This window comes from Glutamicibacter sp. JC586 (assembly GCF_009805585.1).
Classification (GTDB): Bacteria; Actinomycetota; Actinomycetes; order Actinomycetales; family Micrococcaceae; genus Glutamicibacter.
In genome coordinates, this window is sequence record NZ_VHIN01000002.1 from 575385 (window position 1) to 690727 (window position 115343).

Consider the following 115343-nt stretch of genomic DNA (forward strand, 5'->3'; position numbering starts at 1 on the left):
ACACGATGAACACGCGCGCCACATGTGTCTACGCCCATGGCGGCGCATTCGTGTTCGGGGATCTCGACTCGCATGACCGCGCGTGCCGACGCCTCGCAGCTCTCGGCGGCGTAGACGTCGTCGCGGTGGACTATCGACTCGCACCCGAGCACCCGGCCCCCGCAGGCATCGACGACGTCCGCGCCGTGCTCGGGTGGCTCGAGGAGCGTGTTGCGGGCGAAGTCCCCATAGGGCTTGCGGGCGATTCCGCAGGAGCCCTCATTGCCTTCCTCGCCGCGTGCGCATCCGACGTCGCGATCGACCAGCTTCTCCTGATCAATCCCAATGTGGATCTCGCTCTCTCGAAGCCCAGCGTGCTGACCAAAGGCGAGGGCTGGGGTCTGGACGCACGGGATCTGGAGTGGTTCGTGTCGCAGTGGGCACCCACGGCCGCATTGCGCGAGAGCCACGCGCTCAGTCCGTTACAGCAGCCGCCTTCGACCGCTCCGATGACGACGATCATCACGAGCGAGCATGACCCGCTCCGCGACGAAGGGCTGGATCTGGTCGAACACCTGCGAAATGCAGGACGCCTGACGGCGCACCATCACCTCGAGGGCATGGTCCACGGTGTGATCAACCTGGACACCATCTCCCCCACAGCTCGGCGAATGGGCGATGAATTCTTGACCGACTTCGCAGAGGATCTCAATCAGTCCAGAGACTGAACCGGAACGCCATCAGACGTTGAACCGGAACTCGACGGAGTTCCGGTACGTAGCAACCTCACGCGCCATGCCGTTTTTTGCTTTTCCGGTCAGCTCTTGGCCGCGGACACCCGACGGATCAATCGTGCAGCCCCCTGGCATACCAGTGCGGCGGGCAGGAGCAATGCGACGCCGTTGACCGTATCCCGGAACCGCAGCTCGCAGCCGTCCCTCTGGAGTTCTCGACGGGCCATGAGTGCCCCGGGAAGCATGATAGGCAAAGCCGTCGCAACACCGGCCGTGTAACCACGCTGCGCAACTGAAGCGACGAGGTGAGTCACGACGTGGGCTTCCAGCCCGGTAACGACTGCCCGATACATCGCAGACTTACCGGCGGAGTGCACGCCGCGGCCACAAGCCACCGCCACCAGAATTCCTATCAGCCCCACGGCGATCCACGATTGCTGCGGCGTGATCCTGAGTTGTTCTACACCAGTGCGGTCCACGAGACGATCACAGGATGCAGGAAACGCGAATGCCTCCTCGATGTCGTGGATTATCCATGCCGCAAAAAGTGCAGTCGGCCCCTTCCAACTCATAACTCGCCCTTCGCTTCGCGCATCCAAACCGGTTGAATCTGCTGGCCCACGTCCACCCGCATCAATTCACAGCCTACGGAGTGTTTAAAGCCATGCGATCGAGAGGTTGAACCGGAACTCCACTAAACGTTGAATCTAAATTCCACGACGTCGCCGTCCTTCATGATGTAGTCCTTGCCTTCAATGCGTGCCTTGCCCGCAGACTTGGCATTAGCCACCGAACCGGCGGCGACCAGGTCCTCAAAGCCAATGACCTCGGCCTTGATGAAGCCACGCTGGAAGTCGGTGTGGATTACGCCGGCAGCCTCAGGTGCGGTGGCACCCTTGCGAACGGTCCAAGCACGCGATTCCTTCGGGCCAGCGGTCAGGTAGGTCTGCAGGCCCAGGGTGTCGAAGCCGACGCGAGCAAGCTTGTCCAGACCGGACTCTTCGATGCCGGCGTCTTCCATCATTTCCTCGGCTTCGTCCTCTTCCAGCTCGGCGAGCTCGGATTCGAACTGGGCGTCAAGGAAGATCGCCTCGGCTGGAGCAACCAGTGCGGAGAGCTTGGCCTGCATCTCGGCATCGGCCAGACCAGCCTCATCGGTGTTGAACACGTAGATGAATGGCTTGGTGGTCATCAGCTGCATTGGTGCCAGCTCTTCAAGGTCAACGCCCTTGGTCTTTGCCGCGGCGAACAGGGTGATGCCTTCTTCGAGGATCTTCTGCGCTGCCAGCACTGCATCCAGGAAGGACTTCTCGATCTTCTTGGTGCGCAGTTCCTTTTCCAGGCGAGGCAGCTGGTTCTCGATGGTCTGCAGGTCCGCGAGGATCAGCTCGGTAGCGATGGTCTCGATATCCGAGGCCGGGTCCACCTTGCCGTTCACGTGGATCACGTCGTCATTCACGAATGCGCGGGTGACCTGGCAGATCGCATCGGCTTCGCGGATGGTCGCCAGGAACTTATTGCCCAGGCCTTCGCCTTCCGAAGCGCCCTTGACGATGCCGGCGATATCCACGAAGGAGACGGTCGCAGGCAGGATGCGCTCGGAATTGAAGATTCCGGCGAGCACCTTCAGCCGCGAGTCAGGCAACGGCACGACACCCACATTGGGTTCGATGGTTGCGAACGGGTAGTTGGCTGCCAGCACCTGGGCACGGGTCAGCGCGTTGAACATGGTGGACTTGCCGACGTTTGGCAGTCCGACGATTCCGATAGTAAGAGCCACGGGAGGAAATTCTACCTTTTACTAGTGATGAGCGCGCAATGGTGTACTGGCGCTTGAATTCTTATTGACAGATCAGGGCTATGGGCGGGCGTGCCCACCCAGGGCACGTTCCTCGTCGCCAGCTTCCTTGAGCTTGCCGCGGATTTCCTTGGGCAACGAGAAGATGATGTCCTCTTCCGCGGTGGTCACTTCGGCCACATCGGTGAAGCCGTAGTCGGCCAGCAAGGAAACGACTTCGCGCACCAATACCTCGGGCACCGAGGCACCGGAGGTCACGCCCACGGTGGAGACTCCTTCAAACCAAGACTCGTCCACTTCGTTGGCGAAGTCCACGCGGTAGGACGCCTTTGCCCCGTGGTCCAAGGCGACCTCAACAAGCCGCACCGAATTTGAGGAGTTGGCCGAGCCCACCACGATCACCAGATCGGCCTGTGGTGCGATGTTCTTGATCGCGGCCTGACGGTTGGTGGTGGCGTAGCAAATATCATCGCTGGGTGGATCCTGCAGATTAGGGAAACGCTTGCGCAGTCGGCGCACGATCTCCATGGTCTCATCCACGCTCAGGGTGGTCTGTGAGAGCCAGATCAGCTTGTCCGGATCCTTAACCTGAACGGTGTCGGCTTCTTCCGGGTTGTTCACGATGGTGGTCACTTCCGGAGCTTCCCCGTAGGTGCCTTCCACTTCTTCGTGGCCTTCGTGGCCGATCAATAGGATCTCATAGTCGTTCTTGGCGAAGCGCACGGCTTCGCGGTGCACCTTGGTCACCAGCGGGCAGGTTGCATCAATGGTCTGCAGGTTGCGATCGGCGGCGGACTGAACCACCGCTGGAGAGACACCGTGGGCGGAGAAGACCACCAGGGCACCTTCTGGGACCTCTTCGTTTTCTTCGACGAAGATCGCACCGCGGGACTCCAGTTCGGAGACCACGTGCAGGTTGTGCACGATCTGCTTACGCACATAGACCGGTGGGCCGTAGTGCTCCAGCGCCTTTTCAACTGCTACAACCGCACGGTCCACACCGGCGCAATAACCACGAGGAGCCGCGAGCAGTACCTTACGTTCGGTCACCTGCGGAGAGGCAGCGGCAATCTCGGCCGGGGTGCGACGAATACGCGGAACCCGAGGCATTGACAGCGATACCGGAATGGAAGTGGAAGTAGCCATACCTCTAGTCTACGAACTGGATGCAAGTTAGCCCATGCTCATATGATGCGCGCCACCTCATAGCCGCTGTGAGTTCCACCTCCACATTTGCTCGGTACCCCTAGCACGGCAGTGAACTGGGCAGTTTCACACTGGTACGCAGGATCGATCCGGCGTGATCACCACCTCGGTAGGCACGGCAGACTCCTAGTCCCCGCGCCCCCAAATTGGCTTTAATCTGCCGTAGTGCATCGGGCGAGAAACCGTACCATTGCATGTGCATCAAGACGGTGTCACCACCAACCGCGCCCGAGGCACGAGCGACGGTGATCGACTTAGATTTCACTTTCCAATCTTCGGTATCCCGAGTCCAGGTCCACGGTGCCATGCCCCTAGAGTCGTACCCGCACCGCACTGAGCCGTCGATCGCCCCGTAGGGTGGGCGCCCGAAGTTGGTGTGCACCCCGGTACCGCCTAATTGTGACCCAACCTGCTGACAGCTCAGTGGCCGCAAATCCGGGTGGCTGACCGAATGATTGATCACCCATTGGCCTTTAGCCCGGGCCAAGCTGGCAAGATCCACGCCGTAGCGAGATTTATATGAGGCGAAGCAGTCTCCGGTGGGGGCGAGCACCATCCCAATATTGGCGCTGGCGGCATAGTCAATGGCTGCCTTGTAAGAGCTCAAGCTGCTCGGGCAATCATCAAAAGTCAGCACCACGCGGGAGGTACGGTTCGGCCCCTTACCAAGTGGTGTTGCCGGCGGCTTGGGATAGGTGGTGACATAACTTCCACTGACCCAGCCGGTGTATCCGCCGTAACTCACCCGATACCAACCGTTGGAAGCTCGGGAATAGGCAGAGACCGTGGCCCCCTTGGGAATGGTGATCAGGATCCGATAATTGGTCGAGGTCCCGGTACGCAGGTTCAGGCTATCCAAGGTACGTACGGAGGCAGCTACCACGTAGGAGTTACTGACATACCCGGTTCGCCCGTCGTAGCTGACCTTGTACCAACCATTAGAGGCTCGCCCGAGCACTGGAACCGACGTGCCTTTGGGAATACTGACCAGGACCGAATACGCCGTGGAGGCTCCGGCGCGCAGGTTCAGGTTGTCAGTGGTGCGCACCCGCGCTGGCAAGTCGATGGATAGTTCCGTGCTGATGCTGAGCGTGGCCGCTCGCGCTATGGGTGCCACGGATCGAGCATCCGGTTGCGCCATTGCGGCCACGGGTACAGATCCGGCAGCCAGACCCAGGACCAGCGCAATCGCAGAGAGCGAATGAGTGGTGTCAAGATGGAATTTTTGCCCAAACATGATCTTGCGTCTTTCTCTAAAGCTTCCCCATGCTCAACAGTTTCCGCGCGCGAGACCTTAGGAACAATAGCTTTCAACAGGCTTAATCAAACCGTTGGAAAAGTTCTGAGAAGTACATTTCGAAGACTCAAACTACGACAAACTTCACCCGATCCGAGACCATTGCTCCATCTTGACCCGAGGCTCAGGGCAACCGGGAATTCGTTGATCTGTCGGTGCCATGCGGTAGTCTCACTTGTGCAGCGGCGATCATCAACGTCGGTGCCAATCATCGACTTTTCAAGGAGCGGCCAGGATGGAGCCCCAAACACCAGCAAGCCTGCCGGCCACCGCTTCTCAGACCACCGCGGACAACCCGTGGCCGCTGCGCCTGCTCTCGGAGAAGCTGAAAATCCACATCGAGAACTCCCCCGTTGTGTGGGTTGAAGGTCAGTTGTTGGAAGCGAATCTGCGTAACGGACATGCTTACCTCACCCTGCGCGATGTGGACGCTGATTTCTCGTTCTCGGTAACGATTTGGTCTTCTACCATGCGCAAACTTGATGCCACTCCACAGGTAGGTTCGCGGGTGGTGGCGCAGGTGAAACCAAGCTTCTACGCAAAAACTGGACGTTTATCTTTGAACGCCACGGACCTTCGCCCGGTGGGTTTGGGTGAACTTCTGGTGAGGCTAGAACGCTTGCGCCAGGCTTTGGGCGCCGAAGGATTATTTGATCCTGGACATAAGCGAGCTCTCCCGGTGCTTCCCGGGCGTATCGGCTTGATTACCGGTCGTGACTCGGATGCAGAAAAGGATGTTCTGCGTAATGCCACCCTGCGTTGGCCCTCGGCACAGTTCCGCGTCATCAATACCGCCGTTCAGGGCGTGGACGCAGCCAACCAGGTGATTGCAGCACTCCAAGAACTCGATTCCGATCCAAACATTGATGTCATCGTTATTGCCCGTGGTGGCGGCGCCTTAGAGGACTTGCTCCCCTTCTCCAACGAAGATTTAGTCCGCGCAGTTTTTGCCGCCCAAACCCCGGTGGTTTCTGCCATCGGGCATGAGGCAGACCGTCCAATCCTCGACGATGTGGCGGACCTTCGGGCCTCAACGCCCACCGATGCTGCCAAGCGCATTGTCCCTGATTTGAACGAAGAATTTGCCGGTTTGCACCAAGCACGCAATCGCTTGGAACGGTCAATCAACAATCTCATCGAGCGCGAAGCACAGCTATTAGCATCGGTGCGAGAACGCCCGGTTCTGGCCAACCCACAGGTGATGGTCAGCGTACGGGCTGAAGATCTGGAACGATGGAAACAGCGTTCCAGCGATCTTTTGCACTACAAGGTGCAACGAGCTCGTGATGAAATCACCCACCTGAAATCGCAGGTACGTGCGCTGTCCCCACAACAAACCTTGGACCGTGGTTACTCGGTCACTCAACTCGCTGACGGAAGCATCGTGCGAGAAGCCGCCCATGCACCGGTGGAATCGCAACTATTTATCCGCCTAGCCTCTGGCCAGTTGACCGCGCAGACCACCGCATCCATTCCCGCTAAAGACACCGCGAACTAAGACAAGAATTCTGGAGCCATCATGAACACGCAAATCCCTGAAGACATTGCCCAGCTCTCCTATGAGCAAGCCCGCGAAGAACTGCTCACCGTGGTCAGCCAGCTAGAGACCGGCGGCGTTGCGTTGGAAGCTTCGCTCGCACTCTGGGAACGCGGCGAAGCCTTAGCCACTCACTGCGAGAACTGGCTCAACGGTGTTTCGCAGCGCCTCGAACAGGCTCGCGCCCGCCACGAAGAGGCCAACGAACAATAGGATTTGGAATCGGGAACTATCTAGTCGCTTCTAGTCGTCCCTTTTCCTTCTCAACGTCGAAAGTTGCTTCGGGCCAATCGGGTGTAACTTTCTGCAAGGTATCCAGCAGCAATTCAGCCACGCATAACCGAGCACGCCACTTTTGATCTGCCGGCACGACGTTCCACGGTGCGCTCTGGGTGTTGGTCCGGTTGATGGCGATCTCGTAAGCCTGCTGGTAGTCCTCCCACAGCAGACGATCATCGATATCACCCGGAGAGTACTTCCAATGCTTATCAGGGCGTTCAAGTCGCTCAGAGAGGCGTTCGTACTGTTCATCACGACCGATATGTAGCATTACCTTAATGGGGTGGATGTTCTTCGCGTTCAGTTGCTCTTCTAAGTCAACAATCTTCGAGTACCGTGAGTCCAGCTCCTCCGGCTCGGCCAGTTCCTTCACCCGGGCAATGAGTACGTCTTCGTACTGTGACCGGTCAAAAACGCCGACTATTCCTTTTTTGGGAAGCTGTTTGTTGATGCGCCATAAGAAGTCTCGCGCGGCTTCGGCTTTGGTTGGGGCTTTAAACGCATGATGTTGAACGCCTTGAGGGTCCAGCATTCCTAGGACATGGCGAACAATGCCTCCCTTTCCGGAAGTGTCCATCCCCTGCAAGATCAGCAGGACCGATGGTGCCGGCTGTCCCTGAACCGATGCAGCGAAGAGTCGCTCCTGCAGTTCTGAGAGCTGCACAGCCAGCTCTTCCATGCGCACCTGTGCAGCCTTCTTGTTTTTCGGTGCGCCCTTAGGCCACCACTCTGGGTTCTTGGTGGCGCGGTCCGCGATCTTCAAATTTGGCTCAGCGCGCAGGGCTTTGATGAGGTTCTTCGGGTATGAGCTCAATGCAGACTCCTTCAATGGAACGTGTAGCTCTAAATCTAGTGATCAGATCGCGTTGTGGCTAGAAGATTTCGGAGTCTCGATGACTAATGATTGCTACAAACACTTTGTGAACTTCTTTAGGATCAGTTTCCCTCGCCCCACAATCCAGGCATGAAAAGGCCGATGCCTGTTTTCATGCAGCGGGTGAGCCCGATTGAGTTCCGCAAAAACAGCGGCGGCAAAGCGCATCAGATATTCGATGTCTCGTCGGTTGGGATCCCATCATTCATGGCCTGAAGAGACCAACGCACGGAGAAGTGCCTTGCGCTAATGGGAGATAATTTTTCGAATATTTCGGGCCAGCGTTCTTCGATCTCAAACTTCGATGACATAGAGAAAGTCTCACTTGAGAGATTCCGAAGTTTATCGTTTCCTAGCCCAAGCAAATGAGTTTCTGCCTTCAGGCACTTAGTTTGCCTCCATGCTCTTGAGGGCAAAAAGAAAAGCACCACCGAAAAACCAAAACGGTCATTCGGCGGTGCTATCCCTAAAGCTCTAGGCCCGTGCGCGCCAGTCCTCCAGGAACTGTCCGATGCGGCCTACCGCGTCGGTCAGGTCCCGCACATTAGGCAGCGTCACCAGACGGAAGTGATCCGGGCGAACCCAGTTGAACGCCGTGCCCTGAGTGACCAGGATTTTCTGCGCCTTGAGTAGCTCAAGAGCAAAGACCTCATCATCATGCATTGGGTAAACTTCGGGATCCAACTTCGGGAACATGTACAGCGAGCCCTTGGCCTTCTGCACCGAGACACCCGGGATAGCGGTGAGCAAGTTGTAGGCTGCGTCGCGCTGTTCCAACAGGCGTCCACCAGGCAGAATCAAATCATTGATCGACTGGTATCCACCCAGAGCGGTCTGGATGGCGTGTTGTGCTGGAACGTTAGCGCACAGGCGCATATTGGTCAGCAGGTTGATGCCTTCAATGTAGTCGGCCGCCTGATGCTTAGGACCGGAAATCGCCATCCAACCAGCACGAAAACCGCACACACGGTACGCCTTGGACAGACCCGAGAAAGTCAGGATCAAAACGTCATCGGCAAGGGAAGCAGTATTGATGTGCTCGGCATCATCGTAAAGGATCTTTTCGTAGATCTCGTCCGAGTAAACAATCAGTGAGTGCTTCCGGGCAAGCTCCAGGATCCCTTCAAGGGTTTCCTTTGGATAAACCGCACCGGTCGGGTTATTCGGGTTGATGATCACAATGCCCTTGGTGCGATCGGTGATCTTGGATTCCATGTCTTCTAGATCTGGAAGCCAGCCCTCTTCTTCGGTGTTCAGGTAGTGCACCGGGGTGCCACCAGCCAGTGATACCGAGGCGGTCCACAATGGGTAATCCGGAGCTGGGATCAGGATCTCGTCGCCATTGTTCAACAGCGCGTTCAACGAGAGAGTGATCAGCTCGGAGACGCCGTTACCTAGGTACACGTCATCCACGCCAATGGTTTGAATGCCACGGGTTTGGTAGTACTGAGACACTGCGGTGCGTGCGGAGAGAATGCCACGGGAGTCCGAGTAGCCCTGGGCATTTGGCAGGTTGCGAATCATGTCGACAAGCACCGCGTCAGGCGCTTCGAAGCCGAACGGCGCGGGATTGCCGATGTTCAGCTTGAGGATACGGTGTCCTTCGGCCTCCATACGCTGGGCGTGCTCCAATAGCGGCCCGCGGATGTCGTAGAGGACATTGTGCAGTTTCGTCGATTGCTTGAATTCTGCCATGATTACACTTTCTCATGTCAGGTGTGCAAAACACACCTTGTTACTCGACCGCCGTCGGCAGCGGCCGAAATCCTAGTGGGTCGAATTACAAGAGCAGTGCGTTCCTGCTACTCGATAATCCATGCCCAGCGGGTCGCTGCCTGTGCCGGGGTCATGGCGCCAGGCTTGTTGACCATGCGGTTCAGATCCACCAGAGTCTGTTGCGAGAGTTCGCCGGTGATCTTGTTGAGTTCGCTTTGGGCTTTGTCGTCGACGTTCTCGCCGGCGAGCAGCATGTAAGGCTCGGCGTTGAACAGTTTGGCGCTATCGGAAATGGCTTTGAAGCCTTCGTCGGAGATGATCGAACTACCAGCGCTGATCGCTACGGCTCGGTCCACCGAGGCACGAAGTTGGGTGGCAAGCTCCGAAGTTTCAACGACAGAAATTTTCGGTGACGCGCACCCCTCGCCTTCCAGGGCTGACTGAAGGTTGCTCGTCTCGGTCTCATCTGTGATGACGGTAAGTTTGGCGCAGGCTTTGGCCAAGGAAGACAGTGAATCAACCTCGTGGGTGTAGGCCTCGGCATTGCTCATGACTAATTCCTTGCCGGCGTCTGCCGGGCTCAGGTCAAGTGCTTTGATCTGATCACCGGAGTCGTTGATTTCTGTGCGCAGATTTTTCAGATCATCGGTAGATAGAACACCGTCTTCACCGGTAATGCTCGCAGAGTCTTTGGATAAGAACAGGGCGGTACCGGCTTGGTCTACGGCAACATCAGCCTGGCCATCCTTCACCTGCTTGAACGGATCGTCGCTGGACTTGTTGATCTGGGCTGTATACCCCTTGGATTCCAGAGCCTTCTTATAGACCTCGGCCAGAGTCTGTTCCACTGGACGCTCGCCTCGGGCAATCTTCAGAGTCACGTTCTTGCCGGACTCGTTGGTTGAGCTCTGCTCGTTGGAAGTGCATGCGGCAAGAGGCAGCAGCAGGGCGAGGCAGAGGACACTGAGTCGAGAAGATTTGCGCAAGTTCATATCCCTATTGATTCTATGGCAGAGACTTGAGTTTCAGCGGTTACTTACCGGGCGCGGTCAGTCGCAAGATGCTATCCACACGCTCAATGCAGTTCAACTTCTGAATCTCTTCGCGAGTAAACCAAGCAGCCTGAGAAGTGGATCCGTTGACTTCGTGGCGAAGTTCTCCTCCGGTGAGCTTGGCCCGATAGGTTACGGCGACCGTTTGCATGGGATAGCCTTCACCGGAATATCGTTTGGCTCCAGGAATGACTCCGGTAGTGACATCCAGCAATTCTAATTCGCCGACCGCGTATCCGGTCTCTTCATAGACTTCGCGCTTGGCACCTTCGATAATTGGCTCGCCTAGGTCAATGCCGCCTCCTGGCAGTGACCAGCGAGGCGTGAACTTTGGATCACGATGGCGCATATCCCAGAGCGTCAACAGAATTTTTCCTTCATGCTCTACCAAGCAGTACGCTGCCAGCCTGGTATCGAAGAATTCACCTGTGTGCTCAGAACGACGTGTCATATCCCCAATATATCGGTTTGTTCACCGTTTATTTGCCCTACCGCTCAGGGCATAACGCACATTATTCGCTAAATATCCCACTGAGTCCTTTGGATGTGATGAAATATTCTTATGGTCCCGCACTCAGAGCATTCTCCAAACGTCGATCTAGATGAAATTGATCGAATCATCATCGACGAACTGGTAGCTAACGCACGTATCTCGAACGCCACTTTGGCGCAGCGCGCGGGCATCGCCCCGTCCACTGCCTTGCTGCGCACTCGTTCACTAGTAGAACGTGGCATCCTCACCGGCTATCACGCCGAGGTTGCCCTTAGTTCTGTTGGTCGCACCGTGCAGGCATTAATTTCCGTGAAGTTGCGTGCACACGACCGCGAAAAGATTGATACTTTCGTGGCGCGGATTCCTCGCCTGCCAGAAGTTCTATCCATGTTCCATGTTTCTGGCGGTACGGACTACCTGCTACACATCGCTGTGGGTTCCACTGACGCGCTACGTGACTGGGTCTTGGATAACTTGGCCACGGACGAATCTGTGGGCCACACCGAGACGACCCTGGTCTTTGCTCATCACCGAGGCAACCAAGGTCCCCTGCCATCAGAAGACATGATGAGCTAGTCAGGCTAAGCTCAAAAGTTTTTAACGAACTGAGGTCCCCACCAATTTTCTTGGTGGGGACCTCAATTCATTATGTTCTAAAAGTCTTAGGCGCGACGGCGCTGCATCACTGCATCTAAGTTCAGGCGAGGCTTGGTGGACGATACGGACAGATCCGCAGCTGGCAAGGTGCCTGTAACCGGAGCGACAGTTTCTGCAACTGGTGCGGTCGATTCCTTGGAAGCCGTTTCCTGGGCTGGAGCTTCTGGGATGGACTCAGCACGCTTAGCAGCAACCGAAGTAACCGCTGCGCGCTCTTCCGCCGAAACTTCGGTAGCCAAACGCTTTGCATCTTCCGAAGCCTTCAAGCTGATCTGCTTGCTTGGGCGCAGTGGCTGTTGGGCAGGAAGTGGAGCCTTCTGGGTGCGAGCTGCTGGAGCTTCATTTACGGTCTTCGCAGCCTGAGCAATACGCTCACTTGCCTCGACGTAGGTTGGCTTAGGCACTCGCGTAGGCATCCAAGTATCTGGCTGCTTTACGCCTCCGCGACCGTGAGCCACACGCAAAGCTTCGGCGCGAAGCTCTTCAGCGGTGATGGCAGGAGCCCGGCGAGAGGAACCTGGACGAGCGTCAAATACTTCTTCACCCTCGTGCTTGCGGGCAACAACCTTGTTGGCAGCATCTTCAAATGCAGGAGTCTGGAGGGCTTTCTGACGAGTTGCTTCGAGGTGTTCAAGCAGCTTGCGGTTCCGGTCGCGTACAGCGAGCATCCGCAAGGTGGCGAACGAAGCCACCGCGAGCAACGCGAACAAACCGACCGTGCCAAAGGACAGCGCCGTAAAGGGAGCCAGAACAACTCCAACGACAGTGGCCAAAATTGCTAAGACACCGATCAGTGCAACGGACAAACGACCATAGCGCACACGAATCTTGAGTTGGGACGCAGCATCTTTCTGCGATTCGCTCTGGGACGTGCCAGCCATGTGGGTCCTCCATCACCGATTGGGTCGGTCAAATCTCGTAGAGTCGAATATGACTCTTTCGTCTCAACCCTATTCAACCTTTTGCACGGTGACACGCACATATGTCGGTGTGTCTATAAGTTTTCACCACGAGTCGGTGCATCAAAGAGCGGCGCAGCATCTAATACAGAGAATAAGAGCTCATCGTTCGTAGATGCGTTCGAGCATCGTGGTGGATAGCTCCTCACGATTCAATGCGAAGGTGCGATGATCAGCCCACGCACCGTTGATGTGCAGGAAGCCTCGACGTAAACCTTCGTCCCTGAACCCCAGTTTTTCCACTACCCGAAGGCTGGCCTCGTTCTCTGGACGAATGTTGATTTCCAACCGATGCAACTCTAATGATTCGAAGCAATGATCAATCACCAGGGCACAGGCTTCAGGCATTAATCCGAATCCTGCGTGGCTGCGATCAATCCAATATCCGATCGAACCACTACGTGCGGCACCATACTGAATTCCCGAAAGGGACACCTGCCCAATCAGTGGTGGCCTCGATTGATGTAACTGCGGAAGCGCAATCGCCCATGAGAAACCACTGCCATCACGCGCCGCCTCGTTTTTGGCCCGGATCATTTGGGCAAAGGTCATGGGCTCGGGTACCCCCAGCGGGCTGGTGGGATCCCAAGGCTCCAACCACTGAGTGTTCGCGTAACGCAAGTTAATCCATTCAGTCTCATCTCGCAGGGTCAACTGGCGCATTAGCAGTCTGTCCGAGCTAAGTTCAGGGACCAGACGTGAGGCACGACTAGAGAAGAGCATGAGCACATCGTAGTACCGTTTTCGGAGCAGACCGTGTACCCAAGAAGTACGTTCCAATTCGTTGCGTTGTGCGTAAGCTGTAGTCATGACTGCAAATGCTGCCACCGGCCCTGAAGTGGAAAAGAAAGCCGTCCGCACCAAGATCCGGGCGGCCCGCCAACAGATGGCGGAGGAACAACGAGAGGACCATGGCAAACAGTTGGCCGCTACGGTGCTTGGCTACCTGACATCGAGCACCGGCATCGTGAGGAAAGTGGCAGCTTATTGCTCCTCCCCAGGAGAACCGGATACCTCAATCTTGTTGGATGCGTTGGTCAATGAAGGCATTGAAGTTTACTTGCCTATCTGTGAGCCAGACTTTGCATTGTCTTGGGCGGCTTACACTCCGGGTATTGAATTCTTACCAAGTAAATTGGCGCCGGTTCTTGAGCCAGTGGGACCGCGGTTTGGTAATGAGATCTTTGATGACATAAACACCGTAATCATTCCTGCCCTGGCCATTGACGCGCAGGGACTTCGCCTTGGCCAAGGCGGTGGCTACTATGACCGGTTCCTGCCGCTCATTGATGACTCACCGGTGCGCGTGGCGGCGGTAGTTTATGATGAAGAATTTGTCTCTGAAGGTAGCTTCCCGGTGGCAGAACATGATCAGCCTGTCGACTTAGTTTTCACCCCGACGCAGGTTCATCAAATCCCCTAGCGTTTCTGCTTTGCTGAAGCCATAGTTGCTCTTTGCTCTTACACACAGTTCGTTTACGATTGCCCATGCATGCAAGTACCGCGCAGTTGCATAGGGGAATGAGTTACTTCTTCAAAACCGATACGGCACCTCGCCCACCGGTGATACCAAAACCCAAAGTTCGCGCGGTTCGAACCCGCAGCGAACTGATGCGCCGTTACAGAAAACCCTTAGCTATCGGTTTTGCGCTGTTGGCACTGGCGGGTACGCTGAACGTCTTTTCCTCAGGGCAGCTAAGCCAACGTGAAGTGGTCGTTGTGTCCACGGACATCGCTGCCGGCAGCGAGATATCAGCCAGCCACCTGTCGGTGCAGACAGCTCGACTAGACCCAGAGGATAACGAAGTCTATGAATCCGCAGACCAGCTCGTTGGCCAACGGGTAGCGGTGGGATTAGATGCTGGAACGGTAGTACGCAAATACGCGTTGGTAGGTCCTCAACTATTGGCTGGTGCGCAGTCGGGAACCGTGGCTGTTCCCTTGCGACTCAGTGACCCCGCAACGGTGACACTGCTTCATCCTGGGCAACTTGTGGATATTGTTTTGACCACCGGCGACGGATTTGATCAAGAAATTTCCTCACGCACGATCGCCAAAGCCGTGCCCGTGTTGTGGGTTCCGCAAAGTGCGTCTAGTTCAGAATTCGGCATGCTCAACAGTGCGGCTCCCTCCGGGGAAGGAATCATTGTGGTTGCCGCAGCCAGCAGCTTATCCGATGATCTGTCCGGCGCAGTTTCACGCGGAAAAGTTTCAGCGGTGCTGGTGAATTAGGTGCTTTAGCCCCAGTGCGGTGGCTTTTCACGCTTCATGTGTTCTGCCAAATCTTCTTTGGCGTCGCCCCAGCTCCGAGGATCTTGATCTTTCGCCAGTAGATCAGCCAAGGGGTCGCCCGACCGCTGCGAATTCTTAGCAGACGCTGACGGAAAATTTCCGTCAGCGGACTGTGATCCTGCAACTGCGCGGTCAACGGATTCAGAGTGTGGCACCGGGGTATAGCTGCCGGTGAGTTGAACTCGTTGTTCAAGGTGCTGTGGAGGTGCGACAACGCGCGGTCGCTTTCGGCGACCGCGCGTTGGTTCTTGCTCAGAAGTCATTACTTCTTAGAGCCTGCCTGTTCGGTAGTTTCCTTGGCAGGAACCGGTGCCGGAGTGCTTGGTTCTGCCACTTGCTCATTCGGCGTTTGCTCAGGCTTAGCTTCCGTTTCAGGGGCTTGGTCTTCGTTCTTGTCTTCGGCCTTAGAATCCGGCTTCGGCTCCAATTTAGTCTTGGCCGACTTGAGCAAGCCGGTCTTTTCCTTTGGAGCTTCTTCAGTGGTCACTTCACGAGCCGAAACGGGACGAGCAGCCGCCACTGAGCTACGCGAAGTGGTCTCGGCAGCAACTGCAGTTGCGACCGGAGCCTTGAGTTGCAGGTACGTAGCGAGACGTTCCGTGACCGATCCGGGGTCAGTAAATACGTCGATGGTCCACAGCGGAACATAACGCCATCCGTGCTTCTCGAAGAATTCCGGACGCAGGCGGCTACGCTCACGAACCGTCAACTCTGCATAGTGCTCGGTGCCGTCGTAAACCACTGCCAGCGGACGGATACCGCTTTGCGCAGCGTCAAAGACGTGCGCCGAAAGATCAAGAACATCGCGGTAGTCCTCGGCAACAATCGCTCCACGTTCACGCAGACGGCGGGCCAGGTCAGAGACTAGCGGGTCAAAGCGTGGGTTGCGGGTAGCGCTCACTCCTGAATCGCCAGCCTGGACACGACCAAACAGATCAAAGAACTGTCGGGCACCTCGATAGACGCGGCTCAGGTCAACGTCATTTGGCAACAGGCTAGACACCAAAGTCATACGGATACGTGAGCGGGTCATCGCAGCCACGAAGAGCTGCTCTCCACCTTCACGCGAGAGCGCACCAAATTCATGCAAGGTCTTACCGTGCGTGGTGCGTCCGTAACCCCAAGCGAAGATCACAGCGTCACGGCGCAGGCCGATCAACCGGTCCATGGTCGTGACCACAAATGGTTCCTGCTTTGAACGCAGGTACTGCATGGCGTACTTGTGGTTTGGCAACTGCACACGAATTGCTTCAGCAATGGCTGCGGCATGGCTTCGGTTCGAGGCGATAACCGCCAGGGATTCTCCGCCATGGTTCTTGAAGTGTTCAAAGACTAAGTCAACAACGCGGGCAACCTCAGCCACTGTGGTCTGCACACCGTCTTCACTGTTCATCAGCGAACCGGTGGCATCCGGTACGTATTCGGCGCGCAACAGCGGTGAATTTCCACTGATGTTCACGGCCATTGGCAAACGTGAAATCGTTGAATCATAGTAGGTGGTGGACAGCTGCTCCACCAGGCCTTCGTCAATACCGCGGTAGACAGTGGACAATGAACCAGAGACCAGTACCTTATTCAGTGCGGAGAGCGCCGAGACGTCCTGCTGATGTTCCACCACACGTGCGGTGGGATCCACAGAGACTTCAAAGCGCTTAGGGGCACCAAGCATTTCGTCACCGATGGCTATGACCTGGCTGGAGCGACGTACCGCGTCAAGTACTTCACGCAAGGAGAGGTAGTTAGCCTCAAGAAGGATCACTGCATCAAATTCTGCGTTTTCCGGCAGCGCACTGCCCAAAAGCAATGGTGCTGAGACAATAACCGGGGTCAGCGAACTCGCCAACGGTGCGCCCAGACGGAAGAGGCCAGCGATGCTCGGGGTACCTTCCTTGAGCATATTGCGCAGGGCACGCGAACCTGCGCGATGATCAGCCAGCGCAGCCTTCCAGTTACGCGACAGAGCCCAACGTATCCGCTCCGGACCAGCAGCAATGTGCGCACCATCGGCCAGACGGTAATCAGCCTCGATCTTTTCCAGCTTGGAGCCGTCGTTCATGGCCAGGAAGTCATCCCCGGAAATCATGGCGTCCAGTACGGACTGCCACCACGCCAGTTCCAGTTCGCTGTCCACGGCATCAGCATCAATCTCACGCTCTGCGAAATCATCGAGCAGATCCCCCAAGCCAGCTTCGGTGAGCTGTTCAGAAATCAGGGTACGCTCGGGCAGTTCGCCCAAATCTTCGCGACGGTCTACCAGCGCAGCAATGAGGTCCAGGAGTTCGGCAATAGGCATTTCGCGCAGACGCGAGCCCACGGAGGAAGGCAGCATAGTGGCCAGTTTGTCGATGCGGGCGCCCGCGTCGTGGTAGCCGGCCTCAACATCCAAGAGCCCACCAGGGACCTGTGGGTTGCGCTGGCTGGTAGCGATGGCACGCCAAGCATCACGCTGCACCGATACTGCCTGCAACGCGGACTGCAGGTCCGCAATGTGCATTCCGGGACGAACGTATTCCTTAGCAATCTTGCGCAGGCGGGAACGGACGATGGAGCCCATTTCCACACCGTGTTCGCGGCGCCATGAACTGGTCGCGGTGGCCGCGATCAAATCATCGATGTCGCCTTCAAAAATGTCGGATTCGAATTTATCCAACGAACCACGCACGGCAACCAGCAACTGAAGCTGGTCCCCCCACTTGTCGTAGCTGTCTTCTAGACGGATCTGAGACTGCTGGGCAATCTTCTCCATGTGTTCATGAAGGATTGGAAGGTCTCGGCCCAGACCACTAGCCAACGACAATGCCTGTTCGGTGGCTTCAGCATTACGCAAGGGGGCACCATGCCATGGGCTGGTGGTGTGTTCCTTGGAGTAGGCACCCAACTGGGCTGCACGCTTAAGCTGTGCTGCCACATGACCACGCTGACCCATGGAATCCAATACCGAACGCTTCAGACGCACGGTAGTAGATGGTGCAGGTTCCAGTGCTGCCAAGCGCGCCAGCTCCTGCATGGCCTGGTATGGCGAGCATCCCCAGCGGCTACGCACGGAGTGCAGCGACTTAACGTGTTCGTGCAGGGTATGGCGTGATTCGCGCAGGCGGTTGAATAGTGTGCGTAGCTGAGGTTCGGTCGCCTGCTCGTTGCGCAGGATCGCCTTAGTCAGCAAGGTGCGCAGCTTATCTGGATCCTCGTTGGGTTCCAGCAAAAGGCTGCCGGCATCCAGTTTCTGGTTAAAGAGCTGGACAAATTCTTCGGCGGCTGAACGTTGTTCGGCCACCACCAGTACGCGCTTACCTTGAGCGGCCAACAATGCGGCCGCGTTCAGTGCGGTCTGTGTTGCACCGGTTCCGGCAGCAGCGTTGATGGCTACCGATTCACCGGCAGAAATGTAGTCGAGCATCTTGGCCTGAGACTCATCAGCGTCCAGCAAGTACAACTCATTCTCGGGATCACGATCATCCGAAGATTTAGCCAGCGTGGTATTGCCGGTGTGTACCTTGCGAGCCGAGTTCTCCTCGGAAACCACACCGTTCTGCTTACGCGAGCGGGTGGAGTCTTTGAGAATGTTGCGCACTCGACCAAAGCGCGAGCTTGGCTTTTCGTTGCCACTTCCCTCTTCGCTCTGATTCTCTTCGGCCTTGGCGTCTTCGGTCGCTGACTCGGTTTCACCCTTGGTGACGGTGCCGGCAACGCTTGGCTTTGCAGCTACAAGCTTGGCTAGGGCGGCCGCGGACTTATTTTCTGTTGCTGCTTTGGCCTGCTTCTCGTATTCGTCATAACGAATCAGTGCGTCAATGACTGGGTGCGAGGCCGAGAGCTTCGCCGGATCAGCTGGATCCATGAGTTCTGAGAACGTGGAAAGCAACAGGCGGTGTCCGACAACTACTCCGGGCACTTCTGACATCTGCTGGCGCAGGGCATCCATGCCACGAGCCGGGTCAAAACGAGCGATGGAGTACGCGGCAGCGTCCACTGCGTCCACGTCCACGCGTGCTTCGTGGTCCGCTTCAAACTGGCGGATGAACGCTGGAGACACGGTGGCACGGCCGACCAGCTGCAGGTCATAATCATCAGCGTCAACGTGCTTGGTCAGCGTGATGCGGCCGAGCATGATGGGAGCGGAGACCGGCTCGCTCTTACCATCATGGACTGCTCGCCAATTGGCGACACCGGCGGCGAGGTAGCCAACATCGATGCCGCGCTCTTCCCAGAGCTCGCTGATTTTTGCCGACAGGGCGCGAGCGGTGCGACGTGCGGTGGCGTACTGCTCTGCGTCATGCAGCAGGGTGGAAAGGCGCGTGCGCCGTCCAGCAAGAAACTGCGCCAGACCCGAGGGGTTGGCGTGAGTGATATCGATGCTATTGGACGTCGAGGGAGCAAACCGCAAAGTGGTATCAGCACCCGCACTTTGTCCCAGGGATTTCACCCAGGTTGCTACCCGTTCGTTGGTAGCATTCTGTCCACTAGCCACGACAGTCATTCCCTTCACTGAACCGACCACTTTCGGGCGCACTGCGGTACAGATGCGCCACTCTCTAACGTAGTGCACAAGCCCCGCAGATCACCGGTGCGAAACACGTTTTAACTGCGAGAAGCGGAACCGGGACCGACATTGGCTCGCATTCATTAAGCTTCATTGTGTTCCGCAAAAGGAAAACTCCCAGCTTTCAAAATAGAAACTTGCACCTCGGTAAAGTTCTCAAATTTCGATCGGCCAAGCACTGAAGCAGAGAACTAAAGACCCGACAGGGTTCAACCCAAGGCAATAAACGGTGAATTGCCGCGTTGCAATGATGTTTCGAACGTTGGATACCCATTGCGCAACTCGTTCGAGCACAAGAGACCAATGCCATGTAAACAGAAGACATAAATTATAAACGTCTCGTCAATAATCATTGAACAAGCTAACCCAGTGGTTTCATGGCAGGCACGTCATTAACAGTCATTAAAACGAAAAAGCGATCCGGACTTGGGAAAATAGGAGTGTCTAGCTTCTATTCCACCGAAATCAAGGATCACCTTTTCAGTGCACCATTCTACCCACGTTTTCCCTGCACTCCCGACCCAACTCACCAGCCAAGCCTTGGTCTCCCACGCAGGCTTGTCGGTGCTGAGCAACTTCTTGAACGCCTTGGACTTCCGGCGGGTCTGCGAAGACCGTTTCAGCCAGTTCGTGCCGGCCAGCGCAACCCACCGGCCAGGAAGAATCCTCGGCGCACTGGCACTCTCGCTGGCTGCCGGCGGCGAGCAAGCCACAGACATTAGCCAGCTACGCGCCTGCTCAGAGCTCTTCGGCCCCGTGGCGTCCGATGCCACGGTCAGCCGATTCATGCACCGGGTCAAGGAACAACCAGAAGCCTTCGGCTACGGGTTCGCCACCATGACCCGCAGCCTTCGCTCCAAAGTCTGGACGGCGGCCGGGCCGCGGAATCCAGCCCAACACGCGACGGCAAACAACCCTTTGATCATCGACATCGATGCCTCCTTGGTGCACGTGCACTCCGATAAAGAACACAGCGCCGGTACGTATAAAGGCGGGTACGGGTTCTCACCCATGATCGCCATGGCCGACTACGGCAAACCCAACGGCACCGGAGAAGTCCTCGCGGTGCACCTTCGCCCTGGAAACAAAGGAGCGAACTCAGCGGCCTCACATATCGAAGTGCTCACCCAGTCCTTGGCCCAGCTGCCGGACGATTTCTATGACGAACACGGGAACCTCATTGGCGAAAAGATCCTGGTCCGCACCGATAGTGCCGGCTCTTCCCGCGAGTTCCTGCACCACCTGGATTCGCTGGGGATCCAATTCTCCACCTCGTATTCGCTGCCAGTCATCAAGGAACGGTTCATCCGGTGGATCGATGAGAAGAAGTACTGGGAACCAGCGCTGGACGCTGACGGCGTCCAACGTGATAATGCGTGGGTGATCGATGCCAGCAAGGTGATAGAGCTGAAAGGCTACCCGCCAGGAACCCGGATCTATTTGCGTGCTGAACCGTTGCATCCCGGGGCGAAAGCGAACTTGTTCGATACGGACGGGAACCGTGTCACGGCGTTCCTGACCAATAGCCCGAGGTTCAACGTGGCATTCCTCGATGCCCGGCATTGGGCGCGGGGCCGGTGCGAGAACAGGATCAAGACGTTGAAGAGCACGGGGTTGGGCAAGCTTCCGTATTGGTCTTTTGCCGCGAATCAGGCGTGGGCAGACCTGGCGATGCTTGCACTGAATCTGGTGTCCTGGTTGCAGCTGGCCGTGCTACCCAGCGGGCACGAGGCAAGTTGCTGGGAGTTGAAGCGGTGGCGGTACCGGCTGTTTTCGATGGCGGGGAAGATCGTTTCTGGCGGCCGGCAGCGCCGGCTTCTGATCCCTGAGAGGGCGCCTGAAGCGCAGCTGTTATGCCAGTTGCAGAAGGGTATCGGTGAGTTGTTTCAGCGGTGGAGGCACGGCGAGCTGGCCGCCTGAACTGGTGGTTGTCCTGTTGTTTCTTTGGTTTTCGGAAGGTCATTTCAGTCCAGGTTGGTGGAGCTTGGCACCCAGCGCCGGTGGTTCAAGGCGCTCTTTGGCGTTAGCAGAATCGAAGACGGCCACCGGGAATCCTTTGGTACTGGATTTCGGTGACCGTCTGAACTCCGATGAAAAAGTTGGGCTAAATCTTCATACGTTACCGAGCTATTTAAACGGTTGCACAGGTAACGGCATGAGCACTTGCCAATGCGCGAAGAACTCGGATCATTAATTTCTCATAGAGCCTGGATTCAAGCCCGCGATGCCTTCAATTTTCTGAATTCCTCGGTTACCGTAGTCAATTCCTCCATCCGCAACTAAAAGTGCATTCAAATGATCGTTGGCGTACCAAATTGTTCCAGATAAACAGATCGTTTACTCGGTGTTGATGTAATTCAGCAGGGCAAGAGATCACCGCGCCGAGCAGCTCTAAGAGTATCGCCGTTGCCAAAGAATGAGTAAACCAAACCGTATTATTCGAGGCATTTCTACAAACAAATTTTGAAGCTGATTGCCGATGAACGAGGCGACCACCTCGTTCATCGGCATGAATCTATGGTCAGGAATCGATCCATATCATATCAATCACACATCTGCAATTATGCGCAACGCTCAGATTTCCACTCGTATCTGACATTCCCACGAACAGTGAAACTCTTCTTGGAATCAACATCTTTCTTGTAAGTTATTTGAAGTTGCGAGACTTCAGCATCCTCAACTCCCGACTCGATCTCACCATCAACCGACACTTGCACGACCCCTCCGGCCGGAACCTCCAGAGGACCGTCTAATGGTCTGAGAATCTCGGCAACTTCCTGCACGTCAGGATTCGTAAGGTCTTCGTTAGTCCATGCTACTAGGCTCGCTGTACCGTCTGGCAGCACCGATGCCATTGAACTCATCGATTTCCAATGCTTTGCATTTACCGGCTGCACATTAGTTACCCACACAGAAGTCTCCGAATTGTTTGTCGCAACATCCGCTACATTGTTTTTTTCATGAAAAACAGAGCAATATGTATTTTCGATAGCGCCATCTGAAGCACCGAAAGACAATGGACCTTCTTGAACTGCTTTTGTGTTATCACACGCGCTGAGTCCAACAACGGCCACAACTACGAGACATGTAGAAAACACTTTTTTCATCATCATTTAAGTTTAATGCTCCCAGCATTTTTTGCCGGCCAGTCTTTATGGCCACACAATTGTCGATTTTTCGATCCGGACTTGTAGATTACTCGTGTACTAGTTGTAAATCCTGATTGAGAAGACACAGAAATGCCGGCGATGGAAGGAAGGGTCAACCCCCGATTCCATGTAACTGCCCGTGTCTTGTCCTTGGTGAATGTCGAGTTCTTCAAGAATTTTACACATTTATGATTCTCGCTGAACCCTGTACCCTTCACCATGCTCATACCACCGGTAAAATCGATGGGGCGCACTTGATAAGACTGCCGAATTCCCGGTCCGGACAAATTCTGACAAACAGTTGAGAACTTACCCGATTCCACCTGTGCTTTATAGAACCAAATCCCGCTCTTTTTGGTTGGAAAGTCCAGAGTAACGTCAGAGGTCACCGAAGTTGTTCCTCCAGCGCTAAAGCTCCCTTTTTTACCACTGGATGAAGAGGCTACACCCAAAGAGGAGTTCGTTCCTTTTCTGAACTGGAATTTTGCGGAAGCCCCAGTTGTATATAGGAACGTGGCACCAACCTGCGCGTAGGAAGTTCCGACCTTCTTCTCAAGTCGTGTACTACAAGAGTACGACGCAGGCGTGGCAACCGCGGCCTGAGTAGCCACCCCATTTGCGAGATCTGATTTTTGCACGTCACTTGCGGGTTTCATGACAAATGCATCTTTACTTAACGAAACATTCGCAGCGGAACCTGCCTGGGAAAGCAGAGTTGGATTCGAAGTAGCGACATCAGTTCCCGAGAGTACGGTTGAATACTGATAAGGCGTTTGCCCATCATTCGCTACAATCATCACGTTTAGCGGTGTCGAACGCTTGGCTGCCGCACGCAATGCAGGTGCCAAGCTGAATTTTCCGGAGGAATCGGTTTTTACCGAGGAGACTTCAGCCAGTTTTACAGACTGCCCCTCCTTGAGCTTGGCTAATTTCTGAGAGTCAGGCCACGCAAAAACCTGTACCGGGGTGCCCGCCCGAACAGGCTTACCTTTGCCCGTTACCAGTTGGCCTTAAGTAAAGGTGCTCGGCGCCCCTTCAACAATTTGATCGTACGATTTCTCTCCCGTAGCGAAAGCAGGAGTAACCCCACTACACACCAACATTGAGACACCAGCAATGGCGACAGCCGCTCTCATTCTTCGAGAATGTTTCATTTCTCCCCTATGGCGATTGGGATGCTTCTAGCACAGCCAGGTCCCACGAGATACCGCATCCAGACGATGACGCGTACATGATTTTATTGCGCACTGAAGCCACTCTATCAACTTTTACGATTATCTCAAAAGAAGTTATATAGAGTCATGATTCATGCCAAAACTCCAAGTCATATCGGATAGCATATCCGTTCAATCATTTTAATATTATAAATGTAACGATTTGGACACGAATGACCGCTGCCCCTTAGGTACGGCCCGAAAGGAGAGTTGTATAGGGGACCCGGTGTGGATCCTCGAAAGACTAAGTGTCTCTGAGACTGGCTAGTTTCAATGGACGCCAGTAAATACCTAGCCTTCGTGACTGGATTTTTTAAAACATCCCTAAAAAAATCCCCCGCCTCTTGCCAACAACGCGGCAAAGGGCAGGGGAATTTCTAGCTACAGGATTACTCCCACTCGATGGTTCCTGGTGGCTTGGAGGTCACGTCCAGCACCACTCGGTTGACCCCATCGACCTCATTGGTGATGCGGTTGGAGATCTTCGAGAGCAGATCGTATGGCAGGTGCGACCAGTCGGCGGTCATGGCATCCTCGGAAGATACCGGACGCAGCACGATTGGGTGACCGTAGGTACGGTGATCACCCTGCACACCTACCGAGCGAACGTCGGCAAGCAGTACAACTGGCATCTGCCATACTTCATCGTCCAGACCTGCAGCGGTCAGCTCGGCGCGAGCGATCGCGTCGGCCTTGCGCAGGATGGACAGGCGCTCTTCGTTCACAGCACCGATGATGCGGATACCCAAGCCGGGGCCAGGGAATGGCTGACGGCCAACAATTTCCTCTGGCAAGCCGAGCTCGCGGCCTACGGCACGAACCTCGTCCTTGAACAGGGTGCGCAGTGGCTCGATCAGTTCGAACTGCAGGTCCTCTGGCAGGCCGCCCACGTTGTGGTGGCTCTTGATGTTGGAGGTACCTTCGCCGCCACCGGATTCCACGATGTCTGGGTACAAGGTGCCCTGGACCAGGAACTTCACTGGCTCGCCCTCGGAAGCTGCTTCAGCGATGATCGCTGCTTCTGCTGCTTCGAAGGCGCGAATGAATTCGCGGCCGATGATCTTGCGCTTGGTCTCTGGGTCGGTGACACCGTCCAGCGCGGTCAGGAAGCGTTCGCGCTCATCAGCGATGTACAGCTTGGCGCCGGTGGAAGCGACAAAGTCCTTCTCCACCTGCTCAGCTTCGCCTTCGCGCAGCAGACCATGGTTGACGAAGACACAGGTCAGCTGGTCGCCAATGGCGCGCTGTACCAGTGCTGCTGCCACTGCCGAGTCCACGCCGCCGGATAGACCACAGATGGCCTTGCCGGTGCCGACCTGAGCACGGATGCGCTCGATCTGCTCGTCAGCGATGTTATCCGCGGTCCAGTCGCCCTTCAGGCCTGCACCGTTGTACAGGAAATTCTCCAGAACGTCCTGGCCGAACTCGCAGTGCTTAACCTCTGGGTGCCACTGCACACCGTAGAGGCGCTTGGCCTCATTGGCGAAAGCGGCCACTGGTGCACCAGCGGTGGTGGCCAGCACTTCGAAACCTTCTGGTGCAACCGAGACGGCGTCGCCGTGGCTCATCCATACGGTAGGGGCCTGTGCGGCACCTGCCAGGATGGAGCGTGCTTCGCCCTCAAAGGTGGTAGCGGTACGGCCGTACTCGCGCAGACCGGTTTCCGCCACGGTTCCGCCCAAGGCGTTAGCCATGGCCTGGAAGCCATAGCAAATACCCAAGACCGGCACGCCGGCTTCAAACAGGTCGGCCCCAACGGATGGGGCACCTTCGGAGTAAACGCTGGAGGGACCACCGGAAAGGATGATCGCTGCAGGGTTCTTGGCCAAAATGGCTTCAGTAGAAAGGGTGTGCGGAACGATCTCCGAGTACACACGGGCCTCACGTACGCGGCGAGCGATAAGCTGCGCGTATTGGGCCCCGTAGTCGACGACCAGAACCGGCTGATGTTCTGGATTGAGGGGAGCAGTAGTCACCGTTACAGTCTACGCGGTTCACCGCCTGCGAAACAGTTCAGGCGCTGTCATCAGCGTCACCTAGGGCGTCACACAATAAAAACGGGCGAACCAGATGATCTGGTTCGCCCGTCAAGAATCTATTTCTTCCCCGGATTAGTAGCGCTTGGCAGCTTTAGGGTGTGCCGCCAATTCGCGATCCACTTCTGCATGCACCTTGGACTCGGTGTAGAAAGACAGGAATGGAACCACGCCACCCAAGGCGATGGTGATGAAGCGAGTGAATGGCCAACGCATCAGCGACCAGAGTCGGAAGTCAGCGAAGAGGTACACCACGTACAACCAACCGTGAGCAATCAAGATGCCCAAGGAGATGTTCGCTCCCCCGGTGATTTCCGCCCGATTGAACATTCCTACCGAGTTGGCGGTGCCATCAGCTAGGTTGCCACCGATAAAGAGTTCTAGAGACCAGAAGTACTTGAAGATCATCTCCACCACGAGCAGCAGCAGCATGACACCGGTGATGTATGCAAAGACCTTGTAAAACTTGGCGGCGCTGCGAATCTGCGCTGGGGTGCCGCCGAATTTGCGGGGCTTCGGTGCTGGAGTGGTGCTGGCCATGACAGGTGATTCCTTCCGAATCAAAGAAAAGATTATGTACGTTTAGTTCTCGTTATTGGTGCCGTTGTCGCGCGCTTGAGCAGCACGCTCAGCGATCTCATCCAGATCACGATGGTAGTCATCCTTCACCATGCGGTACCAGAGGAAGATGGCGAAGCCGGCAAAAACGACCCACTCAATACCGTAGAAGACGTTCAGCCAGTTGATCTGCGCTTCCTGTGGCTGCGGACCGACATAAATCGGATCCAGTCCAGGCTGATCTACGGCCTGGCCTTTGACGGTAGTGATCTGGTGGCCTGAGACAAATCCGTCATAAAGGACCGAATCCCAAATATTCGCTAGCTGCGCCGAGGTAATCGATGGCAGAGTTTTACTGCGAAGATCGTGTTCGTTTTCAGGGCCTTCATTCGGCAGTAGACGACCGGTAACTTCCAGCTCGCCAGTGGGTGCAGTTGAAGGAGTGGTGGCTTCTGGTTGCCATCCGCGCACAACGATGATGCCGGCATCTTGTTTGGCTCCGTCAACCTTGAACTCGGTGACTACCCAAACACCTTTATGGCCATCGTCAATGCGGTCGCTGATCAGCCGATCCGTGCCGGGAACAAATTCACCGGTGAATTTTACAATCTGATCAGCCTTGGTGCCGAAGAGTTCAACACCGATGTCTACGTGCTTAGTCAGCTCTACTGGTTTCTCGGTTTTATCGACCTTGACCAGAGGCTCGCTCTCTGAAGCGCCGAACTGCCAGCCTGAGAGGGCAACAAATCCGGTAGCGATGGCCAGCGCGGCAAGGAGGGCGCCGATCCACTTGAGTTTTAGAGCGGTTTTAAACACCCCTTAACCGTACTTCTATTTGCCGTAGAACTCGAAACGAAAGGTGCGTGAGATTGGCCCAACAGCCTATCTAAGTGCTCAGGGAACCCTCGGTACGGCTCGATCGTTGAAGGGACTCATGCACCGGTCTTGTCGCGAATCCATAGCCACGATGTCTACGGCCGTTAGAATTTTTCTACGTACCAGCCTCACACTCGGGACGTAATTTGGAGATTGCTTGATGAAAAAGAGTTTTGTTTCGCCGACTATGGCTTGGATAATTGCCGCTCTACTTTTCGTTATTGGTGCCTGGCAGTTTTCATCTGAGGCTCGCTCGCAGGGCGCCGCGTTGGTGGGACTGGCCCTGATCTGGGTTGTCATTGCAATCGTTGTGAGTCGCAATAAGCGATAAAGCGTAAGTCGAGAGAGGCACAAAACCTTTGGGTCTTCGTTCAAAGAACCTTCACGGACTTTCACACTGAGAATTGATCCACCATCAGCAAAGGCTTGTCACTTCAGATGGAGTGACAAGCCTTTGCTCGTGCTGCTAATGCTGCTTAAAGTCTTAGAAGCGGTCAGACTCGTATGGAGAGAGAACCACATCTACGCGCTGGAATTCCTTGAGCGTCGAGTAGCCGGTGGTGGCCATCGAACGGCGCAGCGCGCCCACCAGGTTTGAGGTGCCATCGGTTTCCTGGGATGGACCGTAGAGGACCTTCTCCAACGAACCGACGGTGCCAACCTTGGCACGGTCACCGCGTGGGCTGGATTCGTGAACGGCTTCCATACCCCAGTGGTAACCAGCGCCCGGTGCTTCTTCAGCACGAGCCAGCGCGGTACCCAGCATGACTGCGTCAGCACCCATGGCGATGGCCTTCACAATGTCGCCGGAGTTGCCCATGCCACCATCTGCGATGACGTGAACGTAGCGTCCACCGGATTCTTCTATGTAGTCACGGCGTGCAGCTGCAACATCAGCAATGGCGGTGGCCACTGGTGCGTGAATGCCCAAGGTGCGACGGGTGGTGGAGGATGCTCCGCCACCGAAGCCCACCAAGACGCCAGCTGCACCGGTGCGCATCAGGTGCATGGCTGGGGTGTAACCAGCTGCGCCGCCAACGATGACCGGAACATCCAGCTCGTAAATGAACTGCTTAAGGTTCAGCGGTTCGGTGGTCTTCGAGACGTGCTCGGCGGAAACAGTGGTGCCACGGATAACGAAGATATCAACGCCGGCAGCAACAACAGTCTTGTAGTACTCCTGGGTGCGCTGCGGGGTCAGCGAGCCGGCAACAACAACACCCGAATCACGGATCTCGGAGATTCGCGAGGTGATCAGTTCTGCCTGCATTGGTGCGGAATACAATTCCTGCAGTTTCGCGGTGATCTTTGGATCATTGCGGGTAGCAGCTTCAGACTTCAGTCCGGCAATTTCTGCCAGTACCGATTCTGGATTTTCGTAACGGGTCCACAAGCCCTCAAGGTTCAGAACACCAAGGCCGCCCAGCTTGCCCAAAGCAATAGCAGTGGCCGGTGAAGTCACCGAGTCCATTGGTGCACCCACGATTGGGGTGTCGAATTTGAATGCGTCAATCTGCCAGGACACCGAAACGTCCTTGGGATCACGGGTACGGCGATTCGGTACGATCGCTACGTCGTCCAGGGAATATGCCTTAGTTGCCCGCTTGCCGCGGCCGATCTCAATCTCGTTACTCACCTAACTAGGTTACCAAGTCTGAGCGGATTTCTTACTTTTCATGGAGCTAGTGACCACGGCGATGACGCAAAAACCCTGCCTGATGATGCCAACAGGCATCATCAGGCAGGGTTTGTTTCCTTGAATTTTTGAAGACTAGGCCTTGGAAGTCAAGGATTTTGCGGTGGCCGCGAGCGCGGTGGCTGCCCGTTCTTCAGCATCAGCAATTTTTTCGATCGCATCTGCCATACGAGCAAACATGTTGCTACGTTCTTCGACTGCGACATCTGGGTCAACAAGTTCCGCGAACTCATCCCAGTCGCGGGCCAATTGCAAGTAGTCTGCACTGTGCTCTCCCAATGCCGATAGACCAGGTAGTCCAGCAGCTTCGTCAAGGAAGTCTGCGTAAAAACCACGCAGGGCGCCTTCGCCACCAAAACGAGTGTCGGTAAGGAAGCTAGCTAGCTGGTTCATTCCACCAGCCAAGCGCTGCGGATCTGCGAACATGCGAGTCCATCCAGTCTTGGTGGTGGTGTCACGCAAGCGTGCGGCGAAGGTACGCATTCCGGTGATACCAAAGTTCTTGGCGAAGTGATCCGGGATGCCGGATAGCTCTCGGGTGCTCAGCAGGCGCGAGGTCGTTTCTTCAATGGCAACCAGTGCATTGGCCGCCAGCAACTCTGCCTTCGGCGAGCGCGTTGATGGTACCCAAGCCTGCCAATGCTTTTCCTTCTTACGCTTGGCACGTGCGAACGCCAGGTCTTCTGGGCTGATGACGTTCAAGACGCCTGAACCATCATCAACTAAGAGATCATCTTCGTGTTCCCCCACGACGACAAGGTCAATGGTTTCTGCTTCATCAACTTCCTTGCCATCGATCCATGGCAGAGCGTTGATGGCAACGCGGACCACCACGGCACGGCCGGCATCGAGTGCTGCGTCCATGTACTCGACAGCCTTAGCAGCCGAACCGGTGGTGCGTTCATTGATTGTGGCACCTGAGCGCTCCAGCAGGTTCTGTGTGTATGGCTCAGGGTGAGCACGGGTGACCAGGGTGGCGGTAGTGGTTTCTTCGTATTCAAAGGTGAAGATCATGAAGCCGATACCACCGGCTAGCCCAGCTAGTAGCGCCTGGCTCAATGGCGCCTTGGTCACTGGGTTGGTGATGCCTGCCTGCACGAATACACGGTGCCATAGTGCAGCGTCGTACTGGATGACATCTTCCGGCGCTGGATACTCGGGCAATTCTTCAGCGGCAGGAAGTGGCGCCGGTGCTGGCTTGGCTGCTTTGCCCCTGGCTTTGGCTTCGCGAGCTTCTTTGGCGTAGTCGCGGGCGGCAGCAGCACGGGCAGCTTTTGGGCTCTCCGGCTTGCCAGTCAGGATGTTCTTGCGCGCGGTAGTGTAGCTCTCCCCCGTGCGCGCCATTCGTTCGCGTGCTTGCTTCTTCAAGTTGGCTGGCTGGCCCAAAATAATGTCCTTTATTCGCGGTCGCGCACAGTCAAGAGTTCCCGCGCCGATTGGTGCTATCTGTGCTTTATTCTACGCGGACAAGCAGTCCAAGCACTGCCAAATCAGAGCCAAAGATTCGTTGAACGTCTCACCTCAAGAACGACGGATTCCAAAGGCCAGCCACTACACATTAAGAACTAAAACTGGGGACTCCGGTAACTCTGGCAATAGCAGCTCGGATCTCTTCTGGATCTCGTGGCTGGGCATCAAGGGCACGGTGGATGGTCACGCCTTCAATGGTCGCGTCCAACAAGCGAGCAGTGAGCGGATCAAAGTGACGTTCTAGAGAAACTCGACTACGTCGCATCCATTCGCTAGTAATGGTCCTGAAAGCAGGCTCTCGGGTGGCGAGCGTATAGAGCTCATGAGACAAGACCAGTTCATCGTCATAGCCGCTGCTGGCTTGAAGGATTCTTTCGTAGACCTTTTCGCACGCTGATTGCTTGTCGGTTGCCGTATCCATCAATCGTTCAAAATCATCACTTACCCGGGTGGCAAGTTCACTGAACGCACTGTGTAGGAGGTCTTGCATGCCATCGAAGTAGTAGGTCATGGCGCCTAGTGGAACTCCCGCCTGCGCGGCCACTTTTCGGTGCGAGGTGCCTGTTACTCCTACTTCTGCGATCACTTGCAGACAGGCCTGAATGATTTTCTCTCGTCGTTCAGGATCATTGCGGCGGCCGAGACGAGAACCGCTAGTTGGTTGATCTTTGGACATGTGATTAGCCAATACTCCGCACGACGCGAGCTGGGTTTCCTACAGCTACGACGTTGGCTGGAATGTCCTTTGTGACCACGGCGCCGGCACCAATGACCGAGTTGTCGCCAATACTCACTCCGGGGCAAACAATCACTCCACCGCCGAGCCACACATTGTCGCCAATGGTGATGGGCTGAGCGGCTTCGAGTTTGTCGCGACGAGGCTGCGGATCTATCGGGTGGGTTGGAGTCAGCAGCTGGACGTTTGGTCCAATCTGACAGTCTTCACCGATGGTGATGGCGGCGACGTCCAGGGCGGTGAGGTTGAAGTTGATGAAGGTGCGATCACCGATGTGCAGGTTTTCTCCGTAGTCCACAAATAGCGGTGAGTTCACCTGGACATCTTCGCCGAGGGTTCCTACGAGGTCTTTGAGGATTTCTCGAGCCCTGGGATCCGCAGCTACAACTGCACGGTGGTAGGCGTCCGCGAGCTGAACACCTCGTTGTTGAAGTCGAGCGTTTTCTGGATCATCCGAGATGTAAAGATCGCCTGCAAGCATGCGCTCTCGGTTACTGCGTGAATCCCCTTCAAAATATTTCTCAATCATGACTGCGAATATACACGACATTTGAGTACACTCGTACATATACTTTGATTCTCGCCCCGCGCGATGATTATCACCTGCTCTGGCTCCGAAAGACACCGCCGCCCTATGTACTCGATCCTTCTGACGATCATCTATATTGCCTTTATCAGCCTTGGGCTACCCGACTCCCTTGTGGGATCCGGCTGGCCGGCAATGCATAAAGATCTTGATGTACCGCAATCCTTTGCCGGAATTCTCACCATGGTCATTGCCGTGGGAACCATTCTTTCCAGCCTTGCCTCAGAACGAGTAACTCGTCGCTTCGGTGCTGGCCTGGTCACCGGCGTCAGCGTGGGTCTCACCGCCTCAGCCTTGTTTGGCTTCGCATTCTCAGACCAGTTTTGGATGTTATGCCTATGGGCTATCCCCTATGGCGTTGGCGCCGGCGCGGTCGATGCTGCCCTGAACAACTACGTTGCCTTGCACTACGCTGCCCGCCACATGAATTGGCTGCACAGCTTCTGGGGCGTTGGTGCCTCAATCAGCCCATTGATCATGAGCCACGCACTAACTTCAGGCATGGGTTGGTCCGGCGCGTACAACATTGTTGGAATCGTCCAAGCTATCTTGACCGCTGTATTGCTCTTTACCCTTCCGCTATGGGGCAAGGTCAATAACCTGCGAGCCAAAGACCATCAGCTTACCGAGGTCAGCGCCCAAGGTACTGATGCACCAACACAGCCAGCAGCGTCCACTCACGTTCCATTGGCACAGGCCTTGAAGATCCCTGGTGTCATTCTGGTCTTGGCAACCTTCTTCGCCTATTGCGCGCTGGAGAGCACCTCGATCCTATGGGCTTCGACCTACCTTGCCGATGGACGAGGCGTGGAAACTGCCACCGCAGCAGCCTTCGGTTCCCTATTTGTTCTTGGCATCACCGTGGGACGATTCCTTGCCGGCGTGGTCGCCGATCAATTTGGTGACCGGAACCTGATTCGTGGCGGCTTCCTCTTGGTGGCTCTAGGCGGATTGTTACTACTACTTCCCTTGCAGACCGACGTTCTGGCTCTGGCCGGATTGGTGATTGCTGGCCTAGGCGCAGCGCCCATCTACCCGGCCATCATTCACTCCACTCCGTCAAACTTTGGGCGCAACAACTCGCAAGCGATTATTGGCATTCAAATGGCTTCGGCCTACTTCGGTTCAACCCTGATGCCACCACTCTTCGGTGTTGCCTCCACTTGGGTTGGACTATGGATTTTCCCGGTATTTCTTGTTGTTCTTGCGATTCTCGGAGTGCTCTTCTCCGAGCGTCTCAATCGTCGTGTTGACGCAGTACTGGCCTGACTCTAGAGCAGCAAGGACTAGAATTCAAAGAGAGGCTGGGCTATTGCCAACAGTCCAGCCTGATTTTTGTCTTAAACCTATCGCTAGGGATTGAACTGAGAACTTTGCTTCGTCACCGGTTGCTTCGGCTGTGGTTGCTCCCCGCGGTGTATGTGTTGGCCATGGCAGCCATTGCCTTCTGGCCAGTCCCGGTCGATTCCGCGGCAGGTCCTCAGCTCACGGCAACGCTGGCTTGGCTTCACGCTCACGGGATTCCTCGCTTTGTGAATTACCAGTTTGTTGAATTCGCAGCCAACATCATTTTCTTCATTCCGCTTGGATTCTTTCTCGGCTTTGGACTTCACCGGTTCTGGTTGGCGTGCGTTCTTGGGCTTGTCGCTTCGAGCGTGATTGAGCTTGGACAGCTTCTGTTTTTGCCTAACCGTTACGCGACCATCACCGACGTCGTTGCCAACACGCTCGGGACATTCTTGGGTGCAGTCATCTGGCTGGCCGTCAAAAGATTTCGGCAAAGACCACTGCCTCCGTCTGACCACGCCGACCTCCGCTAATAGTCCCGACGGCACATCGTAGATTTGTTACGGTCAAAAGTGAGACAGGCTAGTAAGCCTCTCATGAATTTTCGGCTCGTCGGATCGGACGTGCTTCTCTTGTTCTTGGGTATCGGTATTGCGATGAGCATCGCGGTCGCTTTCGGAAGTCCCTTTCTTTGGGATTCCTCAGCTCATCCGGCACTCTACTCATCTTTGACCACAGCAGTGGCGTTCACGCTATTCTGCTCACTCGGCTCATGGATTGACCGCCGTCGCAAGAAAGATCAGTCCGCCTCGTAGGACTGTCGCTGCCTAAGCGCCATGAAGCCACAAGGCTTCAAACGCTAACCGGTGTTTTTCAAGCGTATCGTGGTTCAGTTGAGGCCGACGATTGAAGTCCTGTTAATGGTTCTCCCGACACACTCGGAGTTCTAAGCAAAGTTCCAGAACTCCGCACGTCTAGAGCAGCTACAAAGAACTAGATAATACCGAGGTCTCCGACGAAACGTGGCAGAGAGGAGCCCAATTCGTCTTGCAAATGGTCTTGGCTGTGCTACGCGCCGGATTGTTCCACAGATTACTCCACACGACAGGGAACACTTCCGCATTCGCATTCCCGGGTGCGCAGACAACTGTCATAAGCCCGTGAGAATAGATTCACCTGGCCAAAGGGCCCGCATCCAGGATGCCCAATCACCAAGCTAACTCAACGGCATGGCGGCATGTATCAGTTCCGCTCAACGACCGCGTAACTGTCAGAACGAGACAATGTAACGGCCACGAGAGCAAGGCTGGAAGCATGCCTATAAGTGCTATGCGTGTTCTGGTCCACGCACGAATCGATTACCCTCCTACTTAAGTATGATTTACCTCATCGGCGCCACTTGATACGGTGTACTCACGAGGTTACGCAAATAAATTGCGCATCTAACCTCATGCAAATAAGAAATTCAGATCCATTGATAGCTACAACAGGAAGGTGCGCCATGTACTTGGGAATCGGATTCGCGCTATCCCTCGCGGTTGCTTTCGCCAGTCCCTATTTCTGGGCTGCTTCCGACAATCCAGCGTTGTTTTCAGCATTGACAACCGCAATTGCATTCGCGATTCTCTGCGGACTTGGCTTCACGATAGATCGTCGCCGCAAGAAGAAACACCCAGCCATCTAGGGGACATAATGAAAAACTAGCAAAAGTTGCCACGACCATCCTGGTTACGTTCTCCCTCACTGCAGCCTCAGCAGTAGCGGCGTTTGCAGGACCCTCGGACTCTCACAAGGCAGGTCAGCCAACCTCGAAATATCTAGAACTCCAAGATGCAAACACCAAAGCTAGCTTGGATTACATCGTGAATACCCGGGTACCGTCAGCGGAAAGAAAAACAGCCTACGGCATTGAACGAGACTACAATTTTTCAAGGAATTCGACTCTGACAGTTGTTGAACGGCACAAAACGCAGTTGAACGTTGCCACGCCCGCACTCGACTCGGGGCAGGATTCGACAGGTTTTTACATCGACATGTCTCCGGCGGATCAGCGGTCCTTTGTGAACGGAGGCAGCGCCCTAATTCTTGGCTCAATAGGTGCCCTAATGGGACCGTTTGCGGTTGTCGCACTACCGGTCTTGGGCTCGTATATCACGCCGCAACTCTAAGGCTTGACTTGTGCAAAAGATAATAGAACCATGCGGTTCTACTACACACTAGACGGTAACGCGGTTTCATCAAGATGCCTTTAGAAAGCGGCGAACGTCAAAACGCTCACCCGTGTTTCGCGACGTCTCTTCGCTCGCTCGAAGCTCATTTCGAAGCCTTTCAATGATTCACCATACAGCTGTGGAGCTCAGAGTAAAGGCCTTGGGCTCCACACCCGTTTGGTGAATTCAAAGGGCTTGGTGCCACCGAATCTCCCAAATCTCAATTACTGGAACGCTCTTCTTATTCACTCAGTCGCATTTTGGGTCAGCTGAAGTGCTGTGGAGGCGTTCCCTCGACCGACTACACCCCCAATCTGGCCGAATTCGAACGTATTTCTAGCAAGACAAAAGGTCCCGTCCGGAATGACGCTGAGCGCGATTCCGGACGGGACCTTTTCAGAGGCGTTTAGCGCGAACGGTAGTTCGGTGCTTCAACGGTCATCATGATGTCGTGTGGGTGCGATTCCTTCAGACCTGCTGCGGTGATGCGAACAAACTTGCCGCGAGCCTTCAGCTCAGGAACAGTGCGACCGCCAACGTAGAACATGGTCTGACGCAGGCCACCAACCAGCTGGTGAGTGACAGCGGACAGCGGGCCGCGGTAAGGAACCTGGCCTTCAATGCCTTCTGGGATCAGCTTCTCGTTAGAAGGAGCATCAGCCTGGAAGTAACGGTCCTTGGAGTACGAGGTGTTCTTGCCGCGGGTCTCCATTGCGCCGAGCGAACCCATGCCGCGGTATGCCTTGAACTGCTTGCCGCCCATGAAGACCAGGTCACCTGGGGACTCGGCGGTACCTGCAAGCAGCGAGCCGAGCATCACCGAGTCAGCGCCGGCAACCAGTGCCTTGCCAATATCGCCCGAGTGCTGCAGACCGCCGTCAGCGATCACTGGCACGCCAGCTGGGATCGCAGCTTTGGCAGCTTCGTAGATAGCCGTCACCTGAGGAACACCAACACCGGCAACGATGCGGGTGGTGCAGATCGAGCCTGGGCCAACGCCAACCTTGATGGCATCCGCGCCGGCATCGATGATGGCCTTGGCACCCTCGTAGGTTGCAGCCTGTCCGCCGATAACATCTACGTGGGCAGCGGCAGGATCCTTCTTCAGGCGGGCAATCATGTCCAGCACACCTTGGGAGTGACCGTTAGCGGTGTCAACCACCAGTGCGTCGACGCCAGCGTCGATCAGGGTCATGGCACGCTCGTAGCCTTCACCGAAGAAGCCAACGGCTGCTGCTACACGCAGGCGGCCTTCCTCATCCTTGGTTGCCAGTGGGTACTGCTCGGCCTTGTCGAAATCCTTCACGGTGATCAAGCCGGTGAGCTTGCCGTCATCATCGATTAGCGGGAGCTTCTCGATGCGGTTCTTGGAGAGCAGCTCGATAACCTTCTCGGGAGCTACGCCTTCCTGAGCGGTGACCAGCGGCATCCCGGTCATCACTTCGTAAACCTTGGTGGTCCAGTACTGTTCGCGAGGAACAAAGCGGGTGTCGCGGTTGGTGATGATACCCAGCAGTTTGCGGTTCTCATCTACTACCGGAAGGCCGGAAACGCGGTACTGCGCACACAGTTCATCCCATTCGGCCAAGGTCGCGCCTGGGCTTACGGTCACTGGGTCGGTAATCATGCCCGACTCGCTGCGCTTGACCTGATCAACCTGCTTGGCCTGAGCCTCAATGGAAAGGTTGCGGTGAATCACGCCAATGCCACCCTGGCGTGCCAATGCGATTGCCATTGGGGCCTCGGTGACGGTGTCCATTGCAGCGGAGCTGATTGGCAAGGCAATGTTGATGCGCTTGGTGAAGCGGGTGGTGGTGTCAGCGTCCGAAGGGATTACATCCGTCGGGCCAGGCAACAGCAATACGTCGTCGTAGGTGAGTCCTTCAAAGGCAAAGGGGTTGAACTCAGTCACGTAGGAACCTTTCGGAGCGGATGCGGAGGTTGGTTAAATGGTAGAGCCCTTTTGGCGCTGTTGTTATTCCCGCACGGGTCTGTGTGTCCAAGCTCATGTGTTCCCAAGTCTCCAACACGACTTATAACCCGCCAGTAGCTTGGTTAAAGGCTTCGGCAAACTGACGCTTGGCACTAACAACAAATGTCTTGGAAAGGTGTGAATCATCTAAGTACGTTGAAACATTACCGATCACAGCTTTGCAGACCCCATCAGGGCAGAGCAAGCCTGTCATATCTAATGAGACAACTTGCTTTCCATAGTCATGCGTTGCCAAGAACTCATCAACCGGGTTCTTGGCGGCTAAGGCTTCGGCTGCTGAGCCGTCACAGGTTTCGGGATGCTTGGCGTTATTATCAACGCACTCGGCAATGGAGTAGGTATAGCGCGGGGTATCGCGCATGGCGATGACCCTGCTGCCAGCATCTAAGAAAGGCTGGATACCTTCTGCGTAGTGATCCACCATGGCTTCTTGTTCACCCGGGGTGCGGCCATCATCGGCGGTTTCCGCGACAGTCTTGGTCGCGGTGGTCATCACCATTTTGGGAGCCAAGTTAGTCACGTACTTCTTGGCCGCGTCCTGGAAGTCGGCGCATTCGGGTTCGGAGCGGTCCGCATCGGAACCATAGCGGCAACCCGGATGGAATACCATCACCCAACTACCACCGGACTTTTCTACTGCGTCGGTGGCTGCCTCGGACCAGTGCTGCATATGCGAGTCACCCAGCAGGACAAGGTCTGGAGCGCCGTCAAAGTTTCCGCCCTGTTCGCAAAACATGATTCGCTCATCATCAGGGTTGTTGGCTCCGGCGCATGAGGTGCCCGGTGACTGCCATTCATCTTCCAATTCGGTTGCCAATGGCAAGGTCAGCGCGGCAGGCGAAGGATCCCAGTCATCACTTGCGGTGGCACCGGGATTATCGGCCACGCTCTGCGCGGCTGCCACGGCACTGCGGTGGGCTACATTGTTAGTCCAAGCGGTCACGGCGAGGTTTGCAATGCATAGCCCAAGGGCCACCACTGCCACCTGGCTGATGACCTTGACACCCCTGGTTGGAACCCAGTGAGGGAAGTTGAAGCTGTTCTGCCAATTGTTGGCTGGCTTCTCAATGAAGTTCGTTGAGACCCACGAAGCAGCTATTGCGGCAATAATGAGCACCGCACCGTCGAGGAAGGACGCGTGATCTTTACCCGAGACTTCAAGGTAAAGAACCAACATGGGCCAGTGCCAGAGGTACATGCCGTAGGACAGATCCCCCAACTTCACCAACGGTTTCAAGGACAACAACCCTGAAGGGTTGGCCCAGCTAAGTGGTGCAGGGGCTGCAATGACCATGGCCGCGGCCAGGGTCGGGATCAACGCCATGAACCCCGGGAACTGACCTTGAACGTCCAGTACGGCTCCACTGCCAATGATGGTAGCTAGCCCTACCCAGCCAGCGACTCGGCGAGCCTTCTCGGGCATCGTAGACAGCCAAGGTAGCGCCAAAGCCAGCAGGGAACCCAGCGCGAATTCCCAGAGACGTGCGCCGGTATGGAAGTACGCAACTTGCTGGTTATTGGCGGTGATGTTGATGGAGAAGGCCAATGATCCTATGAAGATCAAGGAGAAGACAGTACCGGCGACCCAAGCGAAGTTTAAGCGTTTGAAGAACAGCTTCCACACAAGAGCACTGAAAGCCAGTACTACCGGCCAGAGGATAAAGATCTGTCCCTGAATAGATAGGGACCAGAAATGCTGCAACGGTGAGGCTGAGTCGGTGTTGAACGCGTAGTAATCAACCTGATGGTTAGCCAGATACCAGTTCTGTTTATAGAGGAAGGATGCTCTGGACTGGTCAATCAGGTCCATCCAGCGGCTACTTGGTAGCAGAATCCATGCTGCAATAATCACGGTGATGATCACCGTAATGGCTTGTGGAATTAGGCGGGAGAATCGATGTAACCAGCCGGTGATGAGCTTGGGGCGTTCACCGCGGGCAATCCTGCGTGCGGTGGAAGAGGTGAGGAAAAAGGCTGAGAGCATCAAGAAGATGTCCACTCCCCCAGAGACCTTAGAGAACCAGATGTGATAGCACATCACCAGCAGTACTGCTAAGGCTCGAAGACCCTGTAAGTCGACCCGAAAGCTAGCGCCTTTAGCGCTTTTTCGGGGCTGTTTGAGGGCTGTACTCACAAGCAATGCTTCCGTCGGGGACTCGGGCATGACTTCGGTGCTTTATATCCTTGACACGTCAGACAACCATTCACCCTACCAATTGCTCCTGTGCGGTACTCACAGCTGGAACGCTCATCCTCAGACGCTGATGTATTAAATTCATGGATTGTATTGGGCTGACGTGTGCGACTTTACGTAACACTCAGAAACGAACAATCCCCTGTGAACTCGCGGATTTGACGTGGGTCACTCTGGGTAGAATTCCGCATACCTTGTTCCAGTAAATTGTTGACCAGCCAGTTTTCGGCAGGCGCAACCACCAGCCATTGAACACACGTGACATTGCCTGAGGCCACGCAGATCGACTCCATCTTGGAGTCGACCGGGCTCATACTGTCGAGACAGGTCGAGCGTGCATGAATATCGGTTCCCCAAATGAGGAACTATTGCTACGGTCTTAGCCATGGGGAACAACGAAATACGCTCCGTCTCAAGAGCACAACTTCGAAAGGATCCATTTTGAATTTCAAACAAAAAGCATCAGCACTTTTACTATCAGCATCACTCTTGGTCGGCGCAAGCGTAGCTGCTGTTCCTGCTGCGGAGGCAACAACTTACCAAGCAAAAAAGTACTTCAGTAATCTATTGGCGTGCAGAATATGGACGTCGGCGAAAGCTCCTCAGCTGGCTGCGCAGGGCTACCATATTACGTCAACCACGTGTTCTAGTCTTGATGGTGCCACGTGGCGCGGATTGGTTGACTACACCCGTTAATTTTCAGTCTTCACGCCCGAAATGAATGGTCAGCGTAATGCTTAGGCTACTCACTGCGATCCATGTGCCACCAATGCTAGTGCCCAGGCGCTACAAGTGTGCGAAGGTCGTTCATTGACAGTCACTTCGAGTTGAGTAGACGACAAGTCGAAGCCAGACGCAGAAAACAGCGTTGGGATGAAACCTAGCTCGAAAATCAGAACAAGCAAAAAACCGCCGCCGTCCCACGAGTAAACGTGGTCCGGCGGCGGTTCTAAAGCCGAGTCGCTTGGACTTAGTGGCTGTGTGCTTCTTCCGCATCCTCGGTAGCCTTCTCGGCAACCAGGGTTTCGGTGGTCAGCACGAGGGCTGCGATCGATGCTGCGTTACGCAGTGCCGAACGGGTCACCTTCACTGGGTCGATAACACCTGCGTGCAGCAGGTTCTCGTAGGCACCAGTCTTGGCGTTGAAGCCCTCGTTAGCTGGGGACTCTGCCACCTTGGAAGCAACTACTGCACCGTCAAAGCCGGCGTTGGTTGCGATCCAGAACAGTGGCTGAACCAGAGCGCGGCGCACAATGGCCACACCTGCAGCTACGTCGCCTTCAAGGCCAACGATGGAAGCATCCGAATCCAGAGCGGCAAGAGCATCAACCAGGGCGGTACCGCCACCGGCAACAATGCCCTCTTCAAGTGCAGCACGGGTTGAGGACACAGCGTCCTCGATGCGGTGCTTGCGTTCCTTGAGCTCTACTTCGGTGGAAGCGCCCACCTTGATGACACCGATGCCGCCGGCCAGCTTGGCCAGACGCTCGGAAAGCTTCTCGCGGTCCCACTCCGAATCGGTGCGGTTCAGCTCAGCCTTCAGCTGGGCTACGCGTTCAGCAACATCTTCGTCGGTTCCAGCGCCATCAACGATGGTGGTGGAATCCTTGGTGATGGTCACGCGGCGTGCGGAACCAAGAACCTCGGTGCCTACCTGATCTAGGGACAAGCCCAGCTCTGGGGAGACAACCTGAGCACCGGTAAGGATGGCTAGGTCCTGCATCATGGCCTTGCGACGGTCGCCGAAGCCTGGAGCCTTAACAGCTACCACGTTCAGCAGACCACGCAGCTTGTTGACCACCAAGGTGGAAAGGGCTTCGCCCTCAACATCTTCAGCGATGATCAGCAGTGGCTTCTTGGCTTCAAGAACCTTTTCCAGCAGTGGCAGGAATTCTGCAACAGCGGAGATCTTGCCTGGGTTGATCAGGATCAGGGCGTCTTCCAGAACAACTTCCTGGCGCTCCTGGTCGGTGATGAACTGTGGCGAGAGGTAGCCCTTGTCGAACTGCATGCCCTCGGTGACTACCAGTTCGGTAGCGGTGGTCGAGGACTCTTCAATGGTGATGACACCATCGGTGCCAACGGTCTTGAAGGCTTCAGCCAACAGTTCGCCGATTTCATCAGACTGAGCGGAGATGGCAGCAACGTTGGCAACCTTATCCGCTACCTCTACAGCGTTAGCAGCAAGTGCCTGCGAAACAACCTCGGTGGCCAGCTCGATGCCCTTGCGGACATCGCCAGGGGCTGCACCTGCGGCTACGTTCTTCAGGCCTTCCTTGACCAATGCCTGTGCGAGCACGGTGGCGGTGGTGGTGCCGTCGCCTGCTACGTCGTTGGTCTTGGTGGCTACTTCCTTGGCCAGCTGTGCGCCAAGGTTTTCATATGGATCTTCAAGATCGATATCACGCGCAATGGTGACACCGTCATTGGTGATGGTCGGGGCGCCCCAGGTCTTGGCAAGCACCACGTTACGACCGCGTGGGCCGAGGGTAACCTTCACCGTGTTAGCGAGCTTATCAATGCCCGCTTCGAGTGCGCGGCGCGCTTCCTCGTTGAATGCTAGCTGCTTAGCCATGCATTATCTCCTGAAACTTATAAGAGGTTGGCGTTACTTTACGACGACTGCCAGTACGTCGCGAGCCGAGAGTACGAGGTACTCTTCGTTGCCGACCTTGACCTCGGTTCCGCCGTACTTCGAGTACAGAACTACGTCGCCTTCAGCAACGTCTACAGGAACGCGGTTGCCCTTGTCATCGATGCGGCCTGGGCCTACTGCGACAACGGTGCCTTCCTGTGGCTTTTCCTTAGCGGAGTCTGGGATAACAAGGCCCGAAGCGGTAGTGGTTACGGCTTCGACCTGCTTGATGACAATGCGGTCTTCGAGCGGCTTGATGGAGACAGACATGGTCTCTCCTTTTCGTGTATGAACCAATGGTGGTAGGGGTGCGCCCTATGGCATTGGACCAACCGTCGTCGCGGTGCCAGTTGGTGGTATCCAGTCAGGCGGTGTGTCTGGCCAACGGCTAGCCGTGACTAGACACCCACACATGACTTTAGGACGTGCTTTAGCACTCGGTCAAGGTGAGTGCTAATGAATCCGCTAGTTCGTCACACCGGTTCGCGCAGAGCGCACAGCAGCCGACTCTTCAATATCCTCCGGAGCCGAGAGATCCATTTCGGAAAGCTTGACCATCTTGGACTTGGTCACCCAACGATGCCCTAGCCATAGACCCAGGAATAGTGGCAGGCCAATGTAGGACGAAAGTACCTCTAGACCGTGACCAGCCAGGACCGCTTGATAGTTCTGACCGATAATCACCACGATGAGCATTAGGAACGCAACAATCGGACCTAGTGGGAAGAATGGGGCACGGTATGGCAGATCCTTAACGCTCATTCCCTGGGCGAGGTAGCCACGGCGGAAGCGGTAGTGCGAGGCAGCAATGCCCACCCAAACAATAAATCCGCATAGACCGGAGACGTTCAATAGCCAGGTGTATGCGGCGCCTTGACCTACCAAAGCGGTGAGGAATCCAAAGAGACCCACGGCAGCAGTGGCCAACAGTGCCATCACTGGGACACCCCGGGAATTGGTGCGCCCAAAAATCTTGGGCGCCTTGCCGTCATGAGCCATGGAGTAGAGCATGCGCGTAGAAGCGTAGAGACCCGAGTTGCCAGCCGAGAGAATGGCGGTGAGGATTACTGCGTTCATGGCAGCGGCGGCAAAGGCAATACCGGCGCGCTCAAAGACCAGGGCAAAAGGCGAGGAAGCTACGTCGGCTTCTCCGCTGGCCAGCAGACTGGGGTCAGTAAAAGGAATCAGACAACCGATGACAAAAATGGCCCCAATGTAAAAGAGCATGATGCGCCAGAAGACGCGGCGGATCGCCTTGGGGACTTCGCGTCGAGGATCTTTGGCCTCGCCAGCGGCAACACCCACCAGTTCGGTTCCTTGGAACGAGAAGCCCGCAATCATAAAGACCGAGATGATTGACAGCCATCCGCCGTGGAAGACCTCCTTGCCTTCCTTCCAGTTAGCCAACGGGTCAGTTTGTGAGCCGAGAACTCCAAAAATCATAAGTACACCGGCTGCGAGGAACGCCACAACGGTGACCACTTTAATCAAGGCCAGCCAAAACTCGCCTTCACCAAAGGCTTTGGCAGACAGTGCGTTCAGCGCCGTCAGGGCCAGAAGGAAAGTTCCAGCCCACACCCAGCCTGGAACATCTGGCAGCCAGAATTTCATGACGATACCCGCGGCGACCAGTTCGGCGGCCACCGTGATGGCCCAGTTGAACCAGTAGTTCCAGCCAATGGCAAACCCGAAAGAGGGTGAGACGAAACGGGTAGCAAAAGTCTGGAAGGATCCAGCTACCGGAATCTTGGCCGTCATCTCCCCCAGTGACTGCATGAGTAGATAGACCATGAGTCCCACCGCGGCGTAAGCAACCAGTGCACCTCCCGGTCCGGCTTCAGCAATAGTGCCACCGGAGGCCACAAAGAGTCCGGTGCCGATGGATCCGCCGATGGCGATCATCTGCAAATGCCGACTGCTCATGCCGCGCTTGAGTTGGTTCTGAGCCAGAGGTGTTGAGGTGTCCACCCCGCGGGCTGTGGCTGGATTAAAGCCTCTCGACGCCTTTGTCGTTCGCTGCATAGTTTTCTTCACAGATGCCATGCAACACCAAAGTGGATTCGATTGCGATGTGGGTCACTTCAGTTTTTTGGGCATTCAACAGCACCATTAGGCAGGCTGAAATCCCAACAGGCGAGTGTAGAGAAAAGCCACTGGCAGACTGTAAATGAGCCAGAGCCGCCTCCGCCATAAACAACACAAGATTCACACAAAGGGTTACGCATCCTTACCAGATGGCATGTCTAGCAAAAGCATCACTTACTCAAGGAATGGCGACGCTTCATAATCGGCGGCGCAGCACAGGCTCCTATTTTCACAACGCAGCGCGCATTGACCGCTCAACGAGCCCAGCAAGCAGAGTCAAAAGAAATTGAATATGACGTCAATATGTCACATAGGTCACAGGCGGGCAGTGCACGTCTCTTCGTTCGGGAGCAGCATGAGAGCTGATCAACGATAGGCTTGAGTCATGGCTCAGGCTTCAAATGACTCAACGCTTCACGAACAATTCGCAGCACTGCTTTCCGCCGAAGGTTGGCAGTTGCTGTCCACCATTGACCCATCCATGGTTTCTTCCAAGGATGCAGCATGGACCCTAAATGAAAAGCTACGCAAAGAAGGCCACTCTCCAGAAGTGGTTCGTGCGGTCATTGCTCAGTCTGAGCTTCGATACAAGGCACGCGTGAAGTTTGGCCCATTCGCTGACTCATTGATTTTCACCCCTGCTGGGTTGGAGCAAGCCACCCGCCTGACCATTGCCGGTCTGCACGCCCAACGATTCACCAAAGCGGGTGCAACTCACGTAGCTGACCTCGGCTGCGGAATTGGAACCGACTCCATCGCATTAGCCAGCGCCGGTTTGCAAGTGACTGCAGTAGAAAAGGATGAAACTACCGCTGCGGCCACCACCTTGAACTTAATGCCATTTGAAAATGCCTCGGTGGTCCATGGCGGCGCCGAGGAAACTGACCTAACCGGAATCGATGGAGTCTGGTTAGACCCAGCTCGCCGCACCGACGTGGCTGGCAGCACTCGCAGGCTCTTTGATCCTGAGGCCTTCTCCCCTCCCCTGTCTTTCGTTGAAAAACTCGTTGACTCAGGACTGGATGTCGGTGTGAAGCTCGGCCCAGGCCTGCCGCACGATGCTATTCCGGAAAATGCTGAATCAGTATGGATTTCTGATCACGGATCCGTCATTGAAGCATGTTTATGGTTCGGCAAGCTCAAACGTGAAGACGTGGTTCGCGCAGCCTTGGTCATTGATAAAAACGGGGCACATGAGCTCACCAGCTACGTAGCTGCCAAAGATGACCCAGCCGCTGAAGTTGGAGAACTTGCCGCTCACATCTATGAGCCCGATGGTGCGGTAATTCGTTCCCACCTGATTTCCAAGCTCCTGGAAACCACCGGCGGCCATCTCCTTGATGAGCACATTGCGTACTTCACTCATGAAAAGGAGATCTCGACTCCGTTTGCCCGAGGCTTCAAAGTTCTGGCAGTTCACGACTACAACGTGAAGAAGCTTCGCAGCTGGGTCAAGGTCAATGGAATTGGCACTCTAGACATCAAGAAGCGCGGTGTAGATGCGACTCCAGAGGAGCTTCGAAAGATTCTATTGGCGGGTGCGCCAAAGAGCGCGAAGAACCGTGCGACCTTAATGTTGGCGCGAATCGGTGAGAAACGTGTAGCTTTCGAGGTCTCACCTCACTAATCTAAAGTGATACAGATCCCATCTGTACTGTGCACCACCCAAAGAGATGGGAAATATACAATAGAGATGGAAAAACAGCGGTTTACGTTGGATTTTCAGTTTTGTTTGTTCGGCTCCGGAGCTTTCCGTCCGAGTAGTCATCGCTAGGAGCGCCGTGCAAAAAATTGAGTTCGCAAAATCCGCCCAATCCACCATTGGTGTTGAATGGGAAATTGCTTTAGTCAATCGCGAAGATGCGGACTTGTGCTCGGTAGCTGAAGATGTCCTTGATCAACTCAAGGACGATGCAGGCCTGAGCCACGAAGACGAGCACCCAACGGTCAAGCCTGAGTTACTCATGAATACCGTTGAAGTAGTCACTGGTGTTCACAAGACCGTCGCCAGCGCTGCAGAAGAGTTACGCACCAACGTCCGAATGCTCAATGACGTTGCAGGAGAGCACGGAGTAGACCTGTACTGCGCAGGCTCGCACCCGTTCGCTGCACCGACATTGCAGCCAGTGACCGACAAGGACCGTTACGCCAAACTCATTGACCGCACCCAGTGGTGGGGCCGCCAGATGGTGATCTACGGAGTGCACGTGCACGTGGGATTGGACAGTCGTGACAAGGCACTGCCAATCACCGACGGTTTGATCAATTACCAGCCACATTTCCAGGCACTCAGTGCCTCCAGCCCGTACTGGGGCGGGGAAGATACCGGCTACGCTTCACAGCGTTCATTGATGTTCCAGCAGCTCCCAGCCGCCGGCATCCCTTTTCACTTCAACTCATGGTCCGAATACGAAGCACACATCGCTGACATGCTGCACACCGGCGTGATTGATGATGTCTCGGAGATCCGTTGGGATGTTCGTCCAGTGCCACGTTTTGGCACCGTTGAAATGCGTATCTGCGATGGCTTGAGCTCCCTAGATGACATTGCAGCAATTACTGCATTGACTCAGTGCTTGGTTCACGACATGTCAATGTCTATTGAAGCTGGCTACAAGATTCCCGTCATGCCTGCTTGGTTCCGTGTAGAGAACAAATGGCGTGCTGCCCGTTACGGTTTGGATGCCATCATCATCCTCAACGCCCAGGGTGACGAAATGCTGGTGACTGATCATCTGCGTGCAGAGGTAAAGCGTCTGGCTCCGGTTGCTGAACAGCTTGGCTGTTCCGAAGAACTTCAGGGCATCATTCGCCTGATTGAAACCGGCGCCGAATACCAGCGACAGCGCAAAGTGTTCGCTGCCTCGGGTGGAGACTTCAAGGCAGTTGTGCGCGATAACGTGGAGCGCATGAAGTCGATCTAGAGCCGACGAGCTAATACGACATGCAAAGAGCGACTGGAACTTCTCCAGTCGCTCTTTGCATATTCATCTGTCTAGGCTGATTTCCTCGTCGGATCTTCATAGTTAGCCAAGGCGATCACCGTTTCGTCTGGCCTCTTGCCGATCCCCACCGCCACCCGGTAGGCGGACTTTGCATATTCGACTACAAGCTTGAAAGCTTCGGGAGGGAACCGTCCACTTAAGGGGACGTCGTTTTCGTCAATGACAATGTAGTTGCCAGCAAGTTTGACGACACGTGCCGTTGTGGTCAACGGGTCATGGTTTGCAGTCCTCTCACGAATAGAACGCATGCCGATCCCCAATCTTTTTTCCATCGTACTACTCGGCCATGCGCTTGGTCTTGCGGTTCTTCGAGCGCTTCTGCACAGCAAGGTGTTGACGCTCCTCGCCTGAGAGCTGTTCTGGATGGTTGGCTTGCAGAACACTTTGCAGAATCCGGCTGAGCATTTCTTTTTCGTTTTCAGAATTCTGCCATCCATTCTTTGGACTGAACGTTCTCACCTTCGTTGCAGAAGCCTGGTCACTGGCCTCGTCTCGTCCAGTCCACGAACCCAACAACGTTTCAATGATCAGGCTCCCGGCAATCCGCTGGGCGGCGGTTCCGTGGATCTGGTCGATCCCGTATTGGGTGCGCTTCCACCACTGGTCTGCGTCATCTACTCGGGCTCTGTACCGTAATGTACGGTAAGCGAGCCACGACGCAACGCTGACCGCCATAAAGGCACCAACTGGGGCCAGAGTTGCTAGCGCGATAACACCTGGTTCCGTCCACAGAAACACCGCGTTCACTACACCCTGCGACTGTGTTAGAAAAATAAGGATTCCGCCCAGTAGGAAGCACAGTGAAACCCACCTGACGACTCGGCTTTTAATCATGATGCCAACATATGATCGAACAACTGTCCTGACCTTGTCACGAGACAACATTGTGGATAATGCTGAGGGTCAGGCCTGATCAATGATCAGTCCCGACCCTCAGCCGTTATCCTCTTTTATGTCAACGCCTAAGCGCGGAATTTTTCTTCTACCTTCTCCGCAAAACGCGTGAGTAGCGCAGCCAACTCAGTGACATCCGATGGATCCCAAGAAGCGAATGCATCTAGGTAGTCTGCTCGTGTAGTGCTCTTGATTTCCTTGAATCGCTGGAGCGCGAACTCCGTAGGACTAACAAAGAACACTCGCGCGTCTTGTTCGGAGCGTTCCGCCTGAATCAGGCCCCACGCTTTGAGGTCTTTGAGCTGACGAGAGACCACAGACTTATCCATGTGAGTGTCGCAGACAATATCCGAGACAGTCAGCTCCCCCTCGGGACCACGCAGTGAATGCAGAAGCACCACGCGCAGTACCGAGAAGCCTGCACCTCGTAGCTCAGGATGGAACAACCTGGCATTCTGCGCCATTCGCCCTTTGACCGCCGGCGAAAGGCGTGCAAAGGCCGCCTCAATGTCATCTAGCGCTACCGCATTGACCTGACTCACGACGGGTCCTTCGGAGTCGACTGGGCTGCACCGCCTGCTGGGTTCTCATCGGTGTTGACTGCTGTGGCCAGCTCTTCGCTTGTAGCTGGCTCTGGGGTTGCTACGTGAGCAGCATGACGGCCTTGCGCCCGGCTAGCGGCCTTACGATCTTCACGCGCCTGGTCTTGCAGTTCGCGCTGCACACGCTCTGTCTCATCAACGCGCTCCCCCAGGACATTCAGACGATTGTCATAAGCTTTCAAGGCGCTAACCGTGCTGGCTATCTGATCTTCAATCTGGGAATGAGCAGCACGTGCCCGTTCCAATGATGACTGCAGCTCTTCCACCATGGCTCCAACGCGTGCGGATTCACGATGAGCATCAGTCTCCGCAGCTTCCATACGCTCATCCAGAGGTAGTGCAGGATCCAAGGCAGCGCTTGGCTTAGCTTCGCGGTTACGCATGACTTGTTCAACCAAGTCGCGCTCATCCATCCGGCGGGCTTCACGGTTTTGACGCCGAGCCTCTTCGAGCTCTTCATCTGAAGGCAACGTGATAGCTCCGGTAGCGAGCAGTTCCTCGTAGCCGCGGCCACCGCGTTCAGCTGGCTCTAGTGCGGAGAGTTCTCCACCAAGTTCTTCTTCGATCTGCTCCGAAGCGCTCTTCTTCGACAGGGGCTTGTTTGGCAGGAAGATGGCACAGATCAGAGTAACGACAGCCAGTGGCACTACCAACAGGAACAGGAACGCGATGGACTGTCCGTAGGAGCTTTCCACTACGGTACGCACTGGCTCACACAGATCGTTGATCGCTGGAACCTTGCCGCTGCCCAAAGAGGTCAGGCTATCGGCACAGTCCGGGTGGTCCACCAAGAGCTGAGGTACACCAGCTGCTTTGTTGATCTGTTCAGCAAGACCTGCCAGACCATCTTTCATCTTGTCCGAAACTTGAGTCCCCAAAACCGAGCCAAGAACAGAAACACCAATGGTGCCGCCAAGGCTACGGAAGAAGGCAATAGCACCGGAACCGGAACCGATCATGCGCGGAGGCAAGGAGTTCTGAGTAACCAGCACGAGGTTCTGCATCAGCACACCGGAACCCAGACCCAGCAAGAACATGCCGAGGTCAACGAACCACAGTGGAGTGTCGTAGTCGATACGCGACATCAGGTACAGGCCGGCGGTCAGTACTGCACCGCCGCCAACAACGTACGGCTTCCACTGTCCGGTGCGGGAGATCAGCTGACCAACAATGATGGCGCCAAACATGGAGCCCAGAACCATTGGCAGGGTCTGCAGACCGGCGTGGGTTGGGGTGAAGCCACGGGCTAGCTGTAGGTACTGGCTCAGGAAGACCGAGGTACCGAACATGGTGACACCCACGGCGATGGATGCAATCGAAGCCAGCGCGAAGGTGCGCTGAGCGAAAAGACGGATTGGGATGATTGGTTCTTTGACATGCAGCTCCCATAACACGGTGGCGATGATGAGCACGCCGGCCGAAACTGCCATGATGATGCTCTGCGAGGAGTCCCAAGCGAATCCACCGGAGTCTGCGGTCTTGCCACCAAGGCTGATCCAGATCAGTAGCAAACTGATACCGGCAATGATCAACGCAGATCCCAGGAAGTCAATCTTCACGTCCTTGCGTACGTGCTTGATGCGCAGGGTGGACTGAATCAGGATCAGTGCACCAACGGCAAATGGCACACAGACGAAGAAGCACCATTCCCAGCCCCAGCTATCGGCAATTACGCCACCGAGCAGTGGGCCACCGATCTGGCCAACGGCCATCACTGCACCCATGATGCCCATGTACTTGCCACGCTCGCGCGGCGAGATGATATCGGCAATAACTACCTGAACCAGTGCCATCAGGCCACCGGTACCAATGGACTGAACCAGACGCCATGCAATGAGCCAGTTCATGGCTCCATCGTGTGAGTCGCCACCGATTTGGCCGGAGAAACCGGCGGCTACGGTACCAAGCACGAAGATGACCAATGCGATTTGCAGCATCAGCTTGCGGTTGAAGATATCCGACAGCTTGCCCCAGATTGGGGTGGATACGGTCATGGACAAGAAAGCCGCAACCAGGACCCAGGTGTATTGGGTGTTGGTGCCGTGAAGATCGGAAACGATCAGTGGCATTGGGGTGGCGATAACCGTGGATGACACCAGTACGGTGAACATCGCGGCCATCAAACCGGAGATGGAAAGCATTACCTGGGCCGGCTTCATTGCGGCTTCGGGTTGTGCCTCGGGTTCTATAGGTGGCGCAGCAGTTGACATTACTCAACTATCTAAAAAAGGTTGAGAACTGTCAACCGAATTTTCGGCGATTCGACCATCACAAAATTTACATCGCCAGACTATGAAATCCCGAGATTTCGGGGAACGATCGGTCTAGGTGAATACCTACTTGAGAGTAACCAAACCGAGATTGGGAGCAAGGTCACAGAGATTTTTCCATGCCAACTATTCGTTGACGTCATAAGCCAGACAACTTGTAGACATAGGACCATTGCGCTTGGGTACCAAAGTACGATGAGCGCATGCCTGAAGATATCTATCGCATTGCTCGTGTCCACCCTAATGACGCAAAGTCCTCCCCCATCGATGAACATTTTTTTGTACGCAACGATGCTGAAGACTTTGACTCCGTTGAAGGCAAGAAGTGGAAAATCATTGAATCCCCTTTCCCGACTTCACGCGCTAATCTGAACAGCCCCGCCCGTCCGGGTTGGAACATCGGTGATGAGGTCACTGAAGATCAATTCACTCTTCTGGCCCCATGCACTCCATTGAATGTCTTCGGCATGGCACACAACACTGGTGCTCCAGGACGTGCTTTGCCACCGCAGGCATTCCACAAAGCAGCCAGTTCGGTCATCGGACCTCTGGATGCGATTCAACTCGATAACGCAGATGCGCGAGTCGAACCAGAAGCAGAACTCACAATCGTTATTGGCAGCCCCGCGAAAAATCTAACGCTAGATAACGCTCGTGAAGCAGTTCTCGGCATGACCATCGGCAATGATGTCACTGACCGCGATGCTCAGAAGACAGATGAATTATGGATCAGCGCCAAAGGCCCGGATACATTCTCACCATTAGGTCCATGGATCGTTATTGGACTTGAGGACAGTGAACTAGAAGTCGGAATCGTTCACAACGGTGAATCACTACCCACCTCAACAACGAAGAATCTAGGTTGGGGTGTAGAAGAGATCCTTGTCTATCTCAGCAGCTTCATGACTCTTCAACCAGGGGACGTCATCATGACCGGGTTCCCAGCCAAGAGCCAGCCCATCACCGCCGGAGACGACGTCATATGCAAGGTTCAAGGAATTGGTGAGCTAAAGAATCCAGTTACTGCCGGACGCTAAAGACAGATACACGAGTGCGTCTCAATGAGTTTTCATCGAGTCGCGCTCAATGAGCGGCATATCAATTTGATGCTCCCCCGGCTCCAGCTTTCCATCGAGCAAGAGTTCAACGGCTAAGGCCCCCATTTCTTGATACGGAAGCCGGATGGAAGACAGCTGGGGACGTAAGTAACTAGCGATGATTTCATCGTCAAAGGACAACACCGATAGGTCCTTGCCCGGTATCAACTGCTTTTCGGCGAGCGCTTGGAATACACCCATGGCAACACGGTCGTTAGCACAGATTATGGCGTCAGGCAGTCCGGCCTCAGACAGCATTTGTGTAGTTGCGGTGTAGCCGTCCGTGGGATTCCAATCATCTAGGGTCCAGTGACCGAATAGCTCAAGGCTGGATTCTTCGAGTGTCTCAAAGAGCGAGGCGAATCGTCTCGTGATGCTCGGATAGAACCTCGGCCGCTTCGCAACATGGTTGAGTTGGCCAATGATGGCCACGGCGTGTGCGCCCGACGCAACGATGCGTTGAACTGCCGTCTTGCCTGATTCAAATTCATTGGGCAACACAGAAATACAAGGTCTCTCATCAATTCCGTTAACCAAGACTGTAGGCAATCCGGTGTGTGGAATTTTCAAATCGCGTTGTCGAGAATCCATGAATCCGAGAATCAATCCGTCAACGTCTCGGTGCGCCATTTGGGTGACCGCTTCAGCCAGTTGATCTGGCTTACCGAAGGTTTCAGCAATCAGCACCGTGTGCTCACGTCCCTCGGCTGCACGCAAGATTCCGGTAATCATTTCGGAGGCGAAACGAGTCACTGTCACCTGGTCAGAAATGAATCCCAGAGTGCGCGTTTTTCCGCTACGTAACGACTGAGCCGCAGCGTTGGGACGGTATCCAAGTTCTTTTGCTACTGCCCGGACTCGCTCCGCCGTTTCTTCGGAAAGACGTGTCCCAGGCTTGTTATTCAAGATCATGCTGACCGAGGCTTTTGACATTCCTGACGCTTCTGAAACATCAGCTATCGTCACTCGCTTGGCTTTTTGCGTGTTCACGTTTCCTTCTTGCGAATGGGGCAGGCAGTTATACGAGCGTAGCCTATTGCGAGGTCTCGATCACACTGCTAAAGTTCTGTGCTAAATGCATTTAGCAGATTCTTACTGAAGGATGGCAACGTTGCCCGAAACCCAGCAGGTCGCGGTGAAGCGACCAGAGCTACACTTCACAGCAAAGAAAAACTGGATCAATGATCCCAACGGATTGTTCTTTGATGGAAAGCAATATCACCTCTACTTCCAGCACAACCCCAACGGAGTCGGCCACGGCTTCATGTCCTGGGGTCACGCGGTAAGCACCGACTTGGTCAACTGGACTGAACTGCCTATCGCGATCTTGCATGGAGATGTTGCAGATATCTTCTCTGGCTCCATCGTGGTGGACCACGAGAACACCAGTGGTTTTGGAAACGGAAGCGTTCCACCAGTTATTGCTATCTACACTGCAGCAGCTAAGGACGAGACCAACCAGTCGCAAGCCATTGCTTACTCGCTTGATGGTGGCGCAACCTTCACCAAGTACGAGCAGAACCCGATACTGGACCGAGGCTCCAAAGACTTCCGTGATCCAAAGGTCATTCGTTACGAATCCGCGGAAGGTTCTTTCTGGGTCATGGTTGCCGTGGAGGCAATCGAACGCCGAGTCCTGATCTACCGTTCCGAGAACCTGAAGGACTGGACCGAGCTCTCCAGCTTCGGCCCACAAGCCGCCACCGCTGGAATCTGGGAATGTCCAGACCTCTTCCAGCTCCCGGTTGCTGGCACCGATGAACTCAAGTGGGTTCTCATTGTTTCGCTGAACCCCGGTGGAATTGCAGGCGGTTCCGGCAGTCAATACTTCGTTGGCGAATTTGACGGCACCTCATTCAATCCTGACCAAGAGCAAGACGCTTGGGACAGCCTTGAATTCGAAACCCTGAAGCAGGGTCGCTGGTTGGACTACGGCCGCGATTTCTACGCAGGAGTGAGCTTCCACGGCTTGCCAGTAAACCAGCAGACTATCATCGCTTGGATGAGCAACTGGGACTACGCCCGAGAACTCCCACACGGCGGATGGCGCGGCTCCATGAGCACCGCGCGTCAGGTGGACCTGGTCAAGGACTCTGACGGAAAGCTAGAAATCCGCCAGTGCATTCTCGGTCTTCCTACTGCTGAAGAAACTGAGCAATCAACCGTGAATGGTGAGGGTCGCATTGAGCTTGGCTCCCCTGCATTGATTGAACTTACTACGGCAGGCGCCGTTGCTGAACCTGTTGTCGTTTCACTGCACCGATCAGATGACACCCTGATCAGTGAAATCAGCGTTGAATCGTCCTTGATTCAGCACCGTCGTGAAGCCGGCTTGGTAAGCCATGAACTCTACTCATCCAACCAGCGTCTGCCGTTGCCAACAGATATTGACGAACTGTTAGTGCAGATTGTTTTGGATCATGGATCCATAGAGATATTGGCTGCTGATGGCCGCCGTTCATTGACAGACCAACTTACCGGTGAAGCTGTACCAGCGTACGCAGTTGTACGAACCGCCGACGGCACTACCGCAAATGTCGGCGTCCAGACTCTGAGAATTCAGAGCACGGAGATCAACGCATGAGTCGCATTACCGTTGCAGGCGAATCCCTCGTAGACGTCGTAGGAGACGAGGCACATGCAGGTGGGTCCCCACTCAACGTTGCTGTTGGCCTGGCTCGTCTCGGACATGACGTTGAGTTCTACACTGAATATGGTCAGGACGAGTACGGAAACCAGATTGCAGAGCACCTGAGCAAGGCTGGCGTTCAGGTAGCTGAAGGTTGCGTTACCGAACGCTCCACTTCGGTAGCCCAGGTGGAGATGGATGAGCAGTCAAATGCTCATTACAGCTTTGACATCCACCAGCAGATTCCTGACGTGCGCACCGATGATTCGGTTGAGCTTCTGCACACCGGCTCCATCGCTGCTTGGCTTGAACCTTCTGGTCAAAGCATTGTTGATGCGTTCCAGAATGCTGCAGATGTTTCGCTACGCAGCTATGACCCGAACCTTCGTCCAGATCTTGTTGAGAACAAAGAAAAAGCACTCAAAAGAATTGAGTTGCTAATCAGCCTCAGCCATATCGTCAAGCTCAGCGACGTGGACGGCGAGTACCTTTACCCACATCTTGATCCATGGGGAGTTCTGGAGCATGTTGCCAGACTAGGCCCAGCGTTGGCTGTCATGACCCAGGGCGGTGGTGGTTGTCTAGCCCTAGCTGATGGCAAGCGCTACGACATGGCCGCCTCCCCTACCGAGCTGGTAGACACCATCGGTGCAGGCGATGCCTTCATGTCAGGACTTCTAAACGGCGTCTTGACCACACCTGAACTAGCCACGACGCTACGCAACGGTGAGGCAGCTCAGACACAAGATATCGAGCACGCACTACGCCATGGCCTGACCTCCGCAGCACTGACGGTGGCGCAGGCCGGAGCTAATCCGCCTTGGCTTGAAGACTTCAACCACGCACTCAATAACTAACTACGCTTCACAGCTACACGAAAGAATCCAGGACAAAGATGGCTGGCTTTACAACTGCTCTGAAAAATCCCGTATACCGACAGAGCTCATTCTCGATGCTTCTTTTCTTTGCATCGTGGGGAATCTGGTGGTCCTTCTTCCAAATTTGGCTCACCAGCGACGCCGCCGGATTGTCCTTATCCGGCGCTCAGGTTGGCACCGTATATTCGGTGAATTCCTTGGCTACCCTGCTCTTGATGTTTGGCTACGGAGCCGTCCAGGACCGTCTGGGTATCAAGAAGACTCTGGCCATCGTGCTGGCCGCAGTGACGGCGCTAATTGGCCCGTTCGCAACGTGGGTCTACCAACCGTTGTTGCAGAGCCACTTTATGGCTGGTGTCATCATCGGAGCCATTGTGCTGTCGGTTGGATTCCTTGCCGGCGTTGGTCTGTTTGAAGCCTTGACCGAACGCTTCAGCCGGCGTTTCAACTTTGAATACGGACAGGCCCGCATGTGGGGTTCCTTCGGCTACGCAGTAGTAGCACTGGCCGCAGGCTTCCTGTTCACCATCAATCCAGCTTTGAACTTCTGGATCGGTTCGGTACTAGGTCTGATTCACTTGTTACTGTTGCTCTTCACCCGTACCGGTGAACCACCAGTAATCAAGCGAGCTCCAGTAGACGGCATCCTCTCCCCTGCCTCCACACCGTCATTCCGTGAAATGTTGGGACTGTTCAAGCTGCCAAGCCTTTGGCTAATCATTCTCTTTGTCATGCTCTCATGGACGTTCTATACCGTCTTTGATCAGCAGATGTTCCCTGACTACTACACCGGGCTCTTTGAGACTCAGGAAACTGGACAACAGGTTTACGGTATCTTGAATTCTGTCCAGGTCTTCCTCGAAGCCGCGATGCTGGGAATCGTGCCAATCATCATGCGCCGAGTTGGTGTTCGCACTTCGCTGTTGATGGGTGTCTCCATCATGTTCGTCCGAATCCTCGGGTGCGCTTTAGTAGATGATCCCGTATGGGTCTCTGCCATCAAGATGCTGCACGCCATCGAAACTCCGCTGTTCATCCTGCCGGTGTTCCGTTACTTCACCCTGCACTTCAACCCAGCACTGTCCGCAACGTTGTACATGGTTGGATTCCAAGTTTCTGCTCAGATTGGCAACGTCATCCTGTCCACTCCCCTCGGTGCCCTGCATGACCACATGGGCTACCAGCAGACGTTCATCACCATCTCCATCGTGGTGCTAGTCGCCGGTATCTACGGATTTTTTGCGCTGAAGAAAGACGACCAGCAGGTTGACGGCGATCCATTCTTGCGACACTCGAAACTGAGGGTCGACGCCTAAATCTCAGGCCCAGTAAAAGATTCGCTACGTGAGGCGGGGATCATCAAAATCGATGATCCCCACCTTCTTCGTCAATAACCTTCTAGCCAGTAGTCCCATCAAAGTTGCCTAGTGGTGCACAAGAATACTCCAAGGTATCCCCATACATCGCTCAGACCCAATAGGAAACCTACGAGCGCTATTTGTTTCTCTAAATCGCTCTATTTGTTCAAATACCATGGAGGGGTCGGCATTGCGCCCAGCTTCTTCTTGACCTCGTCGTCATACATGGTCAACGCGATTTCATCGAGGCTTTGCGAACTATTCGCTGCCACCAGATATACCGTTTTGTAGAACTCGACCCAATTCTCAGGCAGAACACGCTTAAATACCGGAGCAGTCTGAATTCCGTAGACTTCGTGGCCTAGTTCTTCATAAACAGGTTTCGTCAGTTCGACAGGTGCGTATGGGTTGGGGGTAACGAATACCCTCGCACCCCAGCTTGTTAATTCGTCTTGCAATCCGGGGCGTTCAATCTTCTCTTTACCTAAGAGGTGCAATCCTGCGTGGCGATAAATACTGATAACTAACCGGACGTCGCGATCTCGGAGCTTGCGTTCGAAATCAGGAAGAGCCTCAGCAATCTTTTGTTTGCTGACATCCTTCTCTCCTACGCTCGGCTCCATCACCAGGTCTGTGAAGCCGATCCCTTTCGCGACAAGCGCGTCATCCAGGTACTCGCCGTTAAGGAACTCGGGTTTGCAGATCGCATGAGCGACCCGCTGCAACATCAATTTCCCATTATGCCCTTGGTAGTAATGTCCTGAGAGAACGCTGGGTGGTGCTGGATTCAGCCCCGCAATGACGACTTTAGAATCGCACTCGGGCCACAAATCAGCAAGCGACATTTGGCCATCGGATAATACTGCCTGGTGCCCAATCAGACCCATTTTGTTCTCCAATACTTCTTGCCAATAAATACCATGAATAATATTTTTATGCCCCACTGACAGTTTTTGCAGACTAATGTGCAGGAACGTTCTTAGTGAAGTCTCGGGTTCACTGATTTGCCACCTATCCGGTCTAGGAATCCTGTCCTGCTCTAACTAGGACAGACCAGTTAATTGGGCAGATAATACTCTCAGTGTCATTGAAGTTGCGCTTGGCGAGATTCGAAACGAAACAATCCTCTTGGTCGACGAAGTTGGAGGTCAGATTGTGACCACCATACAACTCCTTCTAGAGCGCGATCGTAGTGGGAACTTCCTGTTGTCATTTGCTCAACACAGCAGCCAGTTTTTCATTTTACCTACTCAAGAATCAGATCCGCTCCCCAAACTCCCGCACCATAATCCCCGAGAACCTCGCTACTCCACCATCAGTGTAGAACGATACGCCGCTGTCCCCGTCTGCGAAGTGAACCTGTTGCGAGATCACCGAATGACCGGCGTTGACGAAGACTTCCACGCTCTGCGTATCCACGAAGATTCGCAAGTGTACCGAGCGGGCGCCAGCATCGATAGGCGCAGCTGCCCTGGTGTAAGGACTCAGTTCGAATCCGGTCTGGTTTGACGGACTCCGGTCGACGTATAACTCGCTGCCGTATTTCCCGATATTTGTGTGTCGAGTTCCGTCAGCAGCACGTCCAACTGAAACACCAACGTTCGTCGCAGAGTCCCACGCAATGTCCAGTTCTAGTTCGTAGGCACGTCCATTCCACGGAAGCAGGAAGCTGCCGTCAACATTTTGGTCATCAAAGGAGTGCGTTGCTGTGGCGTGGCTGGACAAGGCTTTGATGGGATTGCTGAGCAACGCATACCGCCCATCACCCTGTTTGGAGATTTCCAGTTCTCGCACGATAGAGTTTTGACCGTTGTATCCGTCGCTGGCATCCGTTGGTACCTCACGGTTTGCGTACTTCCAGTTGTTCATCCAGCCTATGGCCAACCGCTTCGTGTCAGGGTCTTGTTCCGAAGGCCAGGAGACTGCTCCGTACCAGTCCCATCCCCAGTCCAGCCACTGTGGTTCAATGTCATCAGCGATGAATTGCTCTCCGTCCCACTCCCCTGTCCAGTACGCGTAGGTCATCGGCAGACCAATACTGTATGCATCCATGCTGGCTCCTAGAACCCAGTGGCGAGTTCCGTCATCCGCTGTCATTTCGAAGAGGTCCGGACATTCAATGCCTCCCAATTCATGATTCGGAAAGTCAAAGTTTCGTTTCAGCTGCCATTCGCGCAAATTCTTTGACGTGTAAAAGACTGCGTAGCGTGCCCGCCCAATGACACACACCCATTCATTGCGCGCAGAGTCCCAGTGAATCTTGGGATCTCGGAACCACTCTGCGTTCTCAATCTCGGCCTGAGTGGTGGCGCTACGACCATCAGTGTTGACGATGACCGGTTCTGACAAGCCGTTGAATGTGTATCCTCCGTCTGTTGACCAATAGAGATACTGTTCTTGGTATTTGCGGACGCCATCGGTCGGCCGTGTCGCCAGAGCAACCAATGCCCCCGCCCCAAACCCAGCGGTGTTCTTTTCATCGATAACACTAGAGCCAGTCCAGACGGGAAAGTTTGGTTTCTGCCCTATAGCTACTCCGTGATGAGTGAATGAAACTCCATCAGTGGTGGTTGCGTGGTCCCAGTCTCCAGGACCGTTGTTCACATCTGAATGCAGATAGTAGAGGTGGTATGCACCGTTGAGGAACACCGGACGTTGAGGATCACATAACCATCCAGCAGGTGGAGTCATATGATAAAATGCCCGTTGAGAGATTGCGGCTCGTGCTGCAATGGGCAGTGAACTGGCAGCGCCAAGTCCGAGTGCTCCTATGCCTGCGATTTGAAACAGACTACGTCGGGAAATTTCGTGCATCATTGCGCGTTCCTTCCTGTATCTGACACGCGCGTCGCTGCGCGGTCAGGAGGAGAAAAGTTTGAGGGGGCCAGCGATTGTTGCCGGTGATCTTGAAGTCTTCTCAGACCGACTGTCGTCGAATGGCGGGGCAGTCAATCAAATACGTGCCTTTGTCCTGTTCTGGATCAATGCCTAGAAGAACCCGGATGCCAGCGGCACCAAGTTCATAGTGAGGCAGCGCCACGGTGGTTAACGGTGGCCTTAGGTGCGCCGCAATGACTTCCTGATTATCAAAGCCAACTACGGAAACGTCTGTGGGTACGTCCAATCCACGTACTCTTAGCCCGTCGTAAAGGCCCATGGCCACACGGTCGTTATGGCAGAAGACTGCGGTGGCGCCCGACGCAACAACTGCGGTTGTTGCTTCGTATCCTCCTTCTTGTTCAGGGGTCGCAGGAATGACCAGTGACTTGTCATAGGCAACGCCTGCGTCTTCAAGTGCTGAACGGTACCCGGCCAACCGTCCAGTCAATGCTGGTGACGGCGTGGTCGTATTGATGAAGGCAATCCGTTGGTGTCCCGACGCGATGAGTTCTTGAGTTGCGGTCTTTCCCCCTTGTTCCTCATCCGGTACAACCGCTGGCAAACCGCTTCCCGTGGAGAAACAGTTCACGAGGACCGTATCTGTCTGCAGCAGTGGATCCGGGACCTCTATTTCGCGGTGGTACCAAGTGGAATAAAGAATCCCCCGCACTTGGTGTTCCAACATCATAGCTATCGCATCTGATTCAGCTGCTTGGTTACCGTCCGTATTGGCTACGAGTAAAACGTATCCGTGCTTCCACGCTTCGTCTTGGGCACCATGAATAATCTGACCGGCGAAAGGTGTGGTTGCAATGGCATCCGCCACGAGGCCAATGAACCGTGAAGATCCTGAAGACAGGTTCTTGGCCAATGCGTTGGTTCGATATCCCAAAAGTTCTACCGCTTCATGGACACGTTGTCTGGTTTCCTCTCCGATGCGTGCGCCTGGTTTGTTGTTCACTACGTGCGAGACAGTTGCTACTGAAACACCGGCTTCTTTGGCAATGTCTTTCATGGTGACGGGTGCACCATGTTTGCTTGATCTGTCTTTGATCATCCCTTGGTTGCTCCACTCTCAAGTCCCTGGATCATTGCCTTGTTCAGAACAAGGAAGACCAGGAGCAGTGGCGTGACGGAAACGCAGACCGCCGCAAAGGTTGCCGTCCAGTCGGTATTGCCCATCGCGCCAATGTAATTCTGCAAGCCTAGCGGAATGGTCTTCAGTCCGTCGGAGAGCACAAAGGTATTGGCGAAAATGAAATCGTTCCAGATGAAGATACTGTTCACCAGCACCACGGTGACGATGGTATTCAGCGAGAGCGGGAAGGTGATCTGGGTAAAGATTCGGTATGGGCCAGCGCCATCCAAGGAAGCTGCCTCATAGGTTTCTCGAGGAATGAATCCGTAGAACGACGAGAACAGGTAGATGGACATCGGCATAGAGAAGGCCGCCAACGGGATAATCATCGACAGGTGGGTGTCTAGCAATCCCACTTTTGAATAGTCAATGAACAGTGGCACCAAGGCAATCTGTACCGGAACAATGATGCCCAGCATAAATAGTGCACGGACCAAATTGCTCAGTCTAAAGCCCAAGACTTCCAAGGCAAACGCTGCCATCATGCCGGCGATAACAATTAGTGCACTGGCGCCCAAGGTGACAATCAGCGAGTTGACGATATTCATACCGAGATCTCCAGTAGCAAACGCTCTGGAGTAGTTTTCTAGCGTGAATTCACTCGGCCAGGAGAACGCGTTGCCACCAGCAAAATCAGATGCCGTTCTAAAACTGGTGAGGAACATCCACACAAGTGGGTAAACCTGCACGATGACAATCAGTACGATGGTGAGAGTCAGCAAGTTGCGTTGGATTTTAAGCCGTCGCGGCTTTCTCGACCTAGGCTGCGGCTGATTTTCGAAGGAGGGCTCAGTCATGGTTACCTTCTTGTCCACTTCCAGCGTTGTAGTCATGAGTTGTCCTTTCGGCGCAGCATCAGCAGGATCAGTCCAACGGCAACGAGGCACTCAATCACAATGAATACTGAAATGGCACTGGCGTAACCATAATCAGTGTGCACAAAAGCCGTCTTGTACATGTAAGTGGTCAGCAGTTCCGAAGACTGTCCAGGACCGCCGTTGGTGAGCAGGTATGGAATATCGAATCCACGCAAGGCGAAGGTGGTTGCCATGATGGTGGTTGTGGTCCAGACCGGTCGAATGTGTGGGAAGCGGACGTTCCAGAAGACCTGCCACCATGAGGCGCCATCCAAGCGTGCTGCCTCTTCGAGTTCTCGTGGAACCGAAATGAGTGCCGCGTAAATGATCAGCATGTACAGGCCGGTGTAACGCCAGCCTTCAGGGATGGATACCGCGGCAAGTACGGTCTGAACATTTGAGAGCCACGCAGTTTGGAACTGGCCGAGGCCGACCCACTCAAGCAACTGGTTGAGCATGCCTACTGGCTCCAGTGAATAGATCCGAAGGAACAAGAAGCCAATAGCCACAGTGGAAATCACTGCGGGCAACAGGTACAAGGTCTTGACCAGTTCGCGGGCCTTGGGCAGCGCGGTGAGCAGGCTTGAAACTATCAGCGCTCCCCCAAGCTGCAGGACCAAGCAGATCACCAGGTAACCTACTGCGTTGGCAAATGCTGTCCAGAAGACATCATCACGGGAAAGCATCTTTATGTAGTTATCCAGACCAACAAACTTCATGTTGGTGATGCCGTCCCATTTGAAGAAGCTCAGGAACAGCGACTGAACGATAGGCAGAAGAACTGCAACGCCGTAGATCACTAGTGGTGGCAACAGGAAGATGGCCACCGATAGCTTGGAACGGCGGGGCAACATGGAAGCTGGTGCCTTCTTCCGCGTCCGGCGAGCGCGCGCCGGACGCGTAGCAGGAGCACTTTCTACGATGCTACTCACCGACATTCTCCTTCAGAGAAGCGTCCATGGTGGTGACAAACTCATCTGGGGTGATGTCTCCTTGGACCAGCAGAGTCAGTTCCTGCTGCAGACGCGTGTTGGTAGCTGGGTCCAGCTGGGTATCCCACGGCATGGCGATCTTGCTGCCCACATCATCGGCTTGCTTGATGGCCTGGTCATAGAGCTTAGTGGCCTTCTTTGGCACGGTGGTCTTGGCGCCGGTGGTTGGTGAGAGTGCACCGGTGGATGCGTAGAGTTCTGGGTAGCGCTCTAGTGCGAAGGCGAGGAAGTCGCGGACCAGTGGGTCATAGGTCTGTGCGTTGACTGCCATCCCGATACCGGATGGGCTCACGTATTCGTTGGCAGCTGTGGCTGAACCTTCGATGGTTGGCAGCGTGAAGTAGTCAACGTCATCTCGAACTTTGGCATCCAGAGTATCGGTGGCCAAGTTGTTTAGCTCCCAGGTTCCGATGTTGTAGACACCGGCCTTGCCGCTTGTGAACAGTCCCTGCGCATCGGAATATCCGGCTGAAGAGAAGCCCTTCTGGAAGCAGCCGGCCTGGCCCAGATCCGAGAGCCACTGCGCTGCGGCTTTTCCTTCTGGGTCCGAGAACTTGGCTTCACCGGTCTTCAGCTTCTGCACGTACTCCGGTCCGGACATGCGGAATGGATAGTAGGACATGTAGCGTTCCAGTGGCCATTGGTCTTTGCCATCTAGTGCAATAGGCGTGATGCCTTCTTCCTTTAGCGCCTTGCACATGGCGGGGAAGTCATCGAGTGACTTTGGAACGTCAACGCCTGCGTTCTTGAAGACATCTTTGTTGTACCAGAAGAATTCCAGCTGGAATTCGAAAGGAACCATGTAGAGGGAACCGTCGTCAAAGCGCTGGTAGTTCAGCGCGGCTTCACGGTACTCATCGCCCAAATTCAGGTCCGTCAACAGCTTGTCTACGTCAATCATCTGTCCGGTTTGAGCGAGCTTCTGCGCAAATGGTGTGGCATCAGTATCAAATAGCTCAGGCAGTTTCTTCGCTGCCGCCAAGGTCTCATACTTCTGAATGTAGGACGGACGATCCGGTGTGGTGATCAGATTCAGTGAAAAACCAGGGTGGTCTTTTGCATATTCGTCAGCAATTTTCTCCATCGTCGTTATCACACCACCATCAGCCGGACGTGAGAGCAACCAGGAGATTTCGCGAGGCTTAATGTCGCCCTCGGGATTCACGTTGGTTGGGTCAGCGCCTGAGCTTCCACCGCAGCTGGATAGCACCAGAGCGGTAGCGGCGAGGAACGGCAAGAACTTAAAACGGCGAGCTGTCTTGGACATCATGAGATTCTCCATTGAAGTCGTAGTGCAAGTGGATGGCTGGCGATTGGCGTCGTCAGGCCGAAGGAGTGAAGGCTCTGCTTTCAGTGGCTACATCGGCGCTTGACCCGCTGTCACGCGTTGCGATGGTGAACTGGGAAATGGTGACCGCGCCTTCGCCAACAAAGGCTCCGGCCCGACCGGTAGGTCGGTCATACAGTCGTGTACTCAGAACCGTTGCATCATCCAGGGTTGCGACACAGAGGTTCCCGTCAACAATGACGTCTAGCTCGTGCGAGCCCGGGCCGATCAGGCAGGGCCGTTCGAGTTCAATGGCAAAGGGCACGTCTCCGTTGATATGCCATTGTTCTGGACCTGGAACCCGGCGAGGCCAGCGGTCCAAGACCAGTCGATTTCGTTGTGGTTCTAGCTTCAGGGCGTATCCTTCATCGCCGTCGGCGCTAGCCCGCAGCAGAACTCCTACCTCCCTGGTACCCTCTTCGATCTCAAAGTGAGCACGTAGCCGGAAGGAAGATGAGGTGTCTTCTTGTGTGACTACATCCGCGTAACCATCCAGAGCTACCAAACGGGTTCCTGCGCTGAAAGCGGCTTGTTCTTCTTGGAAAGTTGAACGCAGTTCCTGTGGCGGGTGGAAGGCCAGGGTTCCGTCTTCTCGTTGTTCAGCTTCCAGAACCGAGAGCGTTCCTGCCCACTGCCAGGCGCCGGCGTCACAGGAATTTTCTTTTGATGCAATCCATCCAAAGAAAAATCGACGTCCATCACGTTCAGCAGACTTGGATGCGTAGTAAGCCCGTCCATCCAAGGTGTCGTATTCAGGGACAATCCACGGACCGTTCAGGCTACGTGCCATCCGGTAGCGGGTGGTGAATGCATCACTGAATTCCGAATAGACGAGATACCACCAGCCTCCCCACTGGAAGACCTCTGGGCATTCATGGGCAATGTAGCGTCGAGGATCCCAGAAAGGTTCTATTGGTTCCCATGTAGAGAGATCTGTAGAGGTGCACTGTGCAATGACTCCGCGTCGTCGCTCTGCACCGCTATTATGGCGGGCTGTGATGAGCATGCGCCACAGGTCTGACTCGGCATCCCAAAATACGTATGGATCTCGCCAGTCACCGGACTCGTAGCCAGTCGTTGCTCCGAAGGTATCCTCAGGGTGACGCTGCCAAGATTTCATTCCGTCGGTGCTGGTTGCGTGCATCGCGAGCTGCAATGGACGACCATCTTCACCAAGGCGGTTTGGGTTCTGCCCGGTGTAGAACGCATGATGTTTTCCGTTGGCGTCTAGGACAATACTGCCGGTGTAGACGTTGTAGTCATCAGCTTCTAAACCACCGGATGCGATTGATTCTCCGGTTTCGCGGAAATTCACAACGTCATCGGTCAAGATACGATGCCATGGCATGCCGCCACCAGATGCTCCACGGTCTTCATGGAGATAGAAGAGATGGAAGGCTCCGTCTTCTTGCCACGGAATAACATCGCCTACCCACGCTCCATTGGGCCGGTAGAACCCTTGTGCTGTCATGACTTGCCTGTCTTTAGGTTAATCGGTTAAGCACTAACCCTAGTGGCGCTAGTCACATTTGGTCAACCGGTTAAGCAAAGTTTTCTTTGACAGTTTTTTGAGGGTACAAAAGCATGGGGTGCAACCTGGGAATGGTCATTTCTCAATCATCCGTCCAGGTGAGTCCCCTCATCTAAGAACGCGTTCGCCGGCTCAGCGACAGTACGGTTTCTACACAGCGGTTCTACCAACAACAGATGCAAAACGCCTCCGTTCCTACGCTGAGAAACGCAGAAACGGAGGCGTACTAAAGATGTCAACGACAATATTGTTGTCGCTACGAAATCGGCGCAGACTAGCTCAACACAATATTGGTCACCGGCTGCGATGAGTCTGTGGCGAATTCCAGTCCAGATGGTGCAACACCGGCTGCAACCAGCTGCGCCCCAAGGGCAGCAACCATACCGCCGTTGTCGGTGCACAGGCTGAACGGTGGAACCACCAGTGTGATATCTGCAGATGCACAGCGTGCTGCGAGCAGTTCTCGCAGACGAGTGTTGGCCGCTACTCCTCCACCAAGAAGAACAGTTTTTAGCCCTTCCTCTTGCATCGCCCGGACAGCCTTAGAGGTAATGACGTCAACTACGGCTTCTTGGAAGGACGCGGCGATGTCTGCCACCGGCACTTCTTCTCCGTTGGCTTCAAAGTGTTCAACACAGCGCGCTACTGCGGTCTTCAGTCCCGAGAAGGAGAAGTTATGGCGGTGCTTGCCAGGATTCTCTTCACTGCCCACAAATTTAGGCAAGGTCAGTCCTCGTGGGAAACGGAAGGCCTTCCGGTCTCCGTCCTTGGCCGCCTTATCAATGGCCGGACCGCCTGGGTATCCGAGTCCAAGCAACCGAGCTGTCTTGTCATAGGCTTCGCCCGCCGCATCATCAATGGTAGAGCCTAATAACTGCACGTCATTGGTCAGCGAGGCGACCTTCAAGATTTCGGTGTGTCCACCAGAAACCAACAACGCACCAAAGGTTGGCGGTAGGACGGTTCCTTCAAGAACACCGACGCCAACGTGTGCCACCAAGTGGTTGATACCGTACAAAGGCTTGTCGGCAGCCAACGCCAACGCCTTCGCGGCAGAGACACCAACCATCAAGGCTCCTGCCAGTCCTGGTCCGCTGGTCACGGCAATGGCATCAATGTCATCCAAGGTCAGTTCCGCAGTATCCAGTGCAGACTGCAAGGTTGGGACAAAAGCTTCCAAGTGTGCGCGGGCCGCGATCTCTGGAATCACGCCACCAAAGCGCACGTGCTCATCCATGGAGCTGGACACAGCATTGGCCAGCAGCTTGTTGCCACGCACAATGCCTACGCCGGTCTCATCACAAGAGGATTCAATGCCTAGAACAATAGGATCTGTGGTGCTCATGCGTTTGGTTCTTCCTCTTGTCCCTGACCGGCGTCCAATTGCAGCCTCATGATCAGTGCGTCTACGCCACCCTTGTAGTAGCCCACGCGACGGTGAATGGTTACAAACCCCATGGATTCATACAGTCCAATAGCGTTGGGATTATCAAAGCGGACTTCCAACATGACATCCAGCGCTTTTCGTTCTCGCGCGGTGTCAATGAGCAAGGTCAGCAACTTACGGCCTAGGCCTCGTCCCTGAAATTCAGGACTGATGGCAATGGTCTGCACATCACTAATCGGCAGCACCGTGCACAATCCCGCATAACCAACAACCGTGCCGTCGTTTTCGTACACCCAGTAGTTGCGGGTTTCAACTTGAGCCAGTTCTGATTCAAAGGCAGCAACAGGCCATGCATCTTCAGGGAAAAGTTCGGTCTCTAGCTGGTGAACTGCGGGAATATCGCTGACGGTCATTTCACGCAAAGTCACGCTCATGCTTTGACCTGCTTCATGAAGGCAGGAACTTGGGCGTCAGACTCGCGAAGATATTGTGGCGCGGTGTCGCTCAGATCCTTGCCTGCAGCCAGATCAGCAATGCCACGCAGAGCAAGATTCGCGGCATCCGCGATCCACTCAAATGACTGTTCCTGTGGCTGAGCACCGGCAGCTTGAAGCTGTTCCGTGTACAGCCCGGCACCTACACCAAAGACCGAGAGCGCTGGCAGCGTCGAGGCGGAAGCAACATGTGGTCCGTCAAGGATTTCGCCGATCTGGTTATAGCGAGCCCAGTACACTTCCTTGCGCCTGGCATCAGAAGCAACAATGAATTCTTCTGGTACGTTGCCAGACTGGACAGCTCGCTCTGCGAGCGCGTGCAGAGACATGACACCGTGGACCGGTACATTCCAGACGAAACCAAAGGTACGGGCCGCAACGAGTCCGGCGCGTAGCCCGGTGTAAGGACCTGGGCCCACGCCGACAAAGATACCATCTAGGTCTTTGCCCTTTACAATATTCTCCGCCAGAAGATCTCGTACGTATACGGACAGGGTTTCGGTCTGGTCGTTACCTTTAGGCGAGGTCTTCTGGGCGATAACTGAACCAGTAGCGGAATCTACCAGTGCTACCGAGGTATGCGCCGAGGTGTCAATTGACAGATAGTTAGGCATGTTTCTCTCCGGAGTGCTGTGCCGAGATTACGGACAGCAAGTTTTCTTTCAGTTGAGCAAAGTTGTTTGCATCCCAGCGCGGGCCAATTGCCTTGAGCGTGAACTCTCTTGGCTCATCCAATTCTTCTTCGGATTCTTCCCACGGATTTTCTACAGTCGACGTGTTGACTTCGCGGTCTAACTGAATTTCTAGACGTGAGTCGGTCAGGTGCTCAACCTTGCCTAGTCCCCACTCAACAACGGTAACCGAGTCAGCCAGCGTTGATTCTAGGTCTAGGGTGTCTACGTCGTTTTGGTCCTTGAGGCGATAAGCATCCACGTGGATCAGTGTCGGTCCATCACCAAGGGACGGGTGCTGGCGAGCTAGGACGAAGGTCGGAGAAATGATTCCTTCGCGTACGTTTAGTCCTATACCCAGCGATTGGGTCAGCGTGGTCTTCCCTGCGCCCAAGGCACCAGTGAGGATTACTAGATCTCCAGCTTTCAGCCCAGCGCCCAGCGCTTGGCCAAGGGCTTCGGTCTGTGTCAGGTCAGTGAGCTGAATCGTAATTTCTTGGTTGTTCTCACTCACCGGCTTCACCCCAGCTACCTTCAACATAGAAGCGAGGCACACGAGGCGAGATGCGGGTAACAACTTCGTAGTTGATGGTGTTGGAGGCATGCGCCCAGGTGTTCACCGATTGCCCACCTGCGCCGAAGATGATCGCCTCTGCACCAAGGAGGTCGGCCGGATCAATCTCTGGTCCCAGGTCAATGACGCACTGGTCCATGGCAATGCGTCCGCGCACAGGGTAACTACGTCCATTGACGGTCACAGGAGCACCGGTGGCGATACGAGGAAGTCCGTCGGCGTAGCCCATCGGAATCAGGCCAAGATAAGTTTCACCTTCGGTTCTGTAGTTCAAACCGTAAGAAACACCTTGGTCAGCGTGGACCTTCTTGACGTTAGCAACGCGGGTAACAACCTTCATCGCTGGGTGCAGGCCCAGGCTCTCGGGCGAGTCATTTTCGAACGGGCTCAAGCCATAGAGTCCAAGGCCCAGGCGCACCATGTCATGGTGTGCATCTGGACGCGACAAGATGGCAGGAGTGTTAGCGATATGGCGGACTTCTAGGTCAAAACCAGCAGCTTCTACCATCTCGATAGCCTTGCTGAACAGGGCCAGCTGCTCATCAGTTTCTGGGCGCTCCGGTTCATCAGCCACTGCTAGGTGCGAAAACAGACCGACCACGCGCAACAGCCCTTCTTCTTGGAACTCGTTCGCACGGTTCAGCAAATCAGGGAAGGCATCCATGGTGGATCCGTTGCGACCCAATCCGGTGTCAATCTTCAAATGAATACGTGCTGGGGTTTGCACGGAGCGCGCAGCGGCAGCTACGCGTTCTAATTCCCACCCTGAAACGCCAAGATCAAGGCGGGCATCAACGGCAGCCTCAAATGGAGTGTCTTCGGTATGCAACCAGGCCAGGATGGGCGTTTCGAGTCCTGCTTCGCGCAGGACGAGTGCCTCGGTGACGTGCGCGCAGCCGAGCCAGCTCGCACCGCCTTCTACTGCTGCTTTTGCTACTGGAATTGCGCCGTGGCCGTAAGCGTCGGCTTTGACGACGGCCATTACTGCGGCTGGAGCGACGACGTCAGAAATCTGCTTAACGTTGTTACGGATGGCCGAAAGGTCAATTACCGCCCGGCGTTCAAAACCGTTGCTCTGCGCATTCTCGGTGCTGGGGCCCATGTTGCTTTCTTCAAGCGCTTCAGAGTTCACCTATTTATCTTCCCACTTTTCCGCCCGCGTTGCTGTGATACTGCCTGCGCCGTACGGCACATCTGTTAGTTAAAGCTAGAAGAGACGGATCAAAGCATTTTTCAATGCTTCAATCCGTCCCCTAGAAACGGTTGAATGGATCGTTTAGCGCAGGTTCTTCAGTTCGTCGCGAATCTGCTCCAGGATAGCCAGCTGTGGGTCCGGCTCTTCCTCTGCTTCTTCTTCGGTCAGGCCACGGCGAGCTGCAAGCTTCTCGTTGACCTTCTGCATTGGCAGTACCAGTGCGAAGTAAACAGCAGCAGCGATGAGCAGGAAGTTAACAAGTGCGGTCAGGAAGACGCCGAACTTGATATCTACACCGTTGATGTTCAGCAGCAGGAAGCTGTCGAAGTTTGGGGAACCCACCAATGCAGCGATCAGTGGCATCAAGATGTTGTCTACAAGAGCGGTAACTACGGCGCCGAAGGCAGCACCGATCACAACAGCAACGGCCAGATCGACAACGTTGCCCTTCATAATAAAATCGCGGAAACCTTTAAGCATGTTTAGAGCATACACAGCCTGAGCACAGGATCAAGCGCAAATCTCCAAATGAAATCCTTAAATTCGGAAAACTCTCAGGTTGTGTTTATTTGCTGGAATCTTTGACGCCTCAAGAACTTCAGGCTAGATCTTACGCAAAAGCATGCGGCGTACCGAGTGATCCGCAGATTTGCGCAGAACTAATTGCGCACGTCCTCGGGTGGGCAACACGTTTTCTTTCAGATTGGGCTCGTTGATTCGCTTCCAAATGCCGTGAGCCGTTTCACGAGCTTCTTCGTCCGTGAGTAGTGAGTACTTATGAAAATAGCTGGCCGGATCTGCGAAAGCGCCGGAGCGTAGACGCATGAACCGCTTGATGTACCACTCTTCAATGTTGCTCGTGCGGGCATCCACATAAACCGAGAAATCGAAGAAGTCACTCAGAGCCAAACCAACGGTTCCATCAGAACGCGTACGGGCTGGCTGCAGAACGTTCAGTCCCTCAACAATAAGTACCTGCGGGCGACGCACAACGTTGTGTGCCCCCGGAACAATGTCATACGTCAGGTGCGAGTACACCGGTGTACTTACTTCTGGCGCCCCTGACTTCACGGCAGAAACAAACCTCAGCAACGCACGACGGTCGTAGGATTCCGGGAAACCTTTACGGTGCATGATCCCCCGGCGTTCAAGTTCAGCGTTGGGGTACAAGAATCCATCGGTGGTAATCAACTGAACGTCAGGGGTCTGTGGCCAGCGGCGCAACATTTCCTGCAATACGCGGGCGGTGGTTGATTTACCTACGGCAACAGAGCCGGCCACACCAATCACGAATGGCGTGCGGGTGGTCTGCTCACCAAGGAATGTAGTTGTAGCCTGGTGTGTCGCTCCGGCGCCTTCGACGTAGAGATACAACAGGCGGCTCAGTGGCAGGTAGACGTCCCGTACCTCTTGCAGGTCCAGTTCATCACCAAGGCCACGAAGGCGTTCAATGTCAGCTTCGTTTAGTGGCTGCTCCATTTGGTCAGAGAGCCGCGCCCAGGTCTCGCGTTCAAGATCTACAAACGGCGAGATGGGTGTTTCAAGTGTTCCGTGTGGTTCCACAGGGTCAAATTCTGCCAAGAATATGCTCCACATCCCAATTAAGGGGTGCGGGCAGCTGCCTCCGATGCCCGCTTTCTCCCCTTGAGAGTGAGTCACACCATAGCGAATATTGAGTGCTCAAACACGATTATTCCCATCGATGGGCAAGTACCCGGTAAGATTTTTCTCATGTGCGGAATTGTTGGATATGCAGGAACCTCGAGCTCAGTCGCCGACCACGGTGCCCTCGACGTTCTAATTGAAGGTTTGCGTCGGTTGGAATACCGCGGTTATGACTCGGCTGGTGTCGCAGTTGTTGCTGATGGCGCTATTCATGCTCGGAAGAAGGCCGGCAAGCTGGTCAATCTCGAGAACGAAATTGCTGAAGCTCCACTGCCTAAGTCAATGACTGGCATTGGACACACCCGTTGGGCAACCCACGGTGGGCCAAGTGATGGCAACGCCCACCCACACCTCGCCGATGGTGGCAAGCTTGCCATGATCCACAACGGAATTATTGAGAACTTCGCCGGCATTAAGGCAGAACTGGTGGCTGATGGCGTCACTTTCCTGTCTGAAACCGACACCGAGGTCGCCGCAGCTTTGCTGGGCAAGCTTTACACCACCGAGGCCAACGGGGATCTCACCCGTGCCATGCAGTTGGCAGTAGCCCGCCTTGAGGGTGCGTTCACTTTATTGGCTGTCCACCAGGACCACCCGGGTGTTGTTGTGGCTGCACGCCGCAACTCGCCATTGGTTCTTGGCCTTGGCGATGGCGAAAACTTCCTGGGCTCTGACGTTTCCGGCTTTATCGACTTCACCCGTCGCGCCGTGGAACTGGGCCAGGACCAGATTGTCACCATCACCCCAGACACCCACTCCATCACTGACTTCCAGGGCAACCCTGCAGAAGGCAAAGAATTCACCGTTGACTGGGACGCAGCCAGCGCTGAAAAGGGCGGCTTCCCGTCCTTCATGGAAAAAGAAATCTTTGACCAGCCTGCCGCTGTGGCAGATACCCTCTTGGGACGTTCAGATGCCGATGGCCGTCTGACCCTCGATGAGCTGCGTATCGCCCCTGAAGAACTGGCTCAGATTTCAAAGATTGTTGTGCTTGCTTGCGGTACCAGCGCTTACGCCGGTTCCGTAGCTAAGTACGCTATCGAGTCCTGGTGCCGTATCCCAGTAGAGGTCGAGCTCTCCCACGAGTTCCGTTACCGCGAACCAATCGTGGACGAGAAGACTCTGATTGTCTCCATCTCCCAGTCCGGGGAAACCATGGACACCCTGATGGCTGTACGTTACGCCAAGGAACAGGGCGCGAAGACCATGTCCATCTGTAACACCAACGGGTCCACTATCCCGCGTGAATCAGATGCAGTTCTCTACACCCACGCTGGCCCAGAAATTGCAGTGGCTTCCACCAAGGCATTCTTGGCACAGATCACCGCTACCTACCTGTTGGGTCTGTACCTGGCGCAGCTGCGTGGCAATCTGTTCCAGGGTCAGATCAAGGACATCCTTGCAGACCTGGGCAAGATCCCTTCCAAGATTCAGGACATCCTGGATCGCGCGGATGAGATCAAGGATCTGGCACGAAGCATGTCCGAAGAAAGCTCGGTACTGTTCCTGGGCCGCCACGTTGGTTACCCAGTAGCTATGGAAGGCGCCTTGAAGCTCAAGGAAATTGCCTACATCCATGCTGAAGGCTTCGCCGCTGGCGAGCTGAAGCACGGTCCTATCGCTCTGATTGATGACGGCCAGCCAGTGTTCGTAGTGGTTCCTTCCCAGCGTGGACGCGACTCCCTACACTCCAAGGTTGTCTCCAACATTCAGGAAGTTCGCGCACGTGGTGCAAAGACTTTGGTTGTCGCAGAAGACGGCGATACCGCGGTCAAGGACTTCTCCGAGTGGGTCTTCTACGTTCCTGAAACCCCAACCCTATTGATGCCTCTGCTGGCCACCGTGCCACTGCAGCTCTTCGCTTGCGAACTGGCTTCAGCTAAGGGCTACGACGTAGACCAGCCACGTAACTTAGCTAAGTCGGTGACTGTGGAGTAATCCACCAAGCATCGTCTAAATTGCGGGCATCCTTGATTGGATGTCCGCAATTTTTATGCCCGCGCAACGCTGGATAAACTGGAGAGCATGATTGCAGGTATTGGAGTGGACATTGTTGATGTGCCACGGTTTGGCCGACAGCTTGAGAAGACTCCGCGCCTGAAAGAACGTCTCTTCACTCTTGAAGAACGAAATCTCCCACTTCGTTCCCTCGCGGCGCGTTTTGCAGCCAAGGAAGCCATTGCCAAGGCGCTGGGCGCACCGGTGGGAATGAACTGGCAGGACTGCACCATCCGCAAGGACGAAGCCGGAGACCCGCAGGTCCACAACACCGGTTCAGTAGCCGCCGCTAGCGAGCAACGCGGAATCAAATCATGGCATCTGTCCATGTCTCATGATGGGGACATGGCCATCGCCATGGTTGTCGCTGAACGCTAGTCGCTCGACACCCAATTAATAAGCGACACGTTGGAGACTAAATAGGGCTTCCCGCAGCTGATTTGAGTATTGTTTGACTTATGATCTCTGTCTTTAGTGTTGCGCAAATTCGCGGGGTGGAAGCCCAAGAGATTTCCAAGCGTGGTGAAGCTTCGCTCATGAAGCATGCCGCCTCTGAACTGGCCTCGATAGCCAATCATATGCTGGCTGAAAACCTTAGCTCAGAGCCAGCGTTTGTTATCGGTCTCATTGGCCCTGGTAACAACGGTGGCGACGGCCTTTACGCACTAGCAGAGCTTCAGCAGCAGAACATTTCCACGCTGGCACTGCAGTACTCCGATCAGGTACACGCTGAAGCCGCCGCAGCTTACAGCGCAGCCGGCGGAACGCTCACCGACTTTGCTGACGGAGCGAACGAGCTAGCCAATGCCTCGCTAGTTATAGACGCCATCTACGGCCTTGGCTACCGTGCAGGATCCCCACTTCCCCAGCTTCCTGCCAACGTGCGTGTGCTGGCCTGCGATGTACCGTCCGGCCTAAATCCTGAGACTGGTGAAGCAGAAGATAACGTCTTGCGTGCAGAACGCACAGTGACGTTCGGCGGAATGAAGTCAGGTCTATTGACCGGGGACGCTCCATTGGTGACCGGTGAGATCACGGTTGCTGACCTTGATTTTGATTTCTCATCCATCGCACCAGCTACTCAGTTGGTCGACGAGGGCACTGCCATCGAACTGTTGAACCAGCACCGTTCATGGAGAGACGCAGCGCGGCACAAATACCAGCGTGGAGTCTTGGGCCTCATCGCAGGTTCTGAGCTTTACCCCGGTGCTGCCCAGCTGACGGCCAAGGCTGCTGTGTCTTGTGGTGTGGGCATGCTGCGCACCCACGTGCCAGAAGCCATCCAGCCTTTGGTTGCCTATTTGGTTCCAGAATCTGTGCCGTTGGATGATCAGCAGATCAAGGAAGCCTTATCTTCATCACGCCGTCAGATTCACGGCAAGGGTGCCAAGATTTCTGCGTGGGCTATCGGTCCTGGCCTTGATGGACGTACTCCCCCGACCGGTGTGATCGCTGAGGTCTTTGCCAGCCGCCAGCCGGCAGTCATTGACGCCTCCGGTCTAGAAGTTGTTCCAGCTGGGCCGAGTGAGCAGCCACGAGTACTGACCCCTCACGCTAAGGAACTGCAGATGCTGCTCAGCCGTGCTGGCGTGAAGGTCAGCCCAGATGAGATTGCCCAGGACCCAATTCGTTGGACCCGCTGGGCTGCGCTGGCATACAACGCAGTGGTTCTGCTCAAAGGTCCAACCAACTACATCGTGGCCCCTAACGGCAGCAGCTTGATCGTCACCCCGTCAGCGCCTGGACTTGCCACTGCGGGCAGCGGAGATGTCCTTACTGGCATCCTTGGCTACTTGCTTTCGGACAGCTCAATCACCGGGACTCACGGTGTTCGGACCGTACCTAACGCGCGCATCATGGAACTTACCGCCTGTGCTGCAGTGATCCACGGTCAGGTAGGACAAGCCGCTGCCGAAGAGGGACCTGTCAGTGCTTCTAAGCTAATTGACTTCCTTCCTCGGGTTATGAAGCGCTTCGGGTTCTAGAAGTTCGTCCGAAGAACCAAAAATGCGGTTGTCCGAAAGGACAACCGCATTTTTGATAGCAAGTGAATCTAGGACTGAACAGGTACCTGCCCGGTCGCCACGTCGCTAGCGCTCAGCTCAAAGTACTCTCCCGGGCCGGTCATGATCCAGCCCTGCTCGCGCCAAGCCGGACGGTCCAGAACGTTACGGCCATCAATAAGCATCTTCGACGCAACCACTTCCCCAAGCTCGTTTGGATCCAAGTCGCGGAATTCCTGCCACTCGGTCAGTACCAGCGTGAGGTCTGCATTGCGCGCTGCTTCCCTGTGCGAATCTACGTAGTTCAATCGTGGGAAACGTCCGGCAGCGTTCTTATTACCCTCTGGGTCATAAACCGAAACCTCGGCACCCGCGTTATACAGACGTACAGCGATATCCAACGCTGGTGAGTCTCGCACGTCATCACTATCCGGCTTGAAGGTCACGCCCAGGACGCAGATGTGCTTACCTGCGAGGTCATTGCCAAGCATGTGGGAGGCAAGGGAAACCACGCGGTCTCGACGGCGCAAGTTGATCTGATCCACTTCGCCTAAAAAGCCCATGGTCTGATGCAGTCCAAGCTCGCTCACGCGCGCTTGGAGGGCACGGATGTCCTTTGGTAGGCATCCACCGCCAAAGCCCACTCCTGCGTTCAGGAAACGGCGTCCAATGCGCTTATCGTGGCCAATAGCATCAGCCAGGGTCTTGATGTCACCACCGACAGTTTCAGTTACCTCGGCGAAGGCGTTGATGAAAGAAATTTTGGTGGCCAAGAAAGCATTGGCGGCGACCTTCACCAGCTCAGCAGTCTCAAGATCGGTAACAATCTCTGGGACATCCAAAGCTAGGACAGGTGCGTAAACTTCACGGATCAAATCCAGGCCACGCTCTTCCACAAAGCCATAAACCAGACGGTCGGGACGAAGGGTATCGTTCACCGCGAAGCCTTCGCGCAAGAACTCAGGGTTCCATGCCAGGGCAATAGAGCTTCCTGGCTTTGTGTTCTGTTCAATTCTTTCGTTCAGTCGTCGGGCAGTACCTACCGGCACGGTGGACTTGCCGACAATCAACGCGTCCCCGGTGATGTGTGCCAGCAACGAGTCGACGGCACCGTCAACATAAGACATATCTGCAGACTGCGAGTCCGCACGCTGTGGGGTGCCCACGGTAATGAAGTGAATATCTGCGTTGGCGGCTACGTCAGCGTAGTCGTCGGTGAAGCGCAATCGTCCGGAAGCTACATGCTTGCGCAGAAGCTCGGGCAGACCCGGTTCGTGGAATGGCAGGATACCTGCGGCCAGCGCGTCTAGTTTGGCTTTGTCTACATCGACGCCGATGACTTCATAGCCCAGTTCAGCCATGCAGGCGGCATGGGTTGCACCGAGGTAGCCGGTGCCGATCACGCTGATGCGTAGAGTCACGAAAGTCCTTCTCTCCGAGAACACAAACCGATGTCAGTTTCTACTAGTTAGCATGCCACACCCCCGCAGCGTGTCCTGACGTGGAACACAGTACGGGGGTGTGAGTTTTCTTGATATTTACGAGTTAGACGCTGTAAGACTTCTTAGTTACAGCGAAAGGTACTGCTGAACTGATGCCGCTAGGGTTTCGGCTTCAGCCTGAGCCTGCTCTTGTGTGGCTGCTTCAACCATCACACGAACCACTGGCTCGGTTCCCGATGGACGCAGTAGCACTCGGCCGGTGGAGCCCAAACGCGCTTCGGCTGCAGCAACATCACGCTGCAGTGGCTCGTTCTCTGGGGCGGCCGCTTTGTCAACGCCGCGGACGTTAATCAGAACCTGTGGCAATACGGTCAGTACCGCTGCCAGTTCCTTCAACGACTTGCCGGTGGCCTTCACACGGGCTGCAATCATCAGACCGGTCAGGACGCCGTCACCGGTGGTTGCATGCTTGGAGAAAATCACGTGGCCTGACTGCTCGCCTCCCAGCGAGTAGTTTCCTTCGTGCATTCCTTCAAGTACGTAGCGATCCCCTACGCCGGTCTGCTTCAGGGTGATCCCTGCAGCCTCCATAGCCAGCTTCAAACCGAGATTACTCATCACGGTGGCAACCAAGGTGTTGTCCTTGAGCTCTCCGCGGTCCTTCATATCCATTGCCATGATGGCCATGATCTGATCTCCGTCTACAACGGAACCTTCATGGTCCACTGCCAAGCAGCGGTCAGCGTCACCGTCGTGGGCGATACCTAGGTCTGCACCGTTCTCTAGTACGGCAGCCTGTAGCTTTTCCAGGTGGGTGGAGCCATAGCCGTCATTGATGTTGATGCCATCTGGATCAGCGCCAATAACAACCACTTCAGCACCGGCGGCCTTGAAGACCTCTGGCGAACATCCCGATGCTGCACCGTGGGCGCAGTCAAGGACTACCTTCAAACCGTCCAAGCGGTTGGGAAGGGCCTGCAACAGGTGCATGATGTAGCGGTCTTCTGCGTCAGCAAAACGTGCAACACGTCCTACTTCGCCAGCCGTTGGGCGGGGCTTAGGCATCTTCAAACATGCTTCGATGGCATCTTCGAGAGAGTCATCAAGCTTCTTGCCACCGCGAGCCAAGAACTTAATACCGTTATCCGGAGCCGCGTTGTGCGAGGCAGAAATCATGACACCAAAATCAGCGTCTAGATCTCCGACCAAGAATGCGGCTGCTGGAGTTGGTAGCGTACCGGCATCCATCACATCCACGCCTGAGGCGGCCAAGCCGGCCTCAATAGCTGCGGACAGGAAGTCACCACTGATACGCGGGTCCTTAGCCACGACAGCGACAGGCCTACGCCCATCCTCTGACTGACTCAAACCCAGCACCACAGAGGCTGCCTGCGCCAATTCCAACGCTAACTCGGGAGTTAACAGTTCGTTTGCTTTTCCTCGGACCCCATCGGTCCCAAATAACCTTGCCATCGTGTTCAATCATAAGCCCTCTGCTTCGATTTACCCGTGTTTCGATGGCGCAACGGACAGGCAATGAGGATTCTTGACTACAGATATGAAGTAGAACTAGCCAAATCGCTCTGCTTAACGGCCGAAGGCCCCAACTTCCCTCGCGGGGAGTTGGAGCCTTCGGGATAAACCTTGAAGTAAGGTTTAGCGCTTCGAGAACTGCGAAGCCTTACGTGCCTTCTTAAGACCAGCCTTCTTACGCTCGATGACGCGTGCGTCACGAGTCAAGTAGCCAGCCTTCTTCAGGGTTGCGCGGTTTGCATCGCGGTCGATCTCGTTCAGCGAACGTGCGATACCCAAACGAAGTGCACCGGCCTGGCCGGAAATGCCGCCACCGTTGATACGAGCGATAACGTCGTAAGCACCTTCAAGACCAAGGATCTTGAATGGCTCGTTGACGTCCTGCTGGTGCAGCTTGTTAGGGAAGAAGTTCTCCAGGGTGCGACCGTTAACGGTCCACTTGCCGGAACCTGGTACCAGGCGAACGCGAGCAATAGCCTGCTTGCGACGGCCAACTGCTGCACCTGGAACGGTCAATGGAGCACGCTCGGTGTCAGCAACTACTGCCGAAGCAGAGGTCTCAGTGGTGTAGGTCGAAGGGGTTTCGCCTTCAAATTCAGTGGTTTCTTCAGTGTTCTGAGCCACGATAATCTCCTATTAAGTATTTCTTCTCGGGGCCAGGACTACTGAGCGACCTGGGTGATTTCCAGTGCCTTTGGCGACTGAGCAGCGTGTGGGTGCTCGGCGCCGCGGTATACCTTCAGCTTCGAGAGCTGAGCGGCAGACAGCTTGTTCTTAGGCAGCATGCCCTTGATAGCCTTCTCAACAGCCAGAACTGGGTTCTTCTCCAGCAGATCTGCATAGTTGATGCTCTTCAAGCCACCTGGGAAACCGGAGTGGCGGTAAGCGCGCTTGTTCTCAAGCTTCTTACCGGTCAGTGCAACCTTTTCTGCGTTGATGATGATGACATGGTCGCCCATGTCCATGTGTGCAGCGAAGGTTGGCTTGTGCTTGCCGCGCAGCAAGGTTGCGGCCTGGACGGCGAGACGGCCAAGTACTACGTCGGTGGCGTCAATGACAAACCACTGACGAGTCTGGTCAGCCGGCTTTGGGGTGTACGTACGCACAGTAATTGCCTTACGTTGATTCGTTTCTGGTCAAACAGTCGCTTGCATGCTGACGGCGGTGAGATCCACCAGCGGCTTGCACTGTCGTGTTGTTCTTGTGTTTAGACCAGTACGTCAGGTGAGGACTGATGATAACCGGCCGTCCATATAGTGTTCGCACACCCAGCAGACCAGCGACTATGCAACTAAGCCGTCACGCTTGGGCGTGTAGTGTCGAACGTGGACATACACAACTCATAAAAGTTTAGCGGATTAAAGTGTTTCCGGCCAAAAAAGCATCACGGTCGTGAGCAACAACACCCTTAAGATCCCGGGGTTCGTCAGCCCTTTAGCCCTGAGTCGGCCCTTGTTCCACTTCATCATCGGTGCGCCGAGCGCGCGTCTGTAGCGCACGGGCTGCCAGCTCGTCAGCCTCTGGATAGTAGACCTCTTCGAGGACCAGCGCACGAGGGTGTGACAGCTTTGTCTTGGAGTCACGGACCATCTGTTCCAAACGAGTTGCCAAGAAGCCTGGCTGCTCACGCCCATCCCCCACCATCATCGCTGCCCCAATTAATGCGCGCACCATATTGTGGCAGAAGGCATCTGCTTTCAAGTGCGCCAAAATCAGACCATCGTCACCGCGGGTGAAACTGAACTCCTGCAATGTACGAATGGTTGTCGCATGCTCGCGAGGCTTGCAGTAAGTCAGAAAGTCATGACGCCCAAGCACCGTCTGAGCTTCCCGGTTCATCGCTTCAACATCTAGCTCTTCGCGGTGCCATGTGGTCAGGTGCCTGGTCAATGGATCCCAACGGTGCTGACCATCAGCGATTCGGTAAGAGTAGCGGCGGGCCAAGGCGGAGAAGCGTGCGTCAAAACCTTCAGGCGCGCGTCGGGCCTCGTGCACCCATACCGCACCTTCTTGTCGACCAAGGATTCCATTGATACGGCGGACCAATGCAGGGCCTGGCTCTAGCGACGCTTTGCGAGGTAGCCCCTCATGCTCTTCTTCGGTGAGATCAAAGTGAACTACCTGTCGGCGCGCGTGCACTCCTGCGTCGGTACGGCCGGCAACGACTACCCGTACGCGCCGGCGCACAATCATTTCCAAAGCTTCTTCGACCAACTGCTGCACGCCGGTGACATTTGGCTGGCGAGCCCAGCCGTTGTAGGCGGCGCCGTCATATCCGAGCACCATCTGCATCCGGACCCAGGCGGGTGTTTGAGCGGTCCCCAGTGAGGTGGTTCCCATTGGATCAACGAAGTCAGGCTGCGTGCTCATAGGTTCAATTATGCGTGGTGATTCACCGGGCTCGCCAATTACACGAGTCTGAAAAGTTGCTCGTAATGCTTGTGAGTCAGATAACTCTGATATGTAGAGTAACGGACAAAGGTCATTTCACCTACTTGTCTTGGCCTTTCATCATCACTACGTTCGGAGAAACCCATGCTCAAGAAGATCGTTACTACCGCGGCGGTAGTCGCACTAGCCTCCTCAGCGCTGACTGGCTGCTCATCAGGCAAGCTATCAACCGAAGAATCTTGCACGTTCATGAATGACAAGGCCAAGGAATTGGGCCTCAAAGACAAGATGGAAGGCGCTACGAACCAACTGGCGACAGGTAACACGGATAGTTACAGCTCCGTAATGGACGAGGTCACCAACATCATGAAAGATGCAGCAGAAAAGACGGAGGACGATAAGCTCGCTGACGCGTTGAACGCAGCGGTTGAGGATGCCAACAAAGCGCAAGCCATCTTGACCGACGAGAAACTAAGTCTGCAGGAAAAGTCAGTCAAGATCCAAGAGTCGCAATCTCAAGATTCCGAAGACAAGATGGCCTACCTTGACCAGGCATGCCCGAATATGGATGGCTTCGAGTAGGATCCCACCACCCACTCATTCCGTTAGGACTTCCCCTACGATCAAAAGAACTGGAACCACTATCGCAGTCCTCTCACTGGTTATCGCCGGCCTGACCGCCTGTGCCCCCGAGAAACTCTCAACTGAGGAAACCTGCACGTACCTCAATGACAAAGGCAAAGAAGCCGACATCGCTCAGAAGCTGGATGAGGCCGGTGCTAAATCGTACGCTGGCGATTTCGAGACTGTGAAGGCTTCGTACGAAGAGTATTCTGCGATACTCAAGGATTCGGCAGGAAAGACCGAAGATACTCAACTTGCAGATGCCATGAATGCGGCCGCCGGATACGGTAACCAGCTTTCAGAGATCCTAACTTCAGAAGACCTGTCGATGATGGAAAAATCTAGCCAGGCTCAAGCACTCAATACGGCCGACGCAAGACAGCGGTTGGCATATATGGATGAAGCCTGCCCTAATTTAGATGGAGTGCGCAAGTAACCGCCCCTGAATCCTCCACTTAGGTGTGGGAAACAAGATGTTCCAGAAGATTGGCGCGACCGCCGCCCTCATTGCGCTGGCTACCTCATCCCTTACTGGTTGCACGCCTGAAAAGCTATCAACCGAAGAGACGTACACCTATTTGTCAGACAAAGCTAAGCAGGTGGGTTTGGCACAAAAAATCAAAGAGGGCCAGTACCAGGTCATGCTCCACGGCAGCTACGACGGCATGAAAGCTCTTAATGCTGAACTCATCGGGCTCTTAGACGAAACCGCCGAGCAGACAGACGACCCAAAGTTCTCCGAAGCTCTTTACGCGCAATCTGAATACTACGGCCAGAGTTCGCCAATCTCGAACGACGAAAATCTCAGTGAACAGAAAAAGAACCAACGGCAACAGAAGATTGATTCTACTCCGCATGATAAAGTAGTTCGCTACTTAGATGAGGCTTGCGCTAACGCTGAGCCGCTGTTCTGGCTCAACGGATCCCCCTCATCCTTGCGCCCTTGATACTTTTCCACAACCATAAAAGCAAGATCCTCAAACAGTTCGTACCCTGAGGGCATACCAGAACAGCCTTCTGGTCCTGCACAGCATCGGCGCGAACAGAGGAAACAACATGTTGAGGAAAATTGGAACCGTATTTGTTCTGTCATTGACCTGCCTGACCGGTATTACTGCATGCTCTGCAGCCAAAGTTTCAACCGAGGCGTCGGACTCGCGGACACACGAAGCAAAACTGACCATCCAGGAAACCTGCGCGCTACTAGATGAACTAAGCACCCAGCACAGCAGTAGGCAGGAACGCCGAATAGCCGATATGGCACTCATGGCGAAAAATACTCAGCCGATGATCGAATTTCTTGAGACAACGATCTTCATATTTGACGAAGTTGCTGGTCAGACGGGCGATAACAGCATGCGAGCCGCATTACTTGCCTCGAGCAACAATTTCCAACTAATCCTAGACGTCTTCAGATCTCATAAGTCCGATGATTCCATTCTTTCTGCCGAGTTAAAAGCGGTAGAGCGCCGACTCGACCCGACATCGATGCCCTATCTAAAAGCCTCATGCCCGGGATCAATTGTTAATCCAAATACTGACGAACAATAATAATTCGTTCTACGCGCTCAGGTTGGAAAATACCCTGTGACTTGATGATGGTCGAAGACGTGCCCGGCAACATTACCCTTCAAGTTTATGTAGGCTTTAAGCATTGTCGGCTGAGCTCCCCCGAGCACCGTCGGATCATCATCACTACACCAAGGACATCCATGATCAAGAAGGTCTCTGCGACCCTCGCCCTCCTGGTGCTTTCGGCCACCATCGTCACTGGTTGCTCGTCCGATAATTTGAAGACTGAAGCAACGTGCGACTACATCAATGAACAGGTCATAGAAAAGCAGCTACTTGAACGCTCGGATCAGATGAGTGAAGACATCATTGATGGCAATACCAAAGCCTATGCCGGCATCATCGATGAGTTCTCCTCGATTCTCTCTGATGCTGCCGAGAAGACTAACGATAAGAAGCTGGCCAAATCCTTGCTTGCTGCCGCCGATCAGAACACGCAAATTGCTGCAGTCATGGCGACCGGCACTTCGGCCAATGTCTTCGAGATCGATCAGAAGCTCACCGCCCTTGAGGACCAGAACGCTTCCGAAGACGCTGACCTGCTAAGCGAGAAATGCCCGTACATGCAAAACTTCAGCTGACCAATACTTCGATAAACGAAAAAGATTCCCGCTGGTTCCTTACGGATCCAACGGGAATCTTTTGTTTCACCCTTTCAGGTGAGTGAGCGTTAGCTCGAAGGGGACTTATGCCTCTTCGGTAGCCTCGGCCTCAGGTGCTTCAGCAGCCTTCTCGGTAGCCTTGGTGGCTTCCTTGACAACGGCCTGCTTTGGCGAAACTGGCTCCATCACGAGCTCGATAACTGCCATAGGAGCGTTGTCGCCCTTGCGGTTACCGATCTTGGTGATGCGGGTGTAGCCACCCTCGCGGTTTGCCATTGCTGGTGCGATGTTCTCGAACAGTTCGTGAACGATCGACTTGTTAGTGCGCGAACGCGAAGCGATGACGGCCTGGACGCGGCGACGCGATGCCAGGTCTCCGCGCTTTGCGAAGGTGATCAGGCGCTCTGCGTGTGGACGCAGACGCTTGGCACGGGTAAGGGTGGTGGTGATCTTCTTGTTCTCGAAGAGCTGTGCCGACATGTTAGCGAAAATCAATCGCTCATGTGCTGCACTGCCGCCGAGACGCGGACCCTTTGTAGGGGTAGGCATGGTGGTTCTCCTAGATGAATAACCCGTCCTGCACGAAACTTATCGTGTAAGCGGATGAAGTAGTGTGTCGCGAGACGCTAAGTCTTTACAGACCTTCGTCGTAGTCGTCGCCGTCTTCGAGGGCGCTACGAGCAGCTAGATCAAAGCCTGGAGGGGAATCCTTCAGGGCCAGACCCAGTTCAACCAGCTTGGCCTTGACTTCGTCAATGGACTTCGCACCGAAGTTACGGATGTCCATCAAGTCTGCCTCGGAGCGAGTAACGAGTTCACCCACAGAGTGGATGCCCTCACGCTTCAAGCAGTTGTACGAACGAACGGTCAGTTCCAGATCTTCGATCGGCAGTGCCATGTCTGCAGCCATAGCTGCATCCGTTGGCGATGGGCCGATTTCGATACCCTCAGCTGCGGTGTTCAGTTCGCGGAACAAGCCGAACAGTTCAACCAGGGTGGTACCTGCGGATGCAACTGCATCGCGAGGTGCGATCGATTCCTTGGTCTCAACGTCAACGATCAAACGATCGAAGTCGGTGCGCTGCTCAACACGGGTAGCTTCCACGCGGAAGGTTACCTTCAGAACTGGTGAGTAGATCGAATCAACTGGGATTCGGCCGATCTCGCCGTCGATGTTCTTGTTCTGAGCTGCTGACACATAGCCACGGCCACGCTCAATGGTTAGTTCCATATCGAACTTGCCATTGGCATTCAAGGTAGCGATGTGCAGATCAGGGTTGTGGAACTCCACACCAGCTGGTGGGGTGATGTCCGCTGCAGTAACGATGCCTGGGCCCTGCTTGCGCAGGTAGGCAACAACTGGCTCGTCGTGCTCGGAAGAGACCGAAAGGTTCTTGATGTTCAAGATCAGTTCGGTAACGTCTTCTTTGACACCGGCTACGGTGGTGAACTCGTGCAGTACTCCGTCAATACGAACGCTGGTTACAGATGCACCAGGGATCGAGGAGAGCAGGGTACGGCGAAGCGAGTTACCAAGGGTGTAACCAAAGCCTGGCTCCAGTGGTTCAATTACGAACCGGGAGCGGTTATCGGCAACTACTTCTTCGGTCAGGGTTGGGCGCTGCGTAATGAGCACTTACATTTCCTTTCAGCGAGCGTCCGCTATATGACGCCTCACGGGGGTGGAAACGACGGTAGCCAAAGGTGGCCGTTCGTCTTTTGCAGGCAATGAGTCCAAGACAGTCACCGGAGCACTTTTAGATGCTTCGGTGACTTCTTAGGCCTAGCCTAGCGAATCAATTAGACGCGGCGACGCTTTGATGGGCGGCAACCGTTGTGAGCGCTTGGGGAAACATCCTGGATGGATCCAACCTCAAGGCCAGCAGCCTGCAGCGAACGGATCGCGGTTTCGCGTCCCGAGCCTGGGCCCTTGACGAAAACGTCAACCTTGCGCATGCCGTGCTCCTGAGCGCGCTTTGCAGCAGCTTCAGCAGCCATCTGGGCAGCGTATGGGGTCGACTTACGCGAACCCTTCATGCCTACCTCGCCGGCCGAAGCCCACGAGATAACAGCACCAGTTGGATCGGTGATCGAAACAATGGTGTTGTTGAAGGTGCTCTTGATATGCGCCTGTCCCTGCGCAATATTCTTTTTGTCCTTGCGACGCGGCTTACGTACCGCTCCACGAGTCTTTGGGGGCATTTCTTCTCCTACGAAAAAAGTATTTGAGTTAGATCGCTAAGATTTAGCGAGTCTTCTTCTTACCGGCGACGGTACGCTTCGGGCCCTTACGGGTACGTGCGTTGGTCTTGGTGCGCTGACCGCGGACTGGCAGGCCCTTACGGTGACGAATACCTTCGTAGGATCCGATCTCGACCTTACGGCGAATGTCAGCCTGAACCTCACGGCGCAGGTCACCTTCTACCTTGTAAGTGCCTTCGACGAAGTCGCGCAACTGCACGAGCTGGTCATCGGTGAGATCCTTGACGCGAGTGTCCGGGTTGATCCCGGTCGCTGCGATGGTCTCTTCTGCACGGGTCTTACCCACGCCGTAGATGTAAGTCAGCGCGATGATTACGCGCTTCTCGCGTGGAATATCCACGCCTGCTAAACGAGCCAAGTGGCTACCTTTCAACGAACGGAGGTCTGGAGCAGTACCATCCGTGATCTCTCACGGCCCCGGCCTCCGAATCCGGGGGTACACCAGGACAAAATGTCCTAGCTGATACTGCCTAATTGACTACGCGTGGGAATCCCGTAAAAACGGGATTAGCCCTGACGCTGCTTGTGGCGTGGGTTCTCGCAGATCACCATGACGCGACCATTGCGGCGGATTACCTTGCACTTGTCGCAGATCGGCTTCACGCTAGGGTTAACCTTCAACGGTTTACTCCTCTATGCGGTTGCAGTTAAATGTGGAGCAGTAAAAAGCTTGTCCAAGAACAATCATTGAGCCGAAGCTCAGAAAGTTTTTGTGTCTGCGGTTTACTTGTAGCGGTAAACGATACGACCTCGGTTGAGATCGTATGGGCTCATTTCAACCTGCACTCGGTCCTCCGGGAGGATTCGAATGTAGTGCTGACGCATCTTACCCGAGATAGTGGCGAGCACTACGTGTCCATTCGGCAGCTCCACGCGGAACATCGCGTTCGGCAGTGCCTCCGAGACGGTGCCCTCTACCTGGATGACGCCTTCCTTCTTGCCCATTTTCCCCGCTAACTTTTTTTGTTGGTAATTTTCACCAACAAGTAATTGGTTCTAGTTCTCGAACGGTGATTTCAAAACATAGAGTTTTGGGCACACTTAATTCGGGAACCAACAGTCAACGATACGCTATTGCGCCGGTGAGTGCCAATCGTTCACTGACTTAAAAATGTTAGATCCAGCACGCGAGGGCTCACTCACCTGCTGGATCTATGAAACTTGGGCGCGCTTAGGCCTTGATCGGCGATGGAGTCACACCGAATGGCGCCAGCCCCGCCGCTCCCCCATCGGCAGCCGAAAGCACCCAAATGCCGCCCAGGTGGAAGGCTACGGTGTGCTCCCACTGCGAGGCGTTGGACTTATCGTTGGTGACCACGGTCCAGTCATCTTCCAGCACCGAGGTCTCGATGCCACCGCGTACCAGCATTGGCTCAATGGCTAAGGCCATGCCTGGCTTGATGCGTGGGCCGCGGTGACCGGAGTTGTAGTTCAAAACATCCGGTGCCATGTGCATGGCCGAACCGATACCGTGACCGCAGTAGTCTTCCAAGATGCCTAGCTCTGCTCCAGGCTGGCTGGTCACGTACTCGTCAATGGCTTCACCGATCTGACCGATGAAGCGAGCGTTGGCTGCGGCGGCAATGCCGGCCCACATGGCCTGCTCGGTAATGTCACTGAGGCGTTGGTCTGCTGGGTCGATGTTCTTCCCGATCAGTACGGTACGAGCCGAGTCCGAGTGCCAGCCATCAACAATGGCGCCACCATCAATCTTGAGCACGTCGCCATCTTTGAGCTCATAGTCCGAAGGAAAGCCGTGGACTACTTCGTGGTTTACCGAGGCGCAGATGTTCGCTGGGAAGCCGTGGTAACCAAGGAAGTTACTGGTGGCGTTGTTGCGCTCTAGCACCTTGCCGAAGACCTGGTTGATTGCTTCGGTGGTTACTCCGGGACGGGCCATCGCAACGGCTTCGTCCAACGCTTCTGCCAGGACCAGTCCTGCCTGACGCATCTTCAAGATTTCAGAGTTGGATTTGTACTCGATACGAGGCTGTCCGAAAGCCAATGTCATTCCCCTAGCTAAAAAGTTATGTGTGCGTTGTTTTGCTAAAAACTGCGCAGGGACCGCGCTGCAACGTTCCTTCGTTGCTGCACGATCCCTGCGCCGTGTACTACCAAGTGCCTTAGGCGTTGACGTTCAACGCTGCCAATACACGCTCGGTCACTTCTTCGATGGCACCTAGGCCATTTACCTTGCGCACGATGCCGCGTTCCTCGTAGCGCTCTACGACAACACGAGTTTCTTCGTTGTACAGGCTCAAGCGGTGACGGATGACCTCTTCGGTGTCGTCCTTGCGGCCTTCGATTTCTGCACGCTTGAGCAAACGAGCTACCAGCTCATCGTCATCGGCGGTCAGCTGCAGGACAGCGTCCAGGGCAACGCCCTTATTGGCCAGCATGGCATCCAGTGCATCAACCTGAGCGGAGGTGCGTGGGTAACCGTCGAGCAGGAAGCCCTTGGCTACGTCGTCCTGGTTCAGGCGATCTTCAACCATATTGTTGGTTACTGAATCAGGTACAAAGTCACCGTTGTCAATGTACTTGCTTGCTTCGATACCCAGCGGGGTGCCGCCCTTGACGTTGGCACGGAAGATGTCGCCGGTGGAGATGGCAACGATTTCCAAACGCTCGGAGATCTTTACGGCCTGGGTGCCTTTGCCGGCACCTGGAGGTCCAATAATTAGCAGTCGACTCATCGCAGTAGCCCTTCATAGTTTCGTTGCTGCATTTGAGCATTGATTTGTTTGACGGTTTCCAATCCCACACCAACCATAATGAGGATCGATGTTCCGCCAAATGGGAAGCTCTGATCTGCGTTGAACAGCACGAAGGCAATCAGTGGGATCAACGCGACGAACGCGAGGTACAGCGCGCCCGGCAAGGTAATTCGAGAAATCACGTACTGCAGGTATTCGGCGGTTGGCTTACCAGCGCGAATGCCTGGGATGAATCCGCCGTACTGCTTCATGTTGTCCGAGACCTCAACTGGGTTGAAGGTAATGGCAACGTAGAAGTAGGAGAAGCCGATGATCATCAACGTGTAGACCGCCATGTAGTACGGCGATGAAGTTGAGGAGTGCTCCTGGAGCCACATGGCCCACTGAGGCAGCGTTCCGTCATCGTTCTGATTGAACTGCACCAGCATCTGTGGCAGGGCCAAGATGGAGCTAGCGAAGATCACTGGGATCACGTTGGCCATGTTCAGCTTCAGCGGGATGTAGGTGGAGGTACCGCCTACGGTGCGTCGGCCCACGGTGCGCTTAGCGTACTGGACCGGGATGCGACGCTGGGACTGCTCCACGAAGACTACGAGAGCCACGATGAGCATGCCGACCAGCAGCACGCCGATGAATGGCATGACGCCCTGTGCCTGCAGAATCGAGCCCATAGCTGATGGGAAGCCTGAAGCAATGGAGACGAAGATCAGGATGGACATTCCGTTACCGATACCGCGTTCGGTGATCAATTCGCCCATCCACATGATCAGGCTGGTGCCTGCGGTGAGGGTGATGATCATCAGCAGGATCACGATTAGTGAGTCCTCTGGGACAAGCGGTAGCGAGCAGCTTGGGAACAGACTGCCGGTACGGGCCAGGGTCACCAGTGTGGTTCCCTGCAACAACGCCAAAGCGATGGTGAGGTAACGGGTGTACTGGGTCAGCTTGGCTTGGCCGGCTTGGCCTTCCTTATGCAGAGTCTCGAAGTGTGGGATCACCACACGCAGCAACTGGGTAATGATGGACGCCGTAATGTACGGCATGATTCCCATTGCAAAGATGGAGACCTGCAACAGGGCGCCGCCACTGAACAGGTTCACGAACGAATAAAGTCCACCGGTGGTTTCACCCATTGCCAGACACTGCTGAACGTTGCTGTAATCAATTCCCGGAGCGGGAATGAATACACCGACACGATAGATCGCGATGATCCCAAGCGTGAACAGCAACTTGTTGCGCAGATCAGGCGTCCGAAAAACTCGGGCTATGGCGCTGAACAAGCGTCCTCCTGAAGTATGTGCTTGAGCCTAGGAAGAGATACTTCCTATGACCTAACGATTCTAGCGGTGAACAGTACTATCCTGCCAAATACGCCACACGAATTAGACGCAAATGTGTATCGATAGAAATGTTAACGACCAGATCAGCCAAGCATTGCTAGTATTCTATGAAAGTTTCTCGCCGATAGCAGAATGGTCCCGGTTCACGTTGATAACTCAACGTGAACCGGGACCATTCAAAGGCTAACCCTGAATTAGAGGGTTTCTGCCGAGCCGCCAGCAGCAGCGATCTTCTCGGAAGCAGAAGTCGAGAAGGCGTCAACCTTCACGTCAACCTTAACCGTGATGTCGCCGGTGCCCAGGACCTTTACAGGCTGGTTCTTGCGAACAGCGCCCTTGGCAACAAGTGCCTCTACGGTAACTTCGCCGCCTTCTGGGAACAGTTCCGAGATCTTGTCCAGGTTTACAACCTGGAACTCGACGCGGAATGGGTTCTTGAAGCCACGCAGCTTTGGCAGACGCATGTGCAGCGGAAGCTGTCCACCTGCGAAGCCTGCCTTCACCTGGTAACGAGCCTTGGTACCCTTGGTACCGCGACCAGCGGTCTTACCCTTAGAACCTTCACCACGACCAACGCGGGTCTTGGCAGTCTTTGCACCCTCAGCTGGGCGCAGGTGGTGAATCTTTAGTGCTTTTTCTTCAGCCATCTCTACTTCGCCTCCTCAACCTTCAACAGGTGTGGGACCTTGTTGACCATACCAACAGTCACAGGGTCAGCGGAGCGGACAACGGTCTGTCCGATGCGCTTCAGGCCTAGCGAACGAACTACGTCGCGCTGGGACTGGTTACCACCGATGATGGACTTGATCTGGGTGATTTCCAGCTGGGCGTCGCTTACTGCAATGTTCTTAGCCATTGATTAAGCACCTGCCTTCTGGGACTGGATGTGACGCAGCATTGCTGCTGGTGCAACCTCGTCCAGCGGAAGACCGCGGCGAGCTGCAACAGCTGCTGGCTCTTCAAGAGCCTTCAGTGCAGCAATGGTGCCCTGAACGATGTTGATCTGGTTGCTAGAACCCATCGACTTCGACAGGATGTCGTGGATGCCTGCGCACTCCAACACGGCGCGCACTGGACCACCGGCGATAACACCGGTACCAGGAGCAGCTGGACGAAGCATGACGACGCCAGCGGCGGCCTCACCCTTGACCAGGTGTGGAATGGTGGTGCCAACGCGTGGAACGCGGAAGAAGGACTTCTTAGCCTCTTCAACGCCCTTAGCGATAGCTGCAGGAACTTCCTTGGCCTTACCGTAGCCAACGCCTACCAGACCGTTACCGTCACCAACAACGACAAGTGCGGTGAAGCTGAAGCGACGACCACCCTTGACGACCTTGGATACGCGGTTGATAGCTACAACGCGCTCAAGGAACTTGTCCTTGTCTTCGTTGCGGTTATCCTTCTGGTCACGGCCACGGCCGCGGCCTTCGCCACGTCCACGACCTTCTCCACGTCCGCGGCCTTCGCCACGACGGGATCCAGCGTTCTCGGTAGCGGGAGCCGATGCAGTCTCGACTGCTTCAGTAGCTTCAGACACCTGAGTTTCCTTCTTGTTAGTTGCTTCGCTCACAGTGCCAGCCCACCTTCACGTGCGCCGTCAGCAACAGCAGCCACGCGACCGTGGTACTTGTTGCCGCCGCGGTCGAAGACAACTGCTTCGATGCCAGCAGCCTTGGCGCGCTCTGCAACGAGCTCACCAACGCGCTTAGCCTTTGCGGACTTGTCAGCATCGCTGTTGCGAAGATCTGCTTCCATGGTCGAAGCGCTGGCCAGGGTTAGACCCTGGGAATCGTCGACAATCTGTACGAAGATGTGACGAGCCGAGCGGTTGACAACCAGGCGTGGACGAACGGTGGTACCAGTGATGTGCTTGCGCAAACGCTGGTGACGACGACCGCGCTGAGCGGACTTGCTCTTGCCCTTGATTCCGATAGCCATAATTACTTACCAGCCTTTCCGACCTTGCGGCGGATGATCTCGCCAGCGTAACGAATACCCTTGCCCTTGTAAGGCTCGGTCTTACGCAGCTTGCGGATGTTGGCAGCAACTTCACCGACGTGCTGCTTATCAATACCAGCAATGGTGATCTTGTTGTTGCCCTCTACCGAGTAGGTAACACCCTCAACGGCTGCAACCTTGACTGGGTGCGAGTAACCTAGAGCAAGCTCCAGGTCAGCGCCCTTGGCCTGTACGCGGTAACCGGTACCGTGGATTTCGAGCTTCTTCTCGTAACCCTCGGTAACACCGATGATCATGTTGTTGATCAGGGTGCGGGTCAGACCGTGCAACGAACGAGACTCGCGTGAGTCGTTCGGGCGGCTGACGGTAACAGTGTTCTCGTCCTTGGCAACGGTGATAGGAGCCGAAACGGTGATCGAAAGTTCACCCTTTGGTCCCTTGACGGCGACCTGCTGGCCATCGACATTCAGTTCAACGTTGGCAGGAACGGTGATCGGAAGACGTCCAATACGTGACATTGTATGTTTCTCCCTTTCCGTTACCAGACGTAGGCGAGGACTTCCCCACCCACGCCCTTCTTTGCAGCCTGACGGTCAGTAAGCAGACCGGAGGAGGTGGACAGGATAGCGATACCAAGACCACCGAGCACGTGAGGCAAGTTGGTGGACTTTGCGTAAACGCGAAGACCTGGCTTGGAGATACGACGTACGCCAGCGATTGAACGCTCACGCGATGGGCCGTACTTCAAAGTGATGGTCAGAGTCTTGCCGACTTCTGCTGCAACTTCCTCGAACGAGGCAATGTAGCCCTGTTCCTTCAGGATGTTAGCAATGCGTACTTTTAGCTTGCTCGATGGCATCGACACGGTGTCGTGGTATGCCGAGTTAGCGTTACGCAGACGAGTCAGCATATCTGCGACTGGATCTGTCATAGACATGTGGGCTTCAGCCCTTCCTCGTTACGGTTTCCTTAGCGGACCTGTAACGTAGTGAGATTAGTTGTTGGTCCTGAATGGGAAGCCCAGAGCCTTAAGCAAGGCACGGCCTTCGTCATCAGTCTTGGCGGTGGTCACCACAGTGATGTCCATACCGCGCACGCGATCGATCTTGTCCTGATCGATTTCATGGAACATCGACTGTTCGGTCAGACCGAAAGTGTAGTTACCATTGCCATCGAACTGACGGTCGCTCAAGCCGCGGAAGTCGCGGATACGAGGAAGTGCCAGGGTGATCAAGCGATCAACGAATTCCCACATGCGATCGTTACGCAGCGTGGTGTGCGTACCAATTGGCATGCCTTCGCGCAGCTTGAACTGTGCGATGGACTTGCGGGCACGGGTGATCACTGGCTTCTGACCGGTAATTGCGGTCAGGTCGCGAACGGCGCCTTCAATGAGCTTCGAGTCCTTGGCAGCTTCGCCGACACCCATGTTAACTACAACCTTGGTCAGGGATGGTACCTGCATTGGGTTTGCGTAGTTGAACTGCTCCTGCATTGCAGGGCGGATCTCGTCGTTGTACTTAGCCTTCAGACGTGGCTGGATCTTGGTGGCTGCTTCAGTCATTACAGATCCTTTCCGGAAGCCTTGGCGAAACGAACGCGTACAGTCTTGGACACGCCGTTCTTTTCTACGGTTTCCTCGCGGAAGCCGACGCGGGTTGGCTTCTTGGTTTCTGGGTCAACCACTGCAACGTTAGAAACGTGCACTGGAGCCTCAACAACCTCGATGCCGCCAGTGGTCGAACCGGATTCGGTCTGACCAGCCTTGGTGTGCTTGGTGACGCGGTTTACGCCTTCAACCAGCACGCGGTTGGACTCGGTGATAACCTTCAGGACTTTGCCCTGCAGGCCACGATCCTTGCCTGAGATGACCTGAACCAGGTCACCCTTCTTGATCTTTGCGCCCATGGTTACAGCACCTCCGGAGCCAGGGAAACGATCTTCATGAACTTCTTGTCACGAAGCTCACGACCCACTGGGCCGAAAATACGAGTTCCACGAGGATCGGCTGCGTCACCCTTAAGGATGACAGCTGCGTTCTCGTCGAACTTGATGTAGGAACCATCTGCACGACGGATTTCCTTCTTAGTGCGAACGACGACTGCCTTTACGACGTCGCCCTTCTTCACGTTGCCGCCAGGAATTGCATCCTTGACGGTAGCGACAATGGTGTCGCCAATGCTTGCGTAGCGACGCTTCGAGCCACCAAGAACACGAATGGTAAGGATTTCCTTAGCACCGGTGTTATCGGCAACCTTAAGTCGCGACTCCTGCTGAATCACTTCTTACTCCTGTCGTCTCGCTGGTTCTCTTATAAACGAGCCTTGCGGAACGGATATGGTCTCCACGATACGTATCGCTTACCCCCACCGACGCGGGCGCACCGAATGCTGATCCCAATTGGCGGCAGGGCCGAGGCGTAAAATATCGAGGCCGTGCTTGTGCGACTAAACTGATTTAGACCGCACTGCATCGGGCCGAAGGTGGATAGTCCTCAAACGCGATGCGCACAGGTTTTCAAGTCTAACGCAGATTGGCGCCAAACCGAAATGGTGTGGTATGCGAAATTCAGGCGTTGTTCGTCACATGTATTGCCCTGAACTTTCCCGAATTTTCGGCTCAGCAGCCAAACTACGTGGAGGCGAACTGCCCGTCACCGACTCGGCAAAGTTATTGCAACAAGGGAATGCGTCCACGGTATGACCCATGGGCCAGAAAACTCTTCTTATTGCCATCTCCTCTTCTAGGAGGACTGACAGCAACTCGACGTAGCTCCCAAGATCTTAGACGGCTCGATTACCCTAGCCATCACCTGAAATTGGGGGTCTTGCCTCAGCCCAGTCACGCACAGTAGGCAACGCGCACAGATGAGTCCACATCGCTTTTGACGACAAAAAGAATCCGCCTCAAGTCACGTTATGGTCATTGATTGGATTTTAGGGCAGGATTGTCTTTCACCTAGCTCGGAAGTTTCAGTTGCTTGATGAGTCGATGGCTATCCAACGATTTTCGGAGTTCAGCATGCAACGTTCTTTAGTTCTCTGCGCAACTGGGATTCTCGCATTGACCGTTCTCACCGGCTGCAATGCGAGCAGCACAGATTCCCCATCGAACGAACCTACAGCAGATAACGCCACCGCAAGTTCCGCATCCCAATCCTCGACCGAACAAACACAAACATCACAGGCCCCTGTTGATACCTCCGACGTCATTGCGACGAACGAATTTGTCGTCCCCGGGCACAAGAACGACAAAGTGAAGGTTGGCATTCAGTCCCTGAAGGTCGAGGGGAAAACGATGATTCTCCAATACGTCCTTACCCCCGACTTCTCGTCTGAAAGCGACTCCGCAAAGATCTCCATCTACGACATGTTTGGGGACTTACCGCCGCGTACGACCCTAGTTGACCGAGAAAATCTCAAAGAGTACACGGTAATTTCTGATGTAGGGCGTAGTTGGGCAGCAGATGCAGTTCATTCGCAGACCACCAATCATGAACCCATCATTTGGTGGGGCGTTTATGCTGCTCCAGAAGATAACAATGACTCTTTTGACGTTCGCGTGATTGATTCGATGGCCGAGTTTGCTGATGTGCCGGTGACACGATGAAAACTTACGGCGTTCGACGTATAGGAGTTGGACTGCTGATAGTTTTGCTTGGCTGTCCGATTTCTGCAGCTCAAGCATCGGGCACCGCTGCCCAAGAATTACCGGATCCCTCTAGCGAACTAATTGCAGAATCCGTGATCACCTGGGATCCGGCCAAAAGCGTCAGGACATGGGACTTATCTGATTCCATCAAAAGCGTTGAGCAGGTGGAGGAAGCAGACGGCGAAACGACCATCACCTTGGCGACGGACATCCTTTTCACTCCGGATAGTTCCAAGCTTCCAACCTCGGCAAGCAACAAAATCGAGTCTTTGCTGTCCAAGATTCCCAAAGGCGCAGAGGTAAAAGTCAACGGTCACACTGATTCAGTTCACGGCGCAAAAGACAACAAGAAGCTCTCGTCGGACCGGGCTGAGGCCGTTGCCGCCGTACTTAAGAAAGCACGGTCCGACCTAAAAACAACGGTCAAGGGATTAGCCGACACCCAACCAGCGGTTCGAGAAGACCCCAAAGACCTGTCGACTTATGCTGCAAATCGCCGAGTCGAAATCATTTACGCCGGCTAGCTAATCTCTTGTCGCTGGGTAGTGGGCTCTGGACAAAGCCTCCTAGCGGTGGCTACTTGTTTGGCACACCGAGTTTCACCGTGAGCGCGAGATGATCAGATCCATCGATCTTGACCGTGTGTTGCCCAAGTGGAGCGAGCCCACGGGTTAACACATGGTCAATCCCAACGACCGGGGGCAGGGTTCCTCCGGTGGGCCATGTCGGCACCGGGAACCACGACGTTTCGGGTTCCATGCTGGAGGCAAGTTGACGAAATTGTGGATGCGTCCGGGTCGAGTTGTAGTCCCCCGCCAGAATCATCGGCATATCATTATGCTGATCAGCCCACTGCTGCAATGCCGATAATCCGCTGCGCCACCGCTGAGCATCATCCAATGGCGGATAAAGGTGAACTCCCACAACGCGGATGGGTCCGTCGGGTGCCTGTACTTCAACGACGGGTAGGCCATACCATTCAGTCATTTCTGGACCGAGAGCATCTGCTCGCTGACTAAGCGGATAACGAGAAAAGATCACCGTATCAGCCTCACCACCGGTTGGCACCGGTGCACTCCGGTAATCCAAAGCATCTAATGCTCCCTCGGCGGCCAAACGTTGGTGCAAAGGTTCGCTGGTCTCGACAAGCACTAGAACATCTGGATTAGTCATCTTGATGCTCTGCGCTAATTGCTTCGAATCGGCGCCTGCTTTCAGCGCGTTAAAGGAGAAGACAGAAATTTCAGAAGTATGCGCTCCTGTTTCTTGTCTCCAGGGCGCTGCCACGTTGGGTAGCACGCCGAGGATGAGGGTGAGCATGATGAGAATTGCCATAAACCATCTTCGCCTGAACGAAGCGAGCAACACAGCCACAACAACGCCGATCAGCATCCATGGTTGAAACGCTTGCAGACGCGGAGTCCAACCAGCAGCTGACCAAGATATGTAAGGCATCAAGCCAACAGCGCCGCAGAGCAAAATAAGAATCGCCCACGTCCACCCAAAATGTGGCTGTGGGCGATTTTTCGTCATGATCTCAGCTTAGTTCAGCGACGAGGGATCATCGCTGACTTCGCTGACAGCTCCTACTGCTGTGCAGCCCAGTCCGCGACTCGTCGTGCGCTTTCTTCTTCGCTTAGATCTTCAACTCTGCTCATGATGGACCACCTCACCCCGTAAGGATCAATGATGGAGGCGAATCTGTCCCCGGAAACAAAATTCGTGACTGGTTCTCTCACGGTGGCGCCTTTCTCGATTGCCTTAGCCAGCACCGAATCAACGTCTTCGCAGTACAGTCCCAGAGAGTAGCAAGCATTTGGCGCTACGGGCGGTGGCACCAAGCCGTACTCCGGGCTGGGTTCACCTATTTGCAGGTGACCTTGGCCGAAATCCAATTCCGCATGTACGACAACGCCAGCCATTGTCGTGGCATCAATGATTCGTGCTCCGAACGCATCTTTGTAAAACTCCAATGCCTGCGCCGCATTAGTTATGGCTAGGAACGGCGTCAATGAGGTGACACCTTTGGGAACACCAGCGTTGGTGTAGTTTCCGGTGACACCACGCACCGATTCGTTGTTGTTTTGCATGTCTAAAGACTAAGATCCTGTGCCATGCTGGGGCTTGTAAATTTGCGACGATTTCAAGGAGCCGCCGTATGGCTGATGTCCACGACGGTCGAGGTGTTTTGTATCCGGCTCGTTTGCCGGAGTTTCAGCGCATCTTGCCTCCCGAACATTTACAGCAGCACGTCAGCTGGTTCTGGATCTCGCGCTGGGAAATTGCCCCGGGCAGGGTCTCGCGGCAGCAACTACTGCCCTTCCCGTTGATGAATCTTGTCGTTCAGATTGAGGGCGTGACAATCTCCGGTCCAAGCAGTGGCGCCTCGCATAGGGATCTGCACGGTACGGGCTGGGCTGTTGCCGTCTTGCTTCGTCCCGCGAGTGCACCTTTTGTCGCTTCCCTTGCCGGAACTACTCCTGCGCAGTTATTGGACCGGGAAGTGGTCTTGGCAGCGGTGAACCTTCACAAGGGCATTAAGGAAGAACATGCCAACACGACTGCCTTGCCGCTTAATGAACGTTGTGCCGATCAGTTGACTTCATGGCTAACGCAGTGCCTTCCACCGATCACGGATTCGGGAGTGCTGGCCAACAAATTCTTGGAATACGTTTCGACGCATCGAGAAGCCTCGCGCGTTGATCAAGTCGCTAAGGAATTGAATCTCACCGTACGCAGCTTACAACGCCTGTCCCTCAAATACTTGGGGGTCTCTCCCCTTGTAGTCATCCGGCGCTACCGATTGCAAGAAGCTGCCCTACATATGCGAGAGCACCCTGATTCATCGCTCGCTGGCTTGGCTGCAGACCTTGGATACACAGACCAGGCTCACCTGTCCACGGACTTCCGTAAGGTTCTGGGCTATTCCCCCAGCGACTATCGAAACAGCTAGTGCCCTGCACAAAGGCCGGCGCCCATCAAGACGTTCCCCGGGCATTGATAGATCAGTCCCGTTCCAGAATCAATTCCAAAGTCCAATGTCACGGCGCTGGGCTTTGCATTTAACGCAGAAATGCCCCGAACTCTTCTTTCGAAAAGTTCGGGGCATTCTTCAATCACGAGATCCGTGAAATCGTTGCGAAAGCTTACTTAGCCTTCTCTACGATCTCAACTAGACGCCAGCGCTTGTCAGCAGACAGCGGGCGGGTCTCAGCGATAACAACCAAGTCGCCGATGCCGGCTTCGTTGTTCTCATCGTGAGCCTTGACGTTCTTGTTGCGACGCATAACCTTGCCGTAAAGGGCGTGCTTTACACGGTCCTCAACGTCAACGACGATGGTCTTCTGCATCTTGTCGGAAACCACGTAACCACGGAGGGTCTTGCGGTCGTTACGCTCGGTAGCGTTATCCACACCGTTCTCCTTCTCGCTCATTACTTGGATTCCTTCTTGGTTTCTTCAACCGGAACAACGACATCCTGACGAATGCCCAGCTCGCGCTCGCGCAGCACAGTGTAAATGCGGGCGATATCGCGCTTGATAGCCTTCAGGTTTGCGTTGCTCTCTAGCTGGCCGGTAGCCGACTGGAAACGCAGGTTGAACAGTTCTGCCTTGGCCTTCTTCAATTCCTCGTTCAAACGAGCGGAATCGAAGCCGTCCAGGGACTCAATGCTAAGGTCTTTAGAACCGAGAGACATCCCTATTCACCACCTTCACGACGCACGATGCGTGCCTTCATTGGTAGCTTGTGGATTGCAAGACGCAATGCCTCTTTAGCTACCTCTTCACTGACGCCACCGAGTTCAAACATGACTCGTCCTGGCTTTACGTTGGCGACCCACCACTCAGGTGAACCCTTACCGGAACCCATACGGGTTTCAGCAGGCTTCTTGGTCAAGGGACGGTCAGGGTAGATGTTGATCCACACCTTACCGCCACGCTTGATGTAACGGGTCATAGCGATACGAGCGGCTTCGATCTGACGGTTAGTCACGTAAGCCGGGGTCAACGCCTGGATGCCGTACTCACCGAACGATACGGTGGTACCGCCCTTGGCAGCACCCGAACGCTTTGGGTGGTGCTGCTTACGGAACTTGACTCGACGTGGGATAAGCATTTAAGCCTCTCCTCCTTCCGCAGCACCAGCTGCAGCGCCCTTACGGTCGTTACGACGACGGCGTTCGCCGCCACGTGGACGATCGTTTCCTCCGCGACCGCCACGAGCTGGAGCAGCAGCAGCCTGCTGTGCAGCCAGTTCCTTAGCGGTAACGTCACCCTTGTAGATCCAAACCTTTACGCCGATACGGCCGAAGGTGGTCTTAGCTTCGAACTTGCCGAAGTCGATGTTCGCACGCAGGGTGTGCAGTGGCACACGACCTTCACGGTAGAACTCCTTGCGGGACATTTCTGCACCGCCAAGACGACCGGAGCACTGAACGCGGATACCCTTGGCACCAGCGCGCATTGCCGACTGCATTGCCTTCTTCATCGCACGGCGGAAAGCCACGCGGGAAGCAAGCTGCTCGGCGATGCCCTGGGCGACCAACTGGGCCTCCATGTCAGGGTTCTTGACCTCGAGGATGTTCAGCTGAACCTGCTTCTTGGTGAGCTTTTCCAGCTCGCCACGAATACGGTCAGCTTCTGCACCACGGCGACCGATTACGATACCTGGACGTGCGGTGTGGATATCCACACGAACACGGTCACGGGTGCGTTCGATCTCTACGCGGGCGATACCTGCACGGTCCATACCCTTGGACAGCAGTGCACGGATCTGTACGTCTTCTTTTACGTAGTCCGCGTAACGCTGACCTGGCTTGCTGGAATCAGCGAACCAGTGCGAGACGTGGTCAGTGGTGATGCCGAGACGGAAACCGTTCGGATTTACCTTCTGTCCCATTTAGTTCTCCCCACCCTTCTGGGTTGAAACAACCACAGTCACGTGGCTGGTGCGCTTCTTGATCTGGAATGCGCGACCCTGTGCACGCGGCTGGAACCGCTTCATGGTCGGACCCTCGTCAACAAACGCTTCGCTGATAAACAGCTCGTCCTCATTGAATGCTTCACCTGCGCGGTCCGCGGCGGCACGGGCGTTAGCCACTGCCGATGCGACAACCTTGTATACCGGCTCCGAAGCTGCCTGTGGGGCAAACTTCAAGATGGCCAGTGCTTCGTTGGTCTGCAGACCACGAACAAGGTTGACGACGCGCCGGGCCTTCATAGGCGTTACGCGGATGTGACGCGCAATTGCCTTGGCTTCCATTGCTATCCTTCTCTCGTCTATCGAAGAAGTGCTAAGCGATACTAGTACCCTCGCGGGGCCTAGCGGCGCTTGCCCTTCTTGTCGTCCTTCACGTGGCCACGGAACGTACGGGTTGGAGCAAACTCTCCGAGCTTGTGACCAACCATGGATTCGGTTACGAACACAGGAATGTGCTTGCGACCGTCATGTACGGCGATGGTGTGTCCCAGCATGTCCGGGATGATCATCGAACGGCGGGACCACGTCTTGATGACGTTCTTGGTGCCCTTATCGTTTTCAGCAACGACCTTTAGGAACAGGTGCTGATCGACGAAGGGGCCTTTCTTCAGGCTGCGTGGCATGTTTCCAGGCTCCTATCGCTTGTTCTTGCCGGTCTTGCGACGACGCACAATGAGCTTGTCGCTTTCCTTGTTCGGACGACGGGTGCGTCCTTCACGCTTACCGTTAGGGTTGACCGGGTGACGACCACCGGAGGTCTTACCTTCACCACCACCGTGTGGGTGGTCAACTGGGTTCATGACAACGCCACGAACGGTTGGGCGAACGCCCTTCCAGCGCATACGGCCGGCCTTACCCCAGTTGATGTTGATCTGCTCAGCGTTACCAACTTCGCCGATGGTTGCGCGGCAGCGCACATCAACGTTGCGGATTTCGCCCGAAGGCAAACGCAGCTGAGCGAAGCGACCCTCACGGGCTACCAGCTGGATCGAAGCACCTGCGGAACGAGCCATCTTAGCGCCGCCACCTGGGCGAAGCTCAACAGCGTGAATCACGGTACCAACCGGGATGTTACGCAGTGGCAGGTTGTTACCTGGCTTGATGTCAGCGTTTACGCCGGCCTCAATTGGGTCACCCTGCTTGAGGTTGTTCGGTGCGATGATGTAGCGCTTGGTGCCGTCCACGTAGTGGAGCAGAGCGATACGAGCGGTACGGTTCGGGTCGTACTCAATGTGAGCAACCTTTGCCGGAACGCCGTCCTTATCGTGACGACGGAAGTCGATAACACGGTAAGCGCGCTTGTGTCCGCCACCCTTGTGTCGGGTGGTGATCTTACCGGAGTTGTTACGGCCGCCAGTCTTGGTGAGTGGACGAACCAGTGACTTTTCCGGAGTCGATCGGGTGATTTCTGTGAAGTCGGCTACCGACGAGCCGCGAAGGCCCGGGGTAGTCGGCTTGTACTTACGAATTCCCATTTATTTTCAATTCCTCGTTAAAGTGGTCTCCGCTTAGGAAAGCGGACCGCCGAAGATGTCAATCGAGCCTTCCTTCAGGGTGATGATGGCGCGCTTGGTGCTCTTGCGTGCCCCCCACCCGAAGCGGGTGCGCTTGCGCTTACCGGCTCGGTTGATGGTATTTACAGAATCAACCTTGACGTTGAAGATAGCTTCAACGGCGTACTTGATTTCCGTCTTGTTTGAGCTAGGAGCCACCTCGAAGGTGTACTGACCCTGGTCGATTAGACCGTAGCTCTTTTCCGAAACGACTGGTGCGATGACCACGTCGTGTGGAGCCTTGGAGTTGATGCTCACTTGGCTTCCTCCTTCTGGACCAGGGCATCGAAGGCAGCCTTGGTGAAGACTACGTCATCCGAAACCAGAACATCGTAGGTGTTCAGCTGGTCGACGTACAGAACGTGCACAAGCTCGAGGTTGCGAACCGAAAGGGCTGCAACATCGTTGGCGCGATCGATGACGACAAGCAGGTTCTTGCGCTCGGTGAGCGAACGCAAGGTAGCCAGAGCTTCCTTGGTCGATGGGGTTTCCCCTGCAACCAAGTTCTCAATCACGTGAACGCGACCGAAGCGTGCGCGATCAGACAAAGCGCCGCGCAGTGCAGCAGCCTTCATCTTCTTCGGGGTACGCTGCGAGTAATCACGTGGGGTTGGACCGTGGACAATGCCACCGCCGGTCATGTGTGGAGCACGGATCGAACCCTGACGAGCGCGGCCGGTACCCTTCTGCTTGAACGGCTTGCGACCTGCACCCGAAACCTCGGAGCGGTCCTTGGTCTTGTGGGTACCCTGGCGGGCAGCAGCAAGCTGTGCAACGACAACCTGGTGCAGCAGCGGGACGTTGGTCTGTACGTCGAAGATCTCTGCAGGCAGTTCGACGTTAAGTGCCTTAGTCATTTACTTATGCTCCCTTCACGGCGTTGCGTACGAGAACGACGCGGCCGCGGGCACCTGGAATGGCACCCTTGATCAGCAGGAGGTTCTTCTCAGCGTCGATAGCGTGAATGGTCAGGTTCTGAGTGGTAACACGCTCAGCACCCATACGACCAGCCATCTTCTGTCCACGGAAAACGCGACCTGGGGTCGATGCGCCGCCGATGGAACCTGGCTTACGGTGGTTCTTGTGAGCACCGTGCGATGCGCCAACACCATGGAAGTTGTGGCGCTTCATCACACCGGCGAAGCCCTTACCCTTAGAGGTACCAACGACGTCGACCTTCTGGCCGGCTTCGAAGAGCTCTACGGAAAGTTCCTGGCCTGGGGTGTACTCGGCAGCGTCTGCGGTGCGCAGTTCTACCAGGTGACGACGTGGGGTTACGCCTGCAGCCTCGAAGTGACCAGCCAGTGGCTTGGTGACCTTGCGAGGATCGATCTGGCCGTAGCCGATCTGAACTGCGGTGTAGCCATCGCGCTCAGCGTTGATGAGCTTGGTGACAACGTTGCTATCAGCCTGCACGACGGTGACAGGAATCAGGTTGTTGTTCGAATCCCAAACCTGGGTCATGCCGAGCTTCGTGCCCAACAGGCCCTTGAAATTACGGGTTGCGGTCATAGTTTTCTCGCCACCTCCCCTTAAAGCTTGATTTCGATGTTGACATCCGCTGGCAGGTCGAGACGCATCAGCGAATCAACAGCCTTCGGGGTCGGATCAACGATGTCGATCAGACGCTTGTGCGTGCGCATTTCGAAGTGCTCACGGCTGTCCTTGTACTTGTGTGGCGAACGGATAACGCAGTACACGTTCTTCTCCGTTGGCAGCGGCACTGGGCCGACTACGGTTGCGCCTGCGCGCGTGACCGTCTCAACGATCTTCCGGGCTGAAACGTCAATGACCTCGTGGTCATACGACTTCAGCCGGATGCGGATTTTCTGTCCCGCCATGGCGTCATGCCTCTTTCTGTTAGCACTATCTAAAATTTCTGTGCCTGTATACGGGTTCTTGCGAACCGGCACGCCTTACGCTGCGACTGAATCCGAATAAATCCGGGTTCCTCACCCGCAGGAGGCTCCGACCCCCGAACTCGGGCGTGTCGTAAATATTTCAGTCACGACAAGACCGCAAAGTTCTACCTTTATCGAGGGCCTTATAGTTTGAAGCTGTTGTATTGATCCCGAACCACAGGCATTATCCTGTGTGAGAGTCAATCCCGGTTGTTCAAACCAGTTCCGATTACCTCAGCAAAGAGGATCGGGTTGCAATCAAGCAACTTATCTAGTCTGACAGGTTGGCCCCGATCGCGCAAATCTTTTATAGCTTTCTAGCCCCGTGATCTTGACCTCACCGGGGAAGAAAGCAGCACAACTTACTGACCGGGCTCCCCCGGTGGGCTTGGAGGCAACGGCCCGGGTTGTTGCCAGGGCTCGGAGCCTGGCGGCATTGCCTGCTGCGTCGGCGGCCTCATCTGCTCAGGCTGTTGCCATGGCAACCGCGGCGGGCCTTGCAGTCGTTGCTCCGTGGGTGCCGTGCGTTGCACCGGGTTAGCAGGATCTTTGTCCGCGCCCTTATCAACCTTGGCCAGTTTGTAGATGGCAGCGGCGATCAACCCCAAGCCCAACAAAACAAGCCAGAGGAAGGCTAGTCCGCGCAAGAACCAGAGAATCGATGCGGTAACGGCAACTGCACCCCACCAAATCAGCAACCTGTCGCTGTGCTTCAGACTCCACGCCACAAGCGCGACAAAGAAGATCAACGCCATTAGCTGTACCGTCGAATTCGCATCAGCCAATGAACCCACAAGGCTCAGGCTGCCCGCTACCGCGGCCGCAATCAGATACCCACGAGCCAGCCGCTGATCTTTGCGCAAATACCGCCATGCCACGAGCACTACTGCGACAAGACAGAAGTACATTGCGGCGGAGCTGATTTTCGGAGTGGACTGAATTTGCGCGTAACTGCTGAGTCCCAGCAGTGCCGTCAACAAAAAGATGCCATCGGGCAGGTAACTGTTCACGCGAGGCGAAAGTTCGAAGTACCCGAAAACCCAGGCAGCGGCCACAATCAGTACTGCTCCCCCAACGACTGCCAGAACAACATCGTCTTGTACGTGCGCGGTCAGGCCGGCCACAACCCCAGCCAACAAGGCTGCTCCGAAGTAGAGCCTGGATGCCTCGCCACTGACATTGTTCGAATCTGTTTGTCGGTCCTTGACTGCAGGATAGTTTGGAACCGGTTGGCGCCACCTTCCATGCAGTGTGGCCATTAGATAGAAGATCACCGCCGTCCCGAGCAACGCCCAAACAACCTCCAAGGCTTCGAGCGACCATGCTCCTGAGCGGTGACGAAGTAGCATTACCGCTCTGATCACAACATAGGCAATCACTGCACTAGCCGCAGCGGCAAACCAAGGATTGTTGCGCGTGTGTACACATAGGGCTAGCGCGACTGCGCCCACCGCCCACGCAATGACCGCTTGCCAGGTTCCTGCCTGCCACACAGCCACCAACAGCAATGGCAACACGATTCCTGCACCGATCACTACGTGCAGATCGGTGTTACGACGAAGTCGCCATTCAAGTACTACGGCAACGAGGGCCATCAGCAGTAATAGTGAACAGGCAACACTAGGCGACCACCAAGTGCTACGGATCCAGCCAGTATCTTCGCGCAGCCCCAGGGCCGGAATGCTCAGTAAAAGCATCACTGCCGGAACTGCCGGAAGTAGATAAAGGTAAGTGGCGCCCGAAGTCTTTCGCTGCGCCCAGACACTTGCCACTGCATGAAGTCCCCAGAACATCGCGGACAGCAGCAACACCCCACGGTCGGGGCCGAACACCACAACAAAGTAAACAAGCACGCTCAGTGGTTCAAGGATTAGCAGGGCGAGGGTAATGATTTGGAGCTCTTTGCCCATCCCCTGACCTGATCGACCATGGAGTACCAGTCGAGTCAGTTGCGGTAGAACCACAGAAAGCAGTACCAATGCGAAGTGTCCGTGGATATCAACGTGTAGGGCATCGATGAACCACCAGACCATGGTACTGAACACTACCTGTGCTAAGGCCGCGTAGATCATCTTCCAGCGTTGGTCCTGAACTACCGCGCAGCTGGCCACAAAATACGTCAAAGCCAACACGCCAACAAGAATCGCTACCAGCCAGTGAGGCCGGGTGAAACTTAGCGCGTAGGTCACCGCGAGCATCGCCACACTGCCCCAACGTACATGAGCATCCCATCGGGCCAGACCACCGGTTAGCGAGGTTAGTCGCCAACTGGCAACTATCGTGGTCACAGCGCTCAGCAAAGTCGCACCGATGAACCAGTACAGGGAACTAACGTTCAAGAACTGCGGTAGTAACGTACCTGTACCAGCACTTCCACGCCAGACGGCCAGGGTGGTTGCAATCAATACGGCAGAGCCCGCAATGCGGATCAATCGAGGCGCAGACCCGCCAGCGACTTTCGAGTCAGCAGAAGAGAGTCGTAGCGTGCTGACGCAGTACCCCCAGGCGAACACGAAAACGCCCGCCCCGACACCCAATGCGAAGTTAGCACCGGCCGTGCCGTCAGTAGATTCCCAAAGGGACCCGCCGATAACAAATCCGGTGATCATCAGCAGAACCCAACGCGTGTAACTTCTCAGGATGTGCCACTGCTTATTGGCAACCCGGCGGATCAAAAACAGCGCCGCCAGCCCCAACACTAAGGATGGCAAGGGACGCCAGAAGTGAGCTTGGGTATCCATCAAGGCGATAATCGGTAGTCCCAAGACAACCAACACCTCGACACGGGCATATCGATAGAGCCCCAGAACAGTGAGCAGGATTAACAGTGGAATCCCGACGTAGCTGATCAACGGTGCAGCTTCGCCAAACATGTCCAGCAGGTAGCCTAGTGCTACCGATACAAGGGCAATGCCCCACAGTACCGCGCGTTCAATCTGCAGTGCTTTGCTGGTGACCGCGAACTTTGCTTGATAGCTGCGCTTGCACAGCAGAACAACAACCGCCTGCGCCGCGAAGCCAATAGCCATGGTCAATACCGTGCTCGACGTGCTGAATTCAATGTACGTTGAAGCCGCCCAGAGCATGAGCATAAAACTCAGTCGCGCGCCATAAAGCCGGTAAAGCCTAAATTCAGGTAGCAAACGGACGCTCAAGAGCAGTTGCCCGGTGAGCAGGAAGAAGATCCATAGATAGTCGCGGCTGCTCAGTTCTGGGAGTAGCACTAGGGCGAGCAGTCCAACGAGCGCGGGAAGAATTTGGGCCGTACCGGAGACCGCCGCATAAAACTGTGAGTGGCGAACACGAGCACTCATGGTGGCCAGCAAGAGCAGCATTACAGAGATGGCAAGCAGGAACAGCAAGTAGTAAAGCATTCCGCGTTGCATCATTGCAGCACCGGCCATAGATGTACTGACCAAGATCAGGACGGCCATCCATGAAAGGATGCGTGAGTTCAGTCTGATAGTTGCGAAGCCGACTGCAAGGGTCGCAATTGCCGAGAAGATAAACCAAACTACCGCCCCGGGCAGGTCAACGGTGTTGTAGGTTGCTATCGCGCAGAGTGGCAATAGAGCCAGACCGGTTCCTGCGAAAGCGGCACCAGCTGGCCTCAGTGAGCTCTTTGACGCGTGGGTTACCAGGCCTGCGATGTAGAAGACTGCAGCGAGTAGACACAGGGAAATAAGCTTGGCGTTGGGAGTCAAGGCGAAGCTGAGGAATAGCGCCGCCGCTCCGACAATCATTAGTGCCGCAACATACAAGGTGATGTTGATATTGCGAAGTTCGCGTTCCCGCTGGGTCAAGACCCGCACTGCTTTAGCCGGTGTTACCTGAGCTTGTACTTGTTGCTGTGGCTGAGCAGGGGCTGCTGGGGCGAAGGGGCCAGAGGTGAAGTAGGGTTGGACTGGTTCTGGCGCGGCAGCTACCGGGGTGACTCCAGCCTGAGTCTGCGCTGAACTTCTCACCTGCGCATTGATGCCGTTGCTCGTATCCGCTTTTGGACCACTTGCTGTGAAGAACGCGGCGGCAGCCTCATAGCCTTGCTGCCAGGCTTCGCGCAGTTGTGCAGAGGTGTGCGTTTGAGATTCAGACCTTCTCCGGCCCAACCGTAGTCCGCCGAAAAACGCGGCAAGAATCAAGACGATCGATAACAAGATCAGTCCAGGCATAGCTGCCACTCCCCTAGTGATAAATCAGTGCGCCTTCCAATTAGACCACCTTATTGAGTTACTCACTAGTTCAAATGCCGTTAAATACGAAAAACCCCCAACACATTTCTGTGCTGGGGGTTTCCCTAGTTCACTAAGGAACTACCACATCAAGTAGAGACTACTTGGTGATGGTGGTTACCTTGCCCGAACCAACGGTGCGGCCGCCTTCGCGAATTGCGAAGCCGAGGCCCTCTTCCATAGCGATTGGCTGGATCAGCTCAACCGACATTTCGGTGTTGTCGCCTGGCATAACCATTTCGGTGCCCTCTGGGAGGGTGATAACGCCGGTTACGTCGGTGGTGCGGAAGTAGAACTGCGGACGGTAGTTCGAGTAGAACGGGTTGTGACGTCCGCCTTCGTCCTTCGACAGGATGTAGACGTTTGCATCGAAGTTGGTGTGTGGGGTGATCGAACCTGGCTTAACGATAACCTGGCCACGCTCAACATCGTCGCGCTTCAGACCGCGAAGCAGCAGACCACAGTTCTCGCCTGCCCATGCTTCGTCGAGCTGCTTGTGGAACATCTCGATACCGGTAACGGTGGTCTTCTGGATTGGGCGGATGCCAACAATCTCAACTTCCGAGTTGATGGCAAGGGTGCCACGCTCGGCGCGACCGGTTACAACGGTACCGCGACCGGTGATGGTGAAGACGTCCTCGATAGGCATCAAGAATGGCTTGTCGCGGTCACGAACTGGGTTAGGAATGTAGGTGTCTACAGCTTCCATCAGTTCCTCAACAGCAGCAACCCACTTTGGATCGCCTTCCAGTGCCTTCAGGCCGGAGACCTGAACAACTGGTGCGTCGTCGCCATCGAAGCCCTGGGAGGACAGAAGTTCGCGAACTTCCATCTCCACGAGCTCGAGAAGCTCTTCGTCATCAACCATGTCCGACTTGTTCAGCGCAACCATCAGGGTTGGAACACCAACCTGGCGGGCCAGCAGAACGTGCTCGCGGGTCTGAGCCATTGGACCATCGGTAGCAGCAACCACGAGGATTGCGCCGTCCATCTGAGCAGCACCGGTGATCATGTTCTTGACATAGTCAGCGTGGCCTGGAGCGTCAACGTGTGCGTAGTGACGTGCCTCGGTCTGGTACTCGATGTGCGAGATATTGATGGTAATACCGCGCTGGCGCTCTTCTGGAGCCGAGTCGATGTTAGCGAAGTCGCGCTTTTCGTTCAGGTCTGGGTACTTGTCAGCCAGAACCTTGGAGATAGCTGCGGTCAGAGTGGTCTTACCGTGGTCAACGTGACCGATGGTACCAATGTTGACGTGCGGCTTGTTGCGCTCGAACTTTGCCTTTGCCACAAGTTCCTCCTAGAAACATTTACAGAAGACTTTTTTCGTCTGCGCGGTTCGCAAACGAACTTCACTTAGTCTACTGGGGGCGTGGATAATTATGGAAATTTCGGTCCTCTGCGGGCCCTGCATGTGATGCAAATCCCTCGTTGGCCGTTTGCGGGGCCGGCCTCAATGGCAATGAAGCCGGCTCCGCGATCGGCCACTTCCCCACAACGGGGGTCACGGCCAAGTTTTGGTTCCGAAGCGAATTACTCGCCGCGGGACTTCTGAACGATCTCGTCAGCAACTGCCTTCGGGACCTCAGAGTAGCTATCGAAGGTCATCGAGTAAACTGCACGACCCTGAGTCTTCGAACGCAGGTCACCAATGTAACCGAACATTTCAGACAGTGGGACGCCAGCCTTGATGACCTTGACGCCTGCAGCGTCGGACATCTCGGTGATCGAACCACGGCGGGAGTTCAGGTCGCCGATAACGTCGCCCATGTACTCTTCCGGGGTACGAACTTCAACGCTCATCAGTGGTTCAAGCAGAACAGGGTTAGCGCGGCGTGCGCCTTCCTTGAAGACCTGCGAGCCAGCGATCTTGAACGCCATTTCCGAGGAGTCAACATCGTGGTATGCACCATCGATGAGGGTAGCCTTCACACCAACCAGTGGGTAACCAGCCAGGATGCCGTACTGCATTGCTTCCTGGATACCCTGGTCAACCGATGGGATGTATTCACGAGGAACACGACCACCGGTAACGGCATTCTTGAACTCGTAGGTTACACCGTCAACAACTTCCAGAGGCTCGAACGAGACCTGGACCTTTGCGAACTGACCCGAACCACCGGTCTGCTTCTTGTGGGTGAAGTCAACCTTCTCCACAGCCTTCTTGATGGTTTCGCGGTAGGCAACCTGTGGCTTACCAACGTTTGCTTCCACGCGGAATTCGCGCTTCATGCGGTCAACCAGGATGTCCAGGTGAAGCTCGCCCATACCGCCAATGACGGTCTGGCCGGTGTCTTCGTTCAGGGACACGGTGAAGGTTGGATCTTCTGCCGACAGCTTTTGAATAGCGGTCGACAGCTTTTCCTGGTCACCCTTGGTCTTTGGTTCGATGGCCACAGAGATCACTGGATCCGGGAAGGTCATCGATTCGAGAACGATTGGGTGAGCTGGATCGCACAGGGTGTCGCCGGTGGTGGTGGCTTTCAGGCCGATCACAGCGTAGATGTGACCTGCGTGGATCTCGTCTACCGGATTCTCCTTGTTGGAGTGCATCTGGAAGAGCTTGCCTACGCGTTCCTTCTTGCCCTTGGTGGAGTTCAGCAGCTGTGCGCCGGACTCTGCCTTGCCGGAGTACACGCGGATGAAGTTCAACTGACCGAAGAACGGGTGAGCGGCGATCTTGAACGCAAGTGCCGAGAACGGTGCATCCTCGGAAGGCTCGCGGGTCAGCTCGACTTCTTCATCCTTCGGATCGTGACCGATGGTGGCGCCAACGTCCAGTGGGTTTGGCAGGTAGTCAATAACAGCGTCGAGCATTGGCTGCACGCCGCGGTTCTTGAAGGCCGAACCACAGAATACTGGGTAAGCTTCGGAGTTCACGGTCAGCTTGCGGATGCCAGCCTTGAGTTCATCGATGGTGATTTCCTCACCTTCGAGGTACTTTTCCATGAGCTCTTCGGAAGCCTCAGCAACATCCTCAACCAGCTTGGCACGGTACTCTTCAGCACGCTCAACCAAGTCGGCAGGGATTTCGCGGGTTTCGTAAGCAGCACCCATGGTGACGTCGCCCTTGGCGTCGCCTTCCCAAACGAACGCCTTCATCGAAAGCAGGTCTACAACGCCGGTGAATTCGGACTCGGAGCCGATTGGCAGCTGCATAACCAGCGGCTTGGCACCCAGACGCTTGACGATGGTGTCTACCGTGAAGTAGAAGTCAGCGCCGAGCTTATCCATTTTGTTCACGAAGCAGATGCGTGGAACGTCGTACTTGTCAGCCTGACGCCATACGGTCTCAGACTGAGGCTCGACGCCTTCCTTGCCATCGAACACGGCAACGGCGCCATCGAGCACGCGTAGCGAGCGCTCCACCTCAACGGTGAAGTCAACGTGGCCAGGGGTGTCGATGATGTTGATCTGGTTCTTGTTCCAGAAGCAAGTTACGGCCGCGGAGGTAATGGTGATACCGCGTTCCTTTTCCTGCTCCATCCAGTCGGTGGTCGACGCACCATCGTGGGTCTCACCGAGCTTGTGGTTCACACCCGTGTAGAAAAGGATGCGCTCAGTAGTAGTGGTCTTACCGGCATCGATGTGGGCCATGATGCCGATATTGCGGACCTTGTTCAGGTCAGTAAGCACGTCCTGTGCCACGTTGTCTCCCTAAAAGGTGAGGCCGGAGTCGCTGGGCATCGGTTGATGCCCAGCTTGTCCGAACAGTTCTTACCAGCGGTAGTGTGCGAAGGCCTTGTTAGACTCGGCCATCTTGTGAGTGTCTTCGCGACGCTTCACAGCGGCACCCAGACCGTTCGATGCATCCAAGATCTCGTTCATCAAACGTTCGATCATGGTCTTCTCGCGGCGAGCCTTGGAGTAGCCAACCAACCAGCGCAATGCTAGTGCGGTTGCGCGACCTGGCTTGACCTCGACAGGAACCTGGTAGGTCGCGCCACCGACGCGGCGGGAACGAACTTCAAGGGCTGGACGGATGTTGTCCATAGCCTTCTTGAGGGTCGAAACAGCGTCGGTACCGGACTTTGCAGCGGCACCTTCGAGTGCACCGTAAACAATGCGCTCTGCAGTGGACTTCTTGCCATCGACGAGAACCTTGTTGATCAGCTGGGTGACCAATGGGGATTCGAAGACTGGATCAGAAACTAGTGGGCGCTTTGGCGCCGGACCCTTACGAGGCATTACTTACCATCCTTCTTTGCACCGTAGCGGGAACGAGCCTGCTTACGATCCTTTACACCCTGGGTATCCAGAGCACCACGTACAATCTTGTAACGAACACCTGGAAGGTCCTTTACACGACCACCGCGAACGAGCACGATGGAGTGTTCCTGCAGGTTGTGTCCGACACCTGGGATGTAAGCGGTAACTTCGATACCACCGGCAAGGCGCACACGTGCGACCTTACGCAGAGCCGAGTTAGGCTTCTTTGGGGTGGTGGTGTACACACGGGTGCATACGCCACGGCGCATTGGGTTGCCCTTAAGGGCAGGAGCCTTGGTCTTGACGACCTTAGGCGAGCGGCCCTTACGGACCAGCTGCTGAATAGTAGGCACTTTCGTGTCCTTCCATCTATCTAAGTTTGTCGGCACCACGTCATAAGCACAGTTGCCTAGATAAGTTTCGGTGCTTAGTTCATGGAGCTAGCTGCTTGCCTTACCGCAAAAACTAGAATCTAAAAGTCCCTAGGCGTGCGAAAGTGTGGCATTCGTTGCGCAACCTACCCGCAACCCGGACTGTGTCCATTTTGCCACACATAAAACAATTGATTTCAGTCTAGCATTAATCCGCCGACCCACCATCTCCAGTAACGGAGATCACCGTGATGACCTGTTAGCTCATCGACTCACACCTCAAGCTAATAGCCATGACTGAATAACAGCTGAACGCTGGTGGGCACCCAGATGACTGCAGCCTGAACCTCTAAGTCCGATCATCGAAATATCAGCTCCGTCCGCCGGACCAAGGAAAAGCTATTTATAGTAGAGTTCTCGACCGGTTGAGTTTTCTACTATTTTTGGTTCTGTTTCATGTCACGACTGAGCCTACAAAGCAATCGGTGTCAGCAATTGAACCGATAATCTCTATACGGTTAAACGCCCAACGCCTGCCCGCCGGTGACGGTGGGCAGGCGTTGGTTCAACTACCTAGCGGCGTCGAGCTTCCGAATTTAGCGGAAGTCCGATCCGTGGTCGTAGTCGTCCATCGAGATGGCACGGAATTCAGGCGAAAGCCCACCTTCAAGTGCATCGTCGTACAGACCCGAGGAGAAGGCCGAGGTACCGGTGAACAAAGTTGCCTTTGCTTCGTCGGTAGGCTCAACGTTGACCTGGGTGTAGCGATCCAGACCGGTACCGGCCGGGATCAGCTTACCGATGATCACGTTTTCCTTCAGACCGCGCAGTGGATCTTCCTTACCTTCCATCGCAGCCTGAGTCAGGACGCGGGTGGTTTCCTGGAAGGAAGCAGCCGACAGCCATGAATCGGTGGCCAGCGAGGCCTTGGTAATACCCATCATCTCGTCACGGCCGGCAGCTGGACGCTGACCTTCCGAGACGGCCTTGCGGTTCGCGGCGGTGAAGCGGGAACGGTCAGCCAACTCGCCTGGCAGCAAGTCAGTTTCGCCGGACTCGATCACGGTGACGCGACGCAGCATCTGGCGGACGATAACTTCCACGTGCTTATCGTGGATGCCTACACCCTGTGACTGGTACACGTCCTGAACCTCGCGGACCAGGAACTTCTGTGCTTCACGTGGGCCGAGGACTCGAAGAACCTGCTTCGGATCCAAGGTACCGGAAGTGAGCTGAGTACCGGCAACGATGCTCTGGCCGTCTTCAACCAACAGGCGTGCACGACGCAGAACCGGGTAGGCCTGCTTCTCGTCACCGTTATCTGGGGTAACCACAACGCGCAGCTGCTTCTCATCGTCCTCGATCGACACGCGACCGGTGACCTCGGACATCGGAGCCACACCCTTAGGGGTACGGGCTTCGAACAATTCCTGAATACGAGGCAGACCCTGGGTGATATCGTCAGCCGACGCTACACCACCGGTGTGGAAGGTACGCATGGTCAGCTGGGTACCAGGCTCACCAATGGACTGTGCGGCAATAATGCCTACAGCCTCACCAATGTCCACGGTCTTGCCGCTGGCCAGCGAACGGCCGTAGCACAGTGCACAGGTTCCGACAGCCGAGTCACAGGTCAGTACGGAGCGAACGCGGATTTCATCCACGCCAGCGTTGTACAGTTCCTCGATCAGTACGTCGCCTACATCCGAACCGGCGGTAGCCAATACGGTGCCTTCAGCGTTCTTCACGTCTGCAGCCAGCGTACGGGTGTAAGCCGAGTTCTCAACGGTTTCGTGCTTGACGCGGATGCCAGCTGAGTTATCAGCAATGGCCACGGTCAAACCGCGCTTGGTACCGCAGTCCTCTTCGCGGACGATAACGTCCTGCGAAACGTCAACCAGACGACGGGTCAGGTAACCCGAGTTTGCGGTCTTCAGTGCGGTATCGGCCAGACCCTTACGGGCACCGTGGGTAGCAATGAAGTACTCCAGAACCGACAGGCCTTCACGGTAGGAAGACTTGATCGGGCGAGGAATAATTTCACCCTTAGGGTTGGACACCAGACCACGAATACCGGCGATCTGACGCAATTGCAGGTAGTTACCACGAGCCTTGGAAGTCACCATTCGGTTAATGGTGTTCAGTTCTTCCATACCGTTCTTCATCGCCTCGGCAACCTCATCGGTAGCCTTGGTCCAGATGTCGATCAGGTCCTGACGACGTTCGGCGTCTGCAATCAGACCCTTGTCGTAGGAAGCCTGAACCTTAGCGGCACGTTCCTCGTAAGGAGCCATGATGGCTGCCTTATCCATGTTGGAGGTAATGTCCGAGATAGCCACGGTCACGCCCGAGCGGGTAGCCCAGTAGAAACCAGCATCTTTGAGGTTATCCAAGGTAGCTGCAGCGATGACCTTCGGGTAACGC

115 protein-coding genes and 1 pseudogene (2 of these 116 cut by a window edge) are annotated in these 115343 nt (G+C 55.2%); 28 read left to right on the plus strand and 88 right to left on the minus strand.

Features of this window, described 5'->3' with window-relative positions:
- Window positions 1-707: the 3' portion of an alpha/beta hydrolase gene (locus tag FJV47_RS02880; protein WP_159609831.1), read on the plus strand. The gene continues 208 nt to the left of window position 1, outside the view; the window shows 707 of its 915 coding nt (coding positions 209-915); its start codon lies beyond the left edge, outside the window; the stop codon is at window positions 705-707.
- Window positions 708-796: 89 nt separating this feature from the next.
- Here the strand turns inward: FJV47_RS02880 and FJV47_RS02885 are convergent, their stop codons facing one another.
- From FJV47_RS02885 to FJV47_RS02900, 4 genes are all read right to left on the minus strand, one after another.
- A complete protein-coding gene (locus tag FJV47_RS02885) occupies window positions 797-1285 on the minus strand; it encodes an HXXEE domain-containing protein (protein ID WP_159609833.1) in 489 nt (162 codons plus the stop codon).
- A 122-nt stretch (window positions 1286-1407) separates the two neighbouring features.
- Complete coding sequence (gene ychF / locus FJV47_RS02890) at window positions 1408-2493, minus strand: redox-regulated ATPase YchF (protein ID WP_159609835.1); 1086 nt, start codon at window positions 2491-2493, stop codon at window positions 1408-1410.
- Window positions 2494-2571: 78 nt separating this feature from the next.
- Window positions 2572-3657, minus strand: a complete 1086-nt coding sequence (locus tag FJV47_RS02895) for a 4-hydroxy-3-methylbut-2-enyl diphosphate reductase (protein ID WP_159609837.1) — start codon at window positions 3655-3657, stop codon at window positions 2572-2574.
- 100 nt (window positions 3658-3757) lie between these two features.
- Window positions 3758-4954, minus strand: a complete 1197-nt coding sequence (locus FJV47_RS02900) for an SH3 domain-containing protein (RefSeq protein WP_159609839.1) — start codon at window positions 4952-4954, stop codon at window positions 3758-3760.
- A 295-nt stretch (window positions 4955-5249) separates the two neighbouring features.
- On the opposite strand from FJV47_RS02900, the gene xseA reads away from it, so the two are divergent.
- Window positions 5250-6512, plus strand: a complete 1263-nt coding sequence (xseA, locus tag FJV47_RS02905) for an exodeoxyribonuclease VII large subunit (protein WP_159609840.1) — start codon at window positions 5250-5252, stop codon at window positions 6510-6512.
- 21 nt (window positions 6513-6533) lie between these two features.
- Window positions 6534-6764: an exodeoxyribonuclease VII small subunit gene (locus FJV47_RS02910; RefSeq protein ID WP_159609841.1), complete on the plus strand. Its 231-nt coding sequence runs from the start codon at window positions 6534-6536 to the stop codon at window positions 6762-6764.
- 16 nt (window positions 6765-6780) lie between these two features.
- Here the strand turns inward: FJV47_RS02910 and FJV47_RS02915 are convergent, their stop codons facing one another.
- The 4 genes from FJV47_RS02915 to FJV47_RS02930 all read right to left on the minus strand — a co-directional run bounded on the left by FJV47_RS02915 (window position 6781) and on the right by FJV47_RS02930 (window position 10923).
- Window positions 6781-7644 (minus strand): PPK2 family polyphosphate kinase, encoded by an 864-nt coding sequence (locus tag FJV47_RS02915; protein ID WP_159609842.1) that lies wholly within the window; start codon window positions 7642-7644, stop codon window positions 6781-6783.
- A gap of 534 nt (window positions 7645-8178) precedes the next feature.
- Complete coding sequence (locus FJV47_RS02920; RefSeq protein WP_159609843.1) at window positions 8179-9399, minus strand: pyridoxal phosphate-dependent aminotransferase; 1221 nt, start codon at window positions 9397-9399, stop codon at window positions 8179-8181.
- Window positions 9400-9506: 107 nt separating this feature from the next.
- Window positions 9507-10412 carry a glycine betaine ABC transporter substrate-binding protein gene (locus FJV47_RS02925; RefSeq protein WP_159609844.1) on the minus strand — a complete coding sequence of 302 codons (906 nt, stop codon included), beginning with the start codon at window positions 10410-10412 and terminating at the stop codon, window positions 9507-9509.
- Window positions 10413-10452: 40 nt separating this feature from the next.
- A complete protein-coding gene (locus tag FJV47_RS02930; RefSeq protein WP_159609845.1) occupies window positions 10453-10923 on the minus strand; it encodes an NUDIX hydrolase in 471 nt (156 codons plus the stop codon).
- Window positions 10924-11034: 111 nt separating this feature from the next.
- On the opposite strand from FJV47_RS02930, the gene FJV47_RS02935 reads away from it, so the two are divergent.
- Entirely contained in the window at window positions 11035-11541 is a 507-nt protein-coding gene (locus FJV47_RS02935; RefSeq protein WP_159609846.1) for an Lrp/AsnC family transcriptional regulator, read from the plus strand.
- Between the two features lie 86 nt (window positions 11542-11627).
- On the opposite strand, the gene FJV47_RS02940 is transcribed toward FJV47_RS02935, so the two are convergent.
- Together FJV47_RS02940 and FJV47_RS02945 are read right to left on the minus strand one after the other, a co-directional pair.
- Window positions 11628-12503 (minus strand): hypothetical protein, encoded by an 876-nt coding sequence (locus FJV47_RS02940; protein WP_159609847.1) that lies wholly within the window; start codon window positions 12501-12503, stop codon window positions 11628-11630.
- 180 nt (window positions 12504-12683) lie between these two features.
- Entirely contained in the window at window positions 12684-13391 is a 708-nt protein-coding gene (locus FJV47_RS02945) for a GNAT family N-acetyltransferase (RefSeq protein ID WP_235026313.1), read from the minus strand.
- Between FJV47_RS02945 and FJV47_RS02950 the strand changes: the two genes are divergently transcribed.
- Together FJV47_RS02950 and FJV47_RS02955 are read left to right on the plus strand one after the other, a co-directional pair.
- Entirely contained in the window at window positions 13390-14004 is a 615-nt protein-coding gene (locus FJV47_RS02950; protein WP_159609848.1) for a 5-formyltetrahydrofolate cyclo-ligase, read from the plus strand. The genes FJV47_RS02945 and FJV47_RS02950 overlap by 2 nt on opposite strands.
- A 98-nt stretch (window positions 14005-14102) precedes the next feature.
- On the plus strand, window positions 14103-14813 hold the full coding sequence (locus tag FJV47_RS02955; protein ID WP_159609849.1) for an SAF domain-containing protein: 711 nt from the start codon (window positions 14103-14105) through the stop codon (window positions 14811-14813).
- A 5-nt stretch (window positions 14814-14818) separates the two neighbouring features.
- Here the strand turns inward: FJV47_RS02955 and FJV47_RS02960 are convergent, their stop codons facing one another.
- On the minus strand, window positions 14819-15136 hold the full coding sequence (locus FJV47_RS02960) for a hypothetical protein (protein WP_159609850.1): 318 nt from the start codon (window positions 15134-15136) through the stop codon (window positions 14819-14821).
- Window positions 15136-19350, minus strand: coding sequence for a DUF4011 domain-containing protein (locus FJV47_RS02965; RefSeq protein ID WP_159610086.1), 4215 nt, complete (start codon window positions 19348-19350; stop codon window positions 15136-15138). Before FJV47_RS02965 ends, FJV47_RS02960 begins: the two co-directional genes overlap by 1 nt.
- Before the next feature lie 546 nt (window positions 19351-19896).
- On the opposite strand from FJV47_RS02965, the gene FJV47_RS02970 reads away from it, so the two are divergent.
- Entirely contained in the window at window positions 19897-21333 is a 1437-nt protein-coding gene (locus tag FJV47_RS02970; RefSeq protein ID WP_159609851.1) for an IS1380 family transposase, read from the plus strand.
- A gap of 641 nt (window positions 21334-21974) precedes the next feature.
- Here the strand turns inward: FJV47_RS02970 and FJV47_RS02975 are convergent.
- The 5 genes from FJV47_RS02975 to FJV47_RS02995 all read right to left on the minus strand — a co-directional run bounded on the left by FJV47_RS02975 (window position 21975) and on the right by FJV47_RS02995 (window position 27186).
- Entirely contained in the window at window positions 21975-22526 is a 552-nt protein-coding gene (locus tag FJV47_RS02975) for a hypothetical protein (protein ID WP_159609852.1), read from the minus strand.
- Window positions 22523-23410, minus strand: a complete 888-nt coding sequence (locus FJV47_RS02980) for a hypothetical protein (protein ID WP_159609853.1) — start codon at window positions 23408-23410, stop codon at window positions 22523-22525. Before FJV47_RS02980 ends, FJV47_RS02975 begins: the two co-directional genes overlap by 4 nt.
- A 755-nt stretch (window positions 23411-24165) precedes the next feature.
- On the minus strand, window positions 24166-25752 hold the full coding sequence (guaA, locus tag FJV47_RS02985; RefSeq protein WP_159609854.1) for a glutamine-hydrolyzing GMP synthase: 1587 nt from the start codon (window positions 25750-25752) through the stop codon (window positions 24166-24168).
- A gap of 135 nt (window positions 25753-25887) precedes the next feature.
- Entirely contained in the window at window positions 25888-26352 is a 465-nt protein-coding gene (locus FJV47_RS02990) for a DUF3817 domain-containing protein (RefSeq protein WP_159609855.1), read from the minus strand.
- Between the two features lie 42 nt (window positions 26353-26394).
- Window positions 26395-27186, minus strand: a complete 792-nt coding sequence (locus tag FJV47_RS02995; RefSeq protein WP_159609856.1) for an SURF1 family cytochrome oxidase biogenesis protein — start codon at window positions 27184-27186, stop codon at window positions 26395-26397.
- A gap of 220 nt (window positions 27187-27406) precedes the next feature.
- Here FJV47_RS02995 and FJV47_RS03000 point away from each other — a divergent pair, with 220 nt between their 5' ends.
- On the plus strand, window positions 27407-27577 hold the full coding sequence (locus FJV47_RS03000; RefSeq protein WP_159609857.1) for a hypothetical protein: 171 nt from the start codon (window positions 27407-27409) through the stop codon (window positions 27575-27577).
- 153 nt (window positions 27578-27730) lie between these two features.
- On the opposite strand, the gene FJV47_RS03005 is transcribed toward FJV47_RS03000, so the two are convergent.
- The 4 genes from FJV47_RS03005 to FJV47_RS03020 all read right to left on the minus strand — a co-directional run bounded on the left by FJV47_RS03005 (window position 27731) and on the right by FJV47_RS03020 (window position 31677).
- Window positions 27731-28882: a GuaB3 family IMP dehydrogenase-related protein gene (locus tag FJV47_RS03005; RefSeq protein WP_159609859.1), complete on the minus strand. Its 1152-nt coding sequence runs from the start codon at window positions 28880-28882 to the stop codon at window positions 27731-27733.
- 135 nt (window positions 28883-29017) lie between these two features.
- Window positions 29018-30328 carry a BtrH N-terminal domain-containing protein gene (locus FJV47_RS03010; protein ID WP_159609861.1) on the minus strand — a complete coding sequence of 437 codons (1311 nt, stop codon included), beginning with the start codon at window positions 30326-30328 and terminating at the stop codon, window positions 29018-29020.
- A gap of 172 nt (window positions 30329-30500) precedes the next feature.
- Complete coding sequence (locus FJV47_RS03015; protein ID WP_159609863.1) at window positions 30501-31088, minus strand: TetR/AcrR family transcriptional regulator; 588 nt, start codon at window positions 31086-31088, stop codon at window positions 30501-30503.
- Between the two features lie 4 nt (window positions 31089-31092).
- Window positions 31093-31677 (minus strand): sugar O-acetyltransferase, encoded by a 585-nt coding sequence (locus FJV47_RS03020; RefSeq protein WP_159609865.1) that lies wholly within the window; start codon window positions 31675-31677, stop codon window positions 31093-31095.
- A 105-nt stretch (window positions 31678-31782) separates the two neighbouring features.
- Between FJV47_RS03020 and FJV47_RS03025 the strand changes: the two genes are divergently transcribed.
- The 3 genes from FJV47_RS03025 to FJV47_RS03035 all read left to right on the plus strand — a co-directional run bounded on the left by FJV47_RS03025 (window position 31783) and on the right by FJV47_RS03035 (window position 33836).
- Window positions 31783-33003 carry a sugar MFS transporter gene (locus FJV47_RS03025; RefSeq protein ID WP_159609867.1) on the plus strand — a complete coding sequence of 407 codons (1221 nt, stop codon included), beginning with the start codon at window positions 31783-31785 and terminating at the stop codon, window positions 33001-33003.
- A gap of 152 nt (window positions 33004-33155) precedes the next feature.
- Entirely contained in the window at window positions 33156-33554 is a 399-nt protein-coding gene (locus FJV47_RS03030) for a VanZ family protein (RefSeq protein ID WP_255474739.1), read from the plus strand.
- A 63-nt stretch (window positions 33555-33617) separates the two neighbouring features.
- Window positions 33618-33836: a hypothetical protein gene (locus tag FJV47_RS03035; RefSeq protein WP_159609871.1), complete on the plus strand. Its 219-nt coding sequence runs from the start codon at window positions 33618-33620 to the stop codon at window positions 33834-33836.
- Window positions 33837-35637: 1801 nt separating this feature from the next.
- Here the strand turns inward: FJV47_RS03035 and guaB are convergent.
- The 6 genes from guaB to FJV47_RS03065 form a co-directional block, all read right to left on the minus strand.
- The gene (gene guaB, locus FJV47_RS03040; protein ID WP_159609873.1) at window positions 35638-37143 is read right to left on the minus strand and encodes an IMP dehydrogenase; all 1506 of its coding nucleotides are present in this window, start codon (window positions 37141-37143) and stop codon (window positions 35638-35640) included.
- A 121-nt stretch (window positions 37144-37264) separates the two neighbouring features.
- On the minus strand, window positions 37265-39388 hold the full coding sequence (locus tag FJV47_RS03045) for an acyltransferase family protein (protein ID WP_255474735.1): 2124 nt from the start codon (window positions 39386-39388) through the stop codon (window positions 37265-37267).
- 1000 nt (window positions 39389-40388) lie between these two features.
- Complete coding sequence (gene groL, locus FJV47_RS03050; protein ID WP_159609877.1) at window positions 40389-41993, minus strand: chaperonin GroEL; 1605 nt, start codon at window positions 41991-41993, stop codon at window positions 40389-40391.
- A 33-nt stretch (window positions 41994-42026) separates the two neighbouring features.
- Complete coding sequence (groES, locus tag FJV47_RS03055; protein ID WP_022874060.1) at window positions 42027-42323, minus strand: co-chaperone GroES; 297 nt, start codon at window positions 42321-42323, stop codon at window positions 42027-42029.
- 195 nt (window positions 42324-42518) lie between these two features.
- Window positions 42519-43976 carry an amino acid permease gene (locus FJV47_RS03060; RefSeq protein WP_235026329.1) on the minus strand — a complete coding sequence of 486 codons (1458 nt, stop codon included), beginning with the start codon at window positions 43974-43976 and terminating at the stop codon, window positions 42519-42521.
- A gap of 64 nt (window positions 43977-44040) precedes the next feature.
- Complete coding sequence (locus FJV47_RS03065) at window positions 44041-44262, minus strand: hypothetical protein (protein WP_159609881.1); 222 nt, start codon at window positions 44260-44262, stop codon at window positions 44041-44043.
- Window positions 44263-44523: 261 nt separating this feature from the next.
- On the opposite strand from FJV47_RS03065, the gene FJV47_RS03070 reads away from it, so the two are divergent.
- Both FJV47_RS03070 and FJV47_RS03075 read left to right on the plus strand, forming a co-directional pair.
- The gene (locus FJV47_RS03070; RefSeq protein WP_159609883.1) at window positions 44524-45765 is read left to right on the plus strand and encodes a class I SAM-dependent methyltransferase; all 1242 of its coding nucleotides are present in this window, start codon (window positions 44524-44526) and stop codon (window positions 45763-45765) included.
- A gap of 154 nt (window positions 45766-45919) precedes the next feature.
- Complete coding sequence (locus FJV47_RS03075; RefSeq protein WP_159609885.1) at window positions 45920-47062, plus strand: glutamate--cysteine ligase; 1143 nt, start codon at window positions 45920-45922, stop codon at window positions 47060-47062.
- Between the two features lie 71 nt (window positions 47063-47133).
- On the opposite strand, the gene FJV47_RS03080 is transcribed toward FJV47_RS03075, so the two are convergent.
- From FJV47_RS03080 to FJV47_RS03095, 4 genes are all read right to left on the minus strand, one after another.
- Window positions 47134-47391, minus strand: coding sequence for a hypothetical protein (locus tag FJV47_RS03080; RefSeq protein WP_159609887.1), 258 nt, complete (start codon window positions 47389-47391; stop codon window positions 47134-47136).
- A gap of 28 nt (window positions 47392-47419) precedes the next feature.
- On the minus strand, window positions 47420-47977 hold the full coding sequence (locus FJV47_RS03085) for a hypothetical protein (RefSeq protein WP_159609889.1): 558 nt from the start codon (window positions 47975-47977) through the stop codon (window positions 47420-47422).
- A gap of 128 nt (window positions 47978-48105) precedes the next feature.
- Window positions 48106-48579 carry a MarR family winged helix-turn-helix transcriptional regulator gene (locus FJV47_RS03090; protein ID WP_159609891.1) on the minus strand — a complete coding sequence of 158 codons (474 nt, stop codon included), beginning with the start codon at window positions 48577-48579 and terminating at the stop codon, window positions 48106-48108.
- The gene (locus FJV47_RS03095) at window positions 48576-50849 is read right to left on the minus strand and encodes an MDR family MFS transporter (protein WP_159609893.1); all 2274 of its coding nucleotides are present in this window, start codon (window positions 50847-50849) and stop codon (window positions 48576-48578) included. The genes FJV47_RS03090 and FJV47_RS03095 overlap by 4 nt, the downstream gene beginning before the upstream one ends.
- A 263-nt stretch (window positions 50850-51112) precedes the next feature.
- Here FJV47_RS03095 and FJV47_RS03100 point away from each other — a divergent pair, with 263 nt between their 5' ends.
- Window positions 51113-51946, plus strand: coding sequence for a fumarylacetoacetate hydrolase family protein (locus FJV47_RS03100; protein WP_159609895.1), 834 nt, complete (start codon window positions 51113-51115; stop codon window positions 51944-51946).
- A 21-nt stretch (window positions 51947-51967) separates the two neighbouring features.
- Here FJV47_RS03100 and FJV47_RS03105 read toward each other — a convergent pair whose 3' ends face one another.
- Window positions 51968-52996, minus strand: coding sequence for a LacI family DNA-binding transcriptional regulator (locus FJV47_RS03105; RefSeq protein ID WP_159609897.1), 1029 nt, complete (start codon window positions 52994-52996; stop codon window positions 51968-51970).
- A gap of 121 nt (window positions 52997-53117) precedes the next feature.
- Here FJV47_RS03105 and FJV47_RS03110 point away from each other — a divergent pair, with 121 nt between their 5' ends.
- From FJV47_RS03110 to FJV47_RS03120, 3 genes are read left to right on the plus strand one after another with little or no spacing between them, the layout of a single operon-like run.
- Complete coding sequence (locus FJV47_RS03110) at window positions 53118-54590, plus strand: glycoside hydrolase family 32 protein (protein ID WP_159609899.1); 1473 nt, start codon at window positions 53118-53120, stop codon at window positions 54588-54590.
- On the plus strand, window positions 54587-55492 hold the full coding sequence (locus FJV47_RS03115; protein WP_159609901.1) for a carbohydrate kinase: 906 nt from the start codon (window positions 54587-54589) through the stop codon (window positions 55490-55492). The genes FJV47_RS03110 and FJV47_RS03115 overlap by 4 nt, the downstream gene beginning before the upstream one ends.
- A gap of 38 nt (window positions 55493-55530) precedes the next feature.
- On the plus strand, window positions 55531-56829 hold the full coding sequence (locus FJV47_RS03120) for an MFS transporter (protein ID WP_159609903.1): 1299 nt from the start codon (window positions 55531-55533) through the stop codon (window positions 56827-56829).
- Window positions 56830-57029: 200 nt separating this feature from the next.
- Here the strand turns inward: FJV47_RS03120 and FJV47_RS03125 are convergent, their stop codons facing one another.
- From FJV47_RS03125 to coaA, 14 genes are all read right to left on the minus strand, one after another.
- Window positions 57030-57815 carry a uracil-DNA glycosylase family protein gene (locus tag FJV47_RS03125; RefSeq protein ID WP_159609905.1) on the minus strand — a complete coding sequence of 262 codons (786 nt, stop codon included), beginning with the start codon at window positions 57813-57815 and terminating at the stop codon, window positions 57030-57032.
- A gap of 313 nt (window positions 57816-58128) precedes the next feature.
- The gene (locus FJV47_RS03130) at window positions 58129-59688 is read right to left on the minus strand and encodes a glycoside hydrolase family 32 protein (RefSeq protein ID WP_159609907.1); all 1560 of its coding nucleotides are present in this window, start codon (window positions 59686-59688) and stop codon (window positions 58129-58131) included.
- Window positions 59689-59788: 100 nt separating this feature from the next.
- A complete protein-coding gene (locus FJV47_RS03135; RefSeq protein WP_159609909.1) occupies window positions 59789-60808 on the minus strand; it encodes a LacI family DNA-binding transcriptional regulator in 1020 nt (339 codons plus the stop codon).
- Window positions 60805-61686, minus strand: coding sequence for a carbohydrate ABC transporter permease (locus FJV47_RS03140; RefSeq protein WP_159610088.1), 882 nt, complete (start codon window positions 61684-61686; stop codon window positions 60805-60807). The genes FJV47_RS03135 and FJV47_RS03140 overlap by 4 nt, the downstream gene beginning before the upstream one ends.
- A 32-nt stretch (window positions 61687-61718) precedes the next feature.
- The gene (locus tag FJV47_RS03145; protein ID WP_159610090.1) at window positions 61719-62600 is read right to left on the minus strand and encodes a carbohydrate ABC transporter permease; all 882 of its coding nucleotides are present in this window, start codon (window positions 62598-62600) and stop codon (window positions 61719-61721) included.
- Window positions 62601-62670: 70 nt separating this feature from the next.
- On the minus strand, window positions 62671-64008 hold the full coding sequence (locus tag FJV47_RS03150; RefSeq protein WP_235026315.1) for an ABC transporter substrate-binding protein: 1338 nt from the start codon (window positions 64006-64008) through the stop codon (window positions 62671-62673).
- Window positions 64009-64060: 52 nt separating this feature from the next.
- Window positions 64061-65536 (minus strand): GH32 C-terminal domain-containing protein, encoded by a 1476-nt coding sequence (locus FJV47_RS03155; protein WP_159609911.1) that lies wholly within the window; start codon window positions 65534-65536, stop codon window positions 64061-64063.
- Window positions 65537-65870: 334 nt separating this feature from the next.
- The gene (tsaD, locus tag FJV47_RS03160; RefSeq protein WP_159609913.1) at window positions 65871-66941 is read right to left on the minus strand and encodes a tRNA (adenosine(37)-N6)-threonylcarbamoyltransferase complex transferase subunit TsaD; all 1071 of its coding nucleotides are present in this window, start codon (window positions 66939-66941) and stop codon (window positions 65871-65873) included.
- Window positions 66938-67417: a ribosomal protein S18-alanine N-acetyltransferase gene (gene rimI / locus FJV47_RS03165; RefSeq protein ID WP_159609915.1), complete on the minus strand. Its 480-nt coding sequence runs from the start codon at window positions 67415-67417 to the stop codon at window positions 66938-66940. Before rimI ends, tsaD begins: the two co-directional genes overlap by 4 nt.
- The gene (gene tsaB, locus FJV47_RS03170; protein WP_159609917.1) at window positions 67414-68091 is read right to left on the minus strand and encodes a tRNA (adenosine(37)-N6)-threonylcarbamoyltransferase complex dimerization subunit type 1 TsaB; all 678 of its coding nucleotides are present in this window, start codon (window positions 68089-68091) and stop codon (window positions 67414-67416) included. The genes rimI and tsaB overlap by 4 nt, the downstream gene beginning before the upstream one ends.
- Entirely contained in the window at window positions 68084-68662 is a 579-nt protein-coding gene (gene tsaE / locus FJV47_RS03175; RefSeq protein WP_235026316.1) for a tRNA (adenosine(37)-N6)-threonylcarbamoyltransferase complex ATPase subunit type 1 TsaE, read from the minus strand. The genes tsaB and tsaE overlap by 8 nt, the downstream gene beginning before the upstream one ends.
- Window positions 68655-69854, minus strand: a complete 1200-nt coding sequence (alr, locus tag FJV47_RS03180) for an alanine racemase (RefSeq protein ID WP_370514898.1) — start codon at window positions 69852-69854, stop codon at window positions 68655-68657. The genes tsaE and alr overlap by 8 nt, the downstream gene beginning before the upstream one ends.
- Before the next feature lie 144 nt (window positions 69855-69998).
- Window positions 69999-70397 (minus strand): large conductance mechanosensitive channel protein MscL, encoded by a 399-nt coding sequence (gene mscL, locus FJV47_RS03185; RefSeq protein WP_159609921.1) that lies wholly within the window; start codon window positions 70395-70397, stop codon window positions 69999-70001.
- A gap of 123 nt (window positions 70398-70520) precedes the next feature.
- Window positions 70521-71513, minus strand: a complete 993-nt coding sequence (coaA, locus tag FJV47_RS03190) for a type I pantothenate kinase (RefSeq protein ID WP_370514900.1) — start codon at window positions 71511-71513, stop codon at window positions 70521-70523.
- 135 nt (window positions 71514-71648) lie between these two features.
- On the opposite strand from coaA, the gene glmS reads away from it, so the two are divergent.
- From glmS to FJV47_RS03205, 3 genes are all read left to right on the plus strand, one after another.
- The gene (glmS, locus tag FJV47_RS03195; protein WP_159609923.1) at window positions 71649-73520 is read left to right on the plus strand and encodes a glutamine--fructose-6-phosphate transaminase (isomerizing); all 1872 of its coding nucleotides are present in this window, start codon (window positions 71649-71651) and stop codon (window positions 73518-73520) included.
- A gap of 87 nt (window positions 73521-73607) precedes the next feature.
- Entirely contained in the window at window positions 73608-73958 is a 351-nt protein-coding gene (locus tag FJV47_RS03200) for a holo-ACP synthase (protein WP_159609925.1), read from the plus strand.
- 80 nt (window positions 73959-74038) lie between these two features.
- Complete coding sequence (locus FJV47_RS03205) at window positions 74039-75565, plus strand: NAD(P)H-hydrate dehydratase (protein ID WP_159609927.1); 1527 nt, start codon at window positions 74039-74041, stop codon at window positions 75563-75565.
- A gap of 68 nt (window positions 75566-75633) precedes the next feature.
- Here FJV47_RS03205 and FJV47_RS03210 read toward each other — a convergent pair whose 3' ends face one another.
- The 5 genes from FJV47_RS03210 to truA all read right to left on the minus strand — a co-directional run bounded on the left by FJV47_RS03210 (window position 75634) and on the right by truA (window position 80928).
- Window positions 75634-77004, minus strand: a complete 1371-nt coding sequence (locus FJV47_RS03210) for a UDP-glucose/GDP-mannose dehydrogenase family protein (RefSeq protein WP_159609929.1) — start codon at window positions 77002-77004, stop codon at window positions 75634-75636.
- 147 nt (window positions 77005-77151) lie between these two features.
- Complete coding sequence (glmM, locus tag FJV47_RS03215; protein WP_159609931.1) at window positions 77152-78498, minus strand: phosphoglucosamine mutase; 1347 nt, start codon at window positions 78496-78498, stop codon at window positions 77152-77154.
- A gap of 183 nt (window positions 78499-78681) precedes the next feature.
- On the minus strand, window positions 78682-79182 hold the full coding sequence (gene rpsI, locus FJV47_RS03220) for a 30S ribosomal protein S9 (protein WP_159609933.1): 501 nt from the start codon (window positions 79180-79182) through the stop codon (window positions 78682-78684).
- Window positions 79183-79220: 38 nt separating this feature from the next.
- A complete protein-coding gene (gene rplM, locus FJV47_RS03225) occupies window positions 79221-79664 on the minus strand; it encodes a 50S ribosomal protein L13 (protein WP_159609935.1) in 444 nt (147 codons plus the stop codon).
- A gap of 328 nt (window positions 79665-79992) precedes the next feature.
- Window positions 79993-80928, minus strand: coding sequence for a tRNA pseudouridine(38-40) synthase TruA (gene truA, locus FJV47_RS03230; protein ID WP_159609937.1), 936 nt, complete (start codon window positions 80926-80928; stop codon window positions 79993-79995).
- Between the two features lie 165 nt (window positions 80929-81093).
- Here truA and FJV47_RS03235 point away from each other — a divergent pair, with 165 nt between their 5' ends.
- The 5 genes from FJV47_RS03235 to FJV47_RS03255 all read left to right on the plus strand — a co-directional run bounded on the left by FJV47_RS03235 (window position 81094) and on the right by FJV47_RS03255 (window position 83726).
- Window positions 81094-81531, plus strand: a complete 438-nt coding sequence (locus FJV47_RS03235; RefSeq protein WP_159609939.1) for a hypothetical protein — start codon at window positions 81094-81096, stop codon at window positions 81529-81531.
- A complete protein-coding gene (locus tag FJV47_RS03240) occupies window positions 81518-82009 on the plus strand; it encodes a hypothetical protein (protein WP_159609941.1) in 492 nt (163 codons plus the stop codon). Before FJV47_RS03235 ends, FJV47_RS03240 begins: the two co-directional genes overlap by 14 nt.
- A 37-nt stretch (window positions 82010-82046) precedes the next feature.
- Window positions 82047-82520 (plus strand): hypothetical protein, encoded by a 474-nt coding sequence (locus FJV47_RS03245; RefSeq protein ID WP_159609943.1) that lies wholly within the window; start codon window positions 82047-82049, stop codon window positions 82518-82520.
- Between the two features lie 109 nt (window positions 82521-82629).
- A complete protein-coding gene (locus tag FJV47_RS03250; protein ID WP_159609945.1) occupies window positions 82630-83124 on the plus strand; it encodes a hypothetical protein in 495 nt (164 codons plus the stop codon).
- A 161-nt stretch (window positions 83125-83285) separates the two neighbouring features.
- Window positions 83286-83726 carry a hypothetical protein gene (locus tag FJV47_RS03255; protein ID WP_159609947.1) on the plus strand — a complete coding sequence of 147 codons (441 nt, stop codon included), beginning with the start codon at window positions 83286-83288 and terminating at the stop codon, window positions 83724-83726.
- Window positions 83727-83834: 108 nt separating this feature from the next.
- On the opposite strand, the pseudogene rplQ reads toward FJV47_RS03255, so the two are convergent.
- From rplQ to rplN, 18 genes and pseudogenes are all read right to left on the minus strand, one after another.
- Window positions 83835-84296, minus strand: a pseudogene (gene rplQ / locus FJV47_RS03260) (50S ribosomal protein L17); the annotation flags it as partial.
- Window positions 84297-84381: 85 nt separating this feature from the next.
- Window positions 84382-85383 (minus strand): DNA-directed RNA polymerase subunit alpha, encoded by a 1002-nt coding sequence (locus FJV47_RS03265; protein ID WP_159609949.1) that lies wholly within the window; start codon window positions 85381-85383, stop codon window positions 84382-84384.
- A 164-nt stretch (window positions 85384-85547) separates the two neighbouring features.
- Window positions 85548-85949, minus strand: a complete 402-nt coding sequence (gene rpsK / locus FJV47_RS03270; protein WP_022874114.1) for a 30S ribosomal protein S11 — start codon at window positions 85947-85949, stop codon at window positions 85548-85550.
- A gap of 43 nt (window positions 85950-85992) precedes the next feature.
- Window positions 85993-86367 (minus strand): 30S ribosomal protein S13, encoded by a 375-nt coding sequence (gene rpsM, locus FJV47_RS03275; protein WP_022874115.1) that lies wholly within the window; start codon window positions 86365-86367, stop codon window positions 85993-85995.
- A gap of 149 nt (window positions 86368-86516) precedes the next feature.
- Window positions 86517-86630: a 50S ribosomal protein L36 gene (rpmJ, locus tag FJV47_RS03280; protein WP_071894985.1), complete on the minus strand. Its 114-nt coding sequence runs from the start codon at window positions 86628-86630 to the stop codon at window positions 86517-86519.
- A gap of 102 nt (window positions 86631-86732) precedes the next feature.
- Complete coding sequence (gene infA, locus FJV47_RS03285) at window positions 86733-86954, minus strand: translation initiation factor IF-1 (RefSeq protein ID WP_013349662.1); 222 nt, start codon at window positions 86952-86954, stop codon at window positions 86733-86735.
- A gap of 226 nt (window positions 86955-87180) precedes the next feature.
- Window positions 87181-88014 (minus strand): type I methionyl aminopeptidase, encoded by an 834-nt coding sequence (map, locus tag FJV47_RS03290; protein WP_159610098.1) that lies wholly within the window; start codon window positions 88012-88014, stop codon window positions 87181-87183.
- Window positions 88015-88132: 118 nt separating this feature from the next.
- Window positions 88133-88705, minus strand: coding sequence for an adenylate kinase (locus FJV47_RS03295; RefSeq protein ID WP_159609951.1), 573 nt, complete (start codon window positions 88703-88705; stop codon window positions 88133-88135).
- The gene (gene secY, locus FJV47_RS03300; RefSeq protein ID WP_159609953.1) at window positions 88702-90006 is read right to left on the minus strand and encodes a preprotein translocase subunit SecY; all 1305 of its coding nucleotides are present in this window, start codon (window positions 90004-90006) and stop codon (window positions 88702-88704) included. The genes FJV47_RS03295 and secY overlap by 4 nt, the downstream gene beginning before the upstream one ends.
- 254 nt (window positions 90007-90260) lie before the next feature.
- A complete protein-coding gene (gene rplO, locus FJV47_RS03305) occupies window positions 90261-90713 on the minus strand; it encodes a 50S ribosomal protein L15 (protein WP_131088774.1) in 453 nt (150 codons plus the stop codon).
- Window positions 90714-90715: 2 nt separating this feature from the next.
- Window positions 90716-90922 carry a 50S ribosomal protein L30 gene (gene rpmD, locus FJV47_RS03310; RefSeq protein WP_159609955.1) on the minus strand — a complete coding sequence of 69 codons (207 nt, stop codon included), beginning with the start codon at window positions 90920-90922 and terminating at the stop codon, window positions 90716-90718.
- A 3-nt stretch (window positions 90923-90925) separates the two neighbouring features.
- Complete coding sequence (gene rpsE / locus FJV47_RS03315) at window positions 90926-91603, minus strand: 30S ribosomal protein S5 (RefSeq protein WP_171918424.1); 678 nt, start codon at window positions 91601-91603, stop codon at window positions 90926-90928.
- 29 nt (window positions 91604-91632) lie between these two features.
- The gene (gene rplR, locus FJV47_RS03320; protein WP_159609957.1) at window positions 91633-92004 is read right to left on the minus strand and encodes a 50S ribosomal protein L18; all 372 of its coding nucleotides are present in this window, start codon (window positions 92002-92004) and stop codon (window positions 91633-91635) included.
- A gap of 2 nt (window positions 92005-92006) precedes the next feature.
- Complete coding sequence (gene rplF / locus FJV47_RS03325; protein WP_159609959.1) at window positions 92007-92543, minus strand: 50S ribosomal protein L6; 537 nt, start codon at window positions 92541-92543, stop codon at window positions 92007-92009.
- 20 nt (window positions 92544-92563) lie between these two features.
- Entirely contained in the window at window positions 92564-92962 is a 399-nt protein-coding gene (rpsH, locus tag FJV47_RS03330) for a 30S ribosomal protein S8 (protein WP_013349671.1), read from the minus strand.
- 57 nt (window positions 92963-93019) lie between these two features.
- On the minus strand, window positions 93020-93589 hold the full coding sequence (rplE, locus tag FJV47_RS03335; RefSeq protein ID WP_159609961.1) for a 50S ribosomal protein L5: 570 nt from the start codon (window positions 93587-93589) through the stop codon (window positions 93020-93022).
- Window positions 93589-93933, minus strand: a complete 345-nt coding sequence (gene rplX / locus FJV47_RS03340) for a 50S ribosomal protein L24 (RefSeq protein ID WP_159609963.1) — start codon at window positions 93931-93933, stop codon at window positions 93589-93591. The genes rplE and rplX overlap by 1 nt, the downstream gene beginning before the upstream one ends.
- A gap of 2 nt (window positions 93934-93935) precedes the next feature.
- A complete protein-coding gene (gene rplN / locus FJV47_RS03345; protein ID WP_013349674.1) occupies window positions 93936-94307 on the minus strand; it encodes a 50S ribosomal protein L14 in 372 nt (123 codons plus the stop codon).
- A 739-nt stretch (window positions 94308-95046) separates the two neighbouring features.
- Between rplN and FJV47_RS03350 the strand changes: the two genes are divergently transcribed.
- Together FJV47_RS03350 and FJV47_RS03355 are read left to right on the plus strand one after the other, a co-directional pair.
- On the plus strand, window positions 95047-95634 hold the full coding sequence (locus FJV47_RS03350; protein WP_159609965.1) for a hypothetical protein: 588 nt from the start codon (window positions 95047-95049) through the stop codon (window positions 95632-95634).
- Window positions 95631-96200: an OmpA family protein gene (locus tag FJV47_RS03355; RefSeq protein WP_159609967.1), complete on the plus strand. Its 570-nt coding sequence runs from the start codon at window positions 95631-95633 to the stop codon at window positions 96198-96200. Before FJV47_RS03350 ends, FJV47_RS03355 begins: the two co-directional genes overlap by 4 nt.
- Before the next feature lie 52 nt (window positions 96201-96252).
- On the opposite strand, the gene FJV47_RS03360 is transcribed toward FJV47_RS03355, so the two are convergent.
- Window positions 96253-97209, minus strand: a complete 957-nt coding sequence (locus FJV47_RS03360; RefSeq protein ID WP_159609969.1) for an endonuclease/exonuclease/phosphatase family protein — start codon at window positions 97207-97209, stop codon at window positions 96253-96255.
- Window positions 97210-97262: 53 nt separating this feature from the next.
- Window positions 97263-97766 (minus strand): glyoxalase/bleomycin resistance/extradiol dioxygenase family protein, encoded by a 504-nt coding sequence (locus tag FJV47_RS03365; RefSeq protein ID WP_159609971.1) that lies wholly within the window; start codon window positions 97764-97766, stop codon window positions 97263-97265.
- A 68-nt stretch (window positions 97767-97834) separates the two neighbouring features.
- On the opposite strand from FJV47_RS03365, the gene FJV47_RS03370 reads away from it, so the two are divergent.
- A complete protein-coding gene (locus tag FJV47_RS03370) occupies window positions 97835-98629 on the plus strand; it encodes a helix-turn-helix domain-containing protein (protein WP_159609973.1) in 795 nt (264 codons plus the stop codon).
- Window positions 98630-98822: 193 nt separating this feature from the next.
- On the opposite strand, the gene rpsQ is transcribed toward FJV47_RS03370, so the two are convergent.
- From rpsQ to FJV47_RS03455, 17 genes are all read right to left on the minus strand, one after another.
- Window positions 98823-99110, minus strand: a complete 288-nt coding sequence (gene rpsQ, locus FJV47_RS03375) for a 30S ribosomal protein S17 (protein WP_013349679.1) — start codon at window positions 99108-99110, stop codon at window positions 98823-98825.
- Window positions 99110-99373, minus strand: coding sequence for a 50S ribosomal protein L29 (rpmC, locus tag FJV47_RS03380; RefSeq protein ID WP_131088783.1), 264 nt, complete (start codon window positions 99371-99373; stop codon window positions 99110-99112). The genes rpsQ and rpmC overlap by 1 nt, the downstream gene beginning before the upstream one ends.
- A 2-nt stretch (window positions 99374-99375) precedes the next feature.
- A complete protein-coding gene (gene rplP / locus FJV47_RS03385) occupies window positions 99376-99792 on the minus strand; it encodes a 50S ribosomal protein L16 (RefSeq protein WP_131088784.1) in 417 nt (138 codons plus the stop codon).
- A complete protein-coding gene (rpsC, locus tag FJV47_RS03390; protein WP_159609975.1) occupies window positions 99793-100575 on the minus strand; it encodes a 30S ribosomal protein S3 in 783 nt (260 codons plus the stop codon).
- The gene (gene rplV / locus FJV47_RS03395) at window positions 100576-100938 is read right to left on the minus strand and encodes a 50S ribosomal protein L22 (protein ID WP_159609977.1); all 363 of its coding nucleotides are present in this window, start codon (window positions 100936-100938) and stop codon (window positions 100576-100578) included.
- Between the two features lie 59 nt (window positions 100939-100997).
- Entirely contained in the window at window positions 100998-101279 is a 282-nt protein-coding gene (gene rpsS / locus FJV47_RS03400; protein WP_013349684.1) for a 30S ribosomal protein S19, read from the minus strand.
- A 12-nt stretch (window positions 101280-101291) separates the two neighbouring features.
- Window positions 101292-102131 carry a 50S ribosomal protein L2 gene (gene rplB, locus FJV47_RS03405; RefSeq protein ID WP_159609979.1) on the minus strand — a complete coding sequence of 280 codons (840 nt, stop codon included), beginning with the start codon at window positions 102129-102131 and terminating at the stop codon, window positions 101292-101294.
- Between the two features lie 33 nt (window positions 102132-102164).
- On the minus strand, window positions 102165-102467 hold the full coding sequence (rplW, locus tag FJV47_RS03410) for a 50S ribosomal protein L23 (protein ID WP_159609981.1): 303 nt from the start codon (window positions 102465-102467) through the stop codon (window positions 102165-102167).
- Window positions 102464-103066 (minus strand): 50S ribosomal protein L4, encoded by a 603-nt coding sequence (gene rplD, locus FJV47_RS03415; protein WP_159609983.1) that lies wholly within the window; start codon window positions 103064-103066, stop codon window positions 102464-102466. The genes rplW and rplD overlap by 4 nt, the downstream gene beginning before the upstream one ends.
- 4 nt (window positions 103067-103070) lie before the next feature.
- Window positions 103071-103721 (minus strand): 50S ribosomal protein L3, encoded by a 651-nt coding sequence (gene rplC / locus FJV47_RS03420; RefSeq protein ID WP_159609985.1) that lies wholly within the window; start codon window positions 103719-103721, stop codon window positions 103071-103073.
- A gap of 20 nt (window positions 103722-103741) precedes the next feature.
- Window positions 103742-104050, minus strand: a complete 309-nt coding sequence (gene rpsJ / locus FJV47_RS03425; protein ID WP_013349689.1) for a 30S ribosomal protein S10 — start codon at window positions 104048-104050, stop codon at window positions 103742-103744.
- A 422-nt stretch (window positions 104051-104472) separates the two neighbouring features.
- A complete protein-coding gene (locus FJV47_RS03430) occupies window positions 104473-108279 on the minus strand; it encodes a hypothetical protein (protein ID WP_159609987.1) in 3807 nt (1268 codons plus the stop codon).
- Between the two features lie 160 nt (window positions 108280-108439).
- The gene (gene tuf, locus FJV47_RS03435) at window positions 108440-109630 is read right to left on the minus strand and encodes an elongation factor Tu (RefSeq protein ID WP_159609989.1); all 1191 of its coding nucleotides are present in this window, start codon (window positions 109628-109630) and stop codon (window positions 108440-108442) included.
- A gap of 242 nt (window positions 109631-109872) precedes the next feature.
- A complete protein-coding gene (gene fusA / locus FJV47_RS03440; RefSeq protein ID WP_159609991.1) occupies window positions 109873-111987 on the minus strand; it encodes an elongation factor G in 2115 nt (704 codons plus the stop codon).
- Between the two features lie 69 nt (window positions 111988-112056).
- Entirely contained in the window at window positions 112057-112527 is a 471-nt protein-coding gene (gene rpsG, locus FJV47_RS03445; protein ID WP_022874142.1) for a 30S ribosomal protein S7, read from the minus strand.
- A complete protein-coding gene (gene rpsL, locus FJV47_RS03450) occupies window positions 112527-112901 on the minus strand; it encodes a 30S ribosomal protein S12 (protein ID WP_047119685.1) in 375 nt (124 codons plus the stop codon). The genes rpsG and rpsL overlap by 1 nt, the downstream gene beginning before the upstream one ends.
- A 614-nt stretch (window positions 112902-113515) precedes the next feature.
- A protein-coding gene (locus tag FJV47_RS03455) for a DNA-directed RNA polymerase subunit beta' (protein WP_159609993.1) crosses the window boundary here: on the minus strand, window positions 113516-115343 show its 3' end. The gene runs 2063 nt beyond the window's last position; only the last 1828 of its 3891 coding nucleotides appear in the window; its start codon lies off the right edge, out of view — the gene reads right to left on this strand; it ends in the stop codon at window positions 113516-113518.

Excerpts from the sequence above, each read along its gene's own strand:
- FJV47_RS03370 (WP_159609973.1), top strand. The coding sequence starts at position 97,835 with ATGGCTGATGTCCACGACGGTCGAGGTGTTTTGTATCCGGCTCGTTTG.
- FJV47_RS03120 (WP_159609903.1), top strand. The coding sequence starts at position 55,531 with ATGGCTGGCTTTACAACTGCTCTGAAAAATCCCGTATACCGACAGAGC.
- rimI (WP_159609915.1), bottom strand. The coding sequence starts at position 67,417 with ATGAGCGTGACTTTGCGTGAAATGACCGTCAGCGATATTCCCGCAGTT.
- FJV47_RS03085 (WP_159609889.1), bottom strand. The coding sequence starts at position 47,977 with ATGATTAAAAGCCGAGTCGTCAGGTGGGTTTCACTGTGCTTCCTACTG.
- FJV47_RS02955 (WP_159609849.1), top strand. The coding sequence starts at position 14,103 with ATGAGTTACTTCTTCAAAACCGATACGGCACCTCGCCCACCGGTGATA.
- FJV47_RS02900 (WP_159609839.1), bottom strand. The coding sequence starts at position 4,954 with ATGTTTGGGCAAAAATTCCATCTTGACACCACTCATTCGCTCTCTGCG.
- FJV47_RS02965 (WP_159610086.1), bottom strand. The coding sequence starts at position 19,350 with ATGACTGTCGTGGCTAGTGGACAGAATGCTACCAACGAACGGGTAGCA.
- FJV47_RS03430 (WP_159609987.1), bottom strand. The coding sequence starts at position 108,279 with ATGCCTGGACTGATCTTGTTATCGATCGTCTTGATTCTTGCCGCGTTT.
- FJV47_RS02990 (WP_159609855.1), bottom strand. The coding sequence starts at position 26,352 with ATGGCCAGCACCACTCCAGCACCGAAGCCCCGCAAATTCGGCGGCACC.
- mscL (WP_159609921.1), bottom strand. The coding sequence starts at position 70,397 with ATGCTTAAAGGTTTCCGCGATTTTATTATGAAGGGCAACGTTGTCGAT.
- FJV47_RS03015 (WP_159609863.1), bottom strand. The coding sequence starts at position 31,088 with ATGTCCAAAGATCAACCAACTAGCGGTTCTCGTCTCGGCCGCCGCAAT.
- FJV47_RS03020 (WP_159609865.1), bottom strand. The coding sequence starts at position 31,677 with ATGATTGAGAAATATTTTGAAGGGGATTCACGCAGTAACCGAGAGCGC.
- FJV47_RS02950 (WP_159609848.1), top strand. The coding sequence starts at position 13,390 with ATGACTGCAAATGCTGCCACCGGCCCTGAAGTGGAAAAGAAAGCCGTC.
- FJV47_RS03250 (WP_159609945.1), top strand. The coding sequence starts at position 82,630 with ATGTTGAGGAAAATTGGAACCGTATTTGTTCTGTCATTGACCTGCCTG.
- infA (WP_013349662.1), bottom strand. The coding sequence starts at position 86,954 with ATGGGCAAGAAGGAAGGCGTCATCCAGGTAGAGGGCACCGTCTCGGAG.
- FJV47_RS03100 (WP_159609895.1), top strand. The coding sequence starts at position 51,113 with ATGCCTGAAGATATCTATCGCATTGCTCGTGTCCACCCTAATGACGCA.
- FJV47_RS03095 (WP_159609893.1), bottom strand. The coding sequence starts at position 50,849 with ATGTCAACTGCTGCGCCACCTATAGAACCCGAGGCACAACCCGAAGCC.
- FJV47_RS02925 (WP_159609844.1), bottom strand. The coding sequence starts at position 10,412 with ATGAACTTGCGCAAATCTTCTCGACTCAGTGTCCTCTGCCTCGCCCTG.
- rplX (WP_159609963.1), bottom strand. The coding sequence starts at position 93,933 with ATGGGCGCAAAGATCAAGAAGGGTGACCTGGTTCAGGTCATCTCAGGC.
- FJV47_RS02885 (WP_159609833.1), bottom strand. The coding sequence starts at position 1,285 with ATGAGTTGGAAGGGGCCGACTGCACTTTTTGCGGCATGGATAATCCAC.
- glmS (WP_159609923.1), top strand. The coding sequence starts at position 71,649 with ATGTGCGGAATTGTTGGATATGCAGGAACCTCGAGCTCAGTCGCCGAC.
- rpsK (WP_022874114.1), bottom strand. The coding sequence starts at position 85,949 with ATGCCCCCAAAGACTCGTGGAGCGGTACGTAAGCCGCGTCGCAAGGAC.
- FJV47_RS03145 (WP_159610090.1), bottom strand. The coding sequence starts at position 62,600 with ATGTTGCCCCGCCGTTCCAAGCTATCGGTGGCCATCTTCCTGTTGCCA.
- rpmD (WP_159609955.1), bottom strand. The coding sequence starts at position 90,922 with ATGGCTAAGAACATTGCAGTAAGCGACGCCCAGCTGGAAATCACCCAG.
- FJV47_RS03355 (WP_159609967.1), top strand. The coding sequence starts at position 95,631 with ATGAAAACTTACGGCGTTCGACGTATAGGAGTTGGACTGCTGATAGTT.
- rplC (WP_159609985.1), bottom strand. The coding sequence starts at position 103,721 with ATGACCGCAACCCGTAATTTCAAGGGCCTGTTGGGCACGAAGCTCGGC.
- FJV47_RS03205 (WP_159609927.1), top strand. The coding sequence starts at position 74,039 with ATGATCTCTGTCTTTAGTGTTGCGCAAATTCGCGGGGTGGAAGCCCAA.
- FJV47_RS03035 (WP_159609871.1), top strand. The coding sequence starts at position 33,618 with ATGAATTTTCGGCTCGTCGGATCGGACGTGCTTCTCTTGTTCTTGGGT.
- FJV47_RS03150 (WP_235026315.1), bottom strand. The coding sequence starts at position 64,008 with ATGATGTCCAAGACAGCTCGCCGTTTTAAGTTCTTGCCGTTCCTCGCC.
- rplV (WP_159609977.1), bottom strand. The coding sequence starts at position 100,938 with ATGGAAGCCAAGGCAATTGCGCGTCACATCCGCGTAACGCCTATGAAG.
- rpmC (WP_131088783.1), bottom strand. The coding sequence starts at position 99,373 with ATGTCTCTCGGTTCTAAAGACCTTAGCATTGAGTCCCTGGACGGCTTC.
- glmM (WP_159609931.1), bottom strand. The coding sequence starts at position 78,498 with ATGGCAAGGTTATTTGGGACCGATGGGGTCCGAGGAAAAGCAAACGAA.
- rplR (WP_159609957.1), bottom strand. The coding sequence starts at position 92,004 with ATGGCTATCGGAATCAAGGGCAAGAGCAAGTCCGCTCAGCGCGGTCGT.
- FJV47_RS03140 (WP_159610088.1), bottom strand. The coding sequence starts at position 61,686 with ATGACTGAGCCCTCCTTCGAAAATCAGCCGCAGCCTAGGTCGAGAAAG.
- FJV47_RS03135 (WP_159609909.1), bottom strand. The coding sequence starts at position 60,808 with ATGATCAAAGACAGATCAAGCAAACATGGTGCACCCGTCACCATGAAA.
- FJV47_RS03255 (WP_159609947.1), top strand. The coding sequence starts at position 83,286 with ATGATCAAGAAGGTCTCTGCGACCCTCGCCCTCCTGGTGCTTTCGGCC.
- rplF (WP_159609959.1), bottom strand. The coding sequence starts at position 92,543 with ATGTCACGTATTGGACGTCTTCCGATCACCGTTCCTGCCAACGTTGAA.
- FJV47_RS03115 (WP_159609901.1), top strand. The coding sequence starts at position 54,587 with ATGAGTCGCATTACCGTTGCAGGCGAATCCCTCGTAGACGTCGTAGGA.
- FJV47_RS03080 (WP_159609887.1), bottom strand. The coding sequence starts at position 47,391 with ATGCGTTCTATTCGTGAGAGGACTGCAAACCATGACCCGTTGACCACA.
- groL (WP_159609877.1), bottom strand. The coding sequence starts at position 41,993 with ATGGCTAAGCAGCTAGCATTCAACGAGGAAGCGCGCCGCGCACTCGAA.
- FJV47_RS02960 (WP_159609850.1), bottom strand. The coding sequence starts at position 15,136 with ATGACTTCTGAGCAAGAACCAACGCGCGGTCGCCGAAAGCGACCGCGC.
- FJV47_RS03045 (WP_255474735.1), bottom strand. The coding sequence starts at position 39,388 with ATGCCCGAGTCCCCGACGGAAGCATTGCTTGTGAGTACAGCCCTCAAA.
- FJV47_RS02975 (WP_159609852.1), bottom strand. The coding sequence starts at position 22,526 with ATGATGATGAAAAAAGTGTTTTCTACATGTCTCGTAGTTGTGGCCGTT.
- FJV47_RS03240 (WP_159609941.1), top strand. The coding sequence starts at position 81,518 with ATGGCTTCGAGTAGGATCCCACCACCCACTCATTCCGTTAGGACTTCC.
- rpsS (WP_013349684.1), bottom strand. The coding sequence starts at position 101,279 with ATGCCACGCAGCCTGAAGAAAGGCCCCTTCGTCGATCAGCACCTGTTC.
- FJV47_RS02945 (WP_235026313.1), bottom strand. The coding sequence starts at position 13,391 with ATGACTACAGCTTACGCACAACGCAACGAATTGGAACGTACTTCTTGG.
- rpsH (WP_013349671.1), bottom strand. The coding sequence starts at position 92,962 with ATGTCTATGACAGATCCAGTCGCAGATATGCTGACTCGTCTGCGTAAC.
- FJV47_RS03200 (WP_159609925.1), top strand. The coding sequence starts at position 73,608 with ATGATTGCAGGTATTGGAGTGGACATTGTTGATGTGCCACGGTTTGGC.
- rplO (WP_131088774.1), bottom strand. The coding sequence starts at position 90,713 with ATGGCTGAAGAAAAAGCACTAAAGATTCACCACCTGCGCCCAGCTGAG.
- coaA (WP_370514900.1), bottom strand. The coding sequence starts at position 71,513 with ATGTGGAGCATATTCTTGGCAGAATTTGACCCTGTGGAACCACACGGA.
- rplD (WP_159609983.1), bottom strand. The coding sequence starts at position 103,066 with ATGACTAAGGCACTTAACGTCGAACTGCCTGCAGAGATCTTCGACGTA.
- tsaB (WP_159609917.1), bottom strand. The coding sequence starts at position 68,091 with ATGCCTAACTATCTGTCAATTGACACCTCGGCGCATACCTCGGTAGCA.
- FJV47_RS02930 (WP_159609845.1), bottom strand. The coding sequence starts at position 10,923 with ATGACACGTCGTTCTGAGCACACAGGTGAATTCTTCGATACCAGGCTG.
- tsaD (WP_159609913.1), bottom strand. The coding sequence starts at position 66,941 with ATGAGCACCACAGATCCTATTGTTCTAGGCATTGAATCCTCTTGTGAT.
- rpsJ (WP_013349689.1), bottom strand. The coding sequence starts at position 104,050 with ATGGCGGGACAGAAAATCCGCATCCGGCTGAAGTCGTATGACCACGAG.
- FJV47_RS03295 (WP_159609951.1), bottom strand. The coding sequence starts at position 88,705 with ATGAGTCGACTGCTAATTATTGGACCTCCAGGTGCCGGCAAAGGCACC.
- FJV47_RS02895 (WP_159609837.1), bottom strand. The coding sequence starts at position 3,657 with ATGGCTACTTCCACTTCCATTCCGGTATCGCTGTCAATGCCTCGGGTT.
- FJV47_RS03245 (WP_159609943.1), top strand. The coding sequence starts at position 82,047 with ATGTTCCAGAAGATTGGCGCGACCGCCGCCCTCATTGCGCTGGCTACC.
- rplP (WP_131088784.1), bottom strand. The coding sequence starts at position 99,792 with ATGCTTATCCCACGTCGAGTCAAGTTCCGTAAGCAGCACCACCCAAAG.
- FJV47_RS03000 (WP_159609857.1), top strand. The coding sequence starts at position 27,407 with ATGAAAAAGAGTTTTGTTTCGCCGACTATGGCTTGGATAATTGCCGCT.
- FJV47_RS03025 (WP_159609867.1), top strand. The coding sequence starts at position 31,783 with ATGTACTCGATCCTTCTGACGATCATCTATATTGCCTTTATCAGCCTT.
- rplB (WP_159609979.1), bottom strand. The coding sequence starts at position 102,131 with ATGGGAATTCGTAAGTACAAGCCGACTACCCCGGGCCTTCGCGGCTCG.
- FJV47_RS03360 (WP_159609969.1), bottom strand. The coding sequence starts at position 97,209 with ATGACGAAAAATCGCCCACAGCCACATTTTGGGTGGACGTGGGCGATT.
- rplE (WP_159609961.1), bottom strand. The coding sequence starts at position 93,589 with ATGACTGAAGCAGCCACCAAGATCCAGCCACGTCTGAAGGCTAAGTAC.
- rpsQ (WP_013349679.1), bottom strand. The coding sequence starts at position 99,110 with ATGAGCGAGAAGGAGAACGGTGTGGATAACGCTACCGAGCGTAACGAC.
- FJV47_RS03130 (WP_159609907.1), bottom strand. The coding sequence starts at position 59,688 with ATGATGCACGAAATTTCCCGACGTAGTCTGTTTCAAATCGCAGGCATA.
- groES (WP_022874060.1), bottom strand. The coding sequence starts at position 42,323 with ATGTCTGTCTCCATCAAGCCGCTCGAAGACCGCATTGTCATCAAGCAG.
- FJV47_RS02935 (WP_159609846.1), top strand. The coding sequence starts at position 11,035 with ATGGTCCCGCACTCAGAGCATTCTCCAAACGTCGATCTAGATGAAATT.
- rpsG (WP_022874142.1), bottom strand. The coding sequence starts at position 112,527 with ATGCCTCGTAAGGGTCCGGCGCCAAAGCGCCCACTAGTTTCTGATCCA.
- rpsC (WP_159609975.1), bottom strand. The coding sequence starts at position 100,575 with ATGGGACAGAAGGTAAATCCGAACGGTTTCCGTCTCGGCATCACCACT.
- FJV47_RS02940 (WP_159609847.1), bottom strand. The coding sequence starts at position 12,503 with ATGGCTGGCACGTCCCAGAGCGAATCGCAGAAAGATGCTGCGTCCCAA.
- FJV47_RS03365 (WP_159609971.1), bottom strand. The coding sequence starts at position 97,766 with ATGCAAAACAACAACGAATCGGTGCGTGGTGTCACCGGAAACTACACC.
- FJV47_RS03235 (WP_159609939.1), top strand. The coding sequence starts at position 81,094 with ATGCTCAAGAAGATCGTTACTACCGCGGCGGTAGTCGCACTAGCCTCC.
- FJV47_RS02910 (WP_159609841.1), top strand. The coding sequence starts at position 6,534 with ATGAACACGCAAATCCCTGAAGACATTGCCCAGCTCTCCTATGAGCAA.
- FJV47_RS03350 (WP_159609965.1), top strand. The coding sequence starts at position 95,047 with ATGCAACGTTCTTTAGTTCTCTGCGCAACTGGGATTCTCGCATTGACC.
- truA (WP_159609937.1), bottom strand. The coding sequence starts at position 80,928 with ATGAGCACGCAGCCTGACTTCGTTGATCCAATGGGAACCACCTCACTG.
- FJV47_RS02920 (WP_159609843.1), bottom strand. The coding sequence starts at position 9,399 with ATGGCAGAATTCAAGCAATCGACGAAACTGCACAATGTCCTCTACGAC.
- FJV47_RS03155 (WP_159609911.1), bottom strand. The coding sequence starts at position 65,536 with ATGACAGCACAAGGGTTCTACCGGCCCAATGGAGCGTGGGTAGGCGAT.
- FJV47_RS03060 (WP_235026329.1), bottom strand. The coding sequence starts at position 43,976 with ATGAGCAGTCGGCATTTGCAGATGATCGCCATCGGCGGATCCATCGGC.
- xseA (WP_159609840.1), top strand. The coding sequence starts at position 5,250 with ATGGAGCCCCAAACACCAGCAAGCCTGCCGGCCACCGCTTCTCAGACC.
- FJV47_RS03070 (WP_159609883.1), top strand. The coding sequence starts at position 44,524 with ATGGCTCAGGCTTCAAATGACTCAACGCTTCACGAACAATTCGCAGCA.